Source organism: Cognatundibacterium crateris, assembly GCF_010078235.1.
Taxonomy (GTDB): domain Bacteria; phylum Pseudomonadota; class Gammaproteobacteria; order Burkholderiales; family Burkholderiaceae_D; genus Undibacterium; species Undibacterium crateris.
On the sequence record NZ_JAABOS010000001.1, the window covers coordinates 518,113 to 633,455 of the forward strand.

The 115,343-nt window shown below is 51.5% G+C and carries 108 protein-coding genes (1 of these 108 running past the window's edge); 36 read left to right on the forward strand and 72 right to left on the reverse strand.

The window, feature by feature from the left end:
• Positions 1-701 carry the 3' portion of an O-acetylhomoserine aminocarboxypropyltransferase/cysteine synthase family protein gene (locus EYB48_RS02250; RefSeq protein WP_162018644.1) on the forward strand. Its footprint begins 571 nt before the window's first position, so the window shows 701 of its 1,272 coding nt (coding positions 572-1,272); its start codon lies beyond the left edge, outside the window; its stop codon occupies positions 699-701.
• An 81-nt stretch (positions 702-782) separates the two neighbouring features.
• Here EYB48_RS02250 and EYB48_RS02255 read toward each other — a convergent pair whose 3' ends face one another.
• Positions 783-1,598 (reverse strand): M90 family metallopeptidase, encoded by an 816-nt coding sequence (locus tag EYB48_RS02255; protein ID WP_162018645.1) that lies wholly within the window; start codon positions 1,596-1,598, stop codon positions 783-785.
• Between the two features lie 273 nt (positions 1,599-1,871).
• Between EYB48_RS02255 and EYB48_RS02260 the strand changes: the two genes are divergently transcribed.
• Both EYB48_RS02260 and EYB48_RS02265 read left to right on the forward strand, forming a co-directional pair.
• Positions 1,872-2,288: an OsmC family protein gene (locus EYB48_RS02260; RefSeq protein WP_162018646.1), complete on the forward strand. Its 417-nt coding sequence runs from the start codon at positions 1,872-1,874 to the stop codon at positions 2,286-2,288.
• Between the two features lie 29 nt (positions 2,289-2,317).
• Positions 2,318-3,217, forward strand: a complete 900-nt coding sequence (locus EYB48_RS02265; protein ID WP_162018647.1) for a pirin family protein — start codon at positions 2,318-2,320, stop codon at positions 3,215-3,217.
• Between the two features lie 128 nt (positions 3,218-3,345).
• On the opposite strand, the gene EYB48_RS02270 is transcribed toward EYB48_RS02265, so the two are convergent.
• Together EYB48_RS02270 and EYB48_RS02275 are read right to left on the reverse strand one after the other, a co-directional pair.
• Positions 3,346-3,984, reverse strand: a complete 639-nt coding sequence (locus tag EYB48_RS02270; protein WP_162018648.1) for an NAD(P)H-dependent oxidoreductase — start codon at positions 3,982-3,984, stop codon at positions 3,346-3,348.
• A gap of 264 nt (positions 3,985-4,248) precedes the next feature.
• Positions 4,249-4,929 (reverse strand): hypothetical protein, encoded by a 681-nt coding sequence (locus EYB48_RS02275; protein ID WP_162018649.1) that lies wholly within the window; start codon positions 4,927-4,929, stop codon positions 4,249-4,251.
• 164 nt (positions 4,930-5,093) lie between these two features.
• On the opposite strand from EYB48_RS02275, the gene EYB48_RS02280 reads away from it, so the two are divergent.
• Positions 5,094-5,261: a hypothetical protein gene (locus EYB48_RS02280; RefSeq protein ID WP_162018650.1), complete on the forward strand. Its 168-nt coding sequence runs from the start codon at positions 5,094-5,096 to the stop codon at positions 5,259-5,261.
• A gap of 15 nt (positions 5,262-5,276) precedes the next feature.
• Here the strand turns inward: EYB48_RS02280 and EYB48_RS02285 are convergent, their stop codons facing one another.
• Entirely contained in the window at positions 5,277-7,301 is a 2,025-nt protein-coding gene (locus EYB48_RS02285; RefSeq protein ID WP_162018848.1) for an ATP-dependent DNA helicase, read from the reverse strand.
• Between the two features lie 46 nt (positions 7,302-7,347).
• Positions 7,348-7,548 carry a YdcH family protein gene (locus EYB48_RS02290; RefSeq protein WP_162018651.1) on the reverse strand — a complete coding sequence of 67 codons (201 nt, stop codon included), beginning with the start codon at positions 7,546-7,548 and terminating at the stop codon, positions 7,348-7,350.
• Positions 7,549-7,631: 83 nt separating this feature from the next.
• On the opposite strand from EYB48_RS02290, the gene EYB48_RS02295 reads away from it, so the two are divergent.
• Positions 7,632-8,432 (forward strand): PP2C family protein-serine/threonine phosphatase, encoded by an 801-nt coding sequence (locus tag EYB48_RS02295; RefSeq protein ID WP_162018652.1) that lies wholly within the window; start codon positions 7,632-7,634, stop codon positions 8,430-8,432.
• Positions 8,433-8,579: 147 nt separating this feature from the next.
• Here the strand turns inward: EYB48_RS02295 and EYB48_RS02300 are convergent, their stop codons facing one another.
• The 3 genes from EYB48_RS02300 to EYB48_RS02310 form a co-directional block, all read right to left on the reverse strand.
• Positions 8,580-10,475, reverse strand: coding sequence for a type IV pilus assembly protein FimV (locus EYB48_RS02300; RefSeq protein ID WP_162018653.1), 1,896 nt, complete (start codon positions 10,473-10,475; stop codon positions 8,580-8,582).
• A 255-nt stretch (positions 10,476-10,730) separates the two neighbouring features.
• Positions 10,731-11,489, reverse strand: a complete 759-nt coding sequence (locus EYB48_RS02305) for an RNA methyltransferase (protein WP_162018654.1) — start codon at positions 11,487-11,489, stop codon at positions 10,731-10,733.
• A complete protein-coding gene (locus tag EYB48_RS02310; RefSeq protein ID WP_162018655.1) occupies positions 11,486-11,653 on the reverse strand; it encodes a hypothetical protein in 168 nt (55 codons plus the stop codon). The genes EYB48_RS02305 and EYB48_RS02310 overlap by 4 nt, the downstream gene beginning before the upstream one ends.
• A gap of 3 nt (positions 11,654-11,656) precedes the next feature.
• On the opposite strand from EYB48_RS02310, the gene EYB48_RS02315 reads away from it, so the two are divergent.
• From EYB48_RS02315 to mutS, 3 genes are all read left to right on the forward strand, one after another.
• A complete protein-coding gene (locus tag EYB48_RS02315; RefSeq protein WP_186902525.1) occupies positions 11,657-12,451 on the forward strand; it encodes an inositol monophosphatase family protein in 795 nt (264 codons plus the stop codon).
• A gap of 123 nt (positions 12,452-12,574) precedes the next feature.
• Positions 12,575-13,957: a DEAD/DEAH box helicase gene (locus EYB48_RS02320; protein ID WP_162018656.1), complete on the forward strand. Its 1,383-nt coding sequence runs from the start codon at positions 12,575-12,577 to the stop codon at positions 13,955-13,957.
• Positions 13,958-14,538: 581 nt separating this feature from the next.
• Positions 14,539-17,139, forward strand: a complete 2,601-nt coding sequence (mutS, locus tag EYB48_RS02325; RefSeq protein ID WP_235934841.1) for a DNA mismatch repair protein MutS — start codon at positions 14,539-14,541, stop codon at positions 17,137-17,139.
• A gap of 136 nt (positions 17,140-17,275) precedes the next feature.
• On the opposite strand, the gene EYB48_RS02330 is transcribed toward mutS, so the two are convergent.
• Entirely contained in the window at positions 17,276-17,812 is a 537-nt protein-coding gene (locus EYB48_RS02330; protein WP_162018658.1) for an FKBP-type peptidyl-prolyl cis-trans isomerase, read from the reverse strand.
• Positions 17,813-17,890: 78 nt separating this feature from the next.
• Here EYB48_RS02330 and EYB48_RS02335 point away from each other — a divergent pair, with 78 nt between their 5' ends.
• Complete coding sequence (locus EYB48_RS02335) at positions 17,891-19,027, forward strand: cupin domain-containing protein (RefSeq protein ID WP_162018659.1); 1,137 nt, start codon at positions 17,891-17,893, stop codon at positions 19,025-19,027.
• A gap of 307 nt (positions 19,028-19,334) precedes the next feature.
• Entirely contained in the window at positions 19,335-19,562 is a 228-nt protein-coding gene (locus EYB48_RS19480) for a hypothetical protein (RefSeq protein ID WP_408058243.1), read from the forward strand.
• 170 nt (positions 19,563-19,732) lie between these two features.
• On the opposite strand, the gene bamC is transcribed toward EYB48_RS19480, so the two are convergent.
• The 15 genes from bamC to EYB48_RS02415 all read right to left on the reverse strand — a co-directional run bounded on the left by bamC (position 19,733) and on the right by EYB48_RS02415 (position 35,912).
• A complete protein-coding gene (gene bamC, locus EYB48_RS02345; RefSeq protein WP_162018661.1) occupies positions 19,733-20,899 on the reverse strand; it encodes an outer membrane protein assembly factor BamC in 1,167 nt (388 codons plus the stop codon).
• A gap of 76 nt (positions 20,900-20,975) precedes the next feature.
• Positions 20,976-21,860: a 4-hydroxy-tetrahydrodipicolinate synthase gene (gene dapA, locus EYB48_RS02350; protein WP_162018662.1), complete on the reverse strand. Its 885-nt coding sequence runs from the start codon at positions 21,858-21,860 to the stop codon at positions 20,976-20,978.
• A 94-nt stretch (positions 21,861-21,954) separates the two neighbouring features.
• Entirely contained in the window at positions 21,955-22,518 is a 564-nt protein-coding gene (locus EYB48_RS02355) for a class I SAM-dependent methyltransferase (RefSeq protein ID WP_162018663.1), read from the reverse strand.
• Positions 22,519-22,539: 21 nt separating this feature from the next.
• The gene (locus EYB48_RS02360; RefSeq protein ID WP_162018664.1) at positions 22,540-23,196 is read right to left on the reverse strand and encodes a site-2 protease family protein; all 657 of its coding nucleotides are present in this window, start codon (positions 23,194-23,196) and stop codon (positions 22,540-22,542) included.
• A 37-nt stretch (positions 23,197-23,233) separates the two neighbouring features.
• Entirely contained in the window at positions 23,234-23,857 is a 624-nt protein-coding gene (locus tag EYB48_RS02365) for an L-threonylcarbamoyladenylate synthase (protein WP_162018665.1), read from the reverse strand.
• A gap of 165 nt (positions 23,858-24,022) precedes the next feature.
• Entirely contained in the window at positions 24,023-24,877 is an 855-nt protein-coding gene (locus tag EYB48_RS02370) for a 3',5'-nucleoside bisphosphate phosphatase (protein ID WP_202927633.1), read from the reverse strand.
• Between the two features lie 84 nt (positions 24,878-24,961).
• Entirely contained in the window at positions 24,962-27,238 is a 2,277-nt protein-coding gene (locus tag EYB48_RS02375; RefSeq protein WP_235934843.1) for a TonB-dependent receptor plug domain-containing protein, read from the reverse strand.
• A gap of 308 nt (positions 27,239-27,546) precedes the next feature.
• Entirely contained in the window at positions 27,547-29,067 is a 1,521-nt protein-coding gene (gene purF, locus EYB48_RS02380; RefSeq protein WP_162018666.1) for an amidophosphoribosyltransferase, read from the reverse strand.
• A 22-nt stretch (positions 29,068-29,089) separates the two neighbouring features.
• Complete coding sequence (locus EYB48_RS02385; protein ID WP_162018667.1) at positions 29,090-29,578, reverse strand: CvpA family protein; 489 nt, start codon at positions 29,576-29,578, stop codon at positions 29,090-29,092.
• Between the two features lie 12 nt (positions 29,579-29,590).
• Positions 29,591-30,637, reverse strand: coding sequence for an SPOR domain-containing protein (locus tag EYB48_RS02390; RefSeq protein ID WP_162018668.1), 1,047 nt, complete (start codon positions 30,635-30,637; stop codon positions 29,591-29,593).
• Positions 30,638-30,696: 59 nt separating this feature from the next.
• A complete protein-coding gene (folC, locus tag EYB48_RS02395; protein ID WP_162018669.1) occupies positions 30,697-31,989 on the reverse strand; it encodes a bifunctional tetrahydrofolate synthase/dihydrofolate synthase in 1,293 nt (430 codons plus the stop codon).
• Positions 31,990-32,066: 77 nt separating this feature from the next.
• The gene (gene accD / locus EYB48_RS02400) at positions 32,067-32,939 is read right to left on the reverse strand and encodes an acetyl-CoA carboxylase, carboxyltransferase subunit beta (protein WP_162018670.1); all 873 of its coding nucleotides are present in this window, start codon (positions 32,937-32,939) and stop codon (positions 32,067-32,069) included.
• A 97-nt stretch (positions 32,940-33,036) separates the two neighbouring features.
• Complete coding sequence (trpA, locus tag EYB48_RS02405) at positions 33,037-33,834, reverse strand: tryptophan synthase subunit alpha (protein WP_162018671.1); 798 nt, start codon at positions 33,832-33,834, stop codon at positions 33,037-33,039.
• A 101-nt stretch (positions 33,835-33,935) separates the two neighbouring features.
• Complete coding sequence (trpB, locus tag EYB48_RS02410) at positions 33,936-35,216, reverse strand: tryptophan synthase subunit beta (protein ID WP_162018672.1); 1,281 nt, start codon at positions 35,214-35,216, stop codon at positions 33,936-33,938.
• Between the two features lie 24 nt (positions 35,217-35,240).
• Positions 35,241-35,912 (reverse strand): phosphoribosylanthranilate isomerase, encoded by a 672-nt coding sequence (locus EYB48_RS02415; RefSeq protein ID WP_162018673.1) that lies wholly within the window; start codon positions 35,910-35,912, stop codon positions 35,241-35,243.
• Between the two features lie 161 nt (positions 35,913-36,073).
• Here EYB48_RS02415 and EYB48_RS02420 point away from each other — a divergent pair, with 161 nt between their 5' ends.
• Positions 36,074-36,865: a WecB/TagA/CpsF family glycosyltransferase gene (locus EYB48_RS02420; protein ID WP_162018674.1), complete on the forward strand. Its 792-nt coding sequence runs from the start codon at positions 36,074-36,076 to the stop codon at positions 36,863-36,865.
• A gap of 98 nt (positions 36,866-36,963) precedes the next feature.
• Here the strand turns inward: EYB48_RS02420 and aceA are convergent, their stop codons facing one another.
• Positions 36,964-38,262: an isocitrate lyase gene (aceA, locus tag EYB48_RS02425; protein WP_162018675.1), complete on the reverse strand. Its 1,299-nt coding sequence runs from the start codon at positions 38,260-38,262 to the stop codon at positions 36,964-36,966.
• 526 nt (positions 38,263-38,788) lie between these two features.
• The gene (locus tag EYB48_RS02430) at positions 38,789-41,182 is read right to left on the reverse strand and encodes a cellulase family glycosylhydrolase (protein ID WP_162018676.1); all 2,394 of its coding nucleotides are present in this window, start codon (positions 41,180-41,182) and stop codon (positions 38,789-38,791) included.
• A gap of 66 nt (positions 41,183-41,248) precedes the next feature.
• Here EYB48_RS02430 and EYB48_RS02435 point away from each other — a divergent pair, with 66 nt between their 5' ends.
• A complete protein-coding gene (locus EYB48_RS02435; protein ID WP_162018677.1) occupies positions 41,249-42,565 on the forward strand; it encodes an O-antigen ligase family protein in 1,317 nt (438 codons plus the stop codon).
• Positions 42,566-42,569: 4 nt separating this feature from the next.
• Here EYB48_RS02435 and EYB48_RS02440 read toward each other — a convergent pair whose 3' ends face one another.
• From EYB48_RS02440 to EYB48_RS02460, 5 genes are read right to left on the reverse strand one after another with little or no spacing between them, the layout of a single operon-like run.
• Positions 42,570-43,634 carry an acyltransferase family protein gene (locus EYB48_RS02440; protein ID WP_162018678.1) on the reverse strand — a complete coding sequence of 355 codons (1,065 nt, stop codon included), beginning with the start codon at positions 43,632-43,634 and terminating at the stop codon, positions 42,570-42,572.
• 18 nt (positions 43,635-43,652) lie between these two features.
• Positions 43,653-44,591 carry a glycosyltransferase family 2 protein gene (locus EYB48_RS02445; RefSeq protein WP_162018679.1) on the reverse strand — a complete coding sequence of 313 codons (939 nt, stop codon included), beginning with the start codon at positions 44,589-44,591 and terminating at the stop codon, positions 43,653-43,655.
• Between the two features lies 1 nt (position 44,592).
• Complete coding sequence (locus EYB48_RS02450) at positions 44,593-45,537, reverse strand: CpsD/CapB family tyrosine-protein kinase (protein ID WP_162018680.1); 945 nt, start codon at positions 45,535-45,537, stop codon at positions 44,593-44,595.
• Entirely contained in the window at positions 45,530-46,972 is a 1,443-nt protein-coding gene (locus EYB48_RS02455) for a Wzz/FepE/Etk N-terminal domain-containing protein (RefSeq protein WP_162018681.1), read from the reverse strand. Before EYB48_RS02455 ends, EYB48_RS02450 begins: the two co-directional genes overlap by 8 nt.
• 8 nt (positions 46,973-46,980) lie before the next feature.
• Positions 46,981-47,883, reverse strand: a complete 903-nt coding sequence (locus tag EYB48_RS02460; protein WP_162018682.1) for an SLBB domain-containing protein — start codon at positions 47,881-47,883, stop codon at positions 46,981-46,983.
• A gap of 731 nt (positions 47,884-48,614) precedes the next feature.
• On the opposite strand from EYB48_RS02460, the gene EYB48_RS02465 reads away from it, so the two are divergent.
• From EYB48_RS02465 to EYB48_RS02475, 3 genes are all read left to right on the forward strand, one after another.
• Positions 48,615-50,276: a hypothetical protein gene (locus EYB48_RS02465; protein ID WP_162018683.1), complete on the forward strand. Its 1,662-nt coding sequence runs from the start codon at positions 48,615-48,617 to the stop codon at positions 50,274-50,276.
• 366 nt (positions 50,277-50,642) lie between these two features.
• Positions 50,643-51,536, forward strand: coding sequence for a glycosyltransferase family 2 protein (locus tag EYB48_RS02470; RefSeq protein ID WP_162018684.1), 894 nt, complete (start codon positions 50,643-50,645; stop codon positions 51,534-51,536).
• 11 nt (positions 51,537-51,547) lie between these two features.
• Positions 51,548-52,966 (forward strand): undecaprenyl-phosphate glucose phosphotransferase, encoded by a 1,419-nt coding sequence (locus EYB48_RS02475; RefSeq protein WP_162018685.1) that lies wholly within the window; start codon positions 51,548-51,550, stop codon positions 52,964-52,966.
• Positions 52,967-53,019: 53 nt separating this feature from the next.
• Here EYB48_RS02475 and EYB48_RS02480 read toward each other — a convergent pair whose 3' ends face one another.
• A complete protein-coding gene (locus EYB48_RS02480; protein WP_162018686.1) occupies positions 53,020-54,069 on the reverse strand; it encodes a GNAT family N-acetyltransferase in 1,050 nt (349 codons plus the stop codon).
• Positions 54,050-55,333, reverse strand: a complete 1,284-nt coding sequence (locus EYB48_RS02485; RefSeq protein ID WP_162018687.1) for a YihY family inner membrane protein — start codon at positions 55,331-55,333, stop codon at positions 54,050-54,052. Before EYB48_RS02485 ends, EYB48_RS02480 begins: the two co-directional genes overlap by 20 nt.
• A 194-nt stretch (positions 55,334-55,527) precedes the next feature.
• Between EYB48_RS02485 and wrbA the strand changes: the two genes are divergently transcribed.
• The 5 genes from wrbA to EYB48_RS02510 all read left to right on the forward strand — a co-directional run bounded on the left by wrbA (position 55,528) and on the right by EYB48_RS02510 (position 59,657).
• Positions 55,528-56,145 carry an NAD(P)H:quinone oxidoreductase gene (wrbA, locus tag EYB48_RS02490; RefSeq protein ID WP_162018688.1) on the forward strand — a complete coding sequence of 206 codons (618 nt, stop codon included), beginning with the start codon at positions 55,528-55,530 and terminating at the stop codon, positions 56,143-56,145.
• Positions 56,142-56,549 (forward strand): DUF2069 domain-containing protein, encoded by a 408-nt coding sequence (locus tag EYB48_RS02495; RefSeq protein WP_162018689.1) that lies wholly within the window; start codon positions 56,142-56,144, stop codon positions 56,547-56,549. Before wrbA ends, EYB48_RS02495 begins: the two co-directional genes overlap by 4 nt.
• Positions 56,542-57,945, forward strand: a complete 1,404-nt coding sequence (locus EYB48_RS02500) for an FAD-binding oxidoreductase (protein WP_162018690.1) — start codon at positions 56,542-56,544, stop codon at positions 57,943-57,945. The genes EYB48_RS02495 and EYB48_RS02500 overlap by 8 nt, the downstream gene beginning before the upstream one ends.
• A gap of 35 nt (positions 57,946-57,980) precedes the next feature.
• Entirely contained in the window at positions 57,981-58,445 is a 465-nt protein-coding gene (locus EYB48_RS02505; RefSeq protein WP_162018691.1) for a DUF4124 domain-containing protein, read from the forward strand.
• Positions 58,446-58,541: 96 nt separating this feature from the next.
• Complete coding sequence (locus tag EYB48_RS02510; RefSeq protein ID WP_162018692.1) at positions 58,542-59,657, forward strand: NADH:flavin oxidoreductase/NADH oxidase; 1,116 nt, start codon at positions 58,542-58,544, stop codon at positions 59,655-59,657.
• Positions 59,658-59,803: 146 nt separating this feature from the next.
• Here the strand turns inward: EYB48_RS02510 and EYB48_RS02515 are convergent, their stop codons facing one another.
• The 6 genes from EYB48_RS02515 to ppsA all read right to left on the reverse strand — a co-directional run bounded on the left by EYB48_RS02515 (position 59,804) and on the right by ppsA (position 68,739).
• Entirely contained in the window at positions 59,804-62,446 is a 2,643-nt protein-coding gene (locus tag EYB48_RS02515; RefSeq protein WP_162018693.1) for a polysaccharide deacetylase family protein, read from the reverse strand.
• A gap of 291 nt (positions 62,447-62,737) precedes the next feature.
• On the reverse strand, positions 62,738-63,685 hold the full coding sequence (locus tag EYB48_RS02520; RefSeq protein WP_162018694.1) for a sensor histidine kinase: 948 nt from the start codon (positions 63,683-63,685) through the stop codon (positions 62,738-62,740).
• Positions 63,682-64,230, reverse strand: a complete 549-nt coding sequence (locus EYB48_RS02525) for a heme NO-binding domain-containing protein (RefSeq protein ID WP_162018695.1) — start codon at positions 64,228-64,230, stop codon at positions 63,682-63,684. Before EYB48_RS02525 ends, EYB48_RS02520 begins: the two co-directional genes overlap by 4 nt.
• A 333-nt stretch (positions 64,231-64,563) precedes the next feature.
• Entirely contained in the window at positions 64,564-65,535 is a 972-nt protein-coding gene (locus EYB48_RS02530; protein ID WP_162018696.1) for an SPFH domain-containing protein, read from the reverse strand.
• A gap of 106 nt (positions 65,536-65,641) precedes the next feature.
• The gene (locus EYB48_RS02535) at positions 65,642-66,076 is read right to left on the reverse strand and encodes an NfeD family protein (RefSeq protein WP_162018697.1); all 435 of its coding nucleotides are present in this window, start codon (positions 66,074-66,076) and stop codon (positions 65,642-65,644) included.
• A 245-nt stretch (positions 66,077-66,321) separates the two neighbouring features.
• Positions 66,322-68,739, reverse strand: coding sequence for a phosphoenolpyruvate synthase (ppsA, locus tag EYB48_RS02540; protein ID WP_162018852.1), 2,418 nt, complete (start codon positions 68,737-68,739; stop codon positions 66,322-66,324).
• A 211-nt stretch (positions 68,740-68,950) separates the two neighbouring features.
• Here ppsA and ppsR point away from each other — a divergent pair, with 211 nt between their 5' ends.
• Positions 68,951-69,799, forward strand: coding sequence for a posphoenolpyruvate synthetase regulatory kinase/phosphorylase PpsR (gene ppsR, locus EYB48_RS02545; protein WP_162018698.1), 849 nt, complete (start codon positions 68,951-68,953; stop codon positions 69,797-69,799).
• A gap of 357 nt (positions 69,800-70,156) precedes the next feature.
• Here the strand turns inward: ppsR and EYB48_RS02550 are convergent, their stop codons facing one another.
• The 16 genes from EYB48_RS02550 to EYB48_RS02625 form a co-directional block, all read right to left on the reverse strand.
• Complete coding sequence (locus EYB48_RS02550; RefSeq protein WP_162018699.1) at positions 70,157-70,942, reverse strand: TrmH family RNA methyltransferase; 786 nt, start codon at positions 70,940-70,942, stop codon at positions 70,157-70,159.
• The gene (gene rnhB, locus EYB48_RS02555) at positions 70,939-71,583 is read right to left on the reverse strand and encodes a ribonuclease HII (protein WP_162018700.1); all 645 of its coding nucleotides are present in this window, start codon (positions 71,581-71,583) and stop codon (positions 70,939-70,941) included. Before rnhB ends, EYB48_RS02550 begins: the two co-directional genes overlap by 4 nt.
• A gap of 1 nt (position 71,584) precedes the next feature.
• Positions 71,585-71,839 (reverse strand): glutaredoxin family protein, encoded by a 255-nt coding sequence (locus EYB48_RS02560; protein WP_162018701.1) that lies wholly within the window; start codon positions 71,837-71,839, stop codon positions 71,585-71,587.
• Positions 71,840-72,109: 270 nt separating this feature from the next.
• Positions 72,110-73,567 carry a DegQ family serine endoprotease gene (locus EYB48_RS02565; protein WP_235934845.1) on the reverse strand — a complete coding sequence of 486 codons (1,458 nt, stop codon included), beginning with the start codon at positions 73,565-73,567 and terminating at the stop codon, positions 72,110-72,112.
• Positions 73,568-73,604: 37 nt separating this feature from the next.
• A complete protein-coding gene (locus EYB48_RS02570; protein ID WP_162018702.1) occupies positions 73,605-74,648 on the reverse strand; it encodes a MucB/RseB C-terminal domain-containing protein in 1,044 nt (347 codons plus the stop codon).
• A 4-nt stretch (positions 74,649-74,652) separates the two neighbouring features.
• The gene (locus tag EYB48_RS02575) at positions 74,653-75,306 is read right to left on the reverse strand and encodes a sigma-E factor negative regulatory protein (protein ID WP_162018703.1); all 654 of its coding nucleotides are present in this window, start codon (positions 75,304-75,306) and stop codon (positions 74,653-74,655) included.
• A gap of 38 nt (positions 75,307-75,344) precedes the next feature.
• Entirely contained in the window at positions 75,345-75,947 is a 603-nt protein-coding gene (rpoE, locus tag EYB48_RS02580; protein ID WP_162018704.1) for an RNA polymerase sigma factor RpoE, read from the reverse strand.
• 99 nt (positions 75,948-76,046) lie between these two features.
• A complete protein-coding gene (locus EYB48_RS02585; RefSeq protein ID WP_162018705.1) occupies positions 76,047-76,394 on the reverse strand; it encodes a hypothetical protein in 348 nt (115 codons plus the stop codon).
• Between the two features lie 238 nt (positions 76,395-76,632).
• Complete coding sequence (fabF, locus tag EYB48_RS02590) at positions 76,633-77,874, reverse strand: beta-ketoacyl-ACP synthase II (RefSeq protein WP_162018706.1); 1,242 nt, start codon at positions 77,872-77,874, stop codon at positions 76,633-76,635.
• 34 nt (positions 77,875-77,908) lie between these two features.
• A complete protein-coding gene (gene acpP / locus EYB48_RS02595; protein WP_162018707.1) occupies positions 77,909-78,148 on the reverse strand; it encodes an acyl carrier protein in 240 nt (79 codons plus the stop codon).
• Positions 78,149-78,382: 234 nt separating this feature from the next.
• Positions 78,383-79,135 carry a 3-oxoacyl-ACP reductase FabG gene (gene fabG, locus EYB48_RS02600; protein WP_162018708.1) on the reverse strand — a complete coding sequence of 251 codons (753 nt, stop codon included), beginning with the start codon at positions 79,133-79,135 and terminating at the stop codon, positions 78,383-78,385.
• The gene (gene fabD / locus EYB48_RS02605; RefSeq protein WP_162018709.1) at positions 79,132-80,064 is read right to left on the reverse strand and encodes an ACP S-malonyltransferase; all 933 of its coding nucleotides are present in this window, start codon (positions 80,062-80,064) and stop codon (positions 79,132-79,134) included. Before fabD ends, fabG begins: the two co-directional genes overlap by 4 nt.
• A gap of 105 nt (positions 80,065-80,169) precedes the next feature.
• On the reverse strand, positions 80,170-81,156 hold the full coding sequence (locus EYB48_RS02610; protein ID WP_162018710.1) for a beta-ketoacyl-ACP synthase III: 987 nt from the start codon (positions 81,154-81,156) through the stop codon (positions 80,170-80,172).
• Positions 81,153-82,229, reverse strand: coding sequence for a phosphate acyltransferase PlsX (gene plsX, locus EYB48_RS02615; protein WP_162018711.1), 1,077 nt, complete (start codon positions 82,227-82,229; stop codon positions 81,153-81,155). The genes EYB48_RS02610 and plsX overlap by 4 nt, the downstream gene beginning before the upstream one ends.
• Before the next feature lie 248 nt (positions 82,230-82,477).
• Entirely contained in the window at positions 82,478-82,660 is a 183-nt protein-coding gene (rpmF, locus tag EYB48_RS02620) for a 50S ribosomal protein L32 (RefSeq protein ID WP_162018712.1), read from the reverse strand.
• Between the two features lie 138 nt (positions 82,661-82,798).
• Positions 82,799-83,323: a YceD family protein gene (locus tag EYB48_RS02625; RefSeq protein WP_202927634.1), complete on the reverse strand. Its 525-nt coding sequence runs from the start codon at positions 83,321-83,323 to the stop codon at positions 82,799-82,801.
• Positions 83,324-83,507: 184 nt separating this feature from the next.
• Between EYB48_RS02625 and EYB48_RS02630 the strand changes: the two genes are divergently transcribed.
• The 3 genes from EYB48_RS02630 (at position 83,508) to EYB48_RS02640 (ending at position 86,223) form a co-directional block, all read left to right on the forward strand.
• Complete coding sequence (locus EYB48_RS02630; protein WP_162018713.1) at positions 83,508-84,104, forward strand: Maf-like protein; 597 nt, start codon at positions 83,508-83,510, stop codon at positions 84,102-84,104.
• A gap of 62 nt (positions 84,105-84,166) precedes the next feature.
• Positions 84,167-84,925, forward strand: a complete 759-nt coding sequence (locus EYB48_RS02635) for an SAM-dependent methyltransferase (protein ID WP_162018714.1) — start codon at positions 84,167-84,169, stop codon at positions 84,923-84,925.
• Positions 84,926-85,062: 137 nt separating this feature from the next.
• Complete coding sequence (locus tag EYB48_RS02640; protein ID WP_162018715.1) at positions 85,063-86,223, forward strand: iron-containing alcohol dehydrogenase; 1,161 nt, start codon at positions 85,063-85,065, stop codon at positions 86,221-86,223.
• A gap of 77 nt (positions 86,224-86,300) precedes the next feature.
• Here the strand turns inward: EYB48_RS02640 and EYB48_RS02645 are convergent, their stop codons facing one another.
• From EYB48_RS02645 to ispD, 9 genes are all read right to left on the reverse strand, one after another.
• Entirely contained in the window at positions 86,301-87,026 is a 726-nt protein-coding gene (locus EYB48_RS02645) for a hypothetical protein (RefSeq protein ID WP_162018716.1), read from the reverse strand.
• A gap of 190 nt (positions 87,027-87,216) precedes the next feature.
• Entirely contained in the window at positions 87,217-88,443 is a 1,227-nt protein-coding gene (locus EYB48_RS02650) for a hypothetical protein (protein WP_162018717.1), read from the reverse strand.
• Positions 88,444-88,605: 162 nt separating this feature from the next.
• On the reverse strand, positions 88,606-89,361 hold the full coding sequence (locus EYB48_RS02655) for a hypothetical protein (protein WP_162018718.1): 756 nt from the start codon (positions 89,359-89,361) through the stop codon (positions 88,606-88,608).
• 12 nt (positions 89,362-89,373) lie between these two features.
• Positions 89,374-89,970 (reverse strand): hypothetical protein, encoded by a 597-nt coding sequence (locus EYB48_RS02660; protein ID WP_162018719.1) that lies wholly within the window; start codon positions 89,968-89,970, stop codon positions 89,374-89,376.
• A complete protein-coding gene (locus EYB48_RS02665; RefSeq protein WP_162018720.1) occupies positions 89,967-90,245 on the reverse strand; it encodes a DnaJ domain-containing protein in 279 nt (92 codons plus the stop codon). The genes EYB48_RS02660 and EYB48_RS02665 overlap by 4 nt, the downstream gene beginning before the upstream one ends.
• A 174-nt stretch (positions 90,246-90,419) precedes the next feature.
• Positions 90,420-90,953 (reverse strand): FKBP-type peptidyl-prolyl cis-trans isomerase, encoded by a 534-nt coding sequence (locus tag EYB48_RS02670; protein ID WP_202927635.1) that lies wholly within the window; start codon positions 90,951-90,953, stop codon positions 90,420-90,422.
• A gap of 152 nt (positions 90,954-91,105) precedes the next feature.
• The gene (locus EYB48_RS02675) at positions 91,106-91,378 is read right to left on the reverse strand and encodes a DUF4404 family protein (RefSeq protein ID WP_162018721.1); all 273 of its coding nucleotides are present in this window, start codon (positions 91,376-91,378) and stop codon (positions 91,106-91,108) included.
• Positions 91,379-91,443: 65 nt separating this feature from the next.
• On the reverse strand, positions 91,444-91,947 hold the full coding sequence (gene ispF / locus EYB48_RS02680) for a 2-C-methyl-D-erythritol 2,4-cyclodiphosphate synthase (protein WP_162018722.1): 504 nt from the start codon (positions 91,945-91,947) through the stop codon (positions 91,444-91,446).
• Positions 91,948-92,020: 73 nt separating this feature from the next.
• The gene (gene ispD, locus EYB48_RS02685) at positions 92,021-92,749 is read right to left on the reverse strand and encodes a 2-C-methyl-D-erythritol 4-phosphate cytidylyltransferase (protein WP_162018723.1); all 729 of its coding nucleotides are present in this window, start codon (positions 92,747-92,749) and stop codon (positions 92,021-92,023) included.
• 216 nt (positions 92,750-92,965) lie between these two features.
• On the opposite strand from ispD, the gene mfd reads away from it, so the two are divergent.
• The 10 genes from mfd (at position 92,966) to sorU (ending at position 105,825) form a co-directional block, all read left to right on the forward strand.
• The gene (mfd, locus tag EYB48_RS02690; protein WP_162018724.1) at positions 92,966-96,397 is read left to right on the forward strand and encodes a transcription-repair coupling factor; all 3,432 of its coding nucleotides are present in this window, start codon (positions 92,966-92,968) and stop codon (positions 96,395-96,397) included.
• A gap of 13 nt (positions 96,398-96,410) precedes the next feature.
• The gene (gene serB / locus EYB48_RS02695; protein WP_162018725.1) at positions 96,411-97,286 is read left to right on the forward strand and encodes a phosphoserine phosphatase SerB; all 876 of its coding nucleotides are present in this window, start codon (positions 96,411-96,413) and stop codon (positions 97,284-97,286) included.
• 256 nt (positions 97,287-97,542) lie between these two features.
• The gene (locus tag EYB48_RS02700; protein ID WP_162018726.1) at positions 97,543-98,610 is read left to right on the forward strand and encodes a phosphotransferase; all 1,068 of its coding nucleotides are present in this window, start codon (positions 97,543-97,545) and stop codon (positions 98,608-98,610) included.
• Between the two features lie 190 nt (positions 98,611-98,800).
• Positions 98,801-99,493: a glutathione binding-like protein gene (locus tag EYB48_RS02705; RefSeq protein ID WP_162018727.1), complete on the forward strand. Its 693-nt coding sequence runs from the start codon at positions 98,801-98,803 to the stop codon at positions 99,491-99,493.
• An 89-nt stretch (positions 99,494-99,582) separates the two neighbouring features.
• Positions 99,583-100,809, forward strand: coding sequence for a DUF2863 family protein (locus tag EYB48_RS02710; RefSeq protein WP_162018728.1), 1,227 nt, complete (start codon positions 99,583-99,585; stop codon positions 100,807-100,809).
• 367 nt (positions 100,810-101,176) lie between these two features.
• On the forward strand, positions 101,177-102,367 hold the full coding sequence (locus EYB48_RS02715; RefSeq protein WP_162018729.1) for an acyl-CoA dehydrogenase family protein: 1,191 nt from the start codon (positions 101,177-101,179) through the stop codon (positions 102,365-102,367).
• A gap of 11 nt (positions 102,368-102,378) precedes the next feature.
• On the forward strand, positions 102,379-103,515 hold the full coding sequence (locus EYB48_RS02720) for an acyl-CoA dehydrogenase family protein (protein ID WP_162018730.1): 1,137 nt from the start codon (positions 102,379-102,381) through the stop codon (positions 103,513-103,515).
• Between the two features lie 94 nt (positions 103,516-103,609).
• Positions 103,610-104,071, forward strand: coding sequence for a MaoC family dehydratase (locus EYB48_RS02725; RefSeq protein ID WP_162018731.1), 462 nt, complete (start codon positions 103,610-103,612; stop codon positions 104,069-104,071).
• 147 nt (positions 104,072-104,218) lie between these two features.
• Entirely contained in the window at positions 104,219-105,478 is a 1,260-nt protein-coding gene (gene sorT / locus EYB48_RS02730; protein ID WP_162018732.1) for a SorT family sulfite dehydrogenase catalytic subunit, read from the forward strand.
• Positions 105,475-105,825 carry a SorU family sulfite dehydrogenase c-type cytochrome subunit gene (gene sorU / locus EYB48_RS02735; RefSeq protein WP_162018733.1) on the forward strand — a complete coding sequence of 117 codons (351 nt, stop codon included), beginning with the start codon at positions 105,475-105,477 and terminating at the stop codon, positions 105,823-105,825. Before sorT ends, sorU begins: the two co-directional genes overlap by 4 nt.
• 74 nt (positions 105,826-105,899) lie before the next feature.
• Here the strand turns inward: sorU and EYB48_RS02740 are convergent, their stop codons facing one another.
• Positions 105,900-106,364 carry a CYTH domain-containing protein gene (locus tag EYB48_RS02740; protein WP_162018734.1) on the reverse strand — a complete coding sequence of 155 codons (465 nt, stop codon included), beginning with the start codon at positions 106,362-106,364 and terminating at the stop codon, positions 105,900-105,902.
• A gap of 93 nt (positions 106,365-106,457) precedes the next feature.
• Entirely contained in the window at positions 106,458-107,582 is a 1,125-nt protein-coding gene (locus EYB48_RS02745; RefSeq protein ID WP_162018735.1) for a M14 family metallopeptidase, read from the reverse strand.
• Positions 107,583-107,888: 306 nt separating this feature from the next.
• On the opposite strand from EYB48_RS02745, the gene EYB48_RS19105 reads away from it, so the two are divergent.
• Positions 107,889-108,533, forward strand: a complete 645-nt coding sequence (locus EYB48_RS19105) for a DUF6624 domain-containing protein (protein WP_235934847.1) — start codon at positions 107,889-107,891, stop codon at positions 108,531-108,533.
• A 74-nt stretch (positions 108,534-108,607) separates the two neighbouring features.
• On the opposite strand, the gene EYB48_RS02755 is transcribed toward EYB48_RS19105, so the two are convergent.
• From EYB48_RS02755 to EYB48_RS02765, 3 genes are all read right to left on the reverse strand, one after another.
• Positions 108,608-110,482: an outer membrane protein assembly factor BamB family protein gene (locus EYB48_RS02755; RefSeq protein WP_162018737.1), complete on the reverse strand. Its 1,875-nt coding sequence runs from the start codon at positions 110,480-110,482 to the stop codon at positions 108,608-108,610.
• Between the two features lie 126 nt (positions 110,483-110,608).
• Positions 110,609-110,920, reverse strand: a complete 312-nt coding sequence (locus EYB48_RS02760) for a hypothetical protein (RefSeq protein ID WP_162018738.1) — start codon at positions 110,918-110,920, stop codon at positions 110,609-110,611.
• Between the two features lie 105 nt (positions 110,921-111,025).
• Positions 111,026-111,307, reverse strand: a complete 282-nt coding sequence (locus tag EYB48_RS02765) for a hypothetical protein (RefSeq protein WP_162018739.1) — start codon at positions 111,305-111,307, stop codon at positions 111,026-111,028.
• A gap of 145 nt (positions 111,308-111,452) precedes the next feature.
• On the opposite strand from EYB48_RS02765, the gene EYB48_RS02770 reads away from it, so the two are divergent.
• Positions 111,453-112,388 carry a LysR family transcriptional regulator gene (locus EYB48_RS02770; protein WP_162018740.1) on the forward strand — a complete coding sequence of 312 codons (936 nt, stop codon included), beginning with the start codon at positions 111,453-111,455 and terminating at the stop codon, positions 112,386-112,388.
• Here EYB48_RS02770 and EYB48_RS02775 read toward each other — a convergent pair.
• The 3 genes from EYB48_RS02775 to EYB48_RS02785 form a co-directional block, all read right to left on the reverse strand.
• Positions 112,385-112,789, reverse strand: coding sequence for a hypothetical protein (locus EYB48_RS02775; protein WP_328823218.1), 405 nt, complete (start codon positions 112,787-112,789; stop codon positions 112,385-112,387). The genes EYB48_RS02770 and EYB48_RS02775 overlap by 4 nt on opposite strands.
• Positions 112,790-112,876: 87 nt before the next feature.
• Complete coding sequence (locus tag EYB48_RS02780; protein WP_162018741.1) at positions 112,877-114,037, reverse strand: porin family protein; 1,161 nt, start codon at positions 114,035-114,037, stop codon at positions 112,877-112,879.
• A gap of 374 nt (positions 114,038-114,411) precedes the next feature.
• Positions 114,412-115,323, reverse strand: coding sequence for a fatty acid desaturase (locus EYB48_RS02785; protein WP_162018742.1), 912 nt, complete (start codon positions 115,321-115,323; stop codon positions 114,412-114,414).
• Positions 115,324-115,343 lie beyond the last annotated feature (20 nt).

Sequence of the window (115,343 nt, forward strand, 5' to 3'; positions counted from 1 at the left end):
TTGAATTCGGCGCCGATATCGTGCTGCATTCCCTGACCAAATACCTGGGCGGCCACGGCACAACCATAGGTGGCATCATCGTCGATTCCGGCAAATTCCCCTGGGCGCAGCACAAAGCGCGCTTCAAGCGTTTGAATGAACCTGATCCGTCTTACCACGGCGTGGTCTACACCGAAGCACTCGGTGAAGCCGCCTACATAGGCCGTGCACGGGTGGTCCCTTTACGCAATACTGGCGCGGCTTTATCACCGTTTAACGCGTTTCAGATTCTGCAGGGTATAGAAACGCTGGCCTTGCGACTGGATCGCATCACTGAAAATACTGCCGCCATCGCGCGCTATCTGCAGTCACATAGCAAGGTCAGCTGGGTCAATTACGCAGGTCTGCCAGACCATCCTGATCACGCACTGGCGCAGAAATACCTGGGCGGTAAGCCATCGGGCATACTGACTTTTGGTTTGCAAGGCGGACGTGAAGCCGGGGCGCGCTTCCAGGACGCTTTGCAGTTGTTCACGCGGCTGGTGAATATCGGTGATGCCAAATCGCTGGCCTGCCATCCCGCCAGTACCACCCACAGACAATTGAATCCGGAAGAATTAGCGAAAGCCGGCGTCAAAGAAGAAACCGTGCGTTTATCGATCGGTATCGAACATATCGATGACCTGATCGCTGATCTGGAACAGGCACTGCAGGCAGTCTAAATAAACAATCTGATTCCCCTCATGCCGCCAGAGCCCAATATCCATGCGGGTTCTGGCGGCATTCCCTTATCCGGACTGTATTCACAGCCAGTCCAGCGGATCAACCCGGTAATACCGACGCAGTAAGCCATACAGCTCAGGCTCAGCCGCCGCCAGTGCCTGACTTTTCCTGAAGAAAGCTTCGGTCGCCACAGCAAAAAATTCGGCCGGACTGGTTGCGCCATAAGGATCAAGCACTGTCTCCTGTTGCTGGCTGAGTGCATGCTGCAAGCGTACATAAACGCGCTGCATCACGTCTGACCAATGTGCATAGGCGTTTTTCCCGGCCAAGACCGGCGCGCCATTGGCGCTGCCGCTCTCGCTATCGAGCTGATGCGCAAACTCATGTAAGACCACGTCCTGACCGGCCAGCGCGGCTGCCTGTTCTTGTGTAGTCGGCACAATCTGATCCCAGGCCAGAATCACGCGCCCATCGCTCCAGGATTCACCGCTTAAGCCCTGATTGGTATGGGTCACCACGCCGCCGTCCAGCATCTGACTGCGCGGCGCTACAAACACCCCCGGATATAACAGTATGTGACTCAATTCAGGATAGACCTCGGTTTCCCGGTTCAGCAACAACAGACAAGCGCGCCCAGCGATAGTGACGCGCATCTCATCCGTCACCTGTAAACCATCACAACCGACAAATTTTTTCTGAAACAGGAATTGACGTATGCGCCGCTTAAGCTGCATCTGTAAATCGGTAGGCATCCTGCTGTAGCCGGGCAGATTCCTGCGCAAAATTTTTGAATACGGCAAAGGAAATGCCTTGCCTAATACATGATGCAAGCGCCATTTCGGAACCAAGACCAGAGCGCAAATCACGCTGATTAAAATGCATCCTATCCACCACACATCGCCTCCTCAGGCTGTATCAGACCAAGGCCAGATGGGCGCCTTCGCTTAAAACTCAATAGTCATTCGCTTTGCAGTCATGATTTCTGCAACCGTGCTTGTCAATTCAGCGCGTACTACACCTGGCCAGCGATGCGCTTGATAAGACGCATCGCCATCTCACTTGTGAATTGAAATTGTGGCACCATCTCTGCTACCTGTGTGCGGTCAGCCAGCGGCCTGCAAGCCAGCACCGGAGCGCACTACACTTTTTCTATTATTTCTGGAGTCAGCATGTCAGGCATACCTTCCGTTACCGCCATCTTAGGCAACGCCCCTTACCTCGTTCATCTGAGCGATGATCTGGGCCATCAATGGCAAGCCGATGAGCCAGTAGAAGTCGGTGGCGCCAACACCGCACCGTCACCTGATCGTTTGCTGCTGGGCAGCCTGGGTTCCTGCACCGCGATTACGGTGCAAATGGTCGCTGCACGCAGGCAGATTCCGCTGACTGGCATACAAGTTAAGCTGTCGCTGAATCCTGACGGCAAACCGGAAGCCGGCAATGACATCGTGCGTGTGATCGAGTTACAAGGTGAACTGAGTCAGGAGCAGCGCGAACAGTTACTGAAAATTGCCAACGCCTGTCCGGTTCATAAAATCCTGACTGGTGAAGTCCGTATCGCCACCTCACTCACCGAGCCAGCTTAAGCCAATTTGCTATGTCAACGGAGACTCAAATGACGACCGACAGCGCCACCCTGCGCACGCTCACAGCGCGTACTTCTGTGATCGGCGAAGACACCACTATACGGCGCGCGCTGCCGCATCGTGAGCAAAAAACGATAGGCGCCTGGTGCTTTCTCGACCATGTCGGCCCGGCCCAGTTCGCCGCCGGTAAAGGCATGCATGTCGGCGCACATCCACATATAGGATTACAAACCTTTACCTGGATGATAGAAGGCGAGCTTTACCACCGTGACTCGGCCGGACACCAGCAAATCGTTAAGCCGGGTCAGGTTAATCTGATGACGGCGGGCCATGGCATCGTGCATACCGAAGACAGTGTGCAGGATGGTGCCAGCTTACATGCAGCCCAGCTATGGATCGCCTTGCCGGACAATGAACGCCAGCGCGCACCAGGCTTCCGTAATTATCCTGAACTGCCGATCCTGGATCAGGATGGATACCGGATTACCGTCCTGGCCGGCAGCCTGCTGGCACATACCTCGCCGGTTGAAGTGTTTTCCCCGCTATGCGGTGCAGATTTCACCAGCACCGCTGCAGCACGCACAGAGCTGCCGCTGGAAGCCAGCTTTGAATATGGCGTACTGGTATTGCAAGGTAAAGCCAGCGTGAATGGCACAACGCTGGAACCGGGTCATCTGGCCTACCTGCCGCCGGACAGTGGCAACCTGAACTTAAGCTGTGACGCGGCCTGCCGTGTGTTGTTGATCGGTGGCGAACCGTTACAGGAAGACCTGCTGTTGTGGTGGAATTTTGTCGGCCGCAATCAGGCCGAACTGGAACAGGCATTACAGGACTGGAATCAGCAAAGCCCACGTTTCCCTGCCGTGCCAGGCTCATCATCAGCAAGGCTGGAAGCTCCTGCGCTGGCCGGAATGAAATTGAAAATCTGAATCTGCGCTGACTGAATGCAAAACAGCTGCGTCTGCCTGGTGCAGAACGCAGCTGTTTTTTTGTACCACCTATTCAGGCTGTCACCAGCGGTCAAAACCGACAGCCTGAATGACAGCCTTGATCCGCCTTATTTAACTTCGCGGATAAAGTTTTCTTTAGTGCGGCGAACTTTTTTCAGATTCACCAGCCAATCCTTGTCTTCTTCACGATAGCCGAGTGGCAGGATCACGACGCTGCGCAAGCCCTGAGCGCGCAAGTCCAGGATTTCGTCCAGCTTGTCCGGATCAAAACCTTCCATCGGGGTTGCATCGACCTGCTCTTCTGCGGCAGCGATGAGTGCGGTACCAAGGCCGATGTAAGCCTGACGCGCAGCGTGTTGGAAGTTCACTTCTGCATCACGTGCCGGATACAGATTCAGCAACATATTGCGGTAGTTTTCCCAACCTTCATTTTTAAAACCACGCACTTCATTGGTCAGATCAAACATCATATTGATGCGTTCTGCTGTGTAGTTATCCCATGCTGCGAACACCAGCAAATGCGAGCCTTCAGTGATCTGTGCCTGATTCCAGCCGATCGCCTTGATCTTTTCACGGATTTCCGCATTGGTCACAACCAGGACTTCATAAGGCTGCAGGCCGCTGGAAGTTGCTGTCAGACGAATAGATTCCAGAATACGGTCCAGCTTGTCCTGAGGAACAGCTTTAGCCGGATTCATTTTTTTGGCAGCATAACGCCATTGCAGTTTTTGAATTAAATCACTCATGATGACCTTCCGAAGTTAATGTGAATACGCTGTTCAGTAGCTTTAGCAATGCAGCATTGTCGCGCAACCCGGCCTGCTAACTATTTGCAGACTGGAGTGCGACCAGCGGCACAGCAGCAGAATAATGATAACGATGATGCAAGGATTGAATGCGCTCACCCTGCACTCATCCTGCAATCGCCAAACAATTACTAAAAATTAATTGCTACTGATAAGGACTACTATAACAGGCTTAGGAAAAGTTTGCAGACGACCGGTCTAATTCTAATTTTTTATATCGATATCTGAGAATTGTGTTCTGTCTGCCACCGCTCTGCCCAACAGCAGGATGCCCGGCATCAGTTCACTTCCGCTATTCCCGAGATAGTTGCGGGTCGCTGCAGGAAAACACCAGGCCACAAAATCCGTGTTGCAGGTTTGCAAGGACAGTACCAGGTTGTGCAGTTCGGTTTCGAACTGGCTCGCTTCAGGATCACAGCTGGCACGCAAGAAAACCGGGAGAAAGGCAATACCCATTGCCGGCAGCGGCGCTGCGCCACGCGTTACAGTGGCAGCTGCCACGGCTGCATCCAGCACCCGTTCCGCCTGCTTAGCCACCAGCGGCGAGCGTATCGGCAAAAACTCCTGCTTAGCCTCGATCAGCTCGCCATATTCACCACCGGACAGCCAGCAATCGCAACGCCCAGCCCAGACTTCTTGCAGCGGACCATGCTTTTTACTGGCGATGAGCTGATACTCCTCGAGTGCGTAGCGCCCTGCCCGCAGCGCAGCCTGAGCCAGCAAACCCAGGTTGCTACGCTCTGTATAGCAATAGCCAGCGTTGCCGAGGCGGTTGGCGAATTCCAGCTGCAGCGCAGTCCAGGCCGACAAGGTATCTGCCCAATGCGCGCCACGGCCCGCCTGCACTAGCTTCATTCCAACAATATCTTTTATCTCATTCATCATCGGTACAGCGACTCCGTCGGCATGATCACAGGCGTAAGTTCTATGCGTGTTAAACATTGCAAATTTGCTTTTAATTTACGCAAGTTTGACTAGGCTAAATCTCAGGAAGATACAAAACAGTTGCTACACCCGTAGCAAGTATTCGGACCAGACAGGAAATCATCATGGAAAACCATACGACCAATACCAGGCAAGATAAGCCGGCGCGACCCACAGCTTCTGTGCGAGAGCAGCCGGAAAAAACAGCACTTGAAGATATCCGGCGCCAATTAGGCTGGGGACTGATAGCCGCCCACCGACGTGATCAGCAAACTGGTCATGATCAACGCTAAAGCCAGCTCATCAAATCAGCCTTTAGCAGATGGTGCCACCGAACTTTCGGTGCTGAGCCGCTCAAAAAATGCCAGCACATCCGCCTCAAGCCGGGTACGCGCAAAACTTGGCAGGCTTTGCCAGATGCGCTTACCGTAAGGCTTGGAAATCAGGCGTGGATCACAAATCATCAACACGCCACGATCCGTTTCATCACGTATCAAACGACCAGCACCCTGCTTCAGATTAATGATCGCTTCCGGCAGTTGATGATGTACAAAGCCATTCATTCCCTTTTTCTCCATCGCAGTGATACGTGCTGCCAGCACAGGATCATCCGGCGGGGAAAAGGGTAATTTGTCGATGATCACCAGGGACAAAGCCTCACCACGTACGTCCACCCCTTCCCAGAAGCTTTGGCTGCCGATTAATACCCCATTGCCGGAATTTCTAAAGCGCTCCAGCAATTCAGTCCGGCCCGCATCGCCCTGCACGAACAAGGGGAAATTCAGTCCACGCTGCTCAAATTCCTGCTTCAGGCGTTCGGCACTGAAGCGAACGGCTTTAAGCGTGGTACATAACAGGAAAGTGCGGCCTTTAGCCGCGGTAATCACTGGCAGCGCCGCATTGATCACAGCATCCGCATAGTCGCGCGAATTCGGGTCAGGCATGCCATCCGGCACATACAGATAACCCTGTTCCTGATAATTAAACGGGCTGGGCCAGGTAAATGCCGGCTCATTCCACAAACCCATTTGCGACACATAATGTGTGAAGTCGTTTTTCACCGCCATAGTGGCTGAGGTGAATATCCAGGCGCGTGGAACCCCTTCGCGCTGTTTATTAAATATCGGCGCGATCGACAAAGGCGTACGGTGCAATTGCAGGGAAACAGAGAAAGCCTCTACCCACAACACATAATCACCCGCTTTAGCAGCATCTTTCGGTTCCGCATTCCAGTCATCGATCTGATCCTGCAGCATAATGGCACGCGCGCGGCACTGCTCCAGTGTTTCTGCTCGTTCTGCCTGCTTTTCCAGCACTGCAATCAACTCGCTCATGCTGTCTTTTAAGGTATCCAGTGCTTCAAAAAACGGGCTTGAAGCAGCAATCTGATCGATAGAAAGACGGACTATATCCTGCGGAAAAGCCAGCCTCAGATCACGTGCGGCCTTTTCAACCGGTGCCACCAGCTTGGACCATTCAGCCCCATCGCGCGCGTGGGACAAGCCCTCTGCATGCACATCGCGACATAATTCCAGCACCTGAGAAGTCGACACGGTATCGCCAAAAAACAAGGTCGCGGTTTCCGGCAACTGATGCGCCTCATCGAAAATCACCGTATTCGCTGATGGCAGCAACTCGGCCACGCCAGTATCCTTGAGAGCCACATCCGCGAAAAACAAATGGTGATTGACCACCACCACATCGGCCTGCTGCGCTTCCTTCCTCGCTTTCATGACAAAGCAGTCCTGATAATACTGACACTCCGTCCCCATGCAGGTATCTTTAGTGGAAGTCACCAGGCTCCAGACACTGGCGGTTTCAGGCACCCGTGACAACTCCGACTTATCACCGGTCATGGTGGTCTTAATGAAGCGTGAAATATCGCGCAGATAACCGACATCCTCGCGGCTGGTCAGGCGGCCGTTCTGCTGGGTGCGCTCAAGATGGTAATGACACAGATAATTTGAACGGCCTTTGAGCAAGGCAACCGACACCGGTGCCTTAAGGATTTTTTTGATCGTCGGAATATCGCGCTGAAACAACTGATCCTGCAAATTCTTAGTCCCAGTCGATACGATGACTTTACCGCCCCACAGCAACGCAGGGGCCAGATAAGCATAGGTTTTACCAGTTCCGGTACCAGCTTCTGCCAGCAAGGTTTTTTGTCCGGCGATAGCGTCGGAGATCGCTTTTGCCATCTCAGTCTGTGCCTGACGCGGGCGATAGCCGGGTAAAGCCGCACTCAAGGGGCCATCAAAACCAAAAATATGCTCTATGTCCTGATGGTGTAAACCATCTTTAGTATCAGTGGATAAAGGAGGGGTATCAGTCAAAATAGACAATCAATTTCAATCAAGGGGACGCAGTTTGCCAGAAAATTCATGCAGGCACATCAGGTGTCAGTTGCATTTTCAGTAAAGTTATGTGATCTTTGAGCTGCAACTTCCGTTTTTTCAGGCGACGCAATTGTAATTCATCGTGTGCAGGATCCATAGTCAGTGCATTTATGACCACATCCAGATCACGATGTTCTACTTCCAGCTCGATTATTCGTTGACGTACTTGTTCAGGATGGCTCATAGCCTTCAGCTTAAAGTAAAATAGTGTGAAATTTTGGAAAGCCAAATAAACTGGCTTTCCGCTAGTGTAATCTACCGAGACGTATGAGCCAATATAAGATAGAAGCTGGCACCGGACAACACATCGGTGACCGACAAGAACAACAGGACCGGGTCGCATTATTTGCGGCACCGCGAGCGCCCGGCTATATGATGGCAGTTGTTGCTGACGGCATGGGTGGAAAAAGCGGTGGTGCCCTCGCTGCAGAGCAGGTGATCCGTACCGCTAAGCAGCTATTTGATGAATTTTATACCGGCAGCAATGTCGAGACTTTGCTGGAGAACATACTTCAGGAAGCCCATACCGTCATTAAGCTGACCGCTGTGTCCTCTGAAAAAGAACCGCACAGCACCTTCGCCGCGCTGGTCATCACGCCTCAGAAAGAAGCCATCTGGGCACATGCGGGCGATTCGCGCCTGTACCGTTTCAGCGGCCCTAACTTTGGCGAGAAAACCCGCGATCACTCGTATGTGGAAAAGCTGGTCGACGAAGGAAAAATCCGGCCAGAGGAAGCGAAAACGCACAGATTATCCAATATTCTTGTGAATGTACTGGGCTCCAGCAATACAGCACCCTTCATCACCTTCGGCAAATATCAAAACCTCGCGGCAGGTGACAGCTTCCTGCTTTGTACTGACGGGCTTTGGCATTATTTCGAAGATGCAGAGCTCTCAGCAGCCGTGGCGGCAAATACACCGCGACAAGCATCCGAGCTACTCATACGTAAAGCACGCGACAGGGGCACACCTAAAGGCGATAACTGCACCTTTGCCATTGTCAAGCTGGTAGAACCGCCACCTGAAGTCAAAAACTATACGGTGCAAAAAATGCGGCGTGCAGTCTGAGCCATAAATTTCGGATTTCAAAATTCCAGCCTGAAACCTCAGGCGACTTGCGCAAGTCTAAAAAAAAAAACGGGAAGCCAGGCTTCCCGTTTTCACATCTGACATTCCAGATCAAAGCGACAGACTTAGCTCTGTTGCGCTTCTGGACTATTCGGACTTTCGAAAATCAATTAACTCAAAATTAATCACATTTGTATCGTCTTCCGGTGCCAACACAGGCGCCTCAGGCTCAGCACTCAACTTAACCGTGTTCCAGCCATGGCCGGGCTCTTCGAGAGTACGATTACGCTCCAGCTCATTGGCTATACTGATCAACAGCAGGATATCGCGGTACACCGGCAATTCAAAACCCATACGCTTACCGTCGCGATCATCCACCAGCAAACTCTGTAAAAATGGTATTGCTTCGTTAGAATTCCACAGCGTACAGATCTTCTTCATCAAATGCTCAAAATCATCCAGCGTACGTGAAGGCAGCGTTGAAGGATCGACTTCAAATTCAGGAATATTCGCATTGAAAAACACCACGAACCTATCGCGTAACTGATCGTATTTTTCTTTATGACTGACGACACGGTACAAATCCAGCAAATACAGCCAAGGCACAGGTGAGTCCGGCTGATCAATATCTGCTTGCGGCTCCAGAATTTCAATCGCTCGCTCAGGATCATTGACCGACATCCAGAACTCAGCCTCCTGAGTCACATCCGAAATTTCTTCAACCTTCACCGAATGATTTCTGCTTGAGAAAAAATTGAAAGTACTGCTATTGGTATCTTCCAGCGAAGGCGTGAAATTTTTTCCGAAAACAGAATGTGCTTCCAGCTTTCCGGTATTTTTAAGCAAAGGATCTGGCGTCGTGGAGAGTGTCGGACGCGCCACAGACGGAACAGTACGCGCCAGCAGTTGTGACTCAGGTGCATCCGAATTGCTGCCTTGGGCATAGGTGGCTTGCACACTGTCCACCAATTCCTCGATATTTTTTTTAGCCTCGGGCTCAGGTTTAGCAGCCTTTTGCTCCCACCAGCTTGCCGCATGCTTCTTGTGCAATCTGCGTATATAGGCGAACAACAGACCTGCCAGACTCAAGGCCGCCACGAGTACCGCTGACAACATGATCAGCCAGGTTTTCGAAACAGAATTCTCTCTGAGTTCATCAAACAGGGATTTATCCAGTTGTATTTGTTTTTTTAGCTGCAGGGTTTCTTGTTGCAGACTCTGAATTTTCAACGTTTCCGCTTTTTCCGGATTATCCGCAGGCGCTTTATCGACGGGAACACGGACTGGTGCTTCGCCTCTTAACATCGCGGCGAACTGCGCCTGGGCCTGGCGCAACTCTTCGATATCCTGCGCACCGGTTTTACCATTGGCCACACCGGTTGACAAAGTCTGTGCCATCTTCATGCCCTGCTTGGGCAGTTCTGCACTCTCCGTGAGCTTCAATGCATCTTTTGCGCGGCTTTCAATGAGCTGAGGCGTATTATTTTTTGTCGCAGCCTGGGATGTCGACGCAACAGCAAGCTCTGCCACTTTCCGTTTGGCTTTGACGAATTCCGTTCCTGAGTCTGGCCCGCCCTCGCCTGTTCGCGTCGCGGAGGCACGCACTTTTCCAGCGCTACCGGTCACGCCAGTAAGAGTCTTCGCTGCCTGAGCGTCCAATTTCGCTAACGCTATGGGGCTCTGTAAACCGGGCAGATTTTCTGGCGCTGCCGTCACTTGCGGTGGATCGAGCAGTATCAGATATTCCCGGTGCAATTGCACTTCACATTGAATATTGAGCAGAATTTTGATAGCTGGCTCAGAAATATTTTTGCGGCTTTGTAGCAACAAATAGCTGCTACCGCCACGCTGGACCAGTTGCAAACTCACCGGTGATAACATCACACCCTCGGTCGACTCGACCGAACCATGGATGCAGGACATATCGACAGAAGAACTATCGACACCGGTTAACTCAACCTGTGCCCTCAAAATCTGCCCAAGGTAAGACTGCGAACGAACCCCGCCTAATCCCAATGCATATGCCTGTCCGGTAGCACCCACGACTAACGCGGAGGCACATACCAGAGAAAGTGTGGATCTGCGAAACGGTAAAATGATGATTTCCCCAAAATGTCTTAAATATGGCCCGCCAATAAGAAGATTGGCATCAGATGCTAGCGTTATAACAAAACCAAGTCATACTGAAAATATCAAACAGGAAATTTTTTTACTCAAAAGCAATAAATAAAGTTAAATTCTTTTTTACACGTATCCGACTCAGCACACTTTTTCTATGCGTTTCACTCAACCTTGCCGCTATCGATTCTTTAGGTCAAGAATTTTCTTTGAAATGCCACGCAAAATGTTCACCTCTTCCGTTTCCAGTTGTGTGCGTGAAAATAAACGCTTCAATCTCGGCATTAATTTCTTGGGGCTGGCTGGATTCAAAAATGCGATCGACACTAAAGCCTGCTCCAGATGCTGATACATACCGTCGATTTCTTCAGCATTTGCCAGTTGCCCATGGAATCCGATTTTTTCCGGATTCTGCACTTCATTCTGAGTAGCCATCCTGCACTCATAGGCAATTAACTGTATCGCCTGAGCCAGATTTAAGGAAGAATAATCAGGATTGGCGGGAATATTCACCAGCACCTGACTATTTACCACCACTTCATTCGGTAAGCCATAACGCTCATTGCCAAATACGATGGCGGCCTGACCAGTCAGCTGGCGCTGAAAATCCTCAGCCAGTTCGCGTGGTGTCTGCACCGGCGGCGAGAATTCGCGCAATCTGGCGCTGACTGACGCCACCAGCTCGCATCCTTGCAGGGCAGCAGCAACCGAATCAACGATCTGGGCTTGTTCCAGAATATCTTGTGCGCCGCTGGCAAACGCAATGGCATCCGGATGGCTCAAGGCATCGGGAAATCTGGGGTTGACCAGTACCAAATGCCTGAATCCCATGGTTTTCATGGCACGTGCAGCAGCACCAATATTGCCAGGATGACTAGTTTCTACCAGTACAAAACGTAAGCGCGTAAAAAGAGATGTGTCAGTTTCTGTCAAGTTCATTTAAAATAGCGTTTATCCGCGTTAATTATATTCAGTAGAGCAAAACAGCCTGCTGCCAGATTTAGCGCCTGCTCTTTACCATTTTCATTATTGCAAACTACCGACTTTGCCGCTTTGGCAAATGTCTGCGGGTTTGCCGTCATTTTATCGGAATAATTATGCATCCTATGCTCAATACGGCTATCAAAGCCGCTCGCCGCGGTGCGGCAGTCATCAATCGTGCGTCTTTCGACCTCGACCGCGTCAGTGTTACTGAAAAACACTTCAATGACTTTGTGACCGACGTTGATAAGTCCGCTGAGGCGGCTATAGTTGAAGTGCTCAAGAGCGCCTACCCAGAGCACGCCATCCTGGCTGAAGAATCGGGTGCATCCGCTAATTTGCATGATGAAAATGAGTATGTGTGGATTATCGACCCTTTAGACGGGACGACTAACTTCATCCACGGTTTCCCTCAATACTGTGTATCGATCGCGCTGCAACACAAAGGCGTGATCACGCAAGCTGTGGTGTACGATCCTACCCGCAATGAAATGTTCACTGCCACCAAGGGTTCTGGTGCTTACCTGAACGAAAAACGTATTCGCGTTACCCGTTGCGACAAACTGGCTGACGCTCTGATCGGCACAGGCTTCCCATCACGTGATTTGTCCGGCCTGGACGAATACCTGCAAATGTTTAAAGTCATGACTGGCAAATGCCAGGGTCTGCGCCGTCCGGGTTCCGCTGCATTGGATCTGGCCTATGTAGCGATGGGTCGTCTCGATGGTTTCTTTGAAAAAGGTCTGGCGCCTTGGGATATTGCTGCCGGTTCACTGTTAATCACCGAAGCAGGCGGTATCGTTTCTGATTTCCGCGGCGAATCTGACTACCTGTACAAGGGTGATGTCATGGCCGGCACACCTCGTGTATTTGGCCAGATGGTCAACGTATTGCAGCCATTTGCAGGCAGCGCAAAATAAGTGTCAGACTGCTTTAGTATTTTGCTTTAGCAAGTATAAGTTCCATTGTGCTTCGCCATCCGGCGGAGCACAGGTTTTACCGGGTTGATATAGTTCACCCCTGATTTCAGATTGTACAATCTCATGCCCTCATTTCACGAACTCGGCTTGTCCGAGGACATCGTTCGCGCAGTCAGCGAACAAGGTTACACCTCCCCTACTCCTATTCAGCAACAAGCGATTCCAGCCGTCATCCAAGGCGGAGATTTGTTAGCAGGGGCACAAACCGGTACCGGCAAGACCGCGGGCTTTACTTTGCCGGTTTTGCAAAGATTGCTGAGTCAGCCTAACGGCCCCAGCGACAAAACATCGCGCCGCCCTATCCGCGTGCTGGTACTGACACCAACCCGTGAACTCGCCGCTCAGGTGCAGGAAAGCGTTGCCCTTTACAGTAAATATCTGCCTTTGAATTCCGGCGTTATTTTCGGTGGCGTCGGCATCAATCCACAAATCAAGCTGCTCAAACAAGGTGTAGACGTACTGGTCGCAACCCCGGGCCGCCTGCTGGATCACCATCAGCAAGGCACGATAGATCTGCGTCATATCGAAATCCTGATTCTGGATGAGGCAGACCGCATGCTGGACATGGGCTTCATCCACGACATCAAAAAAGTATTGGCGATCCTGCCACCAAAACGCCAGAATCTGTTGTTCTCTGCGACCTTCTCGGACGACATCAAAGCATTGGCTGACCGCCTCCTGAATAGTCCGGCCATGATAGAAGTCGCGCGCCGCAACTCTACAGTAGAAGTCATTGCGCAAAAAATCCATCCGGTAGACCGTGATAAAAAGCACCCTTTGCTGGCACATCTGATCAAGTCTCAGCAATGGTCTCAGGTATTGGTGTTTACCCGCACCAAACATGGCGCAAACCGTCTGGTCGAGCAATTGGGCAAAGAAGGTATTACGGCCATGGCTATCCACGGTAATAAGAGCCAGTCTGCACGTACCAAAGCCCTGTCTGAATTCAAGGATGGCAGCTTATCCGTCTTAGTTGCCACCGACATCGCAGCCCGTGGTATTGATATTGACCAATTGCCGCACGTGGTCAATTACGATTTGCCTAACGTGCCGGAAGACTATGTGCATCGCATCGGCCGTACAGGCCGCGCTGGTGCAAGCGGTGAGGCCGTTTCGCTGGTTTGCGTGGACGAGTTCAAACTGCTGGCTGATATCGAGAAATTCATCAAGCGTCAGATTCCACAGGAAATCATAGACGGCTTCATTCCCGATCCAAATGCCAAAGCGCAGCCTATCCAATTGCGCAGTTTTGAAGGCCGCAATCATCCCGGCAATGGCCAACGTAAAGCCCGTCCGGTAGGCAGTAACAAACCTCAGGCAGCCAAGGCACCACAGCCACGCAATGAAAATGCAGCGCGCCCACAACAGCCTAAGCCACGCAATGGCAACCTGTTAGGCGGCAAATCTGCTGGCCCGCGCAGATCCGGCAGCCGCGGCAACGGCTAAGCCAGGCTACACTACGCAGTAAGCAATCAGCTTCAAGCGCTGTACAAACCTGCTTACTGCGTTTTCTGTCAGGCTGAGCACCTAAGCAGTGCGCATATTTAATGAGCACACTTATTGAGCTCACTTAACCGACGCTCAGCGACCTCTGCACCTGCGCTAGCAATCCGCCTAGCTTTGCACTTCATCCTGAAGCAAATTCGAATTCCATTTCAAGCTAGCGCCGCTAACGGACCAAGCACACTCACCCGCTCATTTGAGTCGCCTGCCGCACAATTGCAGCGAAGTTAGTCGAGACCTGTCTCTATCCGTCTATAGCTCACCGTCATCCACTATAATGTGCACTTTTATGACTGAGCGTTTGCTTTGCAGCTTGCGAACGCAGATGCAGCAAGCATGCGGAAAAGCACACTATCTTTGCGGAAATCAGCTGCATAAACAGATCTGCAAGCTCCACCGGCTATACAAGAATGTTAATCGAGCCTATGCAGCTCTCAGCATGCCTGTTCATTTCCGGCAACCAGACAACATCATCCCAATAACAATAAAGATTTATGAGTAACGACAATTCCAAACACACGCCAATGATGGTCCAATATTTACGCATAAAAGCGGACCATCCGGATACGCTGGTGTTTTATCGCATGGGCGATTTTTATGAACTGTTTTTTGGTGATGCGGAAAAAGTATCGCGTCTGCTGGGTATCACCCTGACCCAGCGCGGCAGCTCAGGCGGCGAGCCTATCAAGATGGCAGGCGTGCCGTTTCATTCGCTGGAACCCTATCTGGCCAAGCTGGTCAAGATGGGTGAATCCGCTGCGATCTGTGAGCAGATCGGCGATCCAGCCACCAGCAAGGGACCGGTAGAACGCAAAGTCATGCGCGTCGTCACGCCTGGCACATTGACGGATACCGATCTGTTGCCGGAGAAATCTGAACGCCCACTGCTGGCGCTATGCCTGACGCAGCAAAGAAAAACCATTACCGTCGGCTTGTCCTGGCTGTCACTAGCCAGTGGCGCCTTGAAACTGATGGAATTTTCCAGCGATGAAAAGTCGCTTCCTCAGCGCTTACAACATGAGTTGGAACGTATCGCACCAGCCGAAATACTGATTTCAGCCGGCACCCTGATGCTGGATGAGCATAAACAAGCCCTGCCCGGTAAATTTTCAGAGGTCGCGGACTGGCACTTCGATATCAAGCAAGGGCAAAAAGCACTGCAGGATCAGTTAGGCACATCAACACTGACTGGTTTTGGCGTTGAAAATATGTCTGCCGCGCTGGGCGCGTCCGGCGCCTTATTGCGCTATGCAGAAAGCACCCAGGGCCGCGGCTTGAAACATGTGAATGCGCTGAGCGTGGAAAATGAAGATGAATTCATTGGCCTCGATACCGCCACCAGACGTAATTTGGAACTGACTGAGACCTTGCGCGGCCAGGAAGCGCCGACCTTGTTCTCTTTGCTGGATCACTGCAAGACCGCGATGGGTTCACGCCTGCTGCGTCACTGGCTGCATCATGCGAAGCGTGATCAGCGCGTGGCGCGCTCACGTCATCAGGCAATCAGGGCAATCATGAGCGCCGATTCGACCGAAGGCCTGTCCAGCGCCCTGAATGCGATTCCTGATATTGAGCGCATTACCACCCGTATCGCCTTACAATCTGCGCGGCCACGCGACTTGTCGGCATTGCGCGATGGTATGCAGCATTTGCCTAGCTTGCGCAATTATGTGAGCCTGTGTGTCGCCGACAACCAGACCAGCCTGCTGACGCAGATATTGCAGGATTTGCAGACCCCTGCGGAGTGCCTGGATTTGCTGGAACGCAGCCTGTTACCACTGCCTGCTACCATGGTGCGTGATGGCGGCGTGATTGCCAAAGGCTATGACGCAGAACTCGATGAACTGCGTGCGCTGTCAGAAAATGCCGGTCAATTTCTGGTTGATCTGGAAGCCTCAGAACGTGAACGTACCGGCATCGCCAACCTGCGGGTAGAGTACAACCGGGTACATGGCTTCTATATCGAAGTCACCAATGGCCAGGCCGATAAAGTGCCAGACAACTACCGCCGCCGTCAAACGCTGAAAAATGCCGAACGCTATATCACGCCGGAATTAAAAGCCTTTGAAGACAAGGCACTGTCCGCGCAAGAGCGCGCCCTGGTCAGGGAAAAAATTCTGTACGAGCAGTTATTGCAGGATTGTTTGCCGCATATTGCACAGCTGCAGACCATAGCCCACGCGGTCGCCAGCCTCGATACCCTGGTCAGCCTGGCGGGTCATGCCAGCAAAAACAATTGGTGTGCACCTGAGCTGATTGATGCGCCCAGCCTCAACATCAGCCAGGGCCGACATCCTGTTGTCGAAAATCAGATAGAACGCTTTATCGCGAATGACTGCAAACTGGATGCGGATAAAAAATTATTGCTGATTACCGGCCCGAATATGGGTGGTAAATCGACCTTTATGCGTCAGGTCGCCCTGATCACCCTGCTCGCCTATGTGGGCAGCTATGTACCGGCACAAAGCGCAACGATAGGTCCTATCGACAGAATTTTTACACGCATTGGTGCAGCGGATGATCTGGCCGGAGGACGTTCCACCTTCATGGTAGAGATGACAGAATCTGCAGCGATCCTGCATGGCGCTACAGAAAACTCGTTGGTGCTGATGGATGAAGTCGGTCGCGGCACCTCTACATTTGACGGATTGGCGCTGGCCTGGGCAATTTCTAAGCATCTGATACAGAGCACCAAAAGTTTCACCCTGTTCGCGACTCACTACTTTGAACTGACTCAACTGCCAGATACCCATCCGAGTGCGGAAAATGTGCATCTGTCGGCGGTGGAACATAAGGAAAACATCGTGTTCTTACATGCGGTGCAAGCTGGACCGGCGTCGCAGAGTTATGGCTTGCAAGTCGCGCAGCTGGCTGGCATACCGCAGCCAGTGATACGCTCGGCACGCAAGCATCTGGCGGATCTGGAAGCGCACTCATTGCAAAGCACACCGCAGTTTGATTTATTCTCTGGTGCCAGCAGCGCACCCGAGGCAGTCGCAGAGCCAGCAATCAGCGAGGAAGAACAACAAGCCCTGGATGCTTTGAAAAAAGTCGATCCGGACAGCCTGTCCCCGCGCGAAGCACTGGATGCACTGTATGAGCTGAAACAACTGCTGGGAAAATAAGGAGCAGATCAGCGTTCACCGCTCATCGTTCATCAGCCCCCCCCCAAAAAAAATGCCGCAGACCTGAAATCTGCGGCATTTTTCACTTTTATACCCGTTGACTTGCAATTACATGCAAAGCCAGGGCAGGAGCTGATCAGTGAATATGATGGGTGCGGTATTCATCGCTGTCGTCACCGTCTTCATCGTCATGATGATGGCCGTGTGCGCCGTGTACATGGCCGTGTGCCACTTCGACGTCGGACGCTGCACGTACAGCTTCCACCGTCAGGCTGAAACGCAATGCAACACCTGCCAGCGGATGATTACCATCCAGTACAACTTTATCCTCGGCGATATCGGTGACGGTAAAGATATGGCTTTCACCTTCATCAGACTCTTCCGGCATGCCTTCAAATTGCATACCAACTTCGAGTGGACTTGGAAAACGGTCACGTGGCTCAACCTTAACCAGTTGCGCATCATAGTCGCCAAACGCATCTTCTGGCTCCAGTTGAATCTCAGTAGAGAAACCAGTTTCTTTACCTTCCAGCGCCGCTTCGATTTTCGGGAAGATATTGTCATATCCGCCGTGCAGATACACCATAGGCTCCTGACCTTCCTCGATCAGATTGCCTTGCGCATCCGACAAAGTATAGCGGGCGGTAACAACTGAGTTTTTGACAATCTTCATACGATATCCTTTAAAAATATATGCATGCAGGATTATACCCGTCTGGAACTGCAGCGCAGGCACGCCTATAATGCGCACATGAAAAAATTTACGACACCCCTGACGCTGCTAGGCGGCATTTCCCCAGAACAATTCCTGTCCGAATACTGGCATAAAAAACCCTTGCTGATACGGCAGGCGATTCCTGGCTTTCAAGCTATTCTGTCGCCACAAGCGCTGTTTGATCTCGCTGCCCGTGACGATGTGGAGTCGAGACAAATCAGTTTCTTCAACCAGCATTGGGAAATGCAACGCGGCCCGATAGAAGCGCCACCGCTTAAGCATAAAAAAGACTGGACCTTGCTGGTACAAGGCGTCAACCTGCACAACGCAGATGCTGATGCCTTACTGCGCGAGTTCCGTTTTATTTCTGATACCCGCTTAGATGATCTGATGATCAGCTATGCCGCAGACGGCGGTGGCGTGGGTCCCCATTTTGATTCCTATGATGTGTTCCTGCTGCAGGCACACGGAAAACGCCAGTGGAAAATCAGTGCACAAAAAGACTTAAGCCTGATCGAAGGCATGCCTTTAAAAATTCTGTCCGACTTTAAAGCTGAAGAAGAATTTGTTCTGGAACCCGGTGACATGCTGTATCTGCCACCGCAATATGCACACGATGGCATTGCAATCGGTGAATGCATGACCTATTCGGTCGGTTTCAGAGCGCCGTCTTATCAGGAGCTGGGCGAATCATTCCTGAATTTCATGTCAGATACGCTGGAAATCCCGGGCCGCTACGCAGATCCGGAATTGAAACCCAGCAGCAAACCGGCCGAAATCAGCAGTGATTTCCTGCAGAAGGTATCCGATGAAATCGCCAAAATACGCTTCAAAGAAGATGATATTGCAATCTTCCTTGGTGAGTACCTGACGGAACCTAAGCAAACCGTGTTTTTCGAGTCACCAGCCAAACCACTGACTCCTAAAAAGTTTGCGCAGTCTGCAGAAAAAAACGGCGTCCGGCTCTCACTGAAAAGTGCCATGCTGTACAAAGGCAAGCATGTATTTATCAATGGAGAATCCTTCGCAGTGGGCAAGGAAGACAAGTTACTGTTGAATAAGTTTGCCAATCAGCGCTACCTGGATGGCGAAGATATCGCCACCGCGTCGGCTGATGTGATGGAAGCCTTCTGTATGTGGTACGAAGATGGATGGCTGGAGTTACGTAAATAACCCGGTTCGATCCCATTTCCAGGCTGAATACTGCCTTTATTTCGTTAAATTAAACGCAATAAATGCAGTGAATAGGGATTAGATGTTTTCTTCGATACAAAAAAACATGAAATTGCAGGCTAATTCGCATCAATCCCTATTCCATTGCAGGAAAAATCATTATAATCACGGGTTAGGAAACTTTCGATGAAGTGCGTCACGAAAAATGGTGCGCTGCAACGAGTAAGCCTATAGAGCGATAATTACCGGTAATTATTCATCGCAAAATTTTGATCTTATTTTTGATCTATTTATTGAAAGTACAAACATGAAAAAATCTCTCTTGCTCGTATCCCTGATGGCAATCGCTTTGGCAGCTTGCGGTAAAAAAGAAGAAGCAGCATCTGCTCCAGCAGCATCCGTAGTTGCTCCAGCTCCAGCATCCGCAACTGAAGCTCCAGCAGCAGCTCCAGCTCCAGCAGCAGCATCTGACGCAGCTGCAGCATCCAGCGCAGCTCCAGCAGCTTCCGCTACAGCAGCTCCAGCTTCTAAGTAATTCGTTACTGAAGCAAAAAGCCGGCATATGCCGGCTTTTTTTTCGCCAGAAATTTGCCCCCAGCTGTTAAAACATGTATTTGCAGTCGCAGCAAACCCGGCGAAATTCAGATCAGATAAAAAAAAGCGGCCAATTAATCTGGCCGCTTTTTTCATTACTTGATAGCTACATTACTTGAGCTGATCATTTAACAATTGCAGAATTTTCAGAGATACCGGTGACGTGTCGAGCTTTCCTTCATTATTATGCACGCTGATATGGCTGACCTCACCATTCGGACCTGCATTTTTCACCAAAATGCGGTAGCGTTGCGCTTCTTTCGCTGCGTCGCTGGAACCGAACGAGAACAATTTAGAGAAGAAGCCTTCGCTCGCACCCTTGGTTTTCGCGTCGATGTCCTGATCGATGTAGCGTACAAAGTATACGCCTTGTGAACGATCGCGGTCTTCTACAGTGAAGCCAACTCTATCCAAAGCCAAGCCAACACGACGCCAGGAACGGTCAAAGCTTTCATCAACCTCTACATAATTCTGCTCACCATTTTTGAGCAGTTTGGAATGCGATTTTTCTTCCGCCGCTGTTTTCACCGCCACTTTGGCAGTTTCTGCATCCGAGCCCAGGCGCACCATCAGGCGGGACAAAAATTCAGCTTCCAGGCCAGGATCAGCCGCGCGCGGCGTCCAGACCGTGCCGTCCTTCTGCGCACCAGTCACCACTTCCTGTGCGCCACGATGGCTGATGTAAATTTCCAGCTTGCCATCCGCAGTACGCTCCAGACGGGTACGGAATTTATCACGCTCACCAGTCGAATACAGTGAGTCGATCACGCGACCCAGTGTATTGCGGATGATATCCTGCGGGATTTTCGCGCGGTTTTCCGCCCAGTCCGTTTCCATCACACCAGCTTCCTGATTTTCTATCACAACCAGAAAACCCAGTTCTTGCCAAAAGTCTTTCAATTGCGGCCATACATCTTCAGGCTTCTGCGAAACCACCAGCCAGCGCTGAGAACCATCACGCACAATGCGCATATCTTTGATCTGACCTGGCGCTACAGTTGCTGCAACTGTACTGGACTGGGCTTTAGCGCCCTTTTCCAGATTGTAGCCGGAAGCAGTCGCCGTACTTTTATTCGCATCAGGAATCGCAAAACGGCTATCGCGGCGAATCTGAGTCAGGTCGGGCGGAACTTCCAATGACACCGCATTTGCTTTACCTGCGCTTTTGTAATCAATCTTATTTGGCTCAATCAAATTGCTAATAGAGCTACAACCCGTCAATCCAACAAGCGCTACAGCGCCGATGATGCCATTTTTAGCAACCAAGCTTTTTGCCATGTGAAAGTCCCTACTCATTATTTTTCAGTTAAAACTACGCGCTGCAAACTGGTACTTGCTGCGTTCTTTGTGGTGCTTATTGTAATACACCTGCCTCGCGTAATGCAGCACGAAGTGTCTCATGATATTGCTCAGACATAGGCACTAAAGGCAAACGCAGGCCTGCAGGTATCAAGCCCATCTCACTCATTGCCCACTTAACCGGCAGAGGATTTGGTTCGATGAATAATTTATTATGCAAAGCCATCAGATGGTTGTTGATACTGCGTGCTTTCGCAATATCGCCAGCCATCGCCGCTGCACATAATTCATGCATGGCTTTTGGTGCCACGTTGGCAGTCACGGAAATATTTCCTTTGCCGCCGCAGAACATCAGCGCCATTGCCGATGCATCGTCACCCGAATAAACGGCAAAAGATTCCGGAGCCAGACGAATCAGGTCGATACCACGTGCCAGATTACCGGTCGCATCTTTCACACCGATGATGCCCGGCACTTGTGCAAGACGCAGGATAGTTTCATTGGACATGTCCGCCACAGTACGGCCTGGCACATTGTAGAGAATGACAGGAATATCAACCGATTCCGCAATTTTCTTAAAGTGCTGATACATGCCTTCCTGGGTAGGACGGTTGTAATACGGTACAACTTGCAAAGACGCATCGGCACCCGCTTCTTTAGCGAATCGGCTCAAAGCAATCGCTTCGGCAGTTGAATTGCCACCGGAGCCAGCAATGATAGGAATGCGTTTATTGGTGTGCTCAACAGCGACACGGATCAACTCGCAATGCTCTTCGACTGAAACTGTCGGCGACTCACCTGTGGTCCCGACGATCACGATACCGTCGGTACCTTGCTCGATGTGCCAGTCAATCAGCTTACGCAGGCATGGCAAATCGAGACTGCCATCAGCATGCATAGGGGTTACGATCGCAACCAGACTTCCGTGAATCTTTGTCATGTTAGTGCCAGAAAAAAATAAAACCCTGATTGTAGCGGAAGCCACGTTAATCAGGTGGTAAATCGCTGGAATTCAGACTCAAACCAGCCCCTTATTACGCCAGACGATTTAACTGCTTCGCCCCGCCCTGCCTGCGCGCGCATATCCGCTGTATCTGTGCCGGCCTCGGTACATCCACATAGCCGGATTCATAGGCAATCACCTCCATCGCGACCGCTGGACTTGACGCAATCAACTGCAGTAACTCACCCTCTTTGAGTAAAAATTCTGCACGCGAAGGTTTGCCAAATTTCTCATTACCCACAGCAAAAGTCTCGTAAATCATCACACCACCGGGAGCAAGCAATTTCAGCAAGCGCGGGAACAAGGGCCGGTGCAAATAATTACATACAATCAGCGCAGAAAACGAGGCATCTTCAAACGGCCAGATGAGTTCGCCTTCCCGCTCCAGATCCAAAGCAAGCGTGTGAACACCAGCCTGTTCCAACTGCTCAAATGCGGCAGCATCCCTGTCCACACCAAACAGCTCTAAACCTAAGCCCAACAAGGGATACAAATTACGGCCATGACCGCATGCCACATCCAACACTCGTCCAGCCTGAATCAGCTGACTATGCCTGATTACCCAGGCTGATGCCGTACCTGCACCGCAAACCATGTGAGCACACAGCGTCATCGCTCAAAACAAAAAGGTAAACGGGATCAGTAAAATTTGCAATAAAGCACTACCAAGTGCCATCACAGGCACCATCCAGTACTGCAACATTTTCAAAATAGCAAGACCCATCACGATGAAAAAACCATAGGGCTCAATTTGTGCAAACTTCATTGCCATTTGATGCGGGAGCAAACTGATCATTAACTGACCACCTGCCAGTGGAGGCACAGGAATCAGATGAAATGCAAACATCGCCAGGTTAGTGAGTACACCAGCGGATGCCATTTGTATGAAAAAACTCTCATCGACGCGGAATACACGCAACAAAATAGCAAGCAAAGCCCAGGCAAAAGCCATGACGAAGTTGGCCAATGGGCCGGATATGGAAACCCAGGCCAGGTCTTTTTTAGGATTACGTAATTGCGAATAATTGATAGGCATAGGTTTGGCATAGCCAAACAAAAATGCGCCATTGGTCGCCAGATACAGCACCACGGGAATTACTATCGTCCCCAGCGGGTCGATATGCACCATGGGGTTCAGGCTTAGCCTTCCAGCGGCCTGGCCAGTCGTATCGCCAAAATGACGCGCCGTATAACCACGGGCCGCCTCATACAGCGTAATAGCGAACACAACTGGCAGTGCGAAAATAAGAACGGTTTGAATTAAGTCATTCATAAATTACTTCTAAAATAAAACAATAAGCGACCGTAAATTACAGGCCAAAAAGCGCAGGATCACCGCCACCCAGCCGTATCAGCTCGGGCTCTGCAGCGGTCATATCGATCACCGTGGTGGGCGACAAACTGCAGGCACCACCGTCTATCACCAGGTCGAGCTGTTTTTCCATGCGTTCACGGATTTCTTCAGCGTCATTCAACGCGGCGTCCTCGCCCGACAAAATGAGCGTAGTGGCCAGCAGCGCCTGCCCTAATTCTTCTAATAAGGCATGGGTAATCTGATGTTCAGGTACACGCAGACCTATGGTCTTACGCGAAGGGTGACTGAGGCGGCGTGGGACTTCCTTGGTCGCCTCCAGAATAAAGGTATATGGCCCCGGCGTTGCAGCTTTGAGTAAGCGGTATTGTTTATTGTCGACCTTGGCATACAAGGCGATTTCAGACAAATCGCGACATAACAAAGTCAGGTGATGTTTTTCATCGACGCCGCGGATACGACGCAAGCGGGTTACCGCATCTTTATCATCCAGATGACAAACCAGGGCATAACAAGAATCCGTGGGAATAGCAACGATGCCACCCTGATCGACAATCTGCACTGCTTGTTTAATCAACCTGAGCTGAGGATTTTCAGGATGAATTTGAAAGAATTGACTCATAAAATAGTAAGGCTGGCGATGCTCGCCAGGCGCCTCGTCTGGAAAACGATAAGAACGCGGACGACACTGCGTAGTAGTTTTACCCACCAGCCATGATTAAATAGACATAAGCTGAGTAATGTACCAGATTCCCCTCTGTCAGGGGGATGTTATCAAGCGCTGGCATCAGTCAAAACGCCAATGCTCCCACACCGGCACAGAATCGCGCGGCAAGGCTTGTAAATGTCCGATATCAACCTCGAAATCCTCAGGCGAATGAAAATCCGAACCGCGTGAACTCAGAAAACCATAACGTGCGGCGATACCAGCGTATTCTGCATACTGATCCACTGTATGGCTACCTGTGACCGTTTCAATAGCAACACCGCCGAAGGCCTTAAACTCACGGAAAAAGCAGTCAAACGCCAGCGGCGTCAAATCATAACGGCCAGGATGCGCGATGACAGCCACCCCGCCAGCATCCCGTATCCAGCTGACAGCATCTTTGAGATTGGCCCAACGATGCGGCACGTAGCCCGGCTTGCCCTCAGTCAGGAAATGTTTGAATGCGTCAGAAACCGAGCTGGCGGCACCGATTTCCGCCAGATAACGCGCAAAGTGTGAACGCGAAATTAAATCAGGGTTGCCAACATATTTCAACGCACCTTCATAGACACCAGCGATTCCGGCACGCTGCTGCAGATCCTGCGCCATATCGCGCGCGCGGCGCTCGCGTCCAGAGCGGGTATTAGCCAAACCAGCCAACAGTTGCGGGTTAGCTTCGTCGACTTGCAAACCAACGATATGCACCGTCTTCCCGGCCCAGGTTACCGACACTTCCACGCCGGCGACAAATGGCAGGCCCAAGTCAGCCGCAGCCGCTCTGGCCTCAGCCACACCACTGACCTCATCATGATCAGTCAGCGCCCATAACTCAACACCGTTACGTTTTGCACGTATCGCCAGGTCAGACGGCGTCAGAACACCATCCGACACCGTGGAGTGAGAATGCAGATCAGCGTTTAACAAGATGGCAGACATAATTCAAATCATCAAAATCATTTAAGGGAAGATTGTACTCCCCTCGCCATCATTGCGCTGCAACAGCCGGCAAACCTAAACTGGTTAAATCTTCATTTCCAGACGCAGCGTCCACGTGGTATAAGTCGTCGCCAGCGTTTTATCATTACGATAAATACCTCCGGTCGTGACAGTATTGGCACTGTAAGAGTCTGCCGGACTCAGATTATTGGCCGACAAACGCATTTGCAGGCTGGGACTCCACTTCCACAATGCGTAGGCGTCAAACTGGCGCTTTTTACCCGTTTCCACAATCTGGGTCGCACTGGACTGGATTTCATACGCCGGCGTCCAGTTAACACTGCCGCCCAACGTCAGCGGCAATCCGGCAAGCCGGTAATCCAGTCCGAGGTTTGCGGTTTGCTTAGGTTGCTGATCCAGCCGGTTATTCGGTCCCGGTATGTCATCCACACTAGACCAGAACCGGCTGTAATTGGCGCGAAAGTCTATCGCAGGGCCTTCCGGCAAAAACTCCTGTAACTGGAATTTTGTATCGAATTCCATCCCCTTAGTGATTGCATGCCCTACATTGACAGGTGAAGATACCCAGCGCCCCCCGCTACCGTTATCGACCAACACTGTCCTTCTGCGTATCAGATCGTCGATACTCCTGACAAACAGGTTCAGGCTCACGATACCAGCCCGGCTCAGATAATGTTCGAACGCGAGGTCTATGCCCTTAGATAATTCCGGCTTCAGGTTAGGATTGCCGGTGCGGTCAGGCCGGGTGGCGCTGTTTTGATTTGAAATACTGGGTATCGCAATCAAATCATTCAAAGCAGGTGCACGGTAAGTGCTGGTCAGACCAAGCCGGATCTGATCCTTGCTATCCGGAATACGCCAGACGCCATGCAAGACCGGGCTCCAGACCCGGCTATCGTTGTCCACATTTTGACGCGTCGATGAACTGGACGTATGTATTCCTTCCCAACGCACACCCGCATAAGCTGAGAACTGCGGGCTGATATCAAATTCATCCTGTACAAACAAAGCGATACGGCGCGTGCTGGCATCAAGGTTATCTCCTGATTCTGCATACTGCGGCAAACCGTTATCTAGCGAAGTGCGGGTCTGGCTACGCTTACCCGCTTCCAACTCCCAGCCTGTCGCTAACGTATGCGCGTCACCTATCGGCATAGTCAGTTTGCCGCCGGTATTTAAAGTACGGTCGCGCGTGTTATTTACATCTGAAATCACATCAATTTGCTGACCCGTCTGATTGAACTGGTAGCGCATTGAGGAACTGTTCATTTTCCCTAGTCCACCGCCAAAGCGCACGACCAGCTTGCCATTGTTTTCAAATTTATGCTGCCAGTTACCAAAGCCACGCAGCAAAGTCGTCTCCGATTCATTCGATGAATTCGCTGTCGCATATGACTGTGGGCCAAAGTAAGTGGGCGAACGGAATAACTCATTGACCTGATTAAAGGTTTGGGAATTACTTTTTGAAGTCATCAAGAATGGCTGAAAATTCAGGGTATCGCCATTTTCAAATTTATAGTTAAAACGCGGTGTCAGATGCAAGCCTGTCGTTTCACGATCAGTCTGATCCTGCTGGTGCTGCATCAGCACCGTTTCGCCAGCAGTATTTTTTTCCAGACTATCAGTCAGACTCTGGTCATGCTGCTTGTTTTTAAAGACAGAGCCACTCATGACATAACTCAGCGCGCCAGCCTCACCCGGCACAGTCAGCGAAACGTTCGGTGCCAGTCGTCCCTGTTCCGATCCGAGTGAAATTTTCAGGTCGGTCGTCTTTTGTTTGTATTCTTCACGCAGGACGATGTTGATCGTCCCTGCGATAGCCTGAGTACTGAACTCAGCAACTGCACCACGTACGATTTCTATGCGCTCAACCTGATCGGGCGACAAAGAATCCATAGAAAACCCACGTGGTGCGCGTTCACCATTAATCAAAATCTGCGTGTAACCATTGCCCATACCGCGCATACGGATATCCCCACCACGACCGGGACGCCCACCCACAGTCACACCAGGCAGACGTTTTAAGACTTCGCCCAAACTGCTGTCACCATTACGATCCAACTCTTCGCGACCATAGATAATCTTCCCGGCTGTCGATTGCCTGCGCTCCTCCACCTCAGTGCGACCGCCACTCACCGTCACTTGCTGCACCACTTCCTTACCAGGCACCGGCTTTGCTTGCTTATCAGCCTTACCCAGTTCTGCTTTCGCCTTGGCCGGAGCAGCTGGAGCCTCTTTTACAGGCGCTTCTTCCTGCATCGTCTGGGCATGGCCGGAACTAACGTAAAACAGCATGCAAATTGCAGCCGCAATAGGAGAAAGACGAAATGGTGTGGACATGAAAACTCTCTTGAACAGATGGTACGCTGAGGTGACTTTGGCTGAGGACTAACTGGCTGGCCACCTGAAAAAGCATTAGGAATTGAATGTCGCTTATTGTATTTTTTGCTGCAGGCATTCGCTACCGCTTTGAGCGACTGATTTGTATAGAAATGAAACGAAGTGAGTCTGGTACCAGTGTTTTATCCCAGAGGCGTGACTAACATCCCTTTTATCTCACACCTTTGCGGGCCAAAGAAAAAGCCCGCACACCTTACAGTATGCGGGCTTAGCTCAATCAGACGCTGCGCGCTGAATCAGCTTATCACTTAGTCCTGACGTGCCGCCAGATTCAGATTCAATTGCGAACGCAACAAATCTTCTGTTTCGGGACGTGGATTGTTACGTGCATGTTCCAACTTATCGAGATAAGCCGGGGTTACGTCGCCGGTGATATAGAAACCATCGAAGCAGGATGCTTCTATGTTTTTCAACAAAGGATTTACATCAGAGATAGAGCGTTTCATTGCATCGACGTCCTGATACACCAGCGCGTCTGCAGTGATTTCACGGCACACTTCCTCGTCCGAGCGACCAAAGGCGATCAATTCGCTACGGGTAGGCATATCGATACCGTAGACATTCGGGAACTTCACTGGTGGTGCAGCGGATGCGAAAATAACCCGCTTTGCACCGGATTCGCGTGCCATCTGCACGATTTCACGGCTGGTGGTGCCACGTACTATCGAGTCATCAACCAGCAAAACGCTCTTACCTTTGAACTCTGAGCCGATCGCATTCAATTTCTGACGTACTGATTTGCGACGTACAGACTGACCAGGCATCATGAAGGTGCGACCGATATAGCGATTTTTAATAAAACCTTCGCGATAATCGAGATTCAGTTTCAATGCGAGTTCCATCGCCGATGGACGTGAAGAATCCGGAATCGGCATCACCACATCGATATCACCGGCACTGAACTGGCTGCGTACTTTTTCTGCCAGATACTCACCCATTTTCAAACGGGTCAGATAGACCGAAGCACCATCAATAATGGAATCCGGGCGGGCCAGATACACGTATTCAAACGCACAGGGATTCAGACTAGGATTATCCGCACATTGCTGGTTATACAGTTTGCCGTCGAGGTCGATAAACAAGGCCTCGCCCGGTTCTACGTCACGCAGGAAAGTGAAGCCCAGACCTTCCAAAGCAACCGATTCACTGGCGATCATGTATTCTCTGCCGCTCTCATTTTCCGAGTAGCCTATGCACAATGGACGGATACCGAAAGGATCGCGGAAAGCCAGTAAGCCATAACCGGCAATCTGCGCCACCACAGCATAAGAACCACGCACACGACGATGCAGCATAGACACCGCACGGAACAGTCCTTCAGGATCCAGAGAGTAACCACTGGTCACTTCCTGAATCTGATGCGCCAGAATATTCAGCAGAACCTCGGAATCTGAATCCGTGTTCAGATGACGGCGGTCATTCTTGAACAACTCAGTTTTGAGCTCAACCGCATTGGTCAGATTGCCATTATGTGCCAGCACAATACCAAACGGTGCATTCACATAGAAAGGCTGCGCTTCCTCTTCGCTGGTAGAACCGGCGGTCGGATAACGCACCTGCCCAATACCGACATTACCCGGCAAAGAGCGCATATTACGCGTGCGGAATACGTCACGAACCAGACCATTCGCTTTGTGCATGGCAAATTTATTGCCGTGGTTGGTAGCGATGCCAGCAGCATCCTGACCACGATGCTGCAACAGCAGCAGCGCATCATAGAGCAACTGATTAACGGGATTATTTGAAACAACACCTACGATGCCACACATGGTGGACTCCTAAAAAGACAAGTTAAAACCGAACATGATGGGAAATCGACGTAGGCAGAAATGGGATCACAGTATGTGCCGCTGTTTCTGCCAAAGGACTGAGCAAGGCTTCTTTCCAGAAGGCTTGCTGTGGCATAGTGGTCATGCCACACACTAAAACTGCTGCCAGGACTAGTACGCAGCCCCGGGCAAAACCGAATAATCCACCCAATCCGCGATCTGCCAGCGATAAACCACTGGCTTTGATGACGGCATCGACCGCCATCATGACGAGGGCCATGAGCAAACGTACGCCGACAAACAGGAGGATAAAAGCAACGATCAGGCGCACGATCTGGCCTGGAAAAAAAGATGGCAACCAGGAAGCCAGTAACTCGCTGTAAGCATTCGCGACAACAAAAGCGACAGTCCAGCTGACCAGGGACAGGATTTCCTTGATGAGTCCACGCATGGTGCTGATAACAATAGAGCAGATCAGTATCAGCAGAACGATGTAATCAAAGAGTGTCACTTAAATTCCCGCTCAGTTTGGAACCAAAGTACCGCTTAAACCCAGCTTATCCAGTTTCGCCCGCGCTTTATCCGCTTCTTCTTTGGATTCAAAGGGGCCGATACGAACCCGTATCTTGTCACCGGAACTGGTCGCTACCTTTTGCGTATAAGAACGGATATTGGCGGACCTGAGCTTAGACTGTAATTCGTCGACTTTTTCCTGGGAAGCCAATGCGGCTACCTGAACAGTATAGGAAGATTTTTCTGTATGTTCAGCTTTTGTTGTTGCTTGTGGCTTAGCGGGTGTTTTACCTTCCAGAATAGCTAATGCGCGTGCCGTCTCATCATCACTGGCTGCGTTTTTGACAGGCTTGGCTGGCTCAGCTTTTGGCTCTGGCTTACGTTCAGGCTTAGCTTCGGTTTTAACTTCCGGCTTCGCATGCTCTTTTTCTGGCGACTTTTGTACCTTGTCTGCGGGCTTAGCTTCCGTTTTGGAATCGGCTCTGAGTTCTTTGATATCGCGCCGTGCTTCCGTAATGACTTCAGGCTGACGTTCAGTTTTGATGGTTTTTTCTGGTGTTGCGGTCAGTGCAGCTGTCTGGCCTGTTGCTGGCTTGCTTTCCGTTTTGGGGAGTGCTGGCAGGTCCTTCGCTTTTGGCAAAGGTGGTGCTGGCTCGATAATTTCTTCAACTGGTTCGGCCGGTGTAATCACAGGCCGTCTGTTAGAGCCAGCCTCGGCTGATTCTGCCTGATTTTGATTGGCAGCCAGTTCCGGTGCTTTGTCTTTAGATGGAATGCGAATTTGCACATCATCCCCCAAAGGCTTGGGCTCGGAGTCGAACAACATGGGCAGGCCGATCACAGCAGCCAGCGCAATAGCACTGGCCCCGATCAGACGACGGCGCGCACGTTTTTTTTCAGGAAGTATAGGATCTTCTACCCTGGAACGACGGGAAGCAGCAGCTTTCTTAGAGCGCGAGCGCGTTTCCACGCTATCCTCTTCCGCACGGGAGCGGAATTCGCCATTTTCATAGCTATCGGACGTATCTTGCTTTTTGAAACGCGAGAACAAACCCATGTGCAAATTTCTGTCTGGTTAGCAGTCCCCACAACCATCAGAGATGTGGGGTCGCAAAATCATGTATGCATTGCAGATCTTCTGGCGCGCATCACACCCGCAACCGTCAGGAAAGATCCAAAGACCACTATTCTATCATTTTCCCCGGCTTTACTCATCGCATAGTGATAAGCTTCTTCAGGATTTTGAAATGTTTGTACACTGTGTTCTGTGTCAGGCACTACGCCGGCATCCAGCAAACGCTGTTGCAACTGACTCGCCGTCGCTGCACGTGGCAAAGGCAGATCTGTCACGCACCAGTGATCAACCTTGTCCTTCAACTGAGCGATCACGCCATCAATATCTTTATCCAGCATGGAACCGAATACCGCATAGGTATAAGCATGAAAGCCCATGTTATCCATATTCTGCGCCAGGGTGGCTGCCGCATGCGGGTTATGCGCGACATCCAGCACGACCACCGGACGTCCCGGCATCACCTGAAAGCGCCCAGGCAAATCCACCATCACCAGACCGGTACGCACTTCCTGCGCCCCAACCGGCAATACATCCTTCAGAGATTCTAAGGCCGCCAATACCGCCGCCGCATTCAACAATTGATTGGCGCCACGCAGGCTAGGATAGCCCAGCGAATTGCGGCGCTGATTACGCCCGCCATAATTCCACTGCTGCTTGTCGCCGTTATAGTTGAAATCACGCCCAAACAACCACAGATCAGCGCCTATCGAGGTGGCATGATCAATCAGAGTTTGCGGTGGCACTGGGTCGCCGCAAATTGCAGTGCGGCCTGGGCGGAAAATTCCCGCTTTTTCGAAACCGATTTTTTCACGGGTATCACCCAGATAATCAGTGTGGTCGATATCGATACTGGTGACGACAGACACATCCGCATCAATCACATTCACCGCATCCAGCCTGCCTCCCAGCCCGACTTCCAGTATCACCACATCCAGCGGCGCTCTTGACAGCAAATCACAAATTGCAAGCGTAGTGAATTCAAAATATGTCAGCGAGACATCGTCACGTGCGGCTTCCACACGATCAAAGGCCGCAATGAATTCTGCATCGACTACGTTTTCGCCATTGATACGGGCGCGCTCGTTAAAATCGAGAAAATGTGGCTTACTGTATAAACCTACCCGATAGCCAGCCTGCATCAGGATGGCTTCCAGCATGGCGCAGGTAGAGCCTTTTCCATTGGTGCCGGCGACCATAATCACCGGACAGGAAAACTGTATTCCCATGCGGTTCTTGACCGCAGCAACGCGGTCCAAACCCATATCAATTTCTTTAAAGTGGCGTTGCTCTAACAGCGACAGCCATGCAGGTAAGGTAGTTGGCAGATTTTGCATGATATAAAAAAAGCCCTCAGCAACAGGATCTGTACACAGACCCCAAGCCTTGGGCTTCCTGAAAAATAGGTTAAAACTTAAGCGACTGCTTCGGCAGGCTGATTTTGCAGCAAAGCGAGCAGACGGGCGATTTCTTCGCGCATTTTACGGCGGTCGATGATCATATCAATCGCGCCTTTTTGCAGCAGGAATTCGGAACGCTGGAAGCCTTCCGGTAATTTCTCACGTACTGTGTTTTCGATCACGCGTGGACCAGCGAAACCGATCAGCGCTTTTGGCTCACCGATCACCACATCACCCAGGAAGGCGAACGAGGCAGATACACCGCCCATGGTTGGATCGGTCAGCACAGAAATAAATGGCAGACGCTGTTCAGATAATTTGGTCAGCATTGCAGTCGTTTTCGCCATTTGCATCAACGACAACAAGCCTTCCTGCATACGCGCACCGCCGGTAGCCGTGAAACAGACAAACGGCACTTTCTGTTCCAGTGCAGCCTGCACACCACGCACGAAACGTTCACCGACTACGGAACCCATAGAGCCGCCCATGAATTCAAATTCAAAGCAAGCTGCCACGACTGGCACTGACATGATGGAACCACCCATCACCAACAAAGCATCGGTTTCACCGGTTGTTTCCAGTGCGTCTTTCAGACGGTCAGGATATTTTTTACTGTCTTTGAATTTCAGCGTATCCACCGGCAGGACTTCCTGACCGATTTCATAACGTCCGCCAGCATCAAGCAAGGCATCCAGACGCTCACGCGCACCGATACGCATGTGGTGACTGCACTTAGGGCAGACATGAATATTGGCTTCCAGGTCGGAACGGTACAACACCGCTTCACAGGATGGGCATTTCACCCATAAGCCCTCAGGAATAGACTTGCGTGTTGCAGATTCCGAGCGCTGTATGCGCGGTGGTAACAGTTTTTCTAACCAGCTCATGTTTTCTCCTCTTGCCAGCTTGTATCTGACAGATCAAGCACATGACCCCGCTGATACGGGGCCAAACAGTTGCCACAAAGTGCAATAGGCGCGTATTTTACTCGTCTAAGGCCTCTCTGACACCAGAAATAAAAGTTTTTACGGCATTCACTGCCTGATCCCTTGGGGCGGTTTCGAGTTCCTGAATAATCCGGGACCCGATCACGACCGCATCCGATACGCTGGCAATCGCCCGCGCCGTCTGTCCATCGCGAATACCAAAGCCAACACCGACTGGCACCTGGACATGTCGCTTAATTTTTGGAATCATCTCTGCCACAGCAGACAAATCCAGACTACCGGAACCGGTCACCCCTTTTAAAGACACGTAGTACACATAACCGGATGCGATTTTACCTACCAGCGCAATCCTCTCCTCAGTCGAGGTCGGCGCCAGCAGGAATATGGTATCCATGCCATGTTGCTGCATGCTTTTTGCAAATTCTTCGCATTCTTCCGGTGGATAATCCACCACCAACACCCCGTCCACACCGGCTTCTGCGGCAGCCTCAATGAAGACTTGCTGCCCCATGCGCTCTATAGGATTGGCATATCCCATCAGCACCACCGGCGTTTTTTGATTGTTTACTCTAAATTCGCGGACGAATTGTAATACATCCCGCAGGCCAACTCCAAATTGCAATGCTCTTTCGGATGCGCGCTGTATCACCGGGCCATCCGCCATGGGATCGGAAAACGGCACGCCCAGCTCGATAATATCGGCACCACCCTCGACCAGGGCGTGCATCAGCGGCACGGTCATATCGGGTGCGGGGTCCCCGGCAGTGATGAAGGGAATCAGACCTTTACGTTGCTCAGCCGCGAGCGCAGCGAGTACAGATTGAATTTTTGACATATTGACAGACCAAAGAGGATAAACACCAGACAAGCTGTGCCGGGCGCTTTGTGTAGCCCGGCAATGCAGCGATTGCCACTTCAGGATATTCAGCTACGCATTCAGAACTTCAGCCCTGCACGTTCTGCAACCGTGTGCATATCCTTATCACCACGACCAGATAAATTGGCCAGAATGATTTTATCTTTCGGCAGCGTCGCCGCCAGTTTGGTCGCATACGCCAGCGCATGACTGGATTCCAGCGCCGGGATGATGCCCTCAATACGACAGCAATCATGGAAGGCTTGCAGCGCCTCTTCATCGGTAATAGTCACGTATTCCGCACGGCCACTGTCTTTAAGCCATGCATGTTCAGGGCCAACACCCGGATAGTCAAGACCAGCAGAGACTGAATGCGTTTCTATCACCTGACCATTCTCATCTTGCAGCAAATACGTGCGGTTTCCATGCAGGACACCTGGAGAACCTGCCGTCAGCGAAGCCGAATGAAGCCCGCTGGCCATGCCCTCACCTGCCGCCTCCACACCAAGCAAACGGGTTTGCTGCTGATCGATATAGGGATAAAAAATACCCATAGCGTTGGAACCGCCGCCGACACAGGCGACGACATAATCCGGCTGACGCCCGGCCAGCTCAGGCATCTGCCATAAGCACTCTTCGCCGATGACAGACTGAAAATCCCTGACCATCATAGGATAAGGATGCGGTCCAGCCACCGTGCCTATGATGTAAAAAGTATTTTCCACGTTAGTGACCCAGTCGCGCATCGCTTCATTCAGCGCATCCTTGAGCGTTTTCGAACCAGACTCGACAGGCACGACGGTCGCACCCAGCAGCTTCATGCGATACACATTCTGAGCCTGACGTTTAACATCTTCAGCGCCCATATACACTACGCATTCCAGCCCAAAGCGTGCGCAGATGGTGGCGGTTGCCACACCATGCTGACCAGCGCCGGTTTCCGCAATCACGCGCGGCTTACCCATACGCTTTGCCAGCAAGGCCTGCCCGATCACATTATTGATTTTGTGCGCGCCGGTATGATTTAAGTCTTCACGTTTGAAATAAATCTGTGCGCCACCCATCATTTCTGACCAGCGCTTTGCGTGATATACCGGCGACGGACGCCCTACAAAGTATTTCAATTCCTGGCGAAAATCTTCCAGAAACTGCGGGTCATGCTGGTAAGTCGCATAGGCATCCTTCAGCTCACTCAACGCATGGGTAAGCGTCTCAGAGACAAAGCTGCCGCCATAGGGGCCGAAATGACCGCGCTGATCTGGTAAGTGATAGGAGCTAGATTGATAGATTGCCGCCGCTGTAGCTGCTGTTGCTGATACTTGCGCAGCTGCGCCCGCATCCTGATTGATGTTGGTAGTCATTACTGTCCTTACAAATGGAGGTGATCAACACCCCGGAATATTGTCTGCATCTTGTACCGCACGTATGAACGCACGGACTTTCTCTTCATCCTTGATCCCTTTTGCTGCCTCGACACCACTGCTGATATCAACCGCAAAAGGACGAACCTGACTAACTGCGCCAGTCACATTTTGTACGCTCAAGCCACCACTTAAAACGACCCGAGGCGCGAGCTCTTTTGGAATGAGAGACCAATCAAACACCTTTCCACTGCCACCGTAACCATCCACATAGGTATCCAGCAGCAAACCATTAAATAAAGGACTTGCATCACGATAGATGCGCTCACATTCTAACAAATCATCCGGCTTTGTGTCAGCCCTGACCCGGAATGCTTTCAAAAACGGGCGCTGCACCAGTGCCGCCAGCTGCGCACACTGACTGGCGCTCTCATCACCATGAAACTGAAGCAGTTGTAGCGGACACTGCTGCAGCGCGGTCTGTAATTCCTGTGCGGTGGGGTTCACAAACAAACCTACCGAAACCACAAACGGCGGCAAGCCGGATAACAGCTCTGCGGCACGGCCTGGCTCCACATAGCGCGGGCTGGGCGGATAAAACACGAAACCCAGCGCATCCGCACCGGCTGCAGCGACCTGAGCCAGATCGTTATGATTCGTGATACCGCATATTTTTACTCGGGTCCGATGTCGCATGTATGGCTACCTGTATTGTTCTGTCCGTCGGTTACGGCACGTTAAATAATAAAAAAGAGCGCCGGCAGGTATTATGCATAGAAATAGGAAAACCAGACGTCGCAAGCCTGCTCAGTTCTGAGATAATCTTGCACATTCAATCCGGAACATCCTAAGTCTCTATGACCCTGCTAACAGACCAGAAGAATACAACACGTTTATTTGAGCTGGACATTCAAAACCAGACTTTTGCTGAGGCACATCAGTTACTGATGCAAACGGCACGCACCAGAGGCAACGCGTCCAGGGTCGTTGTGACACCTAATGTGGATCACATCGTGCGACTGGATCAACAAGCAGAATTCAAACAACTGTATAGCACTTCAGATCTGATTTTTGCAGACGGCATGCCGGTAGTCTGGGCCAGCAAAATCACCGGCCATCCCTTGCCTGAACGTGTCACTGGTGCCGATTTATTTGTATCACTGTGCCGTACCAGTGCGAACGAAGGCTTATCGGTATTCGTCGTCGGTGGCATGCCAGGCCAGGAAACAGAATTGCTGGCCGCATTTGCCAGGGTCTATCCGGGATTGCGGGTTGATCTGTTCTGCCCTTCTATGCAATTCACCCCTGAGGGCATAGAGGCTGATGAGGCGATACGCCGCATCCGTGCCGCCAAACCGCATATCGTCTTCATCTGTCTCGGCATGCCCAAACAAGAATACTTCGCCTTCCGTTACCGCCGCGAAGAAAGCACGGATAACGCCCCGCTGCTGATGTGCGTAGGCGCAGCGATGGAATTCGCCCTGGGCCAAAAACAGCGTGCGCCACTATGGATGCAAAGAATCGGCATGGAATGGTTCTGGCGCCTCGCCAGCGAACCACGACGACTGTGGCAACGCTACACGACGCAAGGCGTCAAGTTTTTCGGCATTTTTTTCCGCGAATACCGCAAACAAAAAAGTCAGCCCTAAAACCTCAATAGCTATAGCCCTGCTACATCTGTGGCAAATACAAAAAAACCGCATAACTTCTGCGGTTTTTTTGTTACTACGGGAGATCGTTAGCCGAATCAGGCAACCTTCTTCGCATCGAAGAATTGTTCATCTTCGGTAGAACCATGCAATGCTGTTGTCGAAGACTGACCTTGCTGGATAGTCTGGGTCACCGCGTCAAAGTAACCGGTACCAACTTCGCGCTGATGCTTGACCGCGGTGAAGCCTTTCTCAGCGGCTGCGAATTCAGCTTCCTGCAATTCGACGAACGCAGACATCTGACGGCGTGCATAGCCATGTGCGAGGTTGAACATGCCATAGTTCAGGGCATGGAAACCAGCCAGTGTAATGAACTGGAACTTATAGCCCATCGCGCCCAGTTCTTTCTGGAATTTCGCAATCGTTGCGTCGTCCAGATTTTTCTTCCAGTTGAACGATGGTGAGCAGTTATATGACAGCAGCTTGCCAGGGAACTTAGCATGGATCGCATCGGCAAAGGCCTTGGCAAACTCCAGATCAGGCTTACCTGTTTCACACCAGATCAGATCTGCATATTCGGCATAGGCCAGACCACGGGAGATTGCCTGCTCCAGACCTGGTTTGGTTTTGTAGAAGCCTTCAACGGTACGCTCACCTGTGCAGAAAGGCTGGTCATTAGCATCCACATCGGAAGTCAGCAAATCTGCGGCTTCTGCATCGGTACGGGCCAGGATCACTGTTGAAGTACCCATGATGTCGGCTGCCAGACGTGCTGCATTCAGTTTTTCAATTGCTTCACGGGTAGGTACCAATACCTTACCACCCATATGACCGCATTTTTTAACGGAAGCGAGCTGATCTTCAAAGTGAACACCGGATGCACCCGCTTCGATCATGGCTTTCATCAGTTCAAACGCATTCAATACACCACCAAAACCGGCTTCAGCATCGGCAACGATAGGGGCGAAGAAGTCAATATCGTCTTTACCTTCCGACCATTGAATCTGATCAGCGCGGGTCAGCGTGTTATTGATACGTTTAACAACCAGCGGTACCGAGTTTGCCGGGTACAGAGACTGGTCAGGATACATCTCACCTGCTACGTTAGCGTCACCCGCAACCTGCCAGCCAGACAGGTAGATCGCTTTCAGACCTGCTTTTACCTGTTGCATCGCCTGATTACCTGTCAGGGCACCCAGTGCATTGATGAAAGGCTCGTTGTTCACCAGATCCCACAATTTAATCGCACCGTTCTTTGCGATCGTATGCTCCACCTTGATAGAACCACGCAGACGAACCACGTCTTCTGCAGTGTAGTTACGTTTAATGCCTTTCCAGCGTGGATTGGTATCCCAGTCTTTTTGCAATTCAGCGACTTGTTGTGCACGTGTTGTCATGATGCTCTCCTGTGGTCAAAACGAATAAAAGTGGTGTTCCGTTGAGATCAATAATAGGAGATATTTTGCGGAGCAACAAGGTCTTATATAAGACATATAACAAATATTTTTACGTTTAAATTCATATACTTATATTTTAATTTTTGCGATACGAAATGTCTTTTCTTAAAATGAGAAAAATATTTTGTGCAGAGCCAGTTAATTTTTCACATTATGAAAAACGAATCTCACAATGCAGCAAATCATGACAAATCGGGCATCAATTCTTTTCTGCATGAAATTTCCTGGCCTCAGAAACATTGCAATGATTGCCAAAATTCAAGAAACAGTCTGCTAAATACAACAACGCCCCATCTAAGTGGGGCGTTGAAACTTAGTTTAACGATTCAAATCGCGTTTCATTGTTGTTTAGTGCAAGAAAATTCTTTGTACGCAATTTGCGTCTCAATAGCGCCTTTTTTCAAACATAAGCTTCACCTCTGGTCGGATTCATGCGTGCCATGCGCTGTAACGATAAGCAACTCACTTATGAAGCAGGACTCAGTACAATTTCATACCAAGGCGTACGCTGGTTGAAATTCACTTGAAATCCACCTGAAACCTGTTGAATATTTTGCTTGAGCAATGGCGGCAGGCGGGCACCCTTTTCATCTAAAGGGTAAATCTCTACGCGTGGATATGGACTAGGCACAAACAATTGAAACACGATACGTTCCATCCAGACCGGAGCGACACCATCGCGTGGACCGGAAGGCTTACCAGTAAGTCCGGCATCAGGCTCTAAGGTTTTCCAAATCATATTGCCATCATAAGGAATCAGCTTTTTGGCTTGTGCCTGTCCTTCTGGTCCCTGACTGGCAGACGTTGCACCGCTGGCCACTAACAGGAGCCGCCTGGACTGTTTCAAGGGTAAGCCATCGCGCGTACCCAAGAGGAAAGTACTATATTTACGCCCCTCCCCACTGATCTGGGGCTTCAGGATTTTTAAATTCAGATTCGCCGTATCAGACACCCCAAGCTGCACAGCACTGTATAGATTTTGCATCCAAATTTGCGGCTGCTCACGCTGGATTAACAGCTGCTGACCAGACGCACGCACGCTGACTTCTGCACCCACTTCACTACCAGATACCGCATTGGATACACCCTGGTTTTTATTCTGTACAAGTGCTGCAAAATCCATCGCAATACGCCTGGACATAACAGCATCTTCATCCAACTGGAAATTCGCGCGCAAATAGCCGGGATAGACCGCCGGATTAACACTTTCCAATTGCGACGCGAGGCTGAGTCTGGCATTTTCCGGCAAGGCCACCAATGCCAGCTTAGGATTAGGCTGTAATTGAAACTGGCGAAATAAAGCTGAAGACAAGCCTGTTGTGACCAGTTGCCCGCTGTGCCCGGTCAGGCTGAAGCTGTCCGGCGCAGGATCGCGCAAATTCACATCACCATAGTGAAAGAAAAACAGTCCATCCCAATCCTGCATGCTGGCCAGTGTAGCCATAACAGGAATAATCTCTGCGGATTGGCGGTTAGGATAAGCCTGGTTGAACTCACTGATCACAAATGGTTTGCGCGCGTCACGATAGTAAGCCCGGCTCAGTAAGTTACTCCAGCCTTCTTTTAACGCAGACTGATCACGGATTTTCCAGTCATTTCTGTCCCATTCCTTGCCGGGAAACTGATAATGATCGACGTAGACATGTTCATCCACATAATCCATCGCTGCATGCGAGTCTACATTCAGCAGACCGCCATAATAGGCCTGGGTTCCAGCCACTGGCACCAGATTGCCGACCTCAGCCCGGATCGTTTTCTTCATCAATTCCAGATACTGCTTATCGCTCTCGGACAGAAAGCGCAGGAAATCGATAACGCGGCGTCCCAGACCACTGTCAGGCAACTGATGCTGACGTTGCAAGGCAGTGGGCACCGTCCAGTGAAACTTCTCGAATACCCGCCTCAACATATCCTGCGCCCTGAGGGTCCAGTCGTCACCCTGCTCCAGTATCCGCCTGTCCTGCAGTGTCACCAGTAAGCCGCCTTTCTTTGGCAAACTGCAGCTGCGCCAGACTGCACATGCCTGCTCTATGCTACCGTACTGATGCTGTATCCAGCGCTGCCACTGCAATTGCAAGATGCGCTGATACTCACCTTTGAGCTGATCGATTTGCTGCCTTTGCCAGGCACCGACCAGTGAGGATTCATTATTAATTTCGACCATCGCGAGCACCGGGTCGTCATTCAATTGCAGGCGACGCAGTAATTGCTGAGCATATTCCACCTGTAAGGCCTGCATTCTGGGCTCAAACATATGCATAGGCTGGCTGGCAAACGGCATACTTTCACCAGCAAACAAGGGCGTGACCTGATCCACCGCTGGCCTGAACGCGTAACCCACATGCAGATTTAAATTGACGTAAATCCCCTCATTCTTACAGGCGTCAATCAACAGACGCAATCGTCTTAAGGCTTCGTGATTAAAACTGGGATAAGCACCTGTCGTAAGTATGCCCTGAGGTTTGTCGGCATCATCGCTGAGCTTAGTATCAAGATGGTGCAACCTCACCGCGTTAAACCCAAGGCGGCGCAGGCGTTTTGCCAGCTTGACTGCGCCCTGCTCATCCGGAAAATTATCTGCCGCCGAGAGACTGATACCAAAAAACCGCAAGCGCTTATCGTCGCCGGTATTGGGCTTTTTGTCAGTACCGGCGGTATAAAAATGGGCCTGCTTGACGAAAACACGGTCGGCCGCTGTAATCGGCCGGTTCAGTCCGGAAAAATCCACTACAGGCTGCAACTGATCTTCATTCACAGAAAACCGGTACCAATCGATTTGCTCGGCACACACTGTTTGTGACGCAAATCCTGCCAGTAAGATCAGGCAATACCAGCGTAGGGGGAAAGAAAATAATTTCATGAATAAAATCGCATCCAACTGACTAGCCTATAAAATACCAGCTATGCCATTAAAAAGACCGCCCGAATGACGCCTGGTACGCAAAAAAATTTTCCAACTGAGATGCATCCTGTAGAAATCGGGATTTTGCGTATCATTGTTGTGCTATTCGTTGTTTTTTCCCTGCTGCCTTACGGTATTTCCTGGGATTACTCGGGCAAGTCAGAAGTCACGATGGAAGGTTCCCTGACCACTAAACTGGAATGGGGCAGCCTGTTCCTGATCTCAGGCATTTTGCTGTATCGCCATCTTGAAACCGCATTGAAGTATCTGCGAGCACTCAATCCGTTTCTGATCATGGTGCTGGTCTGGTGTATCGCCTCCAGTCTGTGGTCGCCGATAGGTGGTGTGACCTTCAAGCGCGCGATCCAGTTATACGGCATTGTAGTGATAGGCATCAGTCTGCAACTCTCGCCCAAACCCCTGCATCTGATGATCAATTCCTTGATCTACACCTTGATGGCGATGCTGATGCTGTCATTTGTAATGGCACTCGCATTCCCCAGCATAGGCATAGACTATGAGTTAAAAGGAGCCTGGCGTGGCGCACTGTCACAAAAGAATGAACTGGGCCAGGTTGCAGCGATGTCTATCCTGTTCTGGCAGGTAAAAGCCTGCCTGGAACAGGTCAGCTACAGAACCCTGCTGCTGGCGATTTTATTCAGCTTTTTCATGCTGGTGATGAGCAAAAGCTCAACCAGCATGATCATCACTTTGTCTACCAGCGCTATATTTCACTTACTGCGTAAGCGGCATCTGAGCTCGGATTATCCGCTGATACGGATTTTCCTTAGCCTGCTATGTATGGCTTTACTCGCTGTCTACGCGTTCTATATGTTTGAATCGCGCATGCCAACCTGGGCTGAGATTTCTTCCCCGATTGCAGGCATTTTTGGTAAAGGCTCAGATCTGACCGGTCGCACCGATATCTGGGAGCTGGTCTGGCTGGAAATTAATAAGCACTGGCTGCTCGGTCTGGGCTATGGCGCCTTCTGGTTAGGGCCGGACAGTCTGTCACAGTTTGTCATCGATGCTTTGCACTGGATTCCCCTGCAATCGCATAATGGCTATCTGGATATTCTGAATGAACAAGGCATCATAGGCCTGGCCCTGACCATATTGACCCTGCTGTCGCAAGCCTACTATCTGACCAGGCTCGCACAGCACGATAAAATCCAAGCTGCGTTCTGGACCGCGATGCTGCTGGTGATCGTTGTGACCAATTTCACAGAAAGCAGCCTGTTTCGCGGCTTTGGCTTCCTGAACGTTTTCTTTATTTTCGCCCTGATTGCCGTGACCTCAGCCAATCAAAGAAACCAGGAACAGCTGCGTCTGCAGCGCTGAAAACTCAGTGCTTGATACCAGCGTGCAGATAGCGCTGTCCCAAGCGCAGGAATGGCGCTTCAATCAAGCGCTGCGAGCCATCGGCCAACGCCAGGGAAGCCACCATCATCAAACAGAATTTCACAGGCAGGGACAGGTCTGGCAGCCAGAAGCTGATGATACCGAACACCAGCCAATGGTAGAGATACAGCGAATAGCTGATGCGTCCTATATACACCATAGCAGGAGACGCAAGCACACGGCTGGCCATATTGGATTCTGTAATCAGATGCGTAAACATCAAAGCCAGCGCAATCCCCTGTATCGAGTAGCGCCAGGATTCGCGGAAATTCTCATCACGTATCAACAAGGAAGCGAGCAATAGCAAGGCCCCTGCAATAAGCGCTTTACGCTGCGCAAAGCGAGCAGCCAGACCAGGGTAGCGCGCCTGTATCAATGCAAAGCAGGTGCCATACATAATTGAATCTGCGCGCGTATCGGTTGCCTTATAGATGCGGTAATGAACCAGTTGATCGAGCCCCACTCCATAAACCAGATACAAACGCCACAACAGTATCCCTACGATAAATGTCAGCAAGCCCGCAAGAAAACGCCTGGGGAAAGCGATACACACTGAGAACACAAACGGAAACAGCATGTAGAAATGCTCTTCGACCGCGAGTGACCAGGTGATCGATAAAGGCGGCGGGAACAGGTCGCCACTGAAACCGACAAAAATCCCGAAGTAATTTGCAAAATAAAAAAACACCGACATCAGTTCTATCCACTGCCACTGCACGCCCGCCAGTTGCATCACTCCAAGTGAGATCAGAACAAACACGATCAGCGCTGGCATCAGACGAAAAAAACGACGTAAGTAAAATTTAGAAATACTGACCTGCGCTGTCTTATCCCACTCCACTATCATCAGGCGGGTAATGATGTAGCCACTGATAAAAAAGAAGATCGTCACGCCTAAACCACCAGGCACCATATGCCCCAACCAGGCATGGGAGATCAGTACCAACAGGATGGAAACACCACGTAGCCCATCCAGGGCTTGCAGGCGTGAATGCGAGGCAGGATTCATGTTAACTTCATTAAAAAATCAGGAGGATTCCGCACTGCCATAGGCTTCGGGAACTTTACCGGCAAAATGATTGAGCTTGCCAAACTGCGAGGCCACTATTCTGGCCCAGCGAAACGCACGCTGAGGTGCAAATAAAATCAATAAGGCCGCGCACAGCATGCCTATCAATGCCTGCACTATTGCGCGCAGCCCAAGCCAGCAAGCCCTTAGCGGACGCTGTGCTGCGGGCGTCATCAGTAACTCGGTACGCATAAACAGTTGCCCGGTCCGAAACGAGCGCTGCAATAACCATTTCCGGGTCGCGCGCTCAGCGGGAACAGATTCAAACACGGGTGCATCATCGCACCAGATCATTTTCGCGCCTGCCATGTCGAGACGGCGGAATAAGACAGAATCTTCGCCACCGGTACGCCCGAACGCAGGATCAAACACCGCACCATTCTGCGCCTGAGCCAGTAACACACTGCGCCTGACCAAGACATTACCGCTGCGTGCATCATGGTGGTCAATGACCGTCCCATTCGGCAAGCGCCGTCTCTCAAAATAGCCACCGCGCCTGACCCAGTCTGGCGTACTGGCATCATACTCAGGAACAACAGGCGCAAACACCACATCGGCCTGATAGTTGAATTGCGCATTTCTGAGCTGGCGTAACCAGGAACTGTGCGGGTATTCATCATCATCAACCATGCATATCCACTCGCCTTGCGCAGCACGAATCGCTGCATTTCGGGCCAGTGAGATATTGGAGACGGGTAAATGGATAAACGTCAGCCGCTCACCGAACAAGGCTGCCTGTTTCTGCAATTCAGACTGGGCAGAGTGAGCAGGATCGTTGTCCACCACAACAAGCTGTAGCGTAACATCCTGAATATCCTGCATCCGTATTGCATTCAACAAGCGTGCCAGCAACTGCGGACGCTTGAATGTGCAGATACAAATGCTGATATCGACCATGTCAGTTCTTCTGCTTAGAGACTTTTTTACTACGCCCAGGCATCCATTTCAGTAAAGCCTGGTGCCAGCGGCCTTTTCGTACCGGCTGATACTCGTTGTAAATCGTTCCTGCAATATCGACACCCGCCGCCTGCATATCATTTTTAACCTGACGCAGATCGCTGATACGGGTCAGGTCCTTCTTAGCCACCAGCAAGGCCGCACCGACCTGATGTGCGAGCATTTGTGCATCGGAGGCGCTGCCTGACGCATGGGTATCAACCACAAATGCATCAAAGTCTGCATAGCAGCTGTCCAGCAAATCTTTGATACGCGGGACTTGCAATAACTCCAGGGGATTTGGTGGTCGTGGCCCCGATGGTAAAAGCTGTAACCCTGGTAATAAGGGAATCAATACTTCGCCCAGCTGTTGACGCCCTGCCAGCACTGATGACAAGCCATCGGGCGAGCCCAGCGCAAAGAACTGATGCAGGCTGCCAGTACGCAAATCACCATCAATTAACAGTGTACGCCGCCCTACCTGTGACAAGGCAATCGCAAGGCTGACTGCCATATAGCTTTTCCCCTCGCCACTCACGGAGCTGACGACCGCAATCCGGATTTTGTCTGCTGCATCAAATTTCAACAGCAGCTCACTGCGCAAACGCCGGATTTCTTCCGCCTCTTTTGAAAATGGCTGGTGAAAAAAACGCAGAGACGGATCAGCCACACCGTTTAACAGATTCTTAGAATTGAAACCAAACTGCTGGCCCAAGGCCTGATCAATCTGCGCCTGCGTCAGCAAACCGAGACGCAATGCCGCATCACCAAAACGCAGTTTGTGCTGTCTTTGCTCATGTGCGATCTGCTCAATCTGCGCTTCTGTCAGCAAACCTTGTTGCAGGAACAGTTCACCCAACCTGCCAACCTGATGCCGCTCAGCCCGCATAATAATTGTCTCAGACATGCTTGCTCCTTTGAGCAGCGCCGAACTGCGACCTGTCTTCACCTTCAGCACGTTCGCAAAATCCGATTTGCGCCAACACCGGCACTTCAAACTCGCGCTCCAGATCTTCAACACAGCGTACTTTGCGCTGCATCAGTTCCAGCAGGAATGCAAGGCTGAAGCCGAACATCAATCCTGCAATCAGGCCAAACACGAGGTTATTACGCAGCAAGGGCTTGGCATGCTTTTCGGGCAATTCAGCCCAGCGCATTACAGATGCATTGGAAATCGCGACATTACTGGTCATAAGTAACTCATCAAATTTTTGTATCGCGGCGTTATACACTTTTTGCACGCTATCGAGCTGACGTTGATACGAACTGATCACATCGCGGTGGCGCTTGTTTTCAAAGGTTTTTTTCTGATAGCCAGCCAATTCAGTTTCCATCACCTTTTCCTGCTGACGCAAACGCGCCTCAGCAGAATTGACCGAATCGACTGCCGTCGTTGACTCACGCTTTAATTTCTCTATCAGCGACTGACGCTCATCCTGAATCGCGATGTATTTCGGATGACGTGGTCCCAGCGTCGTTTTTGCATTGGCAAGCTGGGTGTCGAGTGCCACCAAGGCCGCCTTCAAGCCTGAGATATGGCCTATACCTGCGATTTCAGGTAAGTCGGAATTGGTGTTGCCTTGTCTGAGCATATTGTCCAAGGCCTGCCTTTTGGCCTGCGCCTCGACACGCTGCAACTGGGTTTCAATCAGGCGGTTACTGAGCACGCCCATCTGCCGCGATTCCACATCAGCGCGCTCATCGACATCGACAATCTGATGCTCTTGCTGATAAGCCGTGAGTTTCTTCTGAATCTCATCCATCTGACGGCTAAGGGTTTCAAGCTGGACATTGTATTGATCACGGCGGGCACGGGCCGGTGCATTTGCCATTTCCAGCGACAGATCGATATATGCCTTAATGACCGCATTCACCACATCCCTGGCATGTGCCGGGTCATGAGAAGAATATTGAATTTCGATGACACGGCTGTTTTTATGTGGCGCGACTTCGATTTTATCGGCGATCGTTTCTGCCAGATGCCGCAAACCACGCTGTTCACCGTAGCGCGCAATCAGCTTACGTGCCTCTTCCGTATCATGCAGCCCCAGGGCGGCAATCACATGTTCCGCGGCTTTGACGCTTTTCATCACATCATATTGAGTTTGCAGATAGCTTTCATCCTGCAGCGGATGAAACTGACGCCCCGCAATCGGGTCATTCATTTTGTAGTCGATGAATACATCAGCATTCGCAACATAGGTCTTGGGTACGACCAGGCTGGCAATCGCCGCCACGACCACCGCAATCACAGTCACGACAGCAATCAGATTGCGGCGCGCATTGAGCATTGCGCCTATCTGGGTAAAAGATAAAATCAGGTCAGCTGAGGGAGAGCGCATCGACTACCTTAAAAAATACGTTCATTAACCACTACCACATCGCCTGGCAGCACAACATCTTTAATATTGGCAGGCATTTCTATCAGCTCACCATGCTTGTCTTTACGATGAATCACAATGCGCGACGACGAACCACGCTCAGAAACACCGCCACCCACTGCGAGTACCCGCATCACATTCATGGCCTCTTCCATAGGATAGCTACCGGGGCGGCGTACTTCTCCATACACATAGAAAGTCTTTTGCTGACCAACGACCAACACATCATTGGGTAGAATTTTCTGCATCAGTTTTTCATTGTTTTTGTTATTATCAAACTCGATTTGCATGGTATCGACTTCTGCAGATTCCTGATCCGCAGCTGCATTTTTACGCAATAATTTGACTGATTTGTCCGCACGTGTCGTCAGGCCGCCGGCCAGACTCAGGGCATCCAGCACATTCAATTGTCCCTGCATAGGAAAACGACCCGGCCGCACCACTTCACCAAAGACCGAGAAATTACGGCTTATCTGCTGGCCGATACGCACAGCCACCTTAGGATTGATCAGATACTGACCTTGCTCTAATTTATTGGCAAACTGAATTGCCACGTCCATGGTCGATTTGCCTTTGACTTCCATCGCACCAACCAAAGGTAAGGTGATAATTCCCATTGAACCCACCACCACATCTGCGCTCAAATCAGGCTGTCCAAACACAGTAATAATCAGCTGATCCCCCTCACCCACGACATCAGCACGTGTTTCCATCATTCCGGAATCGGCGCTGTTTTCAAGTATCGGTGCTGCTTTCTTAGCCGGCGGATTAACTACTGGCTGATAGGAGAGATTGAAATCCAGTTTTAAACGCAATCCGGGCAGTTGAGATGACTCTTCGGCTTGAGCAAGCGAAAAAAATGAAGAGATCAATATTCCGCAATAACAAACGCGGAGCATGTCATTCTTCAAATTTACAATTGGTGAAAAAATCATTGAAAACCGATTATTGGGATGGAATTTACTTATTTTATCGCGCTGCCGCACTTATGATTGCATATTTTTGTCAGAGAAACAAAATCACTAGGCGGCTCGGTTAAATTAATTTTCCTGAAAGTAACTATTCGCAGCCGACTCTCCGCGACAAACTCAATTTTAAATTGCTTGCATAGAAAAGCATCATGCCTGCTGTGTTTATTTTCACAACAGCTTAAACCAGAGATCCACTTTTTGGTATTTTTAAGTGCACATATTCAATAATTTCTGCAATTGAAAAATAGTGCAAAAAAATACAACCCCTATTGGTCACCATGTTAGTTTAACTCTGCCGGACTATTCTTCTGCGATGAGCAGAGTTTGACATCGATTCCAGCAAAACCAGATAGCCAAGCACAGAACTAATAAAACCCGAGCAAATAAAAAACTCTTGAATCGGGTGAAGTCAGAATGCCTGCCCCTATTTTTGTTGCGACATTTTTCTTAGGAAAATGATGAAAAATCGATTTGCAGTAAATATTAAAAAGCTACTTCCCTCAGCACTACTGTCACTTTGTGCCTTGCCTGGCTGTGGTGGAAACAAGGAGACTGCGACTGGCTTACCTGGAACAGCAGGAGCTCAAACGAATGCGTCACAACACCTGAGCGCTAAAGTTCAATTCAGCACCTTGGATCAATTGCCGCCGATTACCGGAGCCGCACCTGATTATCACAGCCTGATACAACAGGCACCTGCTGGTAAACAAGCGGGTTTGCTTGCCACTGCCTTGGGCAAGCCTAATCAGATGTTGCTTGGCCTGGGTACCCAATTCCTGTTGGATAGTGCGAGTGATGCCTCCATGATGCCATCCTATGGAGTGACTAAAATCGATATTTATGACCAGTATCTGAATGGCATAGATCCACAAACTTCCTGGGTTGCATGGAATAGCCCGACTGGCGCATATGCGAGTAAAGTCGCCAGTGATGCCGAGAGTGTCGGGGCTGTTCCCATGTACACCTTGTATCAGATGGCCTCGCAAGGAGATGGCAACACCACATGGCAGACCAATACCGCCCTAATGACTCAGTACTGGAATAATGTACGTACATTGTTTCAAAAGATACAGGCGACCGGTAAGCCAGCCTTAGTCAACGTAGAGCCGGATTTTTGGGGGTATATCCAGCGCATTTACAATGAATCTGGAGCTATCACAGGCTACCAGACTGCCCCGGGCAAGGTAGTAATTTCAGTAGCGTCTGCAAATAGTAGCGATTGTTACGACCAGCCCAATACCGCCGTTGGCATGGTGTCTTGCATGATTTCGATGGCACGTAAATATGCACCCGGCGCCTATCTTGGCATACCACCTTCAGGGTTTCCGGATCTGCTGGCGCAAGAACCTGCCTTTATGCAGCAATTAGGGGCTGGCAAAGCTGACTTTGTGGTGATGCAAACATCTGATCGTGATGCAGGCTGCTATCTGACGAATGCTCCGAATTGTCGCTATGCAGGCGGCAGAGGTGATGTGAGTCAAACTTACTGGAATACTTCGAATTTCTTGAGGGCCTTTTCACAAGCTGCGCATTACACTACCGGTAGCTACGATGCAGCAGGTGTCTATACCCCCCCCGTCTACTCACTGCCGCTCATTTGGTGGCAGACCCCCATGGGGACACCAGCCAGCGCCAACGGTACCGGATCGGCCACTCCAACTTCCTCTCCCTGGCGTGACAACCGCATGGATTATTTCCTCAACAATCCAGCACAATTAACAGCCATTAATACTGTTGCTGTGGTGTTCGGCTCAGGCGCCTCTTCACAATCGAATTTGAGCAATGATTTCACCAGCGCTGGTCTGCATCAGTTTGTGACCCTGCAAACCGCTTATAACAAGATTCCCGCAAATTTACCCACGGCCGTCGCAGTGTATACGGATAATTTAGCCAGTGGCTGGCTGGGAGACTGGGGATGGAATGCAAACGTCGACTTCTCCAGTACCGCCACAGTATGGTCGGGGAGCAATGCAATGAACATCAGTACGACCAGTGCCTATGGTGCTGTCGGACTAAGCAGTGCAACACCGATTGCATTCAATAGTCCGAACGCAGCCATTCAGTTCTGGGCTTATTCAGCCAGGGCCTTGCCGATCGTGCTCATTCCGTGCCCAACTGAAAATTTTTGCAATCCAAATGTGACGCTGAATTTACCCGCAGCCAAGTGGACTTACTTCAGCATCCCGGCTTCCAAGTTTGGCAATCTTGGTGCTATCAAACGTATCAATATTCAATCCAATTCATCGAATGAAGTGGTCTCTTTTGCGATAGACCAGTTATTTATCGTGAACTAAGTAGCTGTCTATGGAATTTAATATTTACTGAAACAACCGGCTCAGTTCCTGCAGTTTCCCGCGCAAGCAACTTGCGCAAAATGCAGTCGGTTTCAATCATCGGAAATAATTGGCAAGAAAATCCTGGCAAACTGATGATGGCATGAATCTTCGCGGACTAATTGCCACTAGGCACTTATTCTCACACGCACAATTATTATCAAAGCAATATTCCAAGGCGGTTTCCTTGAAATAATTTCCCTGATAACAATTGTTCACTTTCATTAATTGTCCTCAGCGCTGAGCTGAGCTACCATTGCACAAAAGGAATGACGCAAACATCATGCGGCAGTTCTGCCCAACTCATCTTCCACCCCATCATTTGCTATGCAAAATATAAAAACTGTTCCTTTGGTCATCATCGCTCCTGTCCGCGACGAAGCAGATCTGATACGACTGACCCTGGATTCAATGGTGGCGCAAACTGTGAGGCCGGTAGAATGGATCATCGTTGACGACGGCTCCAAAGACAATACCGCTGAAATTGTTAATGAATACGCACAAAAATATCCGTTTATCCGCCTGGTGCAAAGACCTGACCGAGGCTTCCGTAAGGTGGGCGGCGGTGTAGTCGCCGCGTTTAAATTCGGTATCACCCAAATTCTGCATCAGGACTATCAATACATCGCCAAGCTCGATGGTGATATGTCTTTTGGCCCGCGCTACCTGGAAAAAATGTTTGCTGAGTTCGAACGTGATCCCAAGCTGGCGGCCGTATCAGGAAAAGTTTTTCGCACCGAACAGCAAAAACGCGTAGAAGAAATCATTATCGACGAACATGTCGCTGGACAGTTTAAATTGTACCGACGTACCGCTTTTGAAGAAATCGGTGGCTTTGTCGAAGAAGTATTATGGGATGGTATCGACGTCCACACTGCCCGTATGAAGGGCTGGAATACCAAGAGCTTTTATGATGAAGATGCCGTATTGATGCATCACCGTCTGATGGGCTCGTCCGATAAAAATGTCTATCGTGGCCGTCTGCGCTGGGGACGTGGCATCTGGTTCATGGGCTACCACCCTTTATATGCGCTGGCATCCGGCGTATTCAGAATGCGTGAGAAACCCTTTGTGATTGGTGGCATCCTGATCATTGCAGGTTATCTCGGCGCAGCGTTGCGAGGTGCTCCGCGTTACGAAAATCCTGAATTCCGCCGCCATTTGCATCAGTGGCAGCTGGCTCAAATCAAGAATTTATTGTTCAAATTCAAAGCAAAATAATAACGGACACTATGTTCAGCCACTCATCCTCTGCCCATCACGCTCAGAATGCTCATTTACTGTCTGTCCTGACCGGCATTGCGTTCAGCAGCGTGATTTGTATCACGCTGTTCTGTATTATTTTCAATGTCGAAACTGCCGAAGTAGAAGTATTTGGGGTACGTATACTGATCGCCGCACTCAGCAGCATTATCGTGTTCTCCAGCCATAGCCTGCTCAACTCACTGCAGGACAGACGCGCGTATACCTTATTCCCCAAGCTGACCTGGCGCTGGTTTATCGTATTTATGGTGGTGCTACTGACGGCTTATGTAGAAAAATCCTCAGAACAGCTATCACGCAAGGTGATGTTACTGTGGTTATGCATTACGCCATTTGTTCTGATGGCGACCGCTCTATTGATACGCACTACCGCAGCTTTGTATTATTCCAATCCATCCCGGCGACGCAAAGCAGTATTGATCTGGTCAAATTCAGCTTGCGCCGATCTGGTCGACTCACTCAAGCATTCACCGCTGGCCGCAGTGGACATCGTGGGCTTCTTTGACAATCGCAGCGAATCCCGTCCTCCTAGCGACATAGAAAGGCTGGGCGATCTCGAAGATGCGATTGAATGGATAGTCGATCCTGAAACCGGCAAGGTCAAGGTCGATGTGGTCTTTATCGGCATGAATACCAAGGAGCCACCGGAACTGGCTGAAGTTATAGAAATACTGTTTGACAGCACGGCCACCACCTATTTTGTGCCGGAATCCCTGATCTTTGGCATGCCGGGCATACAGTTACGCGAACTGGCTGGCAAGCCGGTACTCGCATCCGTGGAAACTCCATTTATCGGCGTCACTGCTTTACCTAAACGTCTGGTTGACTTCTTCGGCGCTTTGATTGGACTGATTTTGTTGTCACCGGTTCTGCTGTGCGTGGCACTCTGCGTCAAACTGAGTTCGCCTGGCCCTGTCTTGTTTAAACAAAAGCGCTATGGCATCGCCGGTAAAGCGATCAGTGTTTACAAGTTCCGTTCTATGCGTATGACGAGTAAAGATGCTCCAGTCATTCAGGCAACCGTAGGCGATCCGCGTGTCACCCGCTTCGGCAGTTTTATACGTAAAACTTCAATCGATGAATTGCCGCAGCTGTTCAATGTTCTCAAAGGTGATATGAGTCTGGTCGGTCCACGCCCACACGCGGTCGCACACAATGAGTTATATCGCAAGCTGGTGACTGGCTATATGTTCCGGCACAAGGTCAAACCCGGTATTACCGGATGGGCACAGGTCAATGGCTTGCGCGGTGAGACAGATACGCTGGAAAAAATGCAGGCCAGGGTCGACTATGATCTCTACTACCTGCAGCACTGGTCGATCTGGCTGGATTTTGTGATTATCTGGCGTACCGTTAAAGTGCTGTTCGGCGACAAAAACGCTTATTAATTTGCACTACACTGAATTTCACTACACTGAACCCTGCAAAATGTCTGCCGGGTTCAGGATTTGCGCCAGGCTTTCAGCTTCACGCCCAAAGCGGAATCACGCAGATAGCGCTTACCACGCCACAAGCCGCCATGTACTTTTGCCAGCAAGGCCGGGCGCGAAACAGCACCTTCACACAATTCAGTAAAGCCGGTTGCAAAGCGCTGCTTATAGGCTTGCTCACCGCGCCCCAGATCGATCAGTGTAATGCCCTCCGCAGCACCGTATTCTGCACAACGGGCGAGCAGTATTAAGCCAGGTGAATACTCGCCAAAATGCGTGTCATACCAAGGGAACCAGTAATGCAGCGTGTTGGCGCTACGCATACCAAAATGCGCGGCCACCAGTTTGTCACCCGCATACAGTACAGACAGCACACCCGCAAAGTCACTGCCGTGCTGGGCTTGTATCCCTTCCATCAATTGCCGTATCCAGGCGACGGCAAATACGTCCGCCTGCGGCCCCAGGGTGCGCACGAATTGTTGCGACTTCCCATCCAGCAGCGCCTGAAAATCCGCTGCGTCCACAGAACTGAATTCAAAGCGCACATCACCCACACGCCGCCCTAATTTGCGGGCATTGGTTTCTACTTTTTTTAACAGACCGGCTTCACGAGTTGCTGCCAACTTAGCACCATAAGCCGCGTAGCCGCCCTCCAAATTCAGGCATAGCGAACGGCTGCCGGTCCAGGCATGGCTGGCAAACTCCTGCATCACGGCGGGTACGTGATTGAACGCCAGGTAGGACTTCCCCATGGCTCTGAGCAGGTCGGACATAGGGAAAATCATATCTGGCGCATGTAACACCCCCTGATAATCACTGAGGCCTTCGCCGATAAAATTTAGCGCTAGACCTGCGAGCTGATGGTAGGGAAACAGGCCTGTGACCTGCCCTGCCTCTTCCATCACCAGCAAGCGCGCATCGGCACGCTGCTGCGCCACCAGCTGAGAAAAACGCGGATGAAAATAAGGACTGTCATAGACGGTTGCTGTCTGCTGCAGACGATGCCAGCTTGAAATTAAGCCGGCATCCAGTTCGGAAAAACTAATTATGCTGAATTTCATTGCCGTTTTCGCTGCTGTCTTCGTTATTCAGGAAATACTGCTGCAAGCTCGTTTGCAAGCCTGCTTCTATCTGGCTCTCGACCAGGGCAGACAAGCGGCTACCCTGCAGCGGTGCATACACAAATACGCGATACACATCGGCAATACGCAATTCAGCCGGGTTCATGGTCAGTACCCAGTACTCTTGCTGATTCCGTTCAGATCGCCAGCGCCGCTTAGCCGGTTCAGCAACTTGCTCAGGCATGACTTTAGCCACCCAGTTAAGCTCAGCCATGCTCTGTAGTAAATCCTCGATTTCATCGAGCCCAAACCAGGTAAAGGTGCGAATCTGGGCAATGCTGACGCTGGCTAAACGCCCTTCTTGTCTGGCGCGAACCAGGACGCCGAGTATGCGTACTGCATCATCGAAACGGCTGCCCGGGGTAGGCACATGCCACCAGCGCTCAAAGCGCACCACGGGCAAAGCCGCAGTGATCACTGCCCCGACCAGCGTAATCAGCCAGGATAAATAAATCCAGACCAGAAAAATCGGTATCGCTGCCAAAGCGCCATACACAATGGTATAAGTTGGAAAATGCGTGACAAACTGGGCAAAGCCGCGTTTAGCGACTTCAAATGCAAGCGCTGCCACCAAGCCACCCCAGGCTGCATCCTGCCACGCCACCGGGCGGTTAGGCACAGTGGTATAGAGCAAAGTATAAGCGCCGGTCGTAAACAAAATCGACACCAGGGTATAAAAAATGGCACCGATCAGTGGCACTGCATTCACCACTCCGCTGGTGGCGGTGAACAAATACGAGGTGGCAGAAATCGATATACCGATCAGCAAAGGCCCCAGCGTGACTATCGCCCAATACACCAATACCCTTTGCACCAATGGTCGCGAGCGCTTGACTTGCCAGATCTGATTAAATGCGCGGTCTATCATCGCCATCGTCGCGAACGCAGTCAGCATCAGCGCCACGCCGCCCACCGCAGACAGGCGCGTGGCCTTGGTCGCAAACTGGGTCAGATAACCAAGTATGGTGTTGGCTATCCCCTTAGGCATCAGGTTTTGCACAAAATACGCTTCCAGCGAAGTACGGAAGGTATTAAACAAGGGGAAAGCGGTGAAAATCGCGAGTGCCACCGTCAGGATAGGTACCAGCGCCAGTACCGTGGTGAATGTGAGACTGCCCGCGACTTGCGGAAGTCGCCCTTCCTGCAACCTGCGTAATGCGAATTGAATGAGATTACGGATGTGTTGCCAGGTCATACCACGCATAACTGCCTAATTAAATTTCAACAGACTCTATTTTAATGAGTTTAATGAGATTACAAGCATAAAGCTTCATAATATAGGCTCTATGCGAAACGGAAACCACGGTATGCCGCATGTTCAGCATGCTCGGTATGCAGACGCTGTTTCGCAGCGTGTTCTGAGATACTGAAATATTGAGATTTTTAGAAAGACGACCGATGAGTCATTCATCCACTCCACTTACCCTGCTGGTTTTATATTATTCGCGCCATGGCAGTACCCGCAAAATCGCTGAATGGATAGCGCAAGGGATAGAAAGCGTACCCAATTGCGATGCCCGCCTGCGTACAGTGCCACCCGTATCCAGTGATACTGAGGCAAGCGCACCAGGCATTCCCGACAGCGGCGCGCCTTATGTGGAATTGCAGGACCTGGCAGACTGCGCCGGTCTCGCTGTTGGTTCACCTACCCGCTTTGGCAATATGGCCGCTGCAATGAAGTACTTTTGGGATGGTACCAGTGCCGACTGGCTGTCCGGTACGCTGGCCGGTAAGCCGGGCTGCGTGTTCACTTCGACCGGCAGCCTGCATGGTGGCCAGGAATCGACCTTACTCAGCATGATGCTGCCACTCTACCACCATGGCATGTTGGTGCTTGGCATCCCTTACAGCGAGGCAGATCTGATGCTGACATCCAGCGGCGGCAGCCCCTATGGCGCGACGCACTGGTCCGGACTGGATGGCAAGAAAGCGCCGACCGATGAAAGCCGCAGACTGGCGATCGCTCTCGGCAAACGTCTGGCGCAAAACGCGCGCAAACTGGCAGCATCCACATGATCAGCCGCAGCCAACAACACTTTCACCGGCTCGCTTGCCTGAGTCTGCTCGCCTTAATCGTGCTCTGCATCGCCTGGGAGCTATGGCTGGCTCCGCTGCGCGCAGGCGGCAGCTTTATGGCACTCAAAGCCCTGCCCTTATTACTGCCTTTACGCGCTGTCTTAAAGCGCGACAACTACACCATGCAATGGACCACCATGCTGATCTGGCTGTATTTCACCGAAGGCGTGGTGCGTGCCTATAGTGATCAGTCTCGTCTGTCTGCCGCACTGGCACTGGCAGAGTTATGCCTGGCGCTATTGTATTTCATCGGTGTTGCGGCCTATCTGCGCCCCATCAAACGGGCTGCCAAAGCAGCACAGAAAGCGAAACTCGCGCAACAGAATAACGAACAACATGGATGATTTTCTAGCAGCCTGTTGCCTGTGCGTGGGCCACGCGAATGTGCTGACCGCAGAGCAGGACAAGACGCCTTACGAAACTGAGTGGCGACGCCGGGTACAAGGCAAGGCATTGGCTGTCATCCGGCCCGGCAATACCGACGAAGTCGCGGCCATCGTCGCGCTGTGTCATACGCATCAGGTGCCTGTCGTGCCGCAAGGTGGGAATACCGGACTGGTGATCGGCTCCATCCCTGATCAGCAAGGACGTGCCATCATTTTATCTTTGCGACGTATGACGCAGATACGCGCTGTCGATGCCGGTAATTTCACACTGATTGCGGAAGCAGGCTGCACACTGGCGCAGGTACAACAGGCGGCTGACGCGGCCGGTCTGTTATTTCCGCTGTCGCTGGCTTCCGAAGGCAGTTGCACCATAGGCGGCAACCTGGCCTCGAATGCAGGCGGCACCGCCGTGCTTCGATATGGTAATACACGTGAACTCTGTCTGGGCCTGGAAGTGGTCAGCCCCGCCGGGCAAATCTGGCATGGACTCAGCGGTCTCAGGAAAGACAATACCGGCTACGATTTGCGTCAGCTGTATATAGGCTCGGAGGGAACGCTGGGCATCATCACCGCCGCCGTACTGAAGCTCTACCCCAAACCGGCAGCGCAAAAAACAGCCTGGCTCGCGCTGGAATCCCCGCAGCAAGCCTTGCAGATCTTGCGTGCGGCAAGTCAGGCGCTGGGCGCCATGCTGACCACCTTTGAACTGATGGCGCACATCTGCCTCAAGTTAGTGCTGAAACATCTGCCGGGCAGTACGGCACCGCTGGCAACGGCTGCGCCCTACTATATTTTGCTGGAATTATCGGATCAGGAATCCGAACAGCATGCCAATGCAGCGATGGAACAGCTGTTACAACACTTGCTGGAAGCCGGGCTGATCAGCGATGCCGCCATTGCAGGATCATTGCAACAGGCGCGCCAGTTGTGGGCCTTGCGTGAAAACATCTCGATGGCGCAAGCCGCTGAGGGTAAAAATCTCAAGCATGATATTTCCGTCCCTATTTCTGCCATCCCGGCTTTTATAGCTCAAACTGATGCTTTGCTACAGCAGCACTTTCCAGCCTGCCAGGTAGTGTGCTTCGGGCATATGGGCGACGGCAATTTGCATTACAACGTGTCACCGCCAAGCGACAACAAAGAGGCTTTTTTTTCCGCAGAAAAACAAATCACGACGCTGGTGCACGATCAGGTGCAGTTATTCCACGGTTCCATCTCTGCTGAGCACGGTATCGGTGCCATGAAGCGCGCTGATCTGGCAAAATATACCAGTCCCACCGAAATGCTTTTAATGCGTACGATCAAGCAAGCACTCGACCCGCTCAATCTTATGAATCCGGGCAAAATACTGTAACAGCGTTGCGGGCTTGCAGAACAGGGAGTCAACTCATGCACACCATCTGCGCTATCCACGCCACTACGCTAGTCAGTTTGATGCTGCTGTTAAACGCAGCCACTGTCCGTGCCGAGACTTATCGCTGCATCAGTCAGGGACAAACCGTGTATCAGGAAACACCCTGTCGCCCAGACCAGCAGGCAGCCGGAACGGTGCAGCCTGCGTCCCAGCCCACGGCTCAGGATAGCGCCGCAGCACGCACCCGGCTCAAACAGCAACAGGAAGAATTGCGCCGTATCGATCAGCAGCGCCAACACGAAACCGAACTGGCGGCAAAACAACAGCGCAGCATAGCCGCAAAAACGGAACGACAAAAACTAGCCTGTGATAAAGCCAGCCTGCAACTGCGCTGGGCGAAAGAAGACTTGCGTCAGGCAACGCCTGCTAAAGAAGCGAAGGCCAGACAAAAACTCAAACGTCAGCAGGAAAAGACCAGCCTGGCTTGCGCTCAGCGCTAAACTGCATGCACTCAGCAAGGCGGCCGCAGTTTCGGCATAATAGCTGGCCGTAAAGAGCACCCCGCTCTCGCTACTCAAGAAAGAAAGCCCCTGCCCATGAGTCTGCTTTTCACCCCAACCCAGTTAGGAACACTCAAACTCAACAACCGCATCGTGATTGCGCCTATGTGCCAGTATTCAGCGCAGGACGGTATCGTCAGTGACTGGCATCTGATGCACTTAGGCAGTCTCGCGCTGTCCGGTGCAGGCTTGCTGATTATCGAGGCGACTGCCGTAGAGCCGGATGGGCGGATTTCGCCGGCCGATGTGGGTTTATGGTCAGATGAAACCGAAGCAGCCTTATGCAAAGTATTACAAGCTGTGCGCCGCTATTCCAACATGCCGCTTGCAATTCAGCTGGCGCACGCGGGACGCAAAGCTTCGAGCCAAGTTCCGTGGGAAGGCGGTCAGTTACTACAAGCGCAAAATGGCGGCTGGTCAACCTGGTCAGCCTCTGCCATTCCACATGGCGCGACTGAAACCCCACCGCTTGCGCTCGATCAGGCTGGCATCGCACGCGTTAAACGCGCCTTTGTCGATGCTGCAGTACGCGCCCATCGTCTGGGCATAGACAGCATAGAGCTGCATGCAGCCCACGGTTATCTGATGCATCAGTTTTTATCGCCCTTATCCAATCAGCGCGAAGATGCATACGGCGGCAGTCTGGAAAACCGCATGCGCTTGCCTTTGGAAATCGTCGATGCGGTCAAGGCTGCGCTGCCAGCAGATTATCCGGTCGGCGTCAGGATTTCCGCCAGCGACTGGGTGGAAGGCGGCTGGGATCTGGCGCAAAGTATCGTTTTGGCGCAAGCCCTGGAACAACGCGGCTGCGCGTTTATTCATGTGTCCAGCGGTGGTTTATCACCACGCCAGCAAATCCCGCTGGAGCCCGGCTATCAGGTGCATTTTGCCGCGGCAATCAAAGCTGCGGTCAGCCACTTACCTGTGATTGCGGTTGGGCTGATTACTGAGCCTGAACATGCGGAACAAATCCTGCAAGATCAACAGGCCGACCTGATCGCGATCGCACGTGGCATTCTGTATGACCCGCACTGGCCCTGGCATGCCGCCGCCAAACTGGGCGGAACCGTTGAGGCCCCGCCACAATACTGGCGCTCTCAGCCGCGTGATCAGAAAGCCTTGTTTGGTGAGACCCGCATCGGTAGCCGTTGAGCCTGTCCATCAAAGGCCCAGCGCGGCTAAGCAGCTAAAACAAAAGCGGACACCAACTGGTGTCCGCTTTTGTTTTGTGCCTGATATCTTTAATTTGAAAGACCGTGATTGCTGGCCTGAATACAGACAAATCAGCAGCTACTGTATTAATCCAGCTTTTTCAGCGCCTCGCGCACATAACTGACATTACTGCTGTTCGGCGCCAGCTCCAGATAGCTTTGATAGGCTTTTCTGGCCTTCTCTTTGTCAGCGCTACGCGCCAGCGCATCGCCCAGGTTCATATAGGCGATGGCCCGTGAAGGATCCATGCTGATGGTGTTTTCAAACCAGCGTGCCGCCTCAGGATATTTCTGCTGTTTAAAATAAACAAAGCCCAGATTATTGGCCGCCAGTGCAAAGTCAGGACGATATTTGAGCGCCTCGGTGAAGGCCGCTTCCGCCTCGGCATATTGCTTCTCTTTGTAGAATTGCAGACCCTGATCATTCGCTCTTTGTGCCAATTGACGTGAGGAGCCCTGCACCAGCTTAGGGGCGGAAATTTTCTGTTCACCGCCATTGAGGTTCTTAATCACTATCGGCGCCTCACTGCCCGGCTTGGCGGCCACCACACTGAGTTTATTATTCAGTGCGATTTCTTCAGAAGACAGTTGGTTGGTTTTGGCACTTAAATATTCAGTTTCGGCACGCAGTTCAAATACAAATTCGCCACCCTCTGAGCCTGGCAAGCTGCCAAAGGCAGGCGTCTGCGCTGACATGCCTGCGACCGCCGGTGCTGTATACGCGGCCAGCTCCGTGGCGGTAATGATGCCATCCCCATTCAGATCCGCCTTACCGTTCAGAGCCTGCAGCAAAGTCCAGGTAAACACGGAATGCCCATTCGGGCCACCATCTGCCACTAACTGATCGGCACCACCGGCAGTCAGCATCTGACGCCCCAGGCGTTTCGCATTATCTTTCAGGAAGGCGGCATTACCGCCACGCGTGAGTCCCAGCCCGCTATAACAGGCATCCATGACAAAGAACACATGCTTAGCCTGCAGGTTTTCTGCAATATTCTGCAAATCCGTCATCGGAATTGCATCAACCGACAACTGCGCCGGATCAGAATCGACCGGAATGATATACCCCAGGTTACGTCCCGAACTCAGCTGACGGGTGGCACCATGCCCTGCGAAAAAGATAAAGACGCGATCATCTTTTTTCAGTTTTCCATGACCTAACTGATCATGAAATGCGGCCAGTATATGATTGCGCGTGGCTTCCGCATTACTCAGCGTAATCACCTTTTCTCTGGCAAAACCAAAGCGGTTAATCAGGGTGTCGCGAATCGCATTGGCATCCTGTACTGCATATTGCAGCTTAGGCCATTTCTGATAATCGTTAATGCCGATCACCACGGCCCAGCTATCCTGATACTCGCTGCCCAGACTGACTTTTTCCGGTGCGGCCTGACGCTCCTTACCGACCTTGAATTCGCTGCCATCCCAGGCCGCAAAGCGATAACCATCCGCAATCAGTTTATCCAGCACCAGCGGCAAGGCCTTGACGGTACGTTCATGGATATCATGGAACAGGATGATGCCGCGCTGCTCTTTTTCGACTGAGGACAGCACACGTTCTACGATAGAATTCGGTACCGGGTCGGCCCAGTCCAGCGAATCGATATTCCACATCACCGAGCGCAGACCCAGCTTGCTCAGTAATTCCATACCCTCTTTGTTCTTCGCACCGTAAGGAAAGCGGAATAAGGGCGAGCGGCCGGGATCTATCGCTTTGAGTAACTGATCGGTCTGTCCGATTTCAGCGCGCAGATTGTCGCCACTTTCTTTCGACAATAAGGCGTGACTGTAGCTGTGATTCGCCAGGGCATGGCCTGCTGCTTTCAGACTTTTGCTGATCTCCGCATTTTTATTTAGCTTTTCCTTGCCCTGAGCATCAATGCTGCCAACGTTACGACCGACTTCAAAAAAGACCGCAGGCACATTGTATTGCTTCAGTATCGCGGCGATCTCCTGGGTATAACTGGCATGCGGACCATCATCGAAACTCAGCACCACGGTTTTTGGCGGCAAACCACGGCCGAATATCTCTTTTTCAGCACTCGCATCCGGAATGTCCGGATAAGGCAGAATCACGCCGTAATCTTTCAGTATCTGCTCGCGCTGATAAATTTTCCTGAGCTTGGCGAGATAGTCATCCCACTTCTCACGTTTAAGCTCAATAGCGCGGGTTTCAAAACGCGCGAAAATCGCCTTGAGTTCCTGGTCATAGTTTTGCTCTATGTCTGCCAGCGCACTCAAATCTTCCGAGATGCGCTTATGCTGCTTGACTGCTGGCAGGGTCTGTTCTTTCGCCACCAGCCGCTGCAAATACGTGAGCACCTCGCGGAAGGCAAGGCGGTCGGCATCGTATAAGTTGTCGCCCGATTCTATGTAATTGAGTATGCCATCCACATAACTGAGGCGCTGGCTGGCGACCTGGCTGGATGTTTGCTCCAGCCTTGCCTCCAGCTTTTTCAAACGCGCCAGATTATCGTGAAACAAGGCGCTGCCTACCCGTATCGCTTCTTTGCGTTCTTTCTCATTCAAGGTTTTTTCATCCGCCAGCAAGACGATGGTCTGGCGGTAGGCCTTGAGCAAGGCGGGTAATTCTTCCGGCAATTCCGCCTGAGCAGTGGCCGATTCGGCAAGCACCTGAGCCTCACTGTGCGAAGGGGATTGGTAGAGATAAGCTGCGCCAGCAATGCCGCTCAGACTTAACGCGGCGGCAATCAGATATTTGAATTTCATGGGTAAAAAAATAGCAGGGAGCGAGGATACGGCTTAGACCATATGGTAGGTGAATCCTGCGCTTCTGTGGGGAACAGTCAGGATGAAAAATGTAAAAATTTAGAAACTTTTCCTGACATGCCTGGTTTTAACAACATATACAACGCTGTACGGCGACAAGAGGCGCGAACAATGTAGGCGCTGCTGCTAAACCGAATGTTGCCCCCTGCCAGCCGGTATGCACTGCGTTTGTGCTTACCGGTTGCCGCCCTGGTCTAAGTACAAGAAAATCTGGCCGTTCGCACGCCTTAACTAAACAACAGGTGCAAGCGGCAATTGCAAGCTAAAGCAACTGCCCTGACCAAGCTGACTTTGCACGCTCAGGCTGCCCCCATGTTTGATTGCAATGCTGTAACTCATCGACAAACCAAGCCCGGTTCCGTGTCCTACATCCTTGGTTGAAAAAAAAGGATCAAATATCCTTTGCAGATTTTCGGCGGCGATGCCACAGCCTGAGTCGATGACTTCAATGATGGCCCATTCCCTGTCCTGTTCAGTATGTGACCTGAGCACCAGCCGTATCAATCCCTTTCCATGACAGGCATCAACGGCATTATTGAGTAAATGGCTGAGTATCAGTTGAACTTCCAGCTCATTGCCAATCACAACAATATCGGACCCGAGGATTTTTTCAATATGGCATTGCTGCTTATGCTCACCAAGTGTCGCCAGCGCCATCGCAATGCTGCTGTGCAGACTGATGCTCTGCTCTTGCTGCTGCCCAAGTTCCGTGTATTGCTGCAGCTTACTGATCAGATCGCGTACCCGTGACAGGCCATGCTCGGTCTCATCCAGTAAAATGGGCAATTCCTCCTGCAGGTAAGGCAAGTCCAGCTGTTCCAAGGTAGTCCGCAAATTGCTGAGCTGGGCAGCAGTCGGGGTGTTGTCCAGTGCCTCAGCATGCTGAGCCAGTGCTATCAATTGCGCTGACCATTCACGCAGACACTTGACGTTACTAATACAAAAGCCAATCGGATTATTGATTTCATGGGCTAGTCCCGAAGTGAGCTGGCCCATGGCAGCCAGCTTTTCTGTCTGCAGCAACTGGTTACGGGTATGCTGCAAATTGCCCAGTGTCTCGTTTAACTCCAGTACTTTGTCGTACAAAACCCTGGTTTTTTCATCCAGCAGTTTTTCAGCCAATAACCTGGCCTGGCGCTCGCGCTGATAGGCACGCAGATATGCATCAGCTTCGCTCATGGCTGATGGAAATGTATGTGTAAGCGGCAGCGTTCCGCGCCATCATGCATACACTCGGGGTGTTCTATCTGCACTTGCTGCGAAAACTGCGCTGCCGCCCCTTTTATCAAACCTACCGCAGCATGACACAGCTTACGTTTGGACTGGTAATACATCACCAGCATTTGCTCATTGCTATTGTCATAGTCGAAGCTGGGCAAATAGGCATCCGGATACAAGCGCCGTACTTCCTTATGAATCACTTTATCAACCGACAGCAAAAAAGGACGTAAATCATTTAGCTGACGTAATTCCGGCGGAAGCGAGTTGTAAAGACGGGAAAACAAAAATTCACCGAAGGCCTCAACTAACTGCGTGGCTGGCAAATTTGTTTTTTGAGACAGCAAAGCCACCAAGGCCAACAACTCTGCATCCTCATATTGCTGCCCTGACGTATAAATCCCACCTGAAGCGGGATTAAGTTCAGTCAGCACTTCGTCCCACATAGGCATGCCCAGTTTTTCGATGACCATATCGGACAGCGCGGTAAAAATTGATCCTTGCATACATGAGCCTTCCACAAAGTGAATGAGCAAAACACAGATGCTGCCTGCGTACATTCAGCACCTGATGGCTAGTTCAGCTTATGTGAAAAGTTTCCGAACCACAAATTTCTTTTTTGAAATTTCCAGAACTTTTGCAGTGATTAACATTAACGCACTTGAGGCGGCAGCATCTGGCTGCTGAATTGAAAACAGCCATGGCGAGCTTGATATCTGGCTCTTCATGGCTGTCGGACAGGGAATTGGAAAAGCGCCTTGCATCTGAAATCGTTTTGTAGCGCGCTGTTGAACGATTTCAGAGACTTCCAGAGCTATTCAGAAAGTACGCATAGCTGCTCAGACACCGCCACGAGTTTGATTCGCAACGACTTTAGCCGTACCAGGACTGGCAGCAGGCTGGGTTTTGATCACTTGCATCGCGGTCGCAATCAAGCCGCTCATATCGCCGAGGTTAGCCGGTACGATAATCGAATTGTTGGTCTTCGCCAGATTGCCAAACGCACCTACATACTGCTCTGCTACCTTCAAGTTGACCGCATCGGCTCCGCCCGGTGACTGGATCGCCGCTGCAGTCTTACGTATCGCTTCAGCACTCGCTTCAGCAATCGATAAAATCGCAGCTGCCTGACCTTCGGCACGGTTAATCGATGCCTGTTTTTCGCCCTCAGAGCGGGCAATAGCTGCTTCGCGTTCACCGTTAGCGATATTAATCTGTTCCTGCTTACGGCCTTCGGAAGCGGCGATCAGTGCACGCTTTTCACGCTCGGCTGTAATCTGTGCCTGCATCGCATGTAAAATTTCTTTAGGTGGCGTTAAGTCCTTGATTTCATAGCGTAAAACCTTGACGCCCCAGTTAGCTGCAGACTCATCGATCGCACTCACGATTGTGGTATTGATGTGATCGCGCTCTTCAAAGGTTTTGTCCAGTTCCATCTTACCGATCACAGAACGCAAGGTGGTTTGCGCGAGCTGAGTAATCGCCGCAATGTAATTTGATGAGCCATACGAGGCGCGCATTGCATCAGTAATCTGAAAATATAAAATCCCATCGACCTGCAATTGCGTATTGTCTCTGGTAATACAGACTTGTGGCGGTACATCCAGCGGGATTTCTTTGAGGCTGTGTTTGTAAGCAATGCGGTCTATGAAAGGAACCACAATATTCAAACCTGGTCCTAAAGTTGCATGATATTTCCCCAGACGTTCTACCACCCAGGCATGCTGTTGAGGCACGACGTTAATCGTTTTGATGACGAACACCAGAGCCATGATGAACAGTATCAGAGCCACTCCACCGATATTTTCCATGTTATTACCTTTATTGTTATTGAGAGAAAAAGTCGAAACGATGTATCTGTGATCGTTTCGCATTCAGCTACTACATGCAAACCACTGCTGCCAGTATTCAGCAAACTCAGACTGGTCTGACAATCAGACGACTACCCTGTACTTCCTGTATCTGATACGAGCCAGGCAATCCTGCGCCGTGATGCAGCTCGACATCCCACATCGCGCCGCGATACATTGTTCTGGCCTGAAAGCTGCCGTCACCCAGGTCACGCCACTGCTCAACCTGCAAGCGCTGGCCGACATCCATATTCACATTCGGATCACGGGCCGCTTGCTGACCTGGTTTCCAGCCATAAGGGCTTTTATGCAGTATCAGTGTGGCCAGACCACCTACCAAACCCGCCACGATCAGTTGCGTACCGCTGGCTGCGCCCAAAAAAGCGACCACAGCAGCAGCGGCTAAACCCAGCGCTATCATTAATAAATAAAAAGTACCGGTAAGCAGTTCCAGACTCACTACCACACCTGCTGCGATACACCATAGGGTCCAAGCACTCATGTTTCTGTCTCCTGTTCTTATTGGCATTGCAATTAGTATTGCAATACGTAATGCATTTTGGTGAATAAAACGACAAAAATCAGCGGTAATCGCTGCCTAATGTATACACCGTTTTTATGAAAGTTGCATGACTGCCAGTCAGCGTGACAGCAATAAAAAACGCGGACTGAACAAGGTTCAGCCCGCGTTTTTCAGTCATGGCGACAAATTATTACTTCTGTTTGCCAATTAGCTCAGGTACCTGCTTATTTAGCGACCTTTGCCAGCTTTTGCCAGGTATCGACCACAGAGTCAGGATTCAGCGAAATCGACTCTATGCCCTCCTGCATCAGCCACTCGGCAAAATCCGGATGATCGGATGGACCCTGACCGCAAATACCCACATATTTATTGAGTTTACGGCAGGCAGCGATAGCGCGTGACAGCAAAGCACGCACCGCAGGATCACGTTCATCGAAGTCAGCTGCCAGTAACTCCATACCGGAATCACGGTCCAGACCCAGAGTGAGCTGAGTCAGGTCATTGGAACCGATAGAGAAACCATCGAAGTGTTGCAGGAAGTCTTCTGCCAGGATCGCATTGGATGGAACTTCGCACATCATGATCAGACGCAAGCCATTTTCGCCGCGTTTCAGACCATACTGCGCGAGCAGGTTGACCACTTTTTCAGCCTGACCCAAAGTACGTACGAAAGGCACCATGATTTCTACGTTGGTCAGCCCCATGTCATTGCGTACGCGCTTCATTGCCTGACATTCCATTTCGAAGGATTCTGCAAAATCCGATGCCAGGTAACGCGCTGCTCCGCGGAAGCCCAGCATAGGATTTTCTTCATCCGGTTCGTAGCGTGAACCGCCTATCAGTTTTTTATACTCATTGGATTTAAAGTCAGACAAACGCACGATGACTTTCTTAGGCCAGAATGCGGCTGCAATCGTCGCCACACCTTCAGCCAGTTTATCGACATAAAAGGCTTTAGGCGAAGCATGGCCACGCGCAACCGATTCAACTGCTTTCTTGAGTGCCGGATCGATGTTCGGATATTCAAGAATAGCCTTAGGATGCACGCCAATATTGTTATTGATGATGAATTCCAGACGAGCCAGACCCACACCTTCGTTAGGGACGGACTGGAAATCAAACGCCAGTTGTGGGTTACCCACGTTCAACATGATTTTCAAAGGCAGCTTCGGCAACTCACCGCGGACTTCTTCGGTTACTTCGGTTTCCAGCAAACCATCGTAAATCTTACCTTCGTCACCTTCGGCGCAAGATACGGTCACCAGGGTGCCATCTTTCAGCATATCGGTTGCATCGCCGCAGCCAACCACCGCTGGCACACCCAGTTCACGCGCGATAATCGCAGCGTGGCAAGTGCGGCCACCACGGTTAGTCACAATCGCGGATGCGCGCTTCATCACAGGTTCCCAGTTTGGGTCTGTCATGTCGGCTACCAGCACGTCGCCCGGCTGCACACGTTCCATTTCAGATGGGTCGTGAATCACACGTACGCGGCCAGCACCGATCTTCTGGCCAATGGCGCGACCGGAAGCGAGCACAGTGCCACTGCCTTTGAGTTTGAAGCGTTGCTGCGCGTCAGTCGCTTTTTCCTGCGATTTGACTGTTTCAGGACGTGCCTGCAGGATGTACAGCTTACCGTCGCGACCGTCTTTACCCCATTCGATATCCATAGGGCGACCATAGTGCTTCTCAATGATGACGGCATACTTGGCCAGCTCAACCACTTCGTTGTCGTCCAGCGAGTAGCGGTTACGCATTTCAACTGGTACGTCCACTGTTTTGACGGAGCGGCCAGCCTTGGCTTCACCAGTGAATTCCATCTTGATCAGTTTAGAACCGATATTGCGGCGGATAACCGGCAATTTGCCTTGTTCCAGCATAGGCTTATGCACATAGAATTCATCCGGATTCACTGCGCCCTGCACCACGGTTTCACCCAGACCATAGCTGGAGGTGATAAACACCACATCCTTAAAGCCGGATTCGGTATCTATCGTGAACATCACACCGGCCGCGCCCAGGTCGGAGCGCACCATGCGCTGCACACCGGCAGACAAGGCGACTTCAGCATGGGTAAAGCCTTTGTGAACGCGGTAAGAAATTGCGCGGTCATTGTAGAGAGAAGCAAACACGTGCTTCATGGCTTCCAATACGTTTTCTATGCCGACCACATTCAGGAAGGTTTCCTGCTGACCGGCAAAGGACGCATCTGGCAAATCTTCTGCGGTAGCGGAAGAACGTACCGCAAACGAGACTTCACCGACAGAATCAGCCACCAGCTTGTTATAAAACGCTTCAATTTCCTGTTGCAGACGCGGCTGGAATGGGGTGTCGATTATCCATTGACGGATTTCAGCACCGGCTTTCGCCAATTCCTTGACGTCTTCGATATCCAGTGTTTCCAGACGGTCAGCGATACGTTTAGCCAGTGGCAAGCCGCCGTTTTCGCTATGCGACAAAAAGTCACGGAAAGCCTGTGCCGTGGTCGCGAAACCACCTGGTACGCGCACACCGGCCGTGGCCAGCTGGCTGATCATTTCGCCTAGAGATGCATTTTTACCGCCGACAGATTCAACATCTGTCATCCGTAAATGCTCAAATGAGGCAACATAAGTTGCTTCAGTATTTGCTGCGTTGGACATAACAACCTCTTTTTGATGGTAAGAAATCTGTACTGCTTCGTGTCTGGCCTGATTTTTGTTATTCTGGTCGCCAGTCACGAACCACATGCTATTTCAGCATTTTACATGCTGTGCTGCAAAATGGATCGCTGCTGCACAATATATTGGAATGATATATTGACGCGCAAGCAGAAATTTTTTTCACCTTTGGCATTCTTAATGCATAGAGCTCATGAGCGAATCCACCACCAATAATAATCCTATCGCCAACCGCACCGTTTTCTTTGTCTCAGATGGAACTGGTATTACCGCTGAGACCTTTGGCCACTCCGTACTGACGCAGTTTGACCTCAAGTTCAGACAAATCCGGCTGCCTTTTGTGGATACCCTGGATAAAGCCCATGAGGCCTTACGCCGCATCAATGATGCCTACACCACCGAAGGCAATCGTCCTATCGTGTTCTCTACCCTGGTTAAGACTGAACTGGCGAATGTTGTTTTTCAATCCAAGGGTTTGCACATGGATCTGATCCAGACTTTCGTGTCTCCGCTGGAGCAGGAGTTGGGCATCAAATCCACCCACACCATAGGCCGCAGTCACAATATCGCTGACACGGAAGAATATAAGAACCGTATCGAGGCGATCAATTTCTCGCTCGCGCATGATGATGGTCAGTCGAATAAGAACCTGTCTACCGCTGATGTGATATTGGTCGGCGTTTCGCGTTCAGGAAAAACACCGACCAGTCTGTATCTGGCGATGCAATATGGGATTAAGGCAGCCAATTACCCGCTGATCCCGGATGACTTTGAACGCGGCAAGCTGCCTTCGGTGCTGCCTGAATTTAAGGCCAAGATGTTTGGATTAAGTATTGCGCCGGAACGTCTGAGCGAAATCCGCAATGAGCGTCGGCCAGGCAGTAAATATGCGTCGCTGGAAAACTGCCGCTACGAAGTGAATGAAGCAGAAGCGATGATGAAGCGTGAAGGCATACGCTGGCTGTCCTCAACTGCCAAGTCGATTGAGGAAATTTCCACCACCATCCTGCAGGAAATCAAAGCCGATGTGCGTGTCTATTAACTGAGTGCAGACTTAAAAACACTAAGGGCCTGTTAACATTAAATTGCGAGATGCGTTCAAGCCAAAACGTGGGCTGGCAAGGCGTGTGTCGCCGTCAGGGCTGGTGCCCCTGACAAGACACGCAACGCAGTCTAGCACGCGTTTTGGCTTGAACCCGGAGGGAAAGGGTTAAAACAGCCGCATGGCGTTGTTGCATCCCGCTGACAGTGATCACACTGTTACGCGGGCTGCGCCTAGCCCTGCACCTGTTTTACCCCTTTCGCACACGTAATTTAAATGTTAACAGGCCCTAAGGGCTGAACGCAATGCGGGTTCAGCCCTTAGTGTTTTTTGAGCGTCTTTTTTTTCAACGCATTTTTAAGTTAACTGCTGCCTGACCTGCTCAAAAAAGCAAATCGCAGCACTCGCAGCCACATTCAGGGATTCTATCGCAGCCTGTTGTGGGATGGTCACAGCCTGGGTGGCCTTCGCCATCAGCGCCGCAGACACGCCCTGCCCTTCATGGCCGAACATCCAGACCACAGGCTGGTTTAAAGCGGATTGGTAAATAGTGGTCTTGGTATGGGAACTGGTGGCCAGCACCGGGATCTGGCTGCGGTTCAGAACCTCGCCCAGATCGCAATTCTCATAGATATGCAGTAAAAAATGTGCGCCCATGCCAGCCCGCATCACCTTAGGCGACCAGGCTGACACCGTACCGCTACTGCAAAATACATGGCGGATACCGGCTGCGGCCGCACTGCGCAGTATCGAGCCCAGATTGCCCGGATCTTGCAGACCATCGAGTACTACTGCCGTTTCTGTGAGTGCAGCAGGCAAGGCACGAGCCGGTGTCGGCACCACGAACAAGATGCCAACGCCGTGTTCAACCTGACTGAGCGTTTCATACAAGGCATCCGGCAGACATATTTTCTGCGCAGCATCGAGCAGGCTGGCGCTGACCAGCTGATTGACTTCCGTGTTCGCCAAAGCCGATTCAGACACCACGCACAGCTCAGGCGCGCCCAGCTGCTGGCCATAGGCCTGGCACAAATGCACACCATCGAGCAAGGTCTTGCCCGCTTTACGGCGTGCCTGCGCCTGCGTCGCCAGTTGTCTGAGTTCTTTGAAAAGCGGATTGTCCCGCGAAGTAATATGTTTCATGCCAACAAAGCCTTAACTGGCCCAAATGATTTTCTATGTACCGGTGTGACACCATGCTGTTGCAGGCGTGCCAGGTGCAATGCGGTCGGATAGCCCTTGTGTTGATCGAAGGCGTAATCCGGATACAGCTGATGCAGGTCCAGCAAGGCGTGATCTCTGGCGGTTTTAGCCAGGATAGACGCGGCCGATATCGCCGGGACTTTATCGTCGCCCTTGACGATAGCTTCAGAACGTACCGCCATCACCGGACAGCGATTGCCATCGATCAGTGCCAACTCAGGGGTAATGCTGAGTTGTTCGACCGCACGGCGCATCGCCAGCATGGTCGCCTGCAAAATATTGAACTGGTCGATTTCCTCGACTGAACTTTCAGCAATCGCCCACGCCAGTGCTTTTTCCTTGATTTCCACCGCCAGCGCATCCCTTTGCGCTTCGCTGAGTTTTTTGGAATCGCGCAATCCGTTAATTGGCCGCGCCGGATCCAGTATCACCGCTGCCGCCACCACACTGCCAGCCAATGGCCCGCGACCAGCTTCATCCACGCCACAAATCAGTAAATCATCATGACTGAACAATGCCAGCGTTTGCTGTAGCACTGCATCGCCCTGTACGTCCTGTGGCGTCTGCTTCTTTTTGACCATCTTAAACCTTTGCAAAAAACTGTCTGAGCGCTACTTCATCGAGGTGGTAATGACAGATGCGCTGTGCGTCTCCACCCGGATGACGGCCGACCAGTACGGGCACCAGTTCGTCGTACAGACTCAACAGTTCTTCATCGGCGTCAACATCCAGCACATCCACGGTAAATGGATATTGCTGGGAGTAGCTGTTCAATTGGGTCAGCATGTCGTCACACAAATGACAATAGCTGCGTGAATAGAGGGTGAATGCGATCATATCGCGCTGCCTGCAGTCAGATTGCTAAAGACTGGCATTATAAATGCCGATCAGCAAAATACTGGTATATTTTGTGCCCCGGAGCGCAGTCAAAACTTCTTACACTGAGGATTGATGCGGCTCCCAGGCCAAAAAACGGCCAGCAGGCGCATCAAATCTGGGACATTAGAAAAATAAGCTGCTCAAAATGGAAAATTCAAACTGCAATAAAAAAGCTGCCCACTCAGGGGCAGCTCAGGATGCGGCTTAAGACCTTGCTTACAGTTGGCCTTACTGCGCTTGCGGACGTATCAGTACAAACTGTGATGCATTTTCGCGTTTTACCAATAACACCGCTGGTTTTTTAGGCTCCAGCTTACTCAACATGGCGTTGAATTGCTTGGCATCTTTCACATCGACCTGGTTCAGCGACAGGATCAGATCACCCGGACGCAGACCTACGGCTGCTGCCGCACCATCAACGGACTCGATCACCACACCACCGCCAGGCAAGGCTTTCTTTTGTGCTTCATTCAGATCCGTTACATACACGCCGAGTAAATTGCTCAGCTCTTTCTTTTGCTTTTTATCGGCTTTCTGCGCGACCTTGTCAGCATCACGTTCAGCGACTACCAGCGTTAATTCTTTGATCGCATTTTTACGCCAGACACTCATGCTGACTTTGCTGCCAGGACGGGTAGCGCCTACGGCTCTGAGCAATTCGGCACGGGTCTCAATATTCTGACCATTGAATTTCAATACCACGTCACCATCCTGCACACCGGCTTTTTCAGCTGGCGAACCTGGTTCAACCGCAGCAATCGGTACGCCCTGTGCTTTTGGCAAGCCTAAGCTTTCTGCGATTTCCTTAGACATTTCACCCATCTGCACGCCGATACGGCCGCGCGATACACGGCCATGCTGCTTGAGCTGCTCAGCCACACGCATCGCTTCATCAATTGGGATGGCGAAGGAAATTCCCATGTAACCACCGGAGCGGCTGTAAATCTGGGAGTTAATACCAATGACTTCACCACGCATATTGATCAGCGGGCCACCGGAATTACCGGGATTCACAGCCACGTCAGTCTGTATCAGCGGCACGTAATCGCCTGTATCACGCGCCTTGGCAGAAATGATGCCTGCTGTGACGGTATTTTCCAGATCGAATGGGGAACCAATCGCGATCACCCATTCACCTGCCTTGATTTTGTCCGAATCACCGATGGTGATCTTAGGCAGCTTACTCGCCTCAATTTTCAGCACCGCGACATCGGTACCTTTATCACTGCCGACTACCTTGGCTTTGAATTCGCGTTTATCAGTGAGTTTGACATACACTTCCGATGCGCCGTCCACCACGTGTGCGTTGGTCAGTACATAGCCATCGGCAGAGACAATGAAACCTGAGCCTACGCCGCGCGGCACTTCTTCTTCCTGTGGCGCTTGCTTACCTTTGCGAGGTGCTTGATTCTGCTTAGGAATCGGCATGCCAAAGAAGCGGCGGAAAAATTCCAGCTGCTCGTCATCCGCACCTTGTTGCTGACTGATTTTCTCTGTGGTGCGGATATTCACGACTGCCGGCCCCGATTTCTCGACCAGCTCAGTAAAATCCGGCAAACCCACGGGTGCGGCAGCCACTGCGACTGGTGTCAGCTGCATGACGGCCGGAGCAACGAAGCCCACACAGGCACTCACTACTAAAGTGGACACCATTTTTTTTACTGGAGACAGTGTTTGTGCTTTCATAGTTAGTCAACTTCCTTTACTTTTTACTTATTACTGATCACTTATTTGTTTTCAGCTCGATCGAATTCATGACCTGACGGATCGCACTGACCGGCACTTCACCGACCACGGTCAGCCAGTATTCGCCCTGACGTTTTCCCATGATAGTCATGGCGCCCTGCTGCAGACTGCCTTCCGTTCTTCCCTCGCTATATGGCTCGATAAAAACGGACATGGCAGCCAGCCCATCAGAAAACATCATCTGTATCACCTGATGCGATTTTGCTGTTTTGTTAGCTGCTGCATTGGACGCGTTGTTAGTGCTGGCGGAGCTGGCTGGACTGGCGGGAGATGGAATCACCCGTTTCAGTTCCTTGGTTTTGGTAAAGCCGGCAGGCAAAGCCTTAACGACCCAGCCAGAATGTATATTGGATTGCACCGTCAGATTTTCAATACGCCACTGACTCACATGTGGAAAACTGGGCTTGAGTTTATTCTTGTCGATATCATTGACTTGCAATTGCGTGAATGCGATTTGCTCTATGACTTCGTTTTTAGGATTGACGGTCTGTGCACGCAACATCAGACCAGAAGATTTTTCTGCACACAGCCGATAGCCATAGCGGAATCCATCCTTGGGTTCCAGCGAATAAGTCTGACATTCCAGACCAGCCACACGGCTCATCTCACCTTTACGGATGGTATAAAAATCAGGCAAATACTGGGCATTCTGGGTCAGCAAGGCAGGAAAAGACTCCTGACTGACATCTTTTTCCACCTGTATGGTTTTGCTGTCCGGCAGATAGCAGGAGACTTCGTCATTTCTGCGTATGTATTCGCGTGGTTTACCGTCGAGTATCTCCAGTTTTTCAGTCTCACCAGCACTATCAAGATAGTGCGTGATCCTGGAAGTACGGATCTGACTCGCCTGCTGATAGACAAAGGTGCCGGAATAATTCATTTTTTGCGCAGAGGCTTGTATCTTGCGCAGCACTTGCTGAATCTCGCGCTTATCTTCCGCATTCTCTGCAGCGAACACCGGGCTGCTCAGTGTGCACAGTAATACCAGGTTCGCTGCGGTATAGAGACGACGACCAGACATCTTGTTATTTCTCCGCAGCCGGCGTAACAACGTTGGCGCGCGTCACATACTGCGCACCGCTACTGATGGCGGGTGAAAAGCGCTGATGCGCAATCAGGTAGCTGTCTATACGCGGATCGCGCAGCATTTCCATTTGATTGCCATTAGCTGTTTTTGCTGTCTGCTCTGCGCTGTCACTCGCCGCCACCTGTGGCGTCACAGGTGTGCGCACGCGCGCTGAGGCCAGTTGCAACTCAGGCGAGGCATTCCTTGCCAATGGTGCCTGCTCAGTGACCGCCGCAGGTTGTAATAGTTTAGGTGCGATGACCAATGCCAGCATGGCTGCCGCAGCGATACCAGCCACGCCAGCGTAAGAGCGCAGCAGCGACTGCCGCAGTCCGGGTTTAGCTGCATCTGCCTGACGCTGATGCAGCGCTGGCACCAGCAACACCGGCTCAGACTCAAAGCGTGCGGCAAAACGTGCCGTAAAATCTGCACTCATAGGCTGCGCCAGGTCATCAGACCGCAGCACATCGCCGATCTGATGATAAATATCCCAGTTCGTCTTATCGTCAGACGCGATCAGTTCAGCGATAGCCGCCTCGAGCCGGGCATCATCGATTTCACCATCCATCAATGCGGATAAGTTTTCTTGTTGAGTCGTATTTTTCATCATCATATTCATGGTCCTGCAAAGTGTTTCTATCACTGCCAGAGTTACCAGCGCTGGTCCAGATTGGTTCCCAACATGGGCCGTAAACGCTCAGCAATCGCTTCCCGGGCCCGGAAAATACGGCTTCTGACCGTACCGATCGGGCACAACATGACTTCGGCGATCTCGTCGTAACTCAATCCCTCAATCTCACGCAGGGTAATTGCATTCCTTAATTCTTCCGGCAATGCCGCCATCGCGGCATTGACCGTTTGTGCAATCTGCTTACTCGCCAGCAAAGACTCTGGCGTATTAATGTCGCGTAAGCCTTCTGCATCGGCAAAACCTTCCGCCTCTTCCACATCCGCGTCAGTCGAGGTCGGTGCCCGGCGGCCCTGCGTCACCAAGTGGTTTTTCGCCGTATTAATGCCGATCCGGTACAGCCAGGTATAAAACGCTGACTCACCGCGAAAATTCGGCAACGCACGATACGCCTTGATGAATGCCTCCTGCACCACATCCTCTGCTTCCGCCTGATCATAGACGAGCCGGGACACGAGCCGCATCAGTTTCCTTTGGTATTTGGAAACCAGAAGCTCAAATGCCTTTTTATCTCCACGCTGCACGCGCTCGACCAGCAATTGGTCTATCTCGCGCTCTGTCGTCACTCAATCATCCCTATTCTTCTTCTGAACAACTGGTATTTATCCCGGTCTCTTGCCGTATGCACGGAATTTTTCCCGCTTTATGCCCCAATAGAGTCTCTTTCATTCAGGGAAGTTCCCGGGTTTCATGACTTTCCTGCTTTCTTTTTGCTGAAACTGCTGCAAACTGATCAGCGCACGTCTCAGGTCACGCCTGACAGCGACAGGCGCAGAGTCCGGCAGCAGCAAGAAAGAAAGTGCAGAACCATCCTCACCCACAAATTCCAGCGCCGCCAGATGACTCCAGAACAGAGATGCAGGCCCCAGCGTGCAGACCTGAGCAGACGACCAGGCTGGCGCGCACCAGACATGCAGCAGGCAAAGTCCATCGCTGCTTACGACGACGCGCAAAGTTCGCTGGGTCCGCCACCAATACCAGACTTGCCGAGCGAGCAAGATACCTGAAATCATAGTCAGTGCAATCAGCCACGGGCGCGGACAGTCAATAATTAACAATGAATAACAAACACTGAAGCAAGCACAGACTGCCATTGCCAGCACCAATGCCAGCAAAGTGCGCGACGGTCTCAGATCAGCAAGGATGGATGGCTGCATCAGCCTGGCCCCTGAATGAAAAAAAGCACCTCATTTCCGAAGAAATGAAGTGCTTTTATGTAGATGCTATGCATCAGTCAGATGTATCAGGCGATCAGACTTTTGCAAAGATCAAGGTGCCGTTCGTTCCACCAAAACCAAACGAATTTTTCATCGCATAATCGATCTTGACGTCTCTCGCTACATTGGCACAGTAGTCGAGATCACATTCAGGATCCTGATTAAAGATGTTGATCGTTGGCGGTGAAAGCTGATGATGCACAGCCAATACCGTGAAAACAGATTCCAGACCACCCGCACCACCGAGCAAATGCCCGGTCATGGATTTGGTGGAATTGACTGTCAGCTTGTAGGCATGATCACCATAAGCAGCTTTGATCGCATCCGTTTCGTTTTTATCACCCAGAGGCGTCGATGTACCATGCGCATTCAGATATTGAATCTGATCCGCATTCAGGCCGGCATTTTTCAATGCATTGACCATACTGCGGCGCGGACCATCCATGCTAGGGGAAGTGATATGGTAGGCATCGCCACTCATGCCGAAGCCAACGACTTCTGCATAAATTTTGGCACCGCGTGCTTTCGCATGCTCATACTCTTCCAGCATCATGACACCGGCACCTTCACCGAGCACAAAGCCATCGCGGTCTTTGTCCCACGGACGCGATGCCGTTGCCGGATCATCGTTACGTGAAGACAAGGCACGCGCTGACGCAAATCCACCCAGTCCCAGCGGGGAAATCGTGGATTCCGCACCACCGGCTATCATTGCGTCTGCATCACCGTATTCAATCATACGGGCAGCAGAACCTATGCAATGCAGACCTGTGGTACAGGCTGTGACGATCGCGAGATTAGGGCCCTTCAGGCCATACTTGATCGACAAATGGCCGGAAATCATGTTGATAATCGACGCTGGCACAAAGAAAGGACTGATGCGGCGTGGGCCACGTTCGATCAGCGTTTCCTTGGTTTCTTCTATCATAGGCAAGCCGCCGATACCAGAACCAACGATCACGCCGACGCGATCAGCATTTTCTTCTGTGACAGTGAAACCACTATCCTGAAACGCCTGCATCCCGGCAGCAATGCCGAAATGGATGAAGGTATCCATGTTACGGGCTTCTTTTGCCGGCAGATATTCCTCGACATTGAAGCCTTTCACTTCTCCCGCGAAATGCGTGGAAAAGGGAGTTGCATCAAATTTGGTGATCGTGGCAATACCTGACTGGCCAGCCTTGACAGCATCCCAGGCACTGGAAATTGTATTGCCTACTGGCGAAATACAACCCAGACCGGTTACCACGACACGACGTTTAAGCGTACGACTCAAGCGCTTCTCCTGGATTTAAAAACGGGGTAATGAATTACGCCTTGAGGTGTGCAGTTGCGTAATCAATCGCTTGTTGCACTGTTGTGATTTTTTCAGCTTGCTCGTCAGGGATTTCCATTTCGAATTCGTCTTCGAGCGCCATCACCAGTTCAACTGTATCCAGGGAATCAGCACCCAGATCATCAACGAAAGAGGATTCGTTTTTGATGTCAGCTTCAGCGACGCCCAGTTGTTCAGCGACGATTTTCTTAACGCGTTGTTCGATATCGGACATGTGTATCTCCAGTGAAAAAATCAAAAATAAGGGCCTACAGAAAGTGCGCGCATTTTAGCAGGTTTGTAGACAAAAAATGCAAGACCCAATTTATTTAGTCATAACTCCGCTTAAAATCGGCGAAATGTCTAATTTTTACCAACAAACTACCAGATACCTGCACAAAACCGTTCCAAGCTGAAATGACAGTAAACAATCAAGTCAGCGGAATCCGGCTATGCCGGCATCCTATTTTTAAGCCAGGTACATCCCGCCATTCACATGCAGGGTGGTACCGGTAATATATCCGGCATCGGGTGAAGCCAGGAATACTGTCGCGGCAGCGATATCTTCGGGACGACCGAGTTTCGCCATCGGAATCTGCACCAAAATTGCCGCTTTTTGCTCATCGCTGAGCGCCTTAGTCATATCGGTATCAATGAAACCGGGCGCAATACAGTTAACAGTGATATTCCGGCTACCTATCTCACGCGCTAATGCACGACTCATGCCAGCCACACCGGCTTTGGCCGCCGCATAGTTCATCTGACCAGGATTACCGGAAGAGCCGACAACGGAAGTAATATTAATAATGCGGCCATGCTTAGCTTTCATCATGCCACGCAATACTGCACGCGACAGGCGCGCGACTGAATTCAGATTGGTGGTAATCACATTATCCCAATCCTCTTCCTTCATGCGCATTGCCAGCTGATCTTGAGTAATCCCCGCATTATTGACGAGTATGGACAGGCTGCCGAATTCTTTTTGAATTTCATCAACCAGGCCAGAGCAGCGCTCTACGTCGTTCACATTAAAAGCGACGCCCTTACCCGCTTCCGGACTGATTTCAGCGAGGTAGGCCGAAATTGCCTGCGCGCCGGATTCTGTGGTTGCAGTACCAATCACTTTGGCACCAGCCTGAGCCAGCGCAACAGCAATCGCCTTACCTATGCCGCGTGAAGCGCCGGTAACCAGCGCTACTTGATTTGCTAATGGTTGAGTCATTTCAATAATTCCAAGACTTTTTCTAAACTTGCCTGATCAAAAATAGTTTCGCCGACCAATTCGCCTTGTATGCGCTTAGTCAAACCGCTCAATACTTTACCCGGACCACATTCAATCACATGGCTGATACCAGCCTGATGCATAGCCTCTATGGTTTCCACCCAGCGCACCGGACTCGCAGCCTGACGCACCAGCGCATCCTTGATCGCTACCGTATCATTGACTATCGCCACATCGACATTATTAATCAGCGCGATTTGTGGTGCAGAAAAATTCAGTTCTGCCATATAAGCCTGCAAACGATCTGAGGCTGGTTTCAGCAACGAGGAATGGAATGGTGCAGACACTGGCAAAGGCAATGCGCGCTTGGCACCTTTGGCCTTAGCGATTTCACAGGCGCGCTCAACGGCAGCCTTGGAACCCGCAATCACCACCTGCGCCGGCGCATTGAAGTTAACCGCCTCAACCACTTCACCCTGCGCCGCTTCGGCACAAGCTGCTTTCACATCTTCATCACTCAGACCCAGTATCGCTGCCATACCGCCTTGACCAACCGGCACCGCCTCTTGCATCGCCTGAGCACGGAAACGCACCAGCGGCACAGCATCTTTAAAGGCGATCACACCGGCTGCTACCAGCGCGGAATATTCGCCCAGACTATGACCGGCAACCAGGCGCGGTACCGCACCACCTGCAGCGATCCAGGCGCGATAGCAGGCTACCGCCGCAGTCAGCATCACGGGTTGTGTATTGGTCGTCAGGTCCAGCGCTTCTTTCGGGCCCTCTGCGATCAATTTACCCAGATCAAATCCCAGTGCATCAGAGGCTTCCGCAACGGTTGCCTGCACCACCGGATTATCAGCAAAGCCATTCAGCATGCCGATAGCCTGAGAACCCTGACCGGGAAAAACAAATGCAAATTGGGTCATTTTTCTAAGTCTCTCTTTATAGAATAATAGAAATAAATTTCTTTTTCTTTAACACTTCATCATGCCGCAACGCTTGCGCAAACCAAGGCAGCAAGCGCTTCAACATTACATTTGGACGATCGCTGCACCCCAGGTAAAGCCGCCACCTACACCTTCCAGCAAGACTTTATGTCCGGGCTGCACACGTCCATCACGCACGGCCAGATCCAGTGCTAGTGGAATCGACGCAGCAGAGGTATTACCATGCTGATCTACCGTGACCACCAGCTTCTCCAGCGGCAAACGCATTTTCTTTGCTGTGCTCTGCATAATACGGATATTGGCCTGATGCGGGATCAGCCAGTCGATATCACTGGCTTGCAGTCCAGCCAGTTCCAATGCCTCATTCGCCACCTTTTCCAGCACCGTCACCGCCAGCTTGAACACCGCCTGACCATCCATGTGCAGATAGGCACTGCCCGCTACCACACCCTGCTCTACATTCCCTGGCACACACAGAATATCCTGATAGCTGCCATCGGCATGCAGCTTGGTCGCCAGCACGCCCGGCGTTTCCGAACGTGACATCACCACTGCACCGGCACCGTCACCAAACAACACACAAGTGGTACGGTCTTCAAAATTCAAAATTCGCGAAAATACTTCAGCACCAATGACCAGTACGTTTTTGTGGGCACCGGATTTAATCATGCTGTCGGCTACCGCCATCGCATACATAAATCCACTGCACACCGCCTGCACGTCCATCGCCGCTGCACCATTCTGAATTCCCAGCTTGTTCTGCACCACACAGGCCGTACTTGGGAATCCACCGAGAAAATCCGGTGTCGAGGTCGCGAGGATAATCATGTCGATATCAGAAGCAGTCATGTGTGCTGCTTCCAGCGCACGTTTTGCAGCTTCTGTACCCAGATCACTGGCTTTTACACCAGGTTCTGCGTAATGACGGGACGCGATACCGCTGCGGGAAAAAATCCAGTCGTGCGAGGTTTCTATCCCTTTAGCGGCAAGCTGCTCCGTCAACTCATGATTACTGACTGCTTTAGGCGGCAGATAACTGCCAGTACCGATAATTTTGCTGAAAAAAGTCATGCGGTTTTTTGTACCAGTGGTTCGTTATATTCAGGCGCAGCCGGGTCTGCCACCGGCATCAGTTTCGCCATCGAAGTCGAGATACGGGTGAGCACATCATTTTTTGCAGCGTCAAACGCCCGCTGTATCGCCCACTCGTAACTGTATTTATCCGCACTGCCATGACTCTTAAATACCAAACCGCGCAGACCCAGCAGGCTGCCGCCGTTGTAATTAGAGGGGTTCATGGTACGTGAGATAGATTTCAATGCGCCACGTGCAATCAATGCACCCAGCATATTGAGGGGATTACTCTTAAATGCGTCGGTCAGGGTGGTTTTTACAAAACGCCCCATGCCTTCCGCTGCTTTCGTGGTCACATTACCGACGAAGCCATCGCAAACCACGATATCGGTAGTACCCTTGAATATGTCATTGCCCTCTACGTTGCCATAGAAGTTAAGCAGGCCGCGCTCATGGTCGGCACGCAGCAAGACAGCGGTTTTCTTGACCACGTCATTGCCTTTAATATCTTCCTCACCCACGTTCAGCAAGCCTATGGTCGGACGCTCATTGCCTTCCAGCGCAGAAACCAGGGCTGATCCCATAATCGCGAACTGATGCAAGTGCAAAGGTTCGCAATCGACGTTCGCGCCGAGATCCAGCATATAAGTGGGACGGTTTTTTTGATTCGGTAACATGCTGCAGATAGCGGGGCGATCCACGCCCTGCATCGTCTTAAGTACATAGCGCGATACTGCCATCAGGGCACCGGTATTTCCGGCCGATACGCAAGCCTGTGCTGCGCCTTCTTTCACCTGGGTCAGCGCTACGCGCATGGAGGAATCTTTTTTCCGGCGCAATGCAATCTCGACCGGGTCATCCATGGCAACCACTTCGGACGCATGGATTACCTTCAGACGTGGATGATTGCTTGCATGGTTTTTTTTCAGCTCTTCCTGAACTTCAGATTCCAGGCCAACCAGCAGGAACTCGACATCCGGTTCGCGATTGGCAAAGGCAACAGCTGCTGCCACAGTAACCGCAGGCCCATGATCCCCGCCCATGCAGTCAATAGAAATTTTTATTGTCATGTAGTATTACGCAACTTCAAGCCGAAACGCCTAGTGTATCAAATTAGAGGACTATTTCAGTTATTTTCATTGCCATTTTGCAAGTATTTAATAAAAAAACCGGCAAAACAAGATTTTTACCGGCACCGGTGCTGCAAAATTTTCAAGAAAACCTGTTCATCAGCATGAATCCCAGAAAAATTTGCCCATAAAAAAAGCGGCGCCAAGTTCTAGACTTGTCACGCCGCTCTTTTTACCAAGAAAACGAATTATTCGTCGTTCTTAGTTTTCAATACTTTACGACCACGGTAAAAGCCGTTAGGGCTGATGTGGTGACGCAGATGTGTCTCACCAGTTGTTGGCTCGATACCTAACTGTGGTGCAGTCAGGAAATCGTGGGAACGGTGCATGCCACGCTTGGATGGGGACTTTTTATTTTGCTGAACTGCCATGATAACTCCTAATACTTCAAAAAATGTTTCTAAAAATTTACACACCTGGCTAAAGAATGCACACATCGCAATGCGAACATCGCCAACCAAGAATCCCTAACAATACTTCGACCTGAGTGTTTTTTCAGAATAATGCCACTAGGTACGCCCATTTATTGTCTTCAGCACGGCAAACGGCGATTCTTTTTTACCGACTTCTGCGTCAATCCCTGCAGTAGATTTTGCTGAAGCCAACGATACATCCGGGCATACTGCATGTTTGGGCGATTGGGGTATTGCCAGCAGCGCCTCATCCTCTATCAAATCCATGATATTGAACGCTTTACTGCCCACTACAACATCGACCTCGTCATCTTCAAGCAATGCCTCAATTTCATCAGCATTTTCTTCGTTTTTGGCGAGTATCAATACAGACTCTGAGTCTATCTCATATGCAAATGGAGCCAGACAACGCTGGCAATTCAGATTCACACTACCAGTCACACTCAGTATCAGGCGGGGATGCCCCAGCTGATCTTTTCCGCCAGTCAGAGACCAATTCAGACTCCCTTCGGTGCCTGCACATTCCTCAGCCAGACGGGGTAAATCTGCGACCAGTATGCTTCCAGAACGCTGCTCTTCGAGCCGGCAAAACGTGAAAGCGTCAATCACAAAAGCTTGCATAGGATTATTTGAACCCAGAAAACCTGCGATAATAACAGCACTTGCGCTTCTTAGTCAAAGGTCACAATGGTTTTTTCAGAAAAATCATATGCTTGCAGTGCTTTTTTACTGTTCGGCACGCAAGCAAAGCCTGACCCGGCATCAGCGCAGCATCTCTGACACTTTCCAACGCCAGCCAACAACGATGATAAACCCGACAATTATACTGGCTTCCAGCTCTGCTTACCGCAAAGAATTACTATCCAGACTGCAACTACCATTTCTGAGTATCGCGCCTGACATCGATGAGTCGCCCAGGCCCGGGGAAGGTCCGGCCGATACCGCCTTGCGCCTGGCGCAACAAAAAGCCCAGGCCATCGCCCGCCTTCACCCTGAGGCCTTAGTAATCGGCTCAGATCAGGTTGCCACGCTGGACGACTTGCAAATTGGGAAACCGGGCAATCATGCCAATGCGCTCAAGCAATTGCAGTTAATGCGAGGGCGTGAAGTGATTTTCCACACCGCGCTATGCCTGCTCGACAGCAGACAGGATGCACCCCAGCCTTTACAATTACGCAATGTGCAAACCAGAGTGCAATTCCGTGATCTCAGTGACGCAGAACTGGATGCCTATCTGCACCTGGAACAGCCTTACGACTGCGCAGGCAGCGCTAAGAATGAAGCCTTGGGCATCAGTATCCTGTCTGCGATCCATAGTGATGATCCGACTGCACTGACCGGCCTGCCGCTGATCGCCCTGACGGATATGCTGCGGCATGCCGGCGTGCGCTTCTTTCGCTGAACTCTGCCAGCTGCAAACCAGCCGCTCCCGAATACCTAAATATCCAAAGAATACTCATCCCTATGACGAAAACCGGCACCTTATTTTTGATTCCCAACACCCTGGGCCTGTGCGAGACACAACAATCCAGCCTGCTGAGCAATATTATTCCCGAAGCGGTGCAGCAGATGTCTTCGCAACTCGGCTATCTGGTCGCAGAAAATGCCAAGACCACGCGCGCCTACCTGAAATTCCTGGCGCAGCAACATCCTTTGCGACTGGCCATGCAGGAAATTCAGATTCAGGAATTGAATATCAATACCCCGTCGCAGGCATTAGAAGGCTTATTGCAACCCCTGTTGCAAGGGCATGATGTGGGCCTGATTTCTGAGGCTGGTGTGCCTGCCGTGGCCGATCCGGGCGCCAATCTGGTCAGACTGGCGCATAGTAAGGGCATTGCGGTACGCCCGCTGGTCGGCCCGTCTTCGCTATTGCTGGCACTGATGGGCAGCGGCCTTAACGGACAGAGTTTTGCATTCCATGGTTATCTGCCGACTGACGCCGCATTGCGTGCCAAACGCATCAAAGAATTGGAAGACCGTTCACGCAAGGAAAAACAAACGCAGTTGCTGATAGAAACGCCTTACCGCAATGCTGCCATGCTGGAAGCACTGGCAACGCAATGCCAGCCGTCGACGCTGATCTGTGTCGCTACCGATCTGACACTGGCCAGCGAAGCTATACGCACGCTGACTGCTGCGGAATGGAAGAAGAAATTATCAGCCAACCAGGCGCCGGACTTTCATAAAAAACCGACGGTATTCCTGTTCCTCGCCGCATAAAAACGCACGACCGGTTGATTTTTCTAATTTCAGCTAAGATGGATGTTTTTAGGAAATGACGTAAAACAAGTCCGGTGCATCCCGGCATCACCTGTTTTACGCCCTCCCCTTACACGCAATTTCTACCGGAGCCACCCATGCTGAATTTTGACTTTTACAATCCCACCCAGATCCTCTTCGGTCAAGGCAAGATTGCCGACCTCGACAAAGTCGTTCCCAAGGAAGCCAAGGTATTAGTGCTGTATGGCGGTGGCAGCATCAAAAAAAACGGTGTGTTTGACGAAGTCATGCAAGCCTTAGGACAGCGCAGCGTCACAGAGTTTGCTGGCATAGAACCCAATCCCAGCTATGAAACACTGATGAAAGCTGTCGCCGTGGTGCGCGAACATGGCATCGACTTTCTGCTCGCGGTTGGCGGCGGCTCAGTCATCGATGGTACAAAATTCGTCGCAGCTGCCGCGCTGTTTGAAGGCGATGATCCATGGGCAATACTGGAAAAGCGCGGCAACAATATCACCCGCGCCCTGCCCTTCGGCAGCGTACTGACCCTGCCCGCTACCGGCTCGGAAATGAATGCCGGTGCGGTCGTCACGCGCCTGTCCCTGCACGCCAAAATGGCGTTTTCCAGCCGCCACTGCTTTCCGCAGTTTTCTGTGCTGGACCCGGGCAAAACCTTTAGCTTGCCGGTACGCCAGGTTGGCAATGGTGCCGTCGATGCTTTTGTGCACGTGATGGAACAGTATCTGACTTACCCGGTCAATTCACCGGTGCAGGATCGCTTTGCAGAAGGCCTGCTGCAGACCCTGATAGAAGAAGGCCCGAAAGCACTCGCCAATCCGGAGGATTATGAAGTACGCGCCAATCTGATGTGGTGTGCCACCATGGCACTGAACGGCGTGATTTCCACCGGCGTGCCGCAAGACTGGGCGACTCACATGATAGGCCACGAACTGACGGCATTACATGGCCTGGATCATGCGCAAACACTGGCCATTGTGCTGCCATCCATGCTCAGGATACGCAAAGACGCCAAACGCGCCAAACTGCTGCAATTTGCTGACAGAGTCTGGGGTCTGCGTGAAGGCGATGAAGATGCACGCATAGAGCAGGCGATCAGCCGCATGCAAGCCTATTTCGAACAAATGGGCGTCAAAACCCGCCTGAGCGACTATGGCTTAAGTGCCGCCGATATTCCAGCCATCATCAGCGCACTGGAATCACACCGCATGATCGCGCTGGGTGAAAAACGCGAAGTCACACCCGACATCAGCCGCCAGGTGCTGGAGCTGAGCGTATAAGCTTAAGCCCGCCGCCAGAAATAAAAACGCCCGCTGCATGACACAGCGGGCGTTTTGTTTCGAATAAACTTCTTTGTTTATCTAAACACCATATCTAAATTCATCACTTGCTTGCCTTGATCATAAGACTTATTGTTGATCGCAACAAATTTAGAATTTCCTAGCTTATCCACTCTATAAATAGTTGAAAACTCCTCAATTAACATGCCAGCAGATGACTTGGTGGTCCAATTCACCGTCGCTAGTAACGATGAACTGGTATCTGGTGCGATAGAATAACTTTGCGTGATTATCTGAGTAAGCGGTTGATCTGATGCACTTCCCAGCGAGCCAGACGCTCCAGCCTGAACTAAAGCCGGATTACTATAAGGCGTAAAATAATAATTTTTACTCAAATCAATCAGTGCTATTTGCGCATAATTAGCGGCGCTGAAATAATAATCTGATGTGCCAGAAAGCGGATAAGTAGCTCCGCCCATCACCCCTGAGCCCTTAATGGTCAAAGTTTGTTTAAGCAAACTTTGAAGGCCAGTTGGGGTATTCAGTGATGCGCTAGCAGCAGCACTTCGACTATAAACACCATCTATGGTCAGAGGTATTTTCACTCCAGCAGTAATCACCCAGCCAGAAGCAGTAAAGTCCCCTGAAATTCCTTTGTTAACGATGTTAGCCATCGCAGTATGGAATGGAATTGTCAAAGTTAAATCCGTTTGCCCACCAGTTGATCCCGAACTTCCACCGCCACCACACGCAGATAGAAAAATGCTTGTGGAAACAAAAGCAAAGAGTAAGAATTTTTTCATAAGAAAGTCGCAAATAAGCTTATTAGGGTTTTAATTTATCAAATTATACACCACAGAAAAATTACAAACAAAACAACATTCATCAAACTAATAACTTAACCAACATTGTTTAATGTAAAAATCCTCAATGTAAACAAAAAGGCTGCGCAACCAGCGCAGCCTTTTTTGACGATGTTACAAGCAATGCAAATTAACGCACTGCCCTTTCGATATGACAGTGCAGACTCAGGAAGCGCAATGCACCGCTGTAATTGCTGTCCCAGTCATCCATCAGATAATTATTGGCTTCCTCGATAAAATTATTCCAGTCTTCGAGCAAGCCTTCCTGCTTTTCATGTGGTGCTGCCGTATTAATCCACTGGGTAGCCAGCTCATGCGTAAAACCCTGTTCGCGGAATTTTTTCACGATGCTTTTCGCGCTCTTTTCCGGCAGGCTGGTTTTAGGCGCGACACCTGCTGCGATGCAGACAAACAAAGTCATGAGCGAGTCCACATCGGTTTTACCCTTGGTCAGACGGGTCCATTCCTTAGACACCAGCGCATCATAAGCCGAGGTATCCTCGATTTCATGATCTCGCAGGTAATAGCGATCCTTGAGTGAAAACACCAGCTTATCCAGCGATGTTTTTTTATCTTTAAACAGTGGCAGATCGTGCTCACAGATTTCCTGCACGATACGATTTACGAGCGGATGAAACTGCTGCGGCACCTCCGAGATATCCAGCATTTCCATCGCCTGCACGCGTTCTGCCGGTGTCAGGCTGCGAATGGCATCAACCAGAGTAGCAAATTCCACCTGATTTTCCAGACTGCCATCCTCACCGCCAAACACCGTCACCAGCAAAGCGCTGCGCACGATACCGACCGCCTCGGCATCTTCATCCTGCAGATAGCTGCGCGACAAACCCAGCACTTCACCAAACCAGAAACCGGCTTCGATTTCCAATGCATTTTGCTGGCGATGTTCCAAAGCCTGACGGTAATCGGCTGGCTTTTCACGCAAGGACCAGGCTTCCAGAAAATCCTCGACCTTGCCCTTGACTTCGCGTCCCAGCAAGGCGTATTCCGGCATCGCAAACAAGGCCTTGAGCAAACCTGAACCACCACGCGATAAAGTCAGGAAAGTATTATCCCGCATCAGTTTGGCCGCAATCTCCAGATCACCGCCTGAAGTTTCCAGCAGATACAAACTCGCCAGATTGACGATACGCTTACGCGCAAGTTCAATTTCAGGGCGCAGATATTTACTGCCAAACGCTTCAGCGATCTGCACCATGCCCTTGGGCGCCTCAGTTTCAATCGCCGCGATCTTACTGCTGGTCAGGATGGCGCGTTGCACGCCATAGCGCAAGGCGGTTTCAAAAAACGGACGCTGATCGAGTACCGCAAGCTCAAAATTGCTGCTTATTTCGCTCATGTGGCTTATTTCCTTCAATTCCAGAGATAACATCAAAAGCCGCACACAGACTAGCTACGCCGTGCACGACTGATGGGCCCATAAAAAATGCAGAAGACGTCATCCGCGCTCTGCATTTCAGGGAGCGGGCCCGCCAGGCGAGCCCTGTCTGCGATCCGCCTGTTACAGTGCGGATTCCTCATCGTCATCATCACCGTCATCATTGTTTTTCGGTGCTTCTTCAGGCTCACCCTCAGCGGCCGCTGCTTCCGGATCATCGCTTTGCAAATTCGCCAGATAAGTCTTATAACGTGCACGCAGTTTCATCAGCACTTCACGGAAAATTTCTGGCAATTCGTAGCGCAGGATATAGGTCACCTGCATCCAGTCATGATCTTCCAGGTTCGCCATATCCAAAGGCGATGCCAGACCCTCGTTATCATGATCGAGATTCATCAGATCGTCTTCACGTGCGGCAGTACGCTCACCGTCACCGTATTCGTACAGATCAAAGGTCGCATACTTGTAGAAATGTTCGACCATCTGGGTACGGTCGAGCAGGTAATCCACCAGCGCGTCGTAGCCGCCGTCAACTTCTGCGATTTCATACAAAAATTCCGCCGGATCGGCACCATCACGGAAAATGACGGAGTTGATCATGCCGCGCAATTGCTCATGGGTCTGATCGCCATAACGACGCTCCAGTACCACTGCCTGAGCGAATTGTTCAGGCGTGACCACCAGATTCACCAGCGACTCTTTGGATGCATCGTATTCACGTATCACTGCCAGCAAATCCTTGGCAGGCAAATCGTCCAGCGCCGCGACCAAAGCCTTGTCGCCATGGGTTTCCGCGATATTCGCCAACGCGAATTCGGCACCGGCAATGTCGCCGGCCAAAATCAAACTCTGCGCTTCAATAACTGCAGGTAAAGTCATACTCAGTTTTCCTTAATCTTTACGGTCAAAGCCTTGTTCGGCCAGCCAGTCAGCCCCTGCCTCACCCAGATCATAATCATCGCCATCATCGCCATCGTCGCGGCCGTGACGTCCGTACTGACCATCGAGGTCGCCGTTTTCGCGGTCGTCAGATTCCTCATCGTGCTCATCATTATCCGCATCATCATTCGCATCTGCAGCGCTGCCTGCGCGTCGGCTCTGGGCACCACGCAGCAAGTACTCCAGCACCGCGGCAGTCACCAGAAAGCGGTCACCGGCAGCTTCGGTCTGCACGACTTTCGCCAATGGCTCGGCCCAAGGCTCTAATCTGACCGCAGCGATCAGTGTTTTCCAGGCCGGCAAACTGGCCTGCTCTTTGGCAGTCAGCGCTTCCAGTGCGAGCGGATTGAGAAAAATAAAACCCTGATGGAAGGCCGAGGCCAGCATTTCGGGATTGCTTTCCATCATAGGCAACAGCAAAGGCAGTTGTTCCGCCTTTTCGCGCAAACGTGCCTTCAGAATATTTTTGCCTTCGGAATCAGATTTCAGATCGTCGATTTCAGCCTTATAGACTGCCATCAAATCCTCAAAAAAACGGGACAATTTCACTGCAATACTCCTGATAAATAAGCTTTCCAGATTTCGCTGGCGGTTTCCAGCGGCGAATCCAGCAAATTACGGCGCCGGTTCTCATCATAGGCCGCGCGCTTGCTGTCGTCGGTCAGCACATCATAGGCTTCTTTCACCGCATGAAATTTAGCGGGCGCCAGTTCAGAGTCATTGCGGTCGGGATGGAATTCCGCCGCTTTCTGGCGGTAAGCTTTTTTGATATCTGCCAGCGTCGCATTCGGCGCGACACCGAGAACAAGGTAATGGTCTGTCATCTGCTCTCTGAGATCGGTATAAAAACAGAGCGGCTGCAGGATTGCAGCCGGTCTAAGTCTTGCTAAATAGTGGCGACCAAACACCGGTCAGCCTAAGTATGGCCTGGGTTCAGTTCACAGTCAGCCTGCCATCAGTGGCACGGCCTGACTGTGCTGCACGCCATCATACGCTTATCAGTGGTGGTGGCCACCAACGCCATGCGCATGGCCATGTACCACTTCTTCATCGGTGGCGGCACGCACTTCCAGCACTTCGGTATCAAAACGTATGGTCATGCCAGCCAGCGGATGATTACCATCGAGCTTGACCACGCCCGCATCGATGCTCAGCACACGGAACTGCATGGTTTCTTCCGTTTCCGGGTCACGGGTTTCAAACATCATGCCGACTTCGATATCCGGCGGGAAGGCACTGATGTCTTCTTCACGTACAAATTCAGGAATTACATCACCGAAACCATCTTCCGGCTGCAACAGCACGGACACTTTATCACCGGCCTGCTTACCTTCTAAGGAAGCTTCCACAGCAGGTAAAATATTATCGTAATCACCATGCAAATACACGATAGGTTCACGATTCTGATCGATCAGCTGACCTTCCATATTGAACATAGAGTAATTCAGGCTGACGACGGTATTGGCTTTGATTTGCATGGCTAAAAAAAGGAAATGAGGGGAAGAACCAGATCCGGTCAGCATTGTGGACATTGCCAGCAAGCTGCCAGATCGGCACGGGATTGCCAAATTCGTATTGAGTCTGACAATTACCGGTTAACTGACCCGCTATTGTACCAGAGCCAGCCGCTCAGCTGCAGCCTGTCAATCCGCCAACCCACTCTTGAAGCGCAGCGGATCAAGGCTTATACGCCTATTTTCTCCAGCATAGAGCCAATTTCACGCAGGGCGGGTTCCAGCTTGGGGTGCTGGGCAGCGAATTTGGCAGATAGGGCCAGCGAACGTTCGCTCAGTGCGGCAAACACCGGGTCATCATGCTGACGATCTGCCTCCAACACCTGATCTATATCCTGATTCAGATCTTCCAGCATGGATTTCAACTCATCATCCAGCGGTGCCTGCCCGGATAATTCAGTATGCAACTGGCTCAATAACTGTTTTAACTGTTCTCGTTTCATGATCACCTCCGGATTAGTATGTTCGGTCCCGTGCTGAGCACAAGACCGCCTTGCGTCGTTTTAGTCTAGCTGGCTTCCAGCGGATATACCAGCACCACCGCTTCTGCTGCGATGCCCTCTTCCCGTCCCAGATAGCCCAGCTTCTCATTAGTTTTGGCTTTGATATTGACCTGAGAAACAGCCACCTGCAAATCTTCAGCCACATGCGCAATCATCAGCGGAATATGCGGCGCCATCTTAGGTGTCTGTGCAATGATAGTCGCATCCAGATTACCAACCGCGTAGCCCGCTTCATGCAGACGCTTAACGGCTTCGCGCAATAAGACCCTGGAATCAGCGCCCTTAAAGCGCGCATCGGTATCGGGAAAATGACGGCCTATATCACCCATGGCCGCTGCACCAAACAGCGCATCAGTAATCGCATGCAGCAATACATCGGCATCGGAATGGCCGAGCAAACCCAGCGTATGCGGGATATCAACGCCACCTATGATCAGTTTGCGATCCTGTACCAGCGCGTGGCAGTCATAACCTTGCCCGATACGGAAAGGAGGGAGTTTATTCTTCATCAAATCACCTGTACTTTTTTTAAGACTTAATTGAAATCAGCTGATATTCAGCTGAATTTCAGCGTTAGCGGGCTCAGCCCGGCAGCAGATTCATAAAACGCGCCACCTGCTCCAGATCGGCAGGCTGCGTCACCTTCAGATTACAGATATCACCAGCCACCAGCAGCGGCGTATAGCCAGCGGCTTCCACCGCACTGGATTCATCCGTCACTTGTGCCGCCTGATCCAGTGCATCACATAGCAGAGCATAACGGAACATCTGCGGGGTTTGCGCCAGCCAGACCTGTTCGCGCGGGATGGTTTCCACCCTGCCCTGCTGATCAGCATGCACCCGCTTGACCGTATCCACCACCGGTAATGCCAGCAAACCGCCCACAGCATGCGCACCGACCTGCGTCAGCAGCGCCTGCAACAAAGACTGCGTCAGGCCGGGACGCGCGGCATCATGCACCAGCACCCAGTCCTGCGCCTGAACCGCTGCGTTCGCAGCCAGCGCTGCCAGCCCCTGACGCACAGTGTCGCGCCGGGTGGCACCACCACAGCGCAGCACGGTCAGCTTGTCATGCGCCGCCAAAGCCTGATCGACATACGCATCTTCCGGGCTCACCACCACATAGATATGGCTGACTGGCGAAAAATCCAGGAAGGCATTGACGGTATGCTGTAACAAGCTGGCAGCGCCAAGTTGCAGATATTGCTTAGGGATGTTGCTACCCATGCGTGCACCTACGCCGGCGGCAGGAATCAGGGCGATATAGTTCGGTGAAGAGGATTTGTCGGTGTGTGAACTGGTTTGCTGCATAAAGTCAACTGGCCGTCCGCTGCCGGACGGGCCTTCGTTTATAATTAGGCGCTCATTTTAACCGTGTATGTCTGCCGTGAGACTGGTGTAGCCAGACTTTAATTTCGGTCTGGCCTGACAGCCGCAGACGAAAAGCGGAGCAGCCTGACCGACCGTTGTGACGGCCTGGTGTTTCACCTCACTGTTTATTCATCTAATCAGCCCAATTCAGCCGCAATGTCATTTGATTTCAGCAAATCCTTAGCAAAACCCGGCCACCGCTTCAGCTTACCAGCGCTGCATGGCTCCTCTGACGCCTATGCACTGGCGCAGGCCGCAAGCACATTGAAGGCGGAGCAGCGCATGCTGACAGTGTTTGTGGCCCATGCCGGTGATGCACAACGCCTGCTGGACGAGATCCCGTGGTTCAATCCGGATTTACGCTGCCACCTGCTGCCCGACTGGGAAACCCTGCCGTATGACGCATTTTCGCCGCATCAGGATCTGGTATCTGAAAGGCTGGCCAGTCTGCATGAAATCCAGAATGGCCGCTGTGACGTGCTGCTGGCCCCCGCCAGCACCGCCTTGCTGCGCATGGCGCCACCGTCTTTTCTGGCTGCCTATACCTTTTTCTTTAAAAAAGGCGATACGCTGGATGAAGCCAAACTCAAAACCCAGCTCACGCTGGCAGGCTACAACCATGTGAATCAGGTCATGTCACCCGGCGAATACTCGGTACGCGGCGGGCTGTTCGATTTATTCCCCATGGGTTCCGCTCTGCCCTACCGGCTGGATTTGTTTGGCGACAGCATAGAAAGCATCAAAACCTTTGATGCCGACACTCAGCGCTCTATCTTCCCGGTGCCTGAAGTGCGCTTGCTGCCAGGGCGCGAATTCCCTATGGATGAACCGGCACGTGCCGCTTTCCGCAGCCGCTGGCGCGAACAGTTTGAAGGCGATCCTTCACGCAGCGCGATTTACAAAGACATAGGCAATGGCATCGCATCAGCCGGTATTGAATACTATCTGCCGCTGTTTTTTGAAGAAACGGCCACGCTGTTTGATTACCTGCCAGCCCAACCGTATTTCGCTTTACTGGGCGATATCGACGAAGCGATTAAACGCTTCTGGACCGATACCCGCTCACGCTACCAGTTCCTGAAAGCGGACCGCGAGCGTCCGGTCTTGCCGCCGGAAAGCGTCTTCCTGCGCGATGAAGATTTTTTCAGCCAGCTAAAAACACAGGCGCGCTGGGTGTTGCCAGCGACGGACAAGGCCATGCCTGCCTCCGAAATCAGCGCCTTCCTGCCGGATATCGCAGTTAATCGCCGTGCGGATGATCCGCTGACCAATCTGCGTGCATTTTTACTGCAAACCGATAAGCGGGTCATGATTTGTGCTGAAACCGCAGGCCGACGCGAGACCCTGCAACAGTATTTCAACGAATTTGAAATCGCACTGACTTTGTGTGATGGCTATACCGATTTCATCACCGGCAGCGCCCGCCTGATGCTGGGCATCGCCCCTTTGCATGCCGGCTTTATGCTGGCCGAAGGGCTCGCCTTTATCACTGAGGCCGAGCTGTATGCAGGCAGCGGCAAACGCATAGGCAGAAAAAAACAGGAAGCAGTGACCCAGGTCGAGCACATGGTGCGCGATCTGTCCGAGCTCAAAATCGGCGATCCTGTGGTACACAGCAACCATGGTATCGGGCGCTACATGGGCCTGATCAGCATGGATCTGGGGGAAGGTGAAACTGAATTCCTGCATCTGGAATATGCCAAGGAAACCAAGCTGTATGTGCCGGTCGCGCAATTGCATGTGATTTCGCGCTATTCCGGCGCTTCGCCGGAAGACGCACCACTGCATAGCCTGGGTTCCGGGCAGTGGGAAAAAGCCAAACGCAAAGCAGCCCAGCAAATCCGCGACACCGCAGCAGAATTGCTGAACCTGTATGCGCGCAGAGCCACCCGTCAGGGACATGCATTTGAATTCTCGGCCAGAGATTATGAAAGCTTTGCAGAGAGTTTCGGCTTTGAAGAAACACCGGATCAGGCGGCCGCGATCAATGCGGTGATTGCGGATATGACCTCAGGCAAACCGATGGACAGGCTGATCTGCGGCGATGTGGGCTTCGGTAAAACGGAAGTCGCACTGCGTGCCGCCTTTGTTGCCGTGATGGGTGGCAAGCAGGTCGCAATCCTGGCACCGACTACCCTGCTGGCGGAACAACATGCACAGACTTTCGCCGACCGCTTTGCCAACTGGCCGGTGCGTATCGCCGAATTATCGCGCTTCCGTACCGGCAAAGAAGTCAGTCTGGCCATCAAGGGCATGGGTGACGGCACTGTCGATATCGTGATCGGCACCCATAAACTGTTATCTGACGATGTGAAGTTTTCACGGCTGGGACTGGTCATCATCGACGAAGAACACCGCTTTGGCGTGCGTCAGAAAGAAGCGCTGAAAGCCTTGCGCGCCGAGGTTGATGTACTCACCCTGACAGCCACACCTATCCCACGTACGCTGGGCATGGCACTGGAAGGCTTGCGTGACTTTTCGATTATCGCCACAGCGCCGCAAAAACGGCTGGCCATCAAAACCTTTGTGCGCAGTGAAGACGATTCTGTGATCCGGGAAGCCTGTCTGCGCGAACTCAAGCGCGGTGGCCAGGTGTATTTCCTGCACAATGAAGTGGAAACCATACAAAACCGCAAAGCTATGCTGGAAGCCTTACTACCGGAAGCGCGTGTGGTGATTGCGCACGGTCAGATGCATGAACGCGATCTGGAAAAAGTGATGCGCGATTTTGTGGCACAGCGCTTTAATATTCTGCTGTGTACCACGATTATTGAAACCGGTATCGACGTCCCAAGTGCGAATACTATCCTCATGCATCGCGCCGATAAATTCGGTCTGGCCCAGTTACATCAGCTGCGCGGACGGGTTGGCCGTTCACACCATCAGGCCTATGCCTATTTGCTGGTACATGATGTACAGGGTTTGACCAAACAGGCTAATCGCAGGCTGGAAGCGATCCAGCAAATGGAAGAACTGGGCAGCGGCTTCTATCTCGCGATGCATGATCTGGAAATCCGTGGTGCCGGTGAAGTGCTGGGTGATAACCAGTCTGGTGAAATGCATGAAATCGGCTTCCAGATGTACTCAGACATGCTCAATGAAGCCGTACGTTCACTGAAAAACGGCAAAGAACCCGATCTGGCTGCGCCTTTGCAAAGCACCACAGAAATCAATCTGCATATACCGGCGCTGTTACCGAATGAATTCTGCGGCGATGTACATGAGCGTCTGTCTATCTACAAGCGCCTGGCCAATTGCAGCAAACCGGCTGCGATTGATGATCTGCAAGAAGAATTAATCGACCGCTTTGGCAAATTGCCGGAGCAGGTCAAATCCCTGCTGGAAACCCATCGTTTACGCGTTGCTGCCAAGCCGCTGGGCATTATCAAAATTGATGCCCACAGCGAAGCCGCCACTTTGCAATTTGAGCCGCAGCCGCCAATAGACGGCATGCGCATCATCGAACTGGTACAAAAGAACAAGCACATCCGCTTGAATGGACAGGATAAATTGCGCATTACCGCCAACATGCCTGATCTTGCCAGCCGCGTGAATCATATTAAACAGACTTTGAAAGCCCTGCATTAAGATGACGCAATCCATGACACCTGCTTTTCTGACCTTACACAGTCCGGCCGCATTCAATGAAGCGCAACTGGCATTTCTCCACACCCTGAGCACGCACTTGGCGAGCGAAGCCAGCCTGCTGAACGCACAAGTCGCCCGTTACACCCTGCCCGCTGCCAGCGATAATCCGGAGCAGGCAAGTGAGATTACCGCCTGGCGCGAACAGGCCGATCAGCTGGGTCTGGACAGCGCCTTGCTGCCAGTTCAGCGTAGTCTGAGCGAATTTGGCTTACTCGCGATGGACATGGATTCCACCCTGATCACGATAGAGTGCATCGATGAAATCGCTGACATGCAAGGGCTAAAGCCGCAGGTATCTGCCATCACCGAAGCCGCCATGCGGGGTGAACTCGATTTTCAGGAAAGCCTGAAGCGCCGGGTCGCGCTGCTGCAAGGGCTGGATGCCAGCGCCTTGGAGCGTGTATATCAGGAGCGCTTACAACTCTCGCCCGGCGCTGAGCGCCTGATTGCGGCGGCACAGGCGGCAGGCCTGAAAACCTTGCTGGTATCGGGTGGCTTCACCTATTTCACTGAGCGTGTGAGCGAAGCTCTAAAACTCAGTTTCCACCATTCCAATGTGCTGGAAATCATCGATGGCAAACTGACCGGCCGCGTCACTGGTACGATCGTCGATGCCGAAGAAAAACGCCGTACCGTGGCTGCTACCTGCGCGCAGCTGGGCATCCCTAGCAGTGCCGCTATTGTCATGGGCGATGGCGCCAATGACTTGCGCATGATGGAGATTGCCGGCCTGTCGGTCGCCTTCCGCGCCAAGCCGGTGGTACGCGCTCAGGCCAGTATCGCGCTCAATCATTGCGGGCTGGATGGCGTATTGAATGTGTTGATGTGAACGTGTTGTGATCGTGTTGTGATCGTGAAGGTGAACCCAAGCGAGAGCAACGCGCGCTTGCTCTCAGTTGATCTCACCTGCAGCAATTCAAACTCCAATTTCAAACTCAAATAAATAGCACGACCGTATTTTTTAGCTTACACTCATGCAAGTTTCATCAATGACAGACTGCCCTGCCAGAGCCAGCTAAGCTGATGCAAAGCTGGCCGCCGCACGGGTGAGGATGTCCTGAACAGAACAACACAGGAGACCAGCAATGTTTGAAGACTTCATGGGTACCATGCCCGTCGCCGCGCGCCAGCAATTTGATCATGCGGCGCTGGCTGATTATTTGCGTCAGCATGTCCCCGATTTTACTGCTGCGATGGCAGATCAGCTGCAAGTAGAGCAATTCAAAGGCGGGCAATCCAATCCTACCTTCAAACTCAGCGCGGGCCAGCAACGCTATGTGATGCGCGCCAAACCCGGCCCGGCGGCCAAACTCCTGCCATCGGCGCATGCGATAGAACGTGAATTCAAAGTCATGGATGCCTTGCAAAAAGCCGGCTTCCCGGCTGCACGCCAGTATGCGCTGTGTACCGATGAAGACGTGATAGGTCGCGCCTTTTACATCATGGAATACGTTGATGGCAGAGTATTGTGGGATCAGTCGCTGCCTGGCATGACGCCGGTGCAAAGAGCAGAAATCTATGATGAGCTCAACCGTGTGATCGCACAATTGCACAGCCTGGACTATGCCGCGATTGGCCTGGCAGATTACGGCAAACCCGGCAATTACTTTGCACGTCAGATCGATCGCTGGACCAAACAATACCGCGCCTCAGAAACAGAAACCATAGAGGCAATGGACAGACTGATAGAATGGCTGCCGCATCACATCCCTGCCGGCGACGACACCAGTATCGTGCATGGCGACTACCGGCTCGACAACATGATGTTCCACCCAACTGAACCGCGCATCATGGCGGTACTGGACTGGGAACTGTCCACGCTAGGCCATCCGCTGGCCGATTTTTCTTATCACTGCATGAGCTGGCATGTATTGCCCGGTCAGTTCCGAGGTATCAAGGGGCTGGATCTGAAAACGCTGGGGATTCCGGATGAGCAGTCGTATATCGCAAAATACTGTGAACGGACCGGCAAGCAAATTCGCGCTGAAGACTTTAATTTCTACCTCGCCTATAACCTGTTCCGCATGGCTGGCATTTTACAAGGCATCATGAAGCGCTATGTCGATGGTACTGCATCCAGCGCGCAGGCCAAGGCCTCGGGTGAAGCAGCGCGTCCTATGGCGGAACTGGGCTGGACTTATGCGCAGCGCTGAACGTCTTTGCCGAATAGATGAAAAGTCTTCAGTGCATAGAATGCAATTCCCTGAGCAGAACTGCTAAAACATCTGCATAATGGTGGGCGCTCATTTCTGAGGGCTGAAGCAAGATCGTCGTTGCGGCGATCAGCTTGCAGTCCCTTTCCCAGTCACGCCCACACTCTGCTAACAAAGACAAAGGAAGATCATGATCGACGTTTACTCCTGGCCTACCCCGAATGGTCACAAAGTGCATATCATGCTGGAAGAATGCGGCCTGGCATACCGGGCAATTCCCATCGATATCGGTGCGGGCGACCAGTTCACACCGGATTTTCTGGCGATCTCCCCGAACAATAAAATCCCTGCCATCGTCGATGCCGACGGGCCGGATGGCAAGCCGATTTCCCTGTTTGAATCAGGTGCGATTCTGGTGTATCTGGCGGGTAAAACCGGTCAATTTCTCGGCAATACTGACCGTGAGCGCTATCAGACTCTGCAATGGCTGATGTTCCAGATGGGTGGTTTCGGCCCTATGCTGGGACAGGCGCACCATTTCCGTATTTATGCACCGGAAAAAATTCAATACGCCATTGACCGCTACACCAATGAAGCGCAGCGTCTGTATGGCGTCATCGATCAGCAATTATCAAAAACGGAATTCCTGGCTGGCGACCACTACACTATTGCCGATATCGCGGCATTTCCATGGACCAGATCGTTTGCCAATCAGGGCATAGACTGGGCCGACTTTCCGCATGCCAAGCGCTGGTTCGATCAAATCAGCGAGCGGCCTGCAGTACAACGCGGCGTACAGGTACTCGCCGATTTACGCAAACCGCTGACCAACGACAAAGCCAAAGAAGCTTTGTTCGGAAAAACACAGTACGCAAAAAAATAAGCCGTGCCACGGCATTTGCGCCAAATTATGCTGACTATGGAGTGAGCTCATTGCTACAATGAAATCACTCCAATTTTACAGAGTGACGTATGCGCCGGATAATCAAAAAAAACAGGCTGAAATTAGCCGCGGAAAGCCAACGTCTCGTCAATCTCGCGTTGGCTGTCGCCCAATCCGCAAGCCGGATTGAAGATAATGCCTGGCAAGCCAGGCTAGATACCTATGTTCGCAAAAACCTCAGGCTACAGCATCAGGATCAGCTTGATGCTGCGGCCGAGCATGTATTCCATAGCCATCCACATGGCTATGAAGTGCTGGTAGAAACGCTGGAAACCGTCAGCACCTCCTGCACCCTGACCCATCAGGGACAAGACTGGCAATGCCTGCTGGTGGCGGCGCCCGTGCTGGCCTGGACCCGCTACGATATTGCGTCCGGTGCCCTGCCCGCTACCATACTCAGTCACCTGCATCAGCAAATGCAGGCGCATTTACTGGCCCCGGCCACGCGCTTACAGTTATTGCCCAATCTGTATTCGATAGATCAGTTACCGCGCAATCACTGCGAGACCTTCAGCCTGCTGGAAAAACAGGCGCAGGCCTTGGTCGCGCAAACACAGACAGCGGGCGAAGCGCAAAAAGAAAAAACCGTGCCCTTCCTGGCGGATATACGCTTTTTACTCGGCGTGATTGTCGCCCCTGCAGGTGAGAACCTGTTCCGCTGGCAGCAGCTGGATGCGCCCTATGACAGCGAAGCGGCCAAAGCCCTGTGCCTGGAGGCCTGGAAAGCCGGAACCGAAGAGCAATTCAAACACGTATTGCCTGGATGCGGCATCGACTTGTTGCTGCCGGAAGCCTATTTCAGCGCTTGCCGCGACGCCGACGTGGCAATCCGCCCGGCCTCGATACTGGCTGCGGTGTATTACCTGACGCAGACTTTGGAGAAAGACAGCAGCCATTTCCGTGTCGTGATCGGCGCCTGCACCAACGCGGATAACCCCGGTCAGATCGACGAATTACGCATGAGCTTCCTGCTCAACGATACGCCGGAGGTGATCTATGGCGTGATTTGGCCTCTGTATCAGGCAGAAGATCAGCAAACCGCCATTGGCCTTGATGATCAGGAAGACTTACAAGGCGACATTCCTGAAATCCTGCGTCAGGCTGGCATCACAGACATCGTACTGCTGGAAGAAGTTTTCTCTATGGAATTCTGCGATGACTGTGGCACGCCACTGTTTCCGGATCACGCAGGCGATCTGGTGCACCCGGAAATGCCGGATGACATACCCGCACCAGGCACTGCGCATTTCCATTGATGTGAGTTCTATGCCCCGTCTTGTGCGGGGCTTTTTTTCATCTGCTTTATCTGCTTTATCTGCTTTCAATTGCGTTCATATGCTGTGTAGCTTTTTCCATGCTCCGCAACAGCAGAAAAATTCTTGCACCAGATCGCGTAAACCGATGTAGAATCAATCCGAACGATCGTGCTATTCTTTTTCTTGCAGCATTATTTTATCTTAGGACTTACGCAAAATTGTCCCGGCAAGGCATGGCGACACAGGCAGTACGAGCGTACGACAAGGAGCCATAACGCCGCAGGGGCGGTTTTTCGTAAGTCCTATATCTATAACCACAATGCGGCAACCGACACGTCGGTCAGCCCAGTCCCCTACAGGAGACAGTATGGATTTGAATTACAGCGCGGAAGACCTCGCCTTCCGTGATCAGGTCAGAGCTTATCTGGACACCCACCTCCCGCCCGATTTGCAGCATAAAGTGCTCAATCATTTACGCTTATCCAAAGAAGACTATGTGCGCTGGCATCGCATACTGGCCAAACAAGGCTGGGTTGCGCCCGGCTGGCCGGTGGAATACGGCGGTCCGGGCTGGAGTGCGACCCAACGTCATATTTTTGAAGAGGAATGTGCGCGTGCCGGCACCCCTGCCATCTTGCCGTTCGGTGTGAATATGGTGGCGCCGGTACTGATGGCCTTCGGTAATGAAGAACAAAAAGCCCATTACCTGCCACGCATTTTGAGCTGCGAAGACTGGTGGTGTCAGGGCTATTCTGAGCCTGGCTCAGGCTCAGACCTGGCCTCGCTGAAAACCCGCGCCGAACGTCAGGGCGATCACTACATCGTGAACGGCCAGAAAACCTGGACCACGCTGGCTCAGCATGCCGATATGATTTTCTGCCTGGTGCGCACCGATCCGGATGCGCGCAAACAGGAAGGCATATCCTTCCTGCTCATCGACATGAAAACGCCGGGTATCACGGTAAGACCTATCATCATGCTGGATGAAGACCATGAAGTGAATGAGGTGTTCTTCGATAATGTCAAGGTACCGGTCAGTAATCTGATCGGCGCTGAAAACAAGGGTTGGACCTATGCGAAATATCTGCTGGGCCATGAAAGAACCAATATCGCAGCTGTCGGCCGCGCCAAACGGGAATTACAATTCCTGAAGCGCATCGCTGGCAAGCAGCAAAAACGCGGTCAGTCACTGCTGGCTGACCCGGTCTTTGCGCACAAAGTCGCGGCGCTGGAGATAGAAATTATGGCGCTGGAAATCACGGTCTTACGTGTAATTTCTCAGGACAGCGGCAAGCCAGGCCCGGAAGCATCTCTGCTCAAAATCAAGGGTACAGAAATCCAGCAACGCTTAACCGAACTGATGGTAGAAGCCGTTGGCCCCTATGCGCTGCCGTTTGACCCGGCTTATCTGGAGGGCGAACACGCGCATAGCGTGACTGAACAGGATGATGCGGCGCCGCTGGCTTCGTATTACTTCAATTTCCGCAAGACCTCGATCTATGGCGGTTCTAACGAAATTCAAAAGAACATCATCACCCAGATGATACTGGGACTGTAAAGGAGCGCGCCATGAATTTTGATTTCAGTCAGGAACAGATTCAGTTTGCCGATGCACTCCGTCGCTGGGCAGATAAGGATTATCAGTTCGAACAACGCAAACACATTATTCAGTCTGCCAGCGGCACTTCTGACGCCGCCTGGACAGCACTGTCCGAGCTCGGCGCGCTGGCGCTGCCTGTACCCGAAGATCAGGGTGGTTTTAACGGCAGTGCCGTGGATATGCTGGTGCTGATGCAGGAACTGGGACGGGCGCTGGTGGTGGAGCCCTACTTCGCCACGGTATTTGCGGCCGAATTCCTGAAGCTGGCCAAAGCCCATTTTGATATTCTGGAACAGGTGGCAGCAGGCCAGACTAAACTCGCAGCCGCGCTGTATGAAGCGCAATCACGCCATGAGGCTTACGATATCAAAACTACCGTCACGCCCAGCGCGGATGGCTATGTGCTGAATGGAAAAAAGACGGTCGTGATTCATGGTACGCAGGCAGATCATCTGATCGTCTCCGCCAGATCGGGCGGTGATCAGTTTGCAGCCAAAGGCATCATGCTCTTCCTGGTCAATGCACGCAGCCCGGGTGTCAGCCGTCGCGACTACCGTACCCTGGATGGCATGCGCGCTGCCGATATCAGCTTCGACCAGGTGCAGTTACCCGCTATCGCCTTGCTAGGCCGTGAAGATGGCGGAGCAGACTTACTGGACGCGGCGCTGGACTACGGCACCACTTTGCTGTGCGCTGAAGCCGTCGGCATCATGGAAGCCACCATTGCCGCCACATTGGAATACCTGAAAACCCGTCAGCAATTCGGCGTGCCTATCGGTAAATTCCAGGTATTGCAGCACAGGATGGCGGACATGTATATGGAGATGGAACAGGCACGTTCTATGGCGACGCTGGCGGCAGTCAAGCAAAGCAGCGCTGATGCGCAGGAGAGAAAACGCACTGTCTCGGCAGCCAAAGCACGGGTTGGTCAGGCTGCACGCCTGATTGGCCAGCAGGCAGTCCAGCTGCATGGCGGCATGGGTGTCACCAATGAACTGCCAGTGGCGCACATGTTTAAACGGCTCACCATGATAGAACTGAGCCTGGGTGATACCGATCACCATCTGGCCCGGTTTATCGCGCAATCAGATTTTGCTGCTGTCTGAGTCCCCCCCCCGGAAAAATCCCAGCCCCCGCGCTGGGATTTTTTCTATCCACATCTTGCAGTTTCTGGCTTTGCAAAGAAGAAAGGAAGACATGATGTCCGAGCAAACAAGTTGGTGGTACTTTGAAGATTTCATCCCCGGTGCAGTTATCCAACTGGGGCAACGCAGCGTCACCGAAGCAGAGATACTGCGCTTTGCGACAGAATTTGATCCACAATCCTTTCATATCGATCATGAGCGGGCGAAGGACTCTATCTTTGGCGGCGTGATCGCCAGTGGCTGGCATACCTGCAGCATGATCATGCGCATGGTGGTGGATGGCTTTCTGGCGCGCTCCTCCAGCATGGGTTCACCCGGTGTGGATGAAATACGCTGGATCGTGCCGGTCAAACCCGGCGATGTACTGACCGTCCGTGCAGAAACCCTGTCCCGCCAAGCCTCGGCCTCCAAACCTGACCGCGGCGTCGTGTATACCTTATGGACCGCTGAAAATCAGCGCGGCGAAGTGGTGTGCACCATCAAAGGCATGGGTATGTTTGGACGCCGTCCGCATTAACTTGATCCGGCCTGGGCCAGGCTTACGTTCAGTCACAGTTCCATGATCAAAATACAGGCAAAACACATTGTCAACTTTGCACCGCGTCGGCTACTATCAGGCTTTTGAATCGTACTTGCTAAAGAAAAATTCAACAGGAGAACAGGCATGAGTCAGTCCGCAAAATCCCGGCAAACACAGATCAGTAATCCGGCACGCCGGCGCTGGCTCGCTTCAGGCAGTGTCAGTGTAGCTGCGGCAGGACTGGCTGGTTTACAGCACAATGCCATGGCACAGGCGGTAGCCAGTACCGCAGCGGCTATACCAGCAGCGAAACCACTGCCCTCCTATGTGAGCTGGAAAGATGCGTCTGCCCTCATCGTCCACTCCAGCGGCACCATAGAAACCCGGCGCAGCGCCTTCGGCACCAGCGTCATCACGCCGGCAGAACAACTGTATGTACGCAATAACCTGCCAGCGCCGGATGCTGCCATCGTGGCTAATCGCGATGCCTGGGAATTACAGGTCGATGGCGTGAAGCGCCCTGCTACGCTCAATCTCAAACAATTGAAACGCCTGGGACTGGAAACCGTCACGGCGGTATTGCAATGCTCAGGCAATGGGCGTGGCCTGTTCCCAAGTAAGCCTAGCGGCACGCCATGGCAGATCGGTGCTGCCGGTTGCGTAGTCTGGAGCGGCGTCCCGGTACGCGCACTGATCGCGGCTCTTGGTGGCGTGACTGACGGCATGGTGTACATGACCGGTACCGGTGGTGAAAAACTGCCAGACGGTATAGATCCGAAATCGGTGATGGTGGAACGCTCAGTACCCCTTAAAGCACTGGAAGAAGCGATACTGGCCTGGGAAATGAACGGTGCCCCGCTCCCCCTCGCACACGGTGGCCCGCTGCGTCTGATCATACCTGGCTATACCGGCGTCAATAACATCAAATACATCAAACGTCTGGCCTTCACCACCGAACAGACCGAAGCCAATATCCAAAAACATGGCTACCGCATTTCACCGCCAGGCCAGAAAGGGGACCCGACGCATCCATCGGTCTGGGAAATGAATGTGAAGTCCTGGATCAATTCACCGGCACCGGAAACTGGTGAGGTGCCAGCTGGAGACACGCTGATACAAGGGGTGGCCTTTGGTGGCATGCATGCAGTGAAAACGGTAGAGGTATCCGTCGATGGCGGCAAAACCTGGAAAGCAGCGCGCTTTATTGGTCCGGATATGGGCAAATACGCCTGGCGTCAGTTTGTATTGGCGGTGCGCCTGGATGCCGGCAACTACACCATCGCCTGTCGTGCGACCGATAGCCAGGGACAGGTACAGCCGGAAGCCCGGGTAGAAAATGCGGGCGGCTATAACAACAACAGCTGGAAAGACCATGCCTTGCAAATCAACGTGGTGGCAGCATGAAAAAGCACCTGATACGCGCTGGTGCGCTGCTGCTGGGCATGATTGCAACACTGGCCACAGTCAATGCGATCGCCCAGAATAAAGATCAGGATGGCAGTAAGGCGCTGGAGGCTGGCAAAAAGGTCTTTACCCAGACTGCGCAACCCGCCTGCATCGTTTGCCATACACTCAGGCACGCGGGTGCGAGTGGTGAAATCGGGCCGTCACTGGATGAACTGAAACCAGATGCGGCACGGGTAGAAAAAGCAGTCAGAAACGGGATAGGTCAAATGCCCGCCTTTACCAGTTTATCGGATGCTGACATACGCCTGGTAGCCAAATACGTTTCAAGCGTAGCAGGCCAATAGCGGCACCAGTCCCTACCCAGCAAAAGCTGACAGCGCCCGATACCTTATATCGGGGCGCTGAACGCTATCCTGCCTTACCAATTTTTAAACGGATTGCGGATCAGACTGGCATTTGCGTAGCGGCGGTCATGGCTGACTTCTTCGCCCAGCCAGGATGGGCGCACAAAAGTCTGCTGCTCCGAATTCAGCTCCACTTCGGCCACCACCAGGCCTGCATTATCACCAAAAAACTCATCGACTTCCCAAACCACACCATCACGTGCGATCCGGTAGCGCTGCTTTTCTATCAAAGGGCGCTGGCAAACCTGATCTAACAAGGCACGTGCGTCTTCCAGAGGAATCGCATATTCCCATTCACCGCAACTGATGCCGGTAGACTTACTTTTGATGGTCAGACAGGCGGTATTCCCCTCTATCCTGACACGCACGATGCGCTCAGGATCGGTGCTGATATAGCCCTGACATAAGAGGCTGCCCGTTGCGCCTGCGCGCCAGCTGTCATCCGCCACCAGAAACTTACGTTCAATTTCTACGCCCATTTTTTCCTGCCTGTTCTGTTTATCTTGCTGAATTTCACCTGACAAAAAAAGAGAGCGCCGCAGCGCCCTCTTCTCGCCTGTATCTGAGCTACATTAAGCGCTGACAGATTTCAGGATAGGCTGCAACATCGCTTCGCCCAGTTTTGCACTACGCGCGCCATCCCAACCCACTTCTGCATCTGGCAGATTGTCATTGTCTTTGAATGGCAACTCCAGAGTCAGCGATACGCATTTATAGGTATGGCCTATGTATTTTGAAGCCAGTTTCAGCATATCTGCATTGTACTTCGATGCTTCGTAACCGATCTTGGTCTGGAAATCCGGGCTAGCCGCGCAGAAGCTGTCGACGAACACCTGTTGCTCATGCGCCTGCTGTTCAGTAAAGCCTTCTATCATCTCGCTGCCTGCAACGAATACATAGGGCAAGGCTTCATCGCCGTGAATATCCAGGAACAGATCGCAACCGGTTTCTTGTATTTTGTTTTTCACATGATAAACTTCCGGGCTGGTTTCCAGCGATGGCGTCATCCACTCACGATTCAGATTCGCGCCGGCTGCATTGGTACGCAGATTGCCACGATAAGCACCATCCGGATTCATGTTCGGCACTACATACAACACAGCCTGATCCAGGATCGCACGTGCAATCGGATTCGCCGGATCGAGCAAGGCATTCAACATACCTTCGACCAGCCATTCAGCCATGGTTTCACCCGGATGCTGACGCGCAATCACCCAGACTTTTTTCTTAGCCGACGGATCACCGATTACCACCAGATTCAGATCGCGGCCATCCACGGTATTACCCAGATCCTGCACCCGCGCCAGCGGTGATTGCTCCACCGCGCCTAGCAAGGACAGATGACGCTCCCAGCTGTAAGGCTCAAAGTAAGCGTAATACACGCTGTCAGTCTCTGGAGTATGGCGGATAGTCATGACTTTGCCATCGAATTCAGTATCGACGCGGAACCAGTTTTCACGGTCGTAGCTGGCAACAGCGCGATAGTTTTCCCAGCCCTTGGCATAAGTAGCCTCACCCGCATTCAGAAAACGCATCACCGTTTCCTGATCACGTGCGCCTTGCAAACGGAAATGGAACCATTGCCAGATATCCGCATGCGAGTCTTTGCGCAGTTTTAATTCGATGTCGCCCGCTTGTTCGGCCTTCACGACTTCAATCGCGCCCGCGTCGAAGTTCTGACTGATTTTAATTGTCATATGAGTTTCAGATTGATCGTTTATTTCACCGCCAGCCAACACTGTACCTCTGCGTTTCAGGTTGGACGACGACCTATGCACCGTATTGTCACAGCTTTTCAAGAATATGAAAATAATTTAGTCAAATTTCGCCCTGAATATTTTCAAATCTAGTTTTCTACCTAAGCATGCAGCCACTTCCCTACGCGTATCAAAACGACTACGCCATTTGCTTTAGCGATTGCGACTTGGCGTACGCTGAGCATACAATAAGATAAAAATACATTTTTATCTATATTTATTTGCATCGCTTTGGGGAAGCTCATTATGAAAACTGTGATTACTGCTGTCATCCTTCTTCTGTTGGCCTCCCCGCACTGTAAGTCTCAGGAGTCTTGCCAGCCCGCGAGTTTAAATATAGAACTGGAACAGGTCTTGGAACGTGACCAGAGTTCGCTCCAAAAATATAATCTGGCAGATCAGGAGCAAAGATTTGCACCCAGCGCTGAACATCTGGCAGATAAAGAACGCTTACTAAAATTGCTAAAGTCCGCAATGCAACAAAACAAAGAAGTTTTCGAAAAAATCATCGCTGACTGTGGCTGGCCCGATGCGCGAAAACTGAGTTACAAGGCCAACACGGCACTTTTTCTGATTGTTCAGCATGGCAGCAAAGATGAGCGCATCAGGTATTTCCCCTATTTTGAACAGCAATACCGGGACAAACTTTTAAACAGCCAGCGCTATGTCTTAATGGTAGATCGCATGCGTTTCGATCAGGGGCTGGGCCAGCTGTATGGCACGCAGTTTTTCCCGGAAAAATCTGGCATCGCTGTATATGGCGAAGTATTCGAACCCGAGAAGCTCAATGAACGACGCGAACAAATGAGTATGATGCGTATCAAGGCATTTGATGATGCCTACCCTCAGCCTAGCCAAAGTAAAAGTAAAAGTAGCAGCACAAGCAAATAAAATTGGTTTAGCTGCCAAATCAAAAATCAATGCCCCCGGTGCCTGCGGGGGCAATTCATGGCTGCACTACTTGCTTACCTCCCTAGCCGATAGGCGATGATGCCGCCGGACGGATTGTTCTGCGCGCCGTAAGGAACAAAAACCATACCATTGCTGATCAAGGCACCTGCGTTCATACTGGCATGATGCGGTTTATTCAAACCCAGATTGAATACGGCATTCAGATCCGGTGTCTGATCTGTGTATAGCTGCTTGCCATTGAGTGTGCTGACTACGAATAATTGTCCCGACGAAGTCGTAATGTAGAGCACGCCATTGGCCACGGATAAGTGCCGCATCGCTGCACCCGCTTTCAGCAACAGGTAATCCTGTCCAGTCCCTGCGACTTTCCAGGCAGGTTTTCCCGTACCAGCATCCAATGCATAGACTTTGGTCTGCATGCCAGTGATCGCCAGGCGGTCATCACGCACATCTTCGACATCAGCCCAGAAGGCAGGACTGAAAGTCGCGAAAAAAGCATTTTTATATTTACTGGTGGGCGTATCGAAATTAGCATCTGAAAAGCCATCATCAATACCTTCAAAGCCCGCGACATAAACGACGCCATTCGCATAGGCCGAACCAGCCTGTATGCCGCCCAGCCCTGTCGGTTTGCTGATCTGCTTCTCCCAGACGGTATTGCCAGTAAGCCGGTCAACCACGCGATACAGACCGCCTTTACTACCTACACCCACCAGATCCCTGATACGACCGTCAGCGGTTCTTGCGGTGAACATGACCGGTGGCGACAAGACATCCGCATCTCTGGGGCCATCGGTACGGCCTGGGCCCGCCGTCACCGGGTTATTGATATCGAACACATCACCGCGATGCAGTTGATTTACCCACAGGAATTTCCCGGTATAGTAATCAATCGCGTACAGACTATCGCTACGATCAATATAGCCCGCGGGTGCATGGGTCGCATCCGGATAGCCTGGATAAGGCAGCACCGTGTTTTGTCCCGTACCGCCAATAATCAAATGTCGTTTCAGATCGACCGCAAGTCCTGATCCGGCAGAGACGCCAGCGGCATAGCGCTTCCCTGTAGCCGGATTCAGATCGATGCTTGGGGTACGCCAAGCCTCAAATGGATGTGCCGGATCAGTAATATCCGTTGCGACGATAAGACCAGACTCACCCCCCTGCACCAACGCGTTATTCAGAATGACATTCACTTCGGTAATAAATAATTTTCGACCTTTTGTATTTCTATCGACATCATCCTGCGTGTGTCCGGTCTTGGCAGGAATACTGACTATGACCGGTTCGCCCAGATTCGACGTTAAGGTAAAGTCACGCGCCAGTATCAATGGTTGTATGCCAGGTGTGAGCGGATCAAAGTCGAGCTCGTCACCACCTCTTTGCCGGATAGCGTGGATACGCCCATTCAGAGAACCGCGAATCCAGATAATTCCGTCGGAAATAACCGGTGCCGAATAGTATAGTTCCGGTGCCACCGGCGTAGTCTGGCGCTGATAATCAGGATCCACTAATGTCCTTGTCCAATGGCGTTCAGCATTGCGAATGGTTCCGGTCCTGGCGTCCCGCGCAAACAGGGTGCCCAGAGCATCAATGTAATAGATCGTGTCATCTACGATCAAAGGTGGCGCAATCACACCCACAACCGAAGCAGGAAACTTTAGTCCTAATGCACTTTCCAGAACAAAGCCGGTTGGCGGCGGGGTCGGCCTCCATTTCGCATCGTTAAAGCTGGCCCACGCACGTTGCAATTTAGGTGCAGTCGAACGCGAAATACGAACTTCATCAGGGTTGGAATTGGTGTTTGAATAATCATACGAATAGAGTGGCCAGCTATTCGCACTATCGTCATCGGCAATTGCCACGCCATACAAGCACATGGCTATACCCAAGGCGCTGTGCTTCATCACTGTTGTCCACTGCATCATCGACTCCCGGTAAAAGGTCTTACGCGCAGCGTCACATGGAATAAACCTGCGATGGCACTATGCGCAAGACCCCGTAAGCATGAAACTCAATTTCGCGTTCAGGCAGGAAAACTATCCCGACCTTGCTCAGTTCGAGGCATAAATCCTTACCTCCGGATCCGCCTTCAGCAAAGGCTTCAAGCTTGTCACTACATCTTTTTTGAATAGCTCGCTGCCCAGATAGTCTTCCGCTTGTTTTCGATTCGCAAATCCGTGCAAAACCTGTACATCATCATCGCGGATCAGCAGTTCTTTGGACTGTGCTCCCGGAATCTGAGTCAGAAAAGCTTGCTTATACTTGGTGTAGACAGCACCTGCCGCTGCCCGGTCTTGCGGATCAATTTTCAGCGTAATTTCCAAATACGCTTTTTCAGCGCAAGCCAGTGTAGGAATCGCCATGCAGGCGCTCAACGTCAGCGCGTACAAAGATTTCATTGGATTTAAGTTGAATGTTGTTTTCATCATTTCCTCGGATTTAGTCGGAAGCAAAATATGGGATGGCGATCAGGTCGCCTGATAGATGCGGATATCAGGATTTGCCTTGAGCATTGGTGTCAAGGCAGTCACAACATCGTCTGTGAATAGCTTGCTCACCAAATAGGCTGCTGCGTTTTCTGCTGTATCGAAACGGTGCAAAACCTGCACATCTTCATCTCTGATCAGCAATTCCTTCGATAAAGCACCCACGGCCTGGGTCAGGAATTGTCCTTTGAAACGTGCGTATATCGCCGCGGCTGACGTCCTGTCTTGTGGGGCAACATACAGAGTGATTTCTAAATAAACCATGACTTTTTTCCTCAATGTGGTGTACCTTCACTGGGTCGGCTGTGCTCCGACTGAAGTGAAGAATAACGAGCTTCTTTTTCATTCGGAAATTGTTTTTTAACATGCCATTTATTCAAATCTTCTATCAATCAGCGATGCCCCTGCCATGAACCTGAACCAGCTTCGTTTCGTCAGCGCTGTCGCTGCCAGTGGTTCATTTACTGCGGCCGCAGAACAGTGTTTCGTGACACAGCCAACCTTGTCGAATGGCATTGCGCAATTGGAAAATGAATTAGGCGCCCGTCTGTTCGTCCGTACTACGCGTCAAGTTGCGCTCACATCGTTTGGCGCGCATGTGCTGCCTTATCTGCTTGAAGTGTTGAATGCGCAGGCAGCCCTCATGCAGCAGACTTCGGCATTTCTCAGTGCAGATAAACGGGTATTACGGATAGGTACATCCCCGCTGATCAACGGCAGCGTATTAGGTGCGATGTTAGAAACCTTCCGTCAGAAGCATCCGGAAATTGAAATCATATTGCGTGAAATGAATATGATGGATTTGTACAATATGCTGGATGACAGCCTGTTGGATGTCATTTTTGTCGCCTCGAATATGCACAAAGGCCATTGGGATAGCAGCTTTTTATATGAGGAGCCCTTGCTCTTCATCCCCAAAGGCGGAGTCTGGCAGCACAAAAACAGCCAGGGGACAGTGCAACTCAAAGACATCGCCACAGAGACATTTGTCATGGTGCCGGATGCTTGCGGTTTATCGCGTACAACGCGCGCTTTGTTCCGAAGCCAGCGTCTTAAATTGCAAGAATACCCAGGGCAGGCGATGAGTTATCAGGTATTGGAGGAATGGGCAGAACTGGGGATCGGCGCCGCTATTTTGCCCAAGTCTAAGATCGCATCCAGCAAACATAACTGGTTTTCCATCAGCGATCAAAGCAACAATACAGTCAAGATACGCTTTGAAGCGAGCTGGGCCCGCCACGAAGCGCGTGAATCGCACTTAACGGAATTTATCCATCATGTGCATACCACCGTGTCCAAGGTCAACAAAGCTGCTAAAAAAGTGCAAAAGAAATCAAGCGATTAAGGGACGACCAGCAGCACCTTCACTGTGGAATCTACCGATGCTTTATCGATATAGGCCAGTGCGCTGGGTTCTGCAGCAACCGCTTTTTTTATCGCGGCATCATTTGGATATTCTTTAGGCGCGCTGCCCTTCCCGGAAAAAGATGCCTTGGCCCAGATAGCCTCAACTTGAGCGGGTGTTTTTTTGATGACCTTTTCATAGAATTCTTTGCGTATCGCTGCATCCTTGCCGTGATCCAGCGGAGTAAAAATCGTCGAACCACCCAGAAAAAACTGAGAAACCTGTTCCGGCAGCATACGTGTCGCCTGGTTAGCAGGATTCGTCACTACCACGATCTCTGCTGCAGCTGGCAGCGTAATCAACGATATTAACAATGCAAACATCAGTCGTGTTTTCATCATAATTCCTTTTACCAAATGTTGGACAAGCCATAAGCGTTTTCATGACCATCTTTGATGGCGCAGATTGTTGCCTGTTATGTCTGCCTGTTAAAACAGTCGATCGTAAGAGATGCGGAACACGTTGACGTTACCGCCAAAATTATTTGTGACGTCCCGATGTTTATCCAGCTGTAGCTTGACGGCGCTTTTTGCATCGACGTCATAACGCAGAGTGAGCGATAAGCGTTTGTAGGACTGAGGTTGATACTTCGTCAGATCAGACGATTTTTCTTTATAGCTGGCGTAGTTCAGGAAAGGTGTCCAGGCACCCAGACGGTAACCCGCACCCAAGGTATAAGACGGTGCAGTCACCGTATATCCGGCATCATCAAAATTCCTGGACAGCTGGGTCAGTTCGCTCAAGAAAAACCACTGATCCAGATCCAGATTGACTGCAATGCCGTAAGCCTTGAGTTTGGCAGCACTATCCAAAGCGATGGAACTATTGACCACCTTTACGTCGGACTGCACATAAACAGCTCTTACTGTGAGCGGACCTCGCTCCAGCTCGGCATCCGCACCGATGATATTGCTCCAGGTGACGTCGGTCTGACCGCTGTAAACCAGTTTTTCATAGAGAGAATCTTTGGATTTCTCTTTACCACCAAATACACTGAATGCGACATTATTATCCGCCACGCTGGTGCGGTAACGGACACTCGCACCGTTATAGTTGGTGACTTCCCAGCCATATAATTCCGGCGGTGGACTGACCCATGGGTAGGCCGCACCCACGTCCTGAAAATCGGAGTAAAAATAAAGCGGGATACGCTTACGCCCTACCTGAACTTCCCATTCTTTATTGAGTTTATAGCTGGCATAGGCCCATTGAATATTTGGGGTGGAATCCGTACCGCGCACCACCACCTGACCAGTTAAGTTGAAATCTTTGCTAATGGCATAAGTCGCCTGCACACCGGCCCGTGATTCAGGCTGCAGAGAAAAACTGTTATTGTAGACTCCCGCATTTGACCAGTCCGCCGTATAGCAGGGGCAGGTTTTATCATTGATGGCAGTTGGCCCCGCATAATTCGCCGGTAACTCACCACCGAAAGTGCGCCCGCCAACGATGGACAAGAATCCACTGACTTTAAGTTTAGATCCGGCGTCCACCTCGTCAGCATACGCGCTGCTGACAGAAAAGCTGAGCAAGCCCAATAAACTGCCACACAATCCAGACCAGAGTTGAAGTTTAACTGAAGTCATCATGCGATCCTTTAGATAAATTGCCAAATAAGTTTGACGTAGAAGCTGCGCTGTAAAGCCGTTTCGAAAATCTAAGGTGCCAGAGACCGGGCTCGTCATTCAGTTCATCTTGCGACAACTCTGAGACCTGTATCCTGCTGTGAGCGGTTTCTGATGGTTTTAGTGTAGGTCAGTCTTGCAAAAAACAAGCGGAAATTCTCGGGATTGGTTGCTACTACGCAACTAATCAATCGCCTCTGACAGGTGAACTACAATTTTTCGGGCGCCCGTTTCAAAGGCAGCAGTCTGCAAGCCCATCGCATGACCAACACTTTGCGCATTGAAGGCAGCGAGTACCGTTGGAGCCAGACTAAGAGCGACGGACAGTTCGATTTAACTCATCGCATAGAGCTTGATCGCTTCGATAAATACGCCTCCTTACTCACTTCCCTGCCCGTCACTGACACCAACAACGGGTCCTGCGCCAGGTGAAAACGCTCCCTGGCACGCCAGACGCGGGCATAGCGGTAGAACGGGACCAATGGATATAAGTGGTGTACCAGATGGTAATTTTGAGAAAGCAAGAGCGGTGTCAACACACGTTCAAAACCGACCCGGATGTTCGTCGCGAGATATTTGTTTTCCTCTGCTGTAGCCTTATACGGAGCATGAGGCCACACATCGAAAGCCAGTACGAGAAAGAAAATGGCAATGCGGGCAGGCAAAAACCAGTATAAAAAAACCTGCACACCCCAACCAAAATACAGCAAGCCAGCGATTACCACCGATCCCCCCAGGATGGACAGGAATACTTCACGAATCTGGTCTTTGGGCCGCGTCCACAACCGAGGCAGGTAGTAGTACAAATAATAAATATCGATCGTGGCACAACGAAATGGCAAGGACCATACAGACGCCCGCCCTACCCACATATCGGGGTCGTCCTGTTCATTCGAAAAACGGTGATGCTGCATGTGAACATAGCGAAACATGCGAAACAAAGGAAAAGGCAACAGCACTGCGGCAGAAATCCGTCCAATCAAGTCATTGAAAAAAGGGTTAAGACTGAGCGAGTTATGCGATGCATCGTGTGCGACAGTGAACAGCGCATAGGCACACAGCGTATTGACGCATACGACAGTAGCAGTCGCCCAGACACCATTCAGACCCAGCCAGATACTGGCCAGATAAAGTCCAAACGCAAGGATAAACAAAGCCAGCGTCGGCCAGGCCACGTAAGGCCTTTGCATCAGCGCCTTAAATGTCTGTTCATCATCTGCCAGCACAGCGTGTACATCAGGTGCATTCATGGTGTCTCCCGGTTTGAATT

What these genes read in the sequence shown, in the direction of transcription:
- EYB48_RS02275 (WP_162018649.1), bottom strand. Translation starts at nt 4,929, where the DNA reads ATGATGAATGAGATAAAAGATATTGTTGGAATGAAGCTAGTGCAGGCG.
- rnhB (WP_162018700.1), bottom strand. Translation starts at nt 71,583, where the DNA reads ATGGTCAAAAAGAAGCAGACGCCACAGGACGTACAGGGCGATGCAGTG.
- EYB48_RS02320 (WP_162018656.1), top strand. Translation starts at nt 12,575, where the DNA reads ATGCCCTCATTTCACGAACTCGGCTTGTCCGAGGACATCGTTCGCGCA.
- EYB48_RS02315 (WP_186902525.1), top strand. Translation starts at nt 11,657, where the DNA reads ATGCTCAATACGGCTATCAAAGCCGCTCGCCGCGGTGCGGCAGTCATC.
- EYB48_RS02515 (WP_162018693.1), bottom strand. Translation starts at nt 62,446, where the DNA reads ATGAAATTCAAATATCTGATTGCCGCCGCGTTAAGTCTGAGCGGCATT.
- EYB48_RS02305 (WP_162018654.1), bottom strand. Translation starts at nt 11,489, where the DNA reads ATGAACTTGACAGAAACTGACACATCTCTTTTTACGCGCTTACGTTTT.
- EYB48_RS02450 (WP_162018680.1), bottom strand. Translation starts at nt 45,537, where the DNA reads ATGTCTGAGACAATTATTATGCGGGCTGAGCGGCATCAGGTTGGCAGG.
- EYB48_RS02625 (WP_202927634.1), bottom strand. Translation starts at nt 83,323, where the DNA reads ATGCAAGCTTTTGTGATTGACGCTTTCACGTTTTGCCGGCTCGAAGAG.
- EYB48_RS02445 (WP_162018679.1), bottom strand. Translation starts at nt 44,591, where the DNA reads ATGGTCGATATCAGCATTTGTATCTGCACATTCAAGCGTCCGCAGTTG.
- EYB48_RS02295 (WP_162018652.1), top strand. Translation starts at nt 7,632, where the DNA reads ATGAGCCAATATAAGATAGAAGCTGGCACCGGACAACACATCGGTGAC.
- EYB48_RS19480 (WP_408058243.1), top strand. Translation starts at nt 19,335, where the DNA reads ATGAAAAAATCTCTCTTGCTCGTATCCCTGATGGCAATCGCTTTGGCA.
- EYB48_RS02535 (WP_162018697.1), bottom strand. Translation starts at nt 66,076, where the DNA reads ATGAGTGCTTGGACCCTATGGTGTATCGCAGCAGGTGTGGTAGTGAGT.
- EYB48_RS02500 (WP_162018690.1), top strand. Translation starts at nt 56,542, where the DNA reads ATGGATGATTTTCTAGCAGCCTGTTGCCTGTGCGTGGGCCACGCGAAT.
- EYB48_RS02565 (WP_235934845.1), bottom strand. Translation starts at nt 73,567, where the DNA reads ATGAAAGCACAAACACTGTCTCCAGTAAAAAAAATGGTGTCCACTTTA.
- EYB48_RS02570 (WP_162018702.1), bottom strand. Translation starts at nt 74,648, where the DNA reads ATGTCTGGTCGTCGTCTCTATACCGCAGCGAACCTGGTATTACTGTGC.
- EYB48_RS02575 (WP_162018703.1), bottom strand. Translation starts at nt 75,306, where the DNA reads ATGATGATGAAAAATACGACTCAACAAGAAAACTTATCCGCATTGATG.
- accD (WP_162018670.1), bottom strand. Translation starts at nt 32,939, where the DNA reads ATGAGCTGGTTAGAAAAACTGTTACCACCGCGCATACAGCGCTCGGAA.
- EYB48_RS02705 (WP_162018727.1), top strand. Translation starts at nt 98,801, where the DNA reads ATGATCGACGTTTACTCCTGGCCTACCCCGAATGGTCACAAAGTGCAT.
- EYB48_RS02765 (WP_162018739.1), bottom strand. Translation starts at nt 111,307, where the DNA reads ATGGTTTATTTAGAAATCACTCTGTATGTTGCCCCACAAGACAGGACG.
- EYB48_RS02700 (WP_162018726.1), top strand. Translation starts at nt 97,543, where the DNA reads ATGTTTGAAGACTTCATGGGTACCATGCCCGTCGCCGCGCGCCAGCAA.
- EYB48_RS02715 (WP_162018729.1), top strand. Translation starts at nt 101,177, where the DNA reads ATGGATTTGAATTACAGCGCGGAAGACCTCGCCTTCCGTGATCAGGTC.
- EYB48_RS02495 (WP_162018689.1), top strand. Translation starts at nt 56,142, where the DNA reads ATGATCAGCCGCAGCCAACAACACTTTCACCGGCTCGCTTGCCTGAGT.
- EYB48_RS02365 (WP_162018665.1), bottom strand. Translation starts at nt 23,857, where the DNA reads ATGAGTCAATTCTTTCAAATTCATCCTGAAAATCCTCAGCTCAGGTTG.
- EYB48_RS02505 (WP_162018691.1), top strand. Translation starts at nt 57,981, where the DNA reads ATGCACACCATCTGCGCTATCCACGCCACTACGCTAGTCAGTTTGATG.
- EYB48_RS02710 (WP_162018728.1), top strand. Translation starts at nt 99,583, where the DNA reads ATGCGCCGGATAATCAAAAAAAACAGGCTGAAATTAGCCGCGGAAAGC.
- EYB48_RS02630 (WP_162018713.1), top strand. Translation starts at nt 83,508, where the DNA reads ATGATAAACCCGACAATTATACTGGCTTCCAGCTCTGCTTACCGCAAA.
- fabD (WP_162018709.1), bottom strand. Translation starts at nt 80,064, where the DNA reads ATGACCCAATTTGCATTTGTTTTTCCCGGTCAGGGTTCTCAGGCTATC.
- EYB48_RS02775 (WP_328823218.1), bottom strand. Translation starts at nt 112,789, where the DNA reads ATGATGAAAACACGACTGATGTTTGCATTGTTAATATCGTTGATTACG.
- rpmF (WP_162018712.1), bottom strand. Translation starts at nt 82,660, where the DNA reads ATGGCAGTTCAGCAAAATAAAAAGTCCCCATCCAAGCGTGGCATGCAC.
- folC (WP_162018669.1), bottom strand. Translation starts at nt 31,989, where the DNA reads ATGCAAAATCTGCCAACTACCTTACCTGCATGGCTGTCGCTGTTAGAG.
- bamC (WP_162018661.1), bottom strand. Translation starts at nt 20,899, where the DNA reads ATGGCAAAAAGCTTGGTTGCTAAAAATGGCATCATCGGCGCTGTAGCG.
- EYB48_RS02420 (WP_162018674.1), top strand. Translation starts at nt 36,074, where the DNA reads ATGACCCTGCTAACAGACCAGAAGAATACAACACGTTTATTTGAGCTG.
- trpA (WP_162018671.1), bottom strand. Translation starts at nt 33,834, where the DNA reads ATGTCAAAAATTCAATCTGTACTCGCTGCGCTCGCGGCTGAGCAACGT.
- EYB48_RS02785 (WP_162018742.1), bottom strand. Translation starts at nt 115,323, where the DNA reads ATGAATGCACCTGATGTACACGCTGTGCTGGCAGATGATGAACAGACA.
- EYB48_RS02480 (WP_162018686.1), bottom strand. Translation starts at nt 54,069, where the DNA reads ATGAAATTCAGCATAATTAGTTTTTCCGAACTGGATGCCGGCTTAATT.
- EYB48_RS02260 (WP_162018646.1), top strand. Translation starts at nt 1,872, where the DNA reads ATGTCAGGCATACCTTCCGTTACCGCCATCTTAGGCAACGCCCCTTAC.
- EYB48_RS02335 (WP_162018659.1), top strand. Translation starts at nt 17,891, where the DNA reads ATGAAAAAATTTACGACACCCCTGACGCTGCTAGGCGGCATTTCCCCA.
- EYB48_RS02265 (WP_162018647.1), top strand. Translation starts at nt 2,318, where the DNA reads ATGACGACCGACAGCGCCACCCTGCGCACGCTCACAGCGCGTACTTCT.
- EYB48_RS02560 (WP_162018701.1), bottom strand. Translation starts at nt 71,839, where the DNA reads ATGATCGCATTCACCCTCTATTCACGCAGCTATTGTCATTTGTGTGAC.
- EYB48_RS02435 (WP_162018677.1), top strand. Translation starts at nt 41,249, where the DNA reads ATGACGCCTGGTACGCAAAAAAATTTTCCAACTGAGATGCATCCTGTA.
- EYB48_RS02290 (WP_162018651.1), bottom strand. Translation starts at nt 7,548, where the DNA reads ATGAGCCATCCTGAACAAGTACGTCAACGAATAATCGAGCTGGAAGTA.
- EYB48_RS02740 (WP_162018734.1), bottom strand. Translation starts at nt 106,364, where the DNA reads ATGGGCGTAGAAATTGAACGTAAGTTTCTGGTGGCGGATGACAGCTGG.
- EYB48_RS02720 (WP_162018730.1), top strand. Translation starts at nt 102,379, where the DNA reads ATGAATTTTGATTTCAGTCAGGAACAGATTCAGTTTGCCGATGCACTC.
- EYB48_RS02520 (WP_162018694.1), bottom strand. Translation starts at nt 63,685, where the DNA reads ATGAGCGAAGCTGATGCATATCTGCGTGCCTATCAGCGCGAGCGCCAG.
- EYB48_RS02760 (WP_162018738.1), bottom strand. Translation starts at nt 110,920, where the DNA reads ATGGCGATTCCTACACTGGCTTGCGCTGAAAAAGCGTATTTGGAAATT.
- EYB48_RS02610 (WP_162018710.1), bottom strand. Translation starts at nt 81,156, where the DNA reads ATGACTTTTTTCAGCAAAATTATCGGTACTGGCAGTTATCTGCCGCCT.
- EYB48_RS02270 (WP_162018648.1), bottom strand. Translation starts at nt 3,984, where the DNA reads ATGAGTGATTTAATTCAAAAACTGCAATGGCGTTATGCTGCCAAAAAA.
- EYB48_RS02725 (WP_162018731.1), top strand. Translation starts at nt 103,610, where the DNA reads ATGTCCGAGCAAACAAGTTGGTGGTACTTTGAAGATTTCATCCCCGGT.
- ispF (WP_162018722.1), bottom strand. Translation starts at nt 91,947, where the DNA reads ATGAAGAATAAACTCCCTCCTTTCCGTATCGGGCAAGGTTATGACTGC.
- EYB48_RS02585 (WP_162018705.1), bottom strand. Translation starts at nt 76,394, where the DNA reads ATGATTTCAGGTATCTTGCTCGCTCGGCAAGTCTGGTATTGGTGGCGG.
- ppsR (WP_162018698.1), top strand. Translation starts at nt 68,951, where the DNA reads ATGAGCGAATCCACCACCAATAATAATCCTATCGCCAACCGCACCGTT.
- EYB48_RS02675 (WP_162018721.1), bottom strand. Translation starts at nt 91,378, where the DNA reads ATGAAACGAGAACAGTTAAAACAGTTATTGAGCCAGTTGCATACTGAA.
- EYB48_RS02310 (WP_162018655.1), bottom strand. Translation starts at nt 11,653, where the DNA reads ATGCATAATTATTCCGATAAAATGACGGCAAACCCGCAGACATTTGCC.
- EYB48_RS02665 (WP_162018720.1), bottom strand. Translation starts at nt 90,245, where the DNA reads ATGACAGACCATTACCTTGTTCTCGGTGTCGCGCCGAATGCGACGCTG.
- EYB48_RS02330 (WP_162018658.1), bottom strand. Translation starts at nt 17,812, where the DNA reads ATGAAGATTGTCAAAAACTCAGTTGTTACCGCCCGCTATACTTTGTCG.
- ispD (WP_162018723.1), bottom strand. Translation starts at nt 92,749, where the DNA reads ATGCAGCAAACCAGTTCACACACCGACAAATCCTCTTCACCGAACTAT.
- EYB48_RS02415 (WP_162018673.1), bottom strand. Translation starts at nt 35,912, where the DNA reads ATGCGACATCGGACCCGAGTAAAAATATGCGGTATCACGAATCATAAC.
- wrbA (WP_162018688.1), top strand. Translation starts at nt 55,528, where the DNA reads ATGAGTCATTCATCCACTCCACTTACCCTGCTGGTTTTATATTATTCG.
- EYB48_RS02640 (WP_162018715.1), top strand. Translation starts at nt 85,063, where the DNA reads ATGCTGAATTTTGACTTTTACAATCCCACCCAGATCCTCTTCGGTCAA.
- EYB48_RS02770 (WP_162018740.1), top strand. Translation starts at nt 111,453, where the DNA reads ATGAACCTGAACCAGCTTCGTTTCGTCAGCGCTGTCGCTGCCAGTGGT.
- EYB48_RS02655 (WP_162018718.1), bottom strand. Translation starts at nt 89,361, where the DNA reads ATGACTTTACCTGCAGTTATTGAAGCGCAGAGTTTGATTTTGGCCGGC.
- EYB48_RS02550 (WP_162018699.1), bottom strand. Translation starts at nt 70,942, where the DNA reads ATGAAACATATTACTTCGCGGGACAATCCGCTTTTCAAAGAACTCAGA.
- EYB48_RS02430 (WP_162018676.1), bottom strand. Translation starts at nt 41,182, where the DNA reads ATGAAATTATTTTCTTTCCCCCTACGCTGGTATTGCCTGATCTTACTG.
- mfd (WP_162018724.1), top strand. Translation starts at nt 92,966, where the DNA reads ATGTCATTTGATTTCAGCAAATCCTTAGCAAAACCCGGCCACCGCTTC.
- mutS (WP_235934841.1), top strand. Translation starts at nt 14,539, where the DNA reads ATGATGGTCCAATATTTACGCATAAAAGCGGACCATCCGGATACGCTG.
- EYB48_RS02470 (WP_162018684.1), top strand. Translation starts at nt 50,643, where the DNA reads ATGCAAAATATAAAAACTGTTCCTTTGGTCATCATCGCTCCTGTCCGC.
- aceA (WP_162018675.1), bottom strand. Translation starts at nt 38,262, where the DNA reads ATGACAACACGTGCACAACAAGTCGCTGAATTGCAAAAAGACTGGGAT.
- acpP (WP_162018707.1), bottom strand. Translation starts at nt 78,148, where the DNA reads ATGTCCGATATCGAACAACGCGTTAAGAAAATCGTCGCTGAACAACTG.
- EYB48_RS02440 (WP_162018678.1), bottom strand. Translation starts at nt 43,634, where the DNA reads ATGAATCCTGCCTCGCATTCACGCCTGCAAGCCCTGGATGGGCTACGT.
- EYB48_RS02370 (WP_202927633.1), bottom strand. Translation starts at nt 24,877, where the DNA reads ATGTCTGCCATCTTGTTAAACGCTGATCTGCATTCTCACTCCACGGTG.
- EYB48_RS02375 (WP_235934843.1), bottom strand. Translation starts at nt 27,238, where the DNA reads ATGTCCACACCATTTCGTCTTTCTCCTATTGCGGCTGCAATTTGCATG.
- trpB (WP_162018672.1), bottom strand. Translation starts at nt 35,216, where the DNA reads ATGACTACCAACATCAATCAGGATGCGGGCGCAGCTGCGCAAGTATCA.
- EYB48_RS02755 (WP_162018737.1), bottom strand. Translation starts at nt 110,482, where the DNA reads ATGATGCAGTGGACAACAGTGATGAAGCACAGCGCCTTGGGTATAGCC.
- EYB48_RS02530 (WP_162018696.1), bottom strand. Translation starts at nt 65,535, where the DNA reads ATGGAAAATATCGGTGGAGTGGCTCTGATACTGTTCATCATGGCTCTG.
- EYB48_RS02360 (WP_162018664.1), bottom strand. Translation starts at nt 23,196, where the DNA reads ATGAATGACTTAATTCAAACCGTTCTTATTTTCGCACTGCCAGTTGTG.
- EYB48_RS02510 (WP_162018692.1), top strand. Translation starts at nt 58,542, where the DNA reads ATGAGTCTGCTTTTCACCCCAACCCAGTTAGGAACACTCAAACTCAAC.
- EYB48_RS02745 (WP_162018735.1), bottom strand. Translation starts at nt 107,582, where the DNA reads ATGACAATTAAAATCAGTCAGAACTTCGACGCGGGCGCGATTGAAGTC.
- EYB48_RS02670 (WP_202927635.1), bottom strand. Translation starts at nt 90,953, where the DNA reads ATGTCCACAATGCTGACCGGATCTGGTTCTTCCCCTCATTTCCTTTTT.
- EYB48_RS02635 (WP_162018714.1), top strand. Translation starts at nt 84,167, where the DNA reads ATGACGAAAACCGGCACCTTATTTTTGATTCCCAACACCCTGGGCCTG.
- EYB48_RS02355 (WP_162018663.1), bottom strand. Translation starts at nt 22,518, where the DNA reads ATGGTTTGCGGTGCAGGTACGGCATCAGCCTGGGTAATCAGGCATAGT.
- fabG (WP_162018708.1), bottom strand. Translation starts at nt 79,135, where the DNA reads ATGACTCAACCATTAGCAAATCAAGTAGCGCTGGTTACCGGCGCTTCA.
- plsX (WP_162018711.1), bottom strand. Translation starts at nt 82,229, where the DNA reads ATGACAATAAAAATTTCTATTGACTGCATGGGCGGGGATCATGGGCCT.
- EYB48_RS02475 (WP_162018685.1), top strand. Translation starts at nt 51,548, where the DNA reads ATGTTCAGCCACTCATCCTCTGCCCATCACGCTCAGAATGCTCATTTA.
- serB (WP_162018725.1), top strand. Translation starts at nt 96,411, where the DNA reads ATGACACCTGCTTTTCTGACCTTACACAGTCCGGCCGCATTCAATGAA.
- ppsA (WP_162018852.1), bottom strand. Translation starts at nt 68,739, where the DNA reads ATGTCCAACGCAGCAAATACTGAAGCAACTTATGTTGCCTCATTTGAG.
- EYB48_RS02485 (WP_162018687.1), bottom strand. Translation starts at nt 55,333, where the DNA reads ATGCGTGGTATGACCTGGCAACACATCCGTAATCTCATTCAATTCGCA.
- EYB48_RS02455 (WP_162018681.1), bottom strand. Translation starts at nt 46,972, where the DNA reads ATGCGCTCTCCCTCAGCTGACCTGATTTTATCTTTTACCCAGATAGGC.
- sorT (WP_162018732.1), top strand. Translation starts at nt 104,219, where the DNA reads ATGAGTCAGTCCGCAAAATCCCGGCAAACACAGATCAGTAATCCGGCA.
- EYB48_RS02280 (WP_162018650.1), top strand. Translation starts at nt 5,094, where the DNA reads ATGGAAAACCATACGACCAATACCAGGCAAGATAAGCCGGCGCGACCC.
- EYB48_RS02645 (WP_162018716.1), bottom strand. Translation starts at nt 87,026, where the DNA reads ATGAAAAAATTCTTACTCTTTGCTTTTGTTTCCACAAGCATTTTTCTA.
- EYB48_RS02525 (WP_162018695.1), bottom strand. Translation starts at nt 64,230, where the DNA reads ATGCAAGGATCAATTTTTACCGCGCTGTCCGATATGGTCATCGAAAAA.
- sorU (WP_162018733.1), top strand. Translation starts at nt 105,475, where the DNA reads ATGAAAAAGCACCTGATACGCGCTGGTGCGCTGCTGCTGGGCATGATT.
- purF (WP_162018666.1), bottom strand. Translation starts at nt 29,067, where the DNA reads ATGTGTGGCATCGTAGGTGTTGTTTCAAATAATCCCGTTAATCAGTTG.
- dapA (WP_162018662.1), bottom strand. Translation starts at nt 21,860, where the DNA reads ATGACAAAGATTCACGGAAGTCTGGTTGCGATCGTAACCCCTATGCAT.
- EYB48_RS02650 (WP_162018717.1), bottom strand. Translation starts at nt 88,443, where the DNA reads ATGAGCGAAATAAGCAGCAATTTTGAGCTTGCGGTACTCGATCAGCGT.
- EYB48_RS02780 (WP_162018741.1), bottom strand. Translation starts at nt 114,037, where the DNA reads ATGATGACTTCAGTTAAACTTCAACTCTGGTCTGGATTGTGTGGCAGT.
- EYB48_RS19105 (WP_235934847.1), top strand. Translation starts at nt 107,889, where the DNA reads ATGAAAACTGTGATTACTGCTGTCATCCTTCTTCTGTTGGCCTCCCCG.
- EYB48_RS02390 (WP_162018668.1), bottom strand. Translation starts at nt 30,637, where the DNA reads ATGGGTTTGTTCTCGCGTTTCAAAAAGCAAGATACGTCCGATAGCTAT.